At 62.1% G+C, this 113,391-nt stretch carries 113 protein-coding genes and 4 tRNA genes (2 of these 117 running past the window's edge); 51 read left to right on the top strand and 66 right to left on the bottom strand.

Going from position 1 to position 113,391, the window contains the following annotated elements:
- A protein-coding gene (locus FDP28_RS08250; RefSeq protein WP_144660411.1) for an MFS transporter crosses the window boundary here: on the bottom strand, positions 1-924 show its 5' portion. Its footprint begins 414 nt before the window's first position; 924 of the gene's 1,338 nt are visible here — the first part of the coding sequence; it begins with the start codon at positions 922-924; its stop codon lies off the left edge, out of view.
- A gap of 204 nt (positions 925-1,128) precedes the next feature.
- Between FDP28_RS08250 and FDP28_RS08245 the strand changes: the two genes are divergently transcribed.
- The 5 genes from FDP28_RS08245 (at position 1,129) to FDP28_RS08225 (ending at position 5,541) form a co-directional block, all read left to right on the top strand.
- Entirely contained in the window at positions 1,129-1,971 is an 843-nt protein-coding gene (locus FDP28_RS08245; RefSeq protein WP_144660409.1) for a sugar phosphate isomerase/epimerase family protein, read from the top strand.
- A gap of 24 nt (positions 1,972-1,995) precedes the next feature.
- Positions 1,996-2,769, top strand: a complete 774-nt coding sequence (locus tag FDP28_RS08240; RefSeq protein WP_144660407.1) for an SDR family NAD(P)-dependent oxidoreductase — start codon at positions 1,996-1,998, stop codon at positions 2,767-2,769.
- A gap of 31 nt (positions 2,770-2,800) precedes the next feature.
- Entirely contained in the window at positions 2,801-4,537 is a 1,737-nt protein-coding gene (locus FDP28_RS08235; protein WP_144660404.1) for a dihydroxyacetone kinase family protein, read from the top strand.
- 13 nt (positions 4,538-4,550) lie between these two features.
- Positions 4,551-5,009 (top strand): ribose-5-phosphate isomerase, encoded by a 459-nt coding sequence (locus FDP28_RS08230; RefSeq protein ID WP_144660401.1) that lies wholly within the window; start codon positions 4,551-4,553, stop codon positions 5,007-5,009.
- A gap of 70 nt (positions 5,010-5,079) precedes the next feature.
- A complete protein-coding gene (locus FDP28_RS08225) occupies positions 5,080-5,541 on the top strand; it encodes a phage tail protein (protein WP_144660398.1) in 462 nt (153 codons plus the stop codon).
- Positions 5,542-5,611: 70 nt separating this feature from the next.
- Here the strand turns inward: FDP28_RS08225 and FDP28_RS08220 are convergent, their stop codons facing one another.
- Together FDP28_RS08220 and dnaB are read right to left on the bottom strand one after the other, a co-directional pair.
- A complete protein-coding gene (locus tag FDP28_RS08220; RefSeq protein ID WP_144660396.1) occupies positions 5,612-6,337 on the bottom strand; it encodes a hypothetical protein in 726 nt (241 codons plus the stop codon).
- Positions 6,338-6,432: 95 nt separating this feature from the next.
- Positions 6,433-7,815: a replicative DNA helicase gene (gene dnaB / locus FDP28_RS08215; protein ID WP_144660393.1), complete on the bottom strand. Its 1,383-nt coding sequence runs from the start codon at positions 7,813-7,815 to the stop codon at positions 6,433-6,435.
- 592 nt (positions 7,816-8,407) lie between these two features.
- On the opposite strand from dnaB, the gene FDP28_RS08210 reads away from it, so the two are divergent.
- Positions 8,408-8,881: a hypothetical protein gene (locus FDP28_RS08210; RefSeq protein ID WP_144660766.1), complete on the top strand. Its 474-nt coding sequence runs from the start codon at positions 8,408-8,410 to the stop codon at positions 8,879-8,881.
- Positions 8,882-8,888: 7 nt separating this feature from the next.
- Positions 8,889-9,464, top strand: a complete 576-nt coding sequence (locus FDP28_RS08205) for a hypothetical protein (protein WP_144660391.1) — start codon at positions 8,889-8,891, stop codon at positions 9,462-9,464.
- Here FDP28_RS08205 and FDP28_RS08200 read toward each other — a convergent pair whose 3' ends face one another.
- The 4 genes from FDP28_RS08200 to FDP28_RS08185 form a co-directional block, all read right to left on the bottom strand.
- Positions 9,465-9,827 (bottom strand): TFIIB-type zinc ribbon-containing protein, encoded by a 363-nt coding sequence (locus tag FDP28_RS08200; RefSeq protein ID WP_260842388.1) that lies wholly within the window; start codon positions 9,825-9,827, stop codon positions 9,465-9,467.
- Positions 9,828-9,876: 49 nt separating this feature from the next.
- Positions 9,877-10,500, bottom strand: coding sequence for an FMN reductase (locus FDP28_RS08195; RefSeq protein ID WP_144660386.1), 624 nt, complete (start codon positions 10,498-10,500; stop codon positions 9,877-9,879).
- Between the two features lie 101 nt (positions 10,501-10,601).
- The gene (locus tag FDP28_RS08190) at positions 10,602-11,681 is read right to left on the bottom strand and encodes an alpha/beta hydrolase (protein WP_144660383.1); all 1,080 of its coding nucleotides are present in this window, start codon (positions 11,679-11,681) and stop codon (positions 10,602-10,604) included.
- Between the two features lie 63 nt (positions 11,682-11,744).
- A complete protein-coding gene (locus FDP28_RS08185) occupies positions 11,745-12,257 on the bottom strand; it encodes a GNAT family N-acetyltransferase (RefSeq protein ID WP_144660382.1) in 513 nt (170 codons plus the stop codon).
- A gap of 48 nt (positions 12,258-12,305) precedes the next feature.
- Between FDP28_RS08185 and FDP28_RS08180 the strand changes: the two genes are divergently transcribed.
- On the top strand, positions 12,306-13,556 hold the full coding sequence (locus FDP28_RS08180; protein WP_144660379.1) for a CaiB/BaiF CoA transferase family protein: 1,251 nt from the start codon (positions 12,306-12,308) through the stop codon (positions 13,554-13,556).
- Positions 13,553-14,503, top strand: a complete 951-nt coding sequence (locus tag FDP28_RS08175; protein WP_144660377.1) for a beta/alpha barrel domain-containing protein — start codon at positions 13,553-13,555, stop codon at positions 14,501-14,503. Before FDP28_RS08180 ends, FDP28_RS08175 begins: the two co-directional genes overlap by 4 nt.
- Positions 14,504-14,517: 14 nt before the next feature.
- Here the strand turns inward: FDP28_RS08175 and FDP28_RS08170 are convergent, their stop codons facing one another.
- The gene (locus tag FDP28_RS08170; protein WP_144660374.1) at positions 14,518-14,964 is read right to left on the bottom strand and encodes an SRPBCC family protein; all 447 of its coding nucleotides are present in this window, start codon (positions 14,962-14,964) and stop codon (positions 14,518-14,520) included.
- Positions 14,965-15,049: 85 nt separating this feature from the next.
- Complete coding sequence (locus tag FDP28_RS08165) at positions 15,050-15,343, bottom strand: DUF4287 domain-containing protein (protein WP_144660372.1); 294 nt, start codon at positions 15,341-15,343, stop codon at positions 15,050-15,052.
- A 96-nt stretch (positions 15,344-15,439) separates the two neighbouring features.
- Between FDP28_RS08165 and FDP28_RS08160 the strand changes: the two genes are divergently transcribed.
- Positions 15,440-16,321, top strand: coding sequence for a hypothetical protein (locus tag FDP28_RS08160; protein ID WP_144660369.1), 882 nt, complete (start codon positions 15,440-15,442; stop codon positions 16,319-16,321).
- 14 nt (positions 16,322-16,335) lie between these two features.
- Here the strand turns inward: FDP28_RS08160 and FDP28_RS08155 are convergent, their stop codons facing one another.
- The gene (locus FDP28_RS08155; protein WP_260842387.1) at positions 16,336-17,253 is read right to left on the bottom strand and encodes a diacylglycerol/lipid kinase family protein; all 918 of its coding nucleotides are present in this window, start codon (positions 17,251-17,253) and stop codon (positions 16,336-16,338) included.
- Between the two features lie 174 nt (positions 17,254-17,427).
- Here FDP28_RS08155 and FDP28_RS08150 point away from each other — a divergent pair, with 174 nt between their 5' ends.
- The 8 genes from FDP28_RS08150 (at position 17,428) to FDP28_RS08120 (ending at position 23,728) form a co-directional block, all read left to right on the top strand.
- Positions 17,428-17,634, top strand: a complete 207-nt coding sequence (locus FDP28_RS08150) for a hypothetical protein (protein ID WP_260842386.1) — start codon at positions 17,428-17,430, stop codon at positions 17,632-17,634.
- 30 nt (positions 17,635-17,664) lie between these two features.
- Positions 17,665-18,333, top strand: coding sequence for an ABC transporter ATP-binding protein (locus tag FDP28_RS08145; protein ID WP_144660364.1), 669 nt, complete (start codon positions 17,665-17,667; stop codon positions 18,331-18,333).
- A 1-nt stretch (position 18,334) separates the two neighbouring features.
- Entirely contained in the window at positions 18,335-19,864 is a 1,530-nt protein-coding gene (locus FDP28_RS08140; protein ID WP_144660362.1) for a DUF6297 family protein, read from the top strand.
- A gap of 433 nt (positions 19,865-20,297) precedes the next feature.
- Complete coding sequence (locus FDP28_RS08135) at positions 20,298-20,594, top strand: hypothetical protein (RefSeq protein ID WP_144660360.1); 297 nt, start codon at positions 20,298-20,300, stop codon at positions 20,592-20,594.
- A gap of 229 nt (positions 20,595-20,823) precedes the next feature.
- The gene (locus FDP28_RS20510; RefSeq protein ID WP_186313557.1) at positions 20,824-22,020 is read left to right on the top strand and encodes a hypothetical protein; all 1,197 of its coding nucleotides are present in this window, start codon (positions 20,824-20,826) and stop codon (positions 22,018-22,020) included.
- Positions 22,017-22,613 (top strand): ABC transporter ATP-binding protein, encoded by a 597-nt coding sequence (locus tag FDP28_RS08130; protein ID WP_186313556.1) that lies wholly within the window; start codon positions 22,017-22,019, stop codon positions 22,611-22,613. Before FDP28_RS20510 ends, FDP28_RS08130 begins: the two co-directional genes overlap by 4 nt.
- A 206-nt stretch (positions 22,614-22,819) precedes the next feature.
- On the top strand, positions 22,820-23,161 hold the full coding sequence (locus tag FDP28_RS08125) for a hypothetical protein (RefSeq protein ID WP_144660356.1): 342 nt from the start codon (positions 22,820-22,822) through the stop codon (positions 23,159-23,161).
- 3 nt (positions 23,162-23,164) lie between these two features.
- Positions 23,165-23,728 (top strand): hypothetical protein, encoded by a 564-nt coding sequence (locus tag FDP28_RS08120; protein WP_144660355.1) that lies wholly within the window; start codon positions 23,165-23,167, stop codon positions 23,726-23,728.
- Between the two features lie 41 nt (positions 23,729-23,769).
- On the opposite strand, the gene FDP28_RS08115 is transcribed toward FDP28_RS08120, so the two are convergent.
- Positions 23,770-24,621, bottom strand: a complete 852-nt coding sequence (locus tag FDP28_RS08115; protein ID WP_144660354.1) for a PhzF family phenazine biosynthesis protein — start codon at positions 24,619-24,621, stop codon at positions 23,770-23,772.
- 58 nt (positions 24,622-24,679) lie between these two features.
- On the opposite strand from FDP28_RS08115, the gene FDP28_RS08110 reads away from it, so the two are divergent.
- Positions 24,680-25,102 (top strand): DUF1801 domain-containing protein, encoded by a 423-nt coding sequence (locus FDP28_RS08110; RefSeq protein WP_144660352.1) that lies wholly within the window; start codon positions 24,680-24,682, stop codon positions 25,100-25,102.
- A gap of 192 nt (positions 25,103-25,294) precedes the next feature.
- Here FDP28_RS08110 and rplI read toward each other — a convergent pair whose 3' ends face one another.
- The 4 genes from rplI to rpsF all read right to left on the bottom strand — a co-directional run bounded on the left by rplI (position 25,295) and on the right by rpsF (position 27,061).
- On the bottom strand, positions 25,295-25,747 hold the full coding sequence (gene rplI, locus FDP28_RS08105) for a 50S ribosomal protein L9 (RefSeq protein WP_018778531.1): 453 nt from the start codon (positions 25,745-25,747) through the stop codon (positions 25,295-25,297).
- A gap of 17 nt (positions 25,748-25,764) precedes the next feature.
- Positions 25,765-26,004, bottom strand: a complete 240-nt coding sequence (gene rpsR, locus FDP28_RS08100; RefSeq protein WP_003800144.1) for a 30S ribosomal protein S18 — start codon at positions 26,002-26,004, stop codon at positions 25,765-25,767.
- 128 nt (positions 26,005-26,132) lie between these two features.
- Positions 26,133-26,705, bottom strand: a complete 573-nt coding sequence (locus FDP28_RS08095; RefSeq protein WP_144660350.1) for a single-stranded DNA-binding protein — start codon at positions 26,703-26,705, stop codon at positions 26,133-26,135.
- Positions 26,706-26,755: 50 nt separating this feature from the next.
- A complete protein-coding gene (rpsF, locus tag FDP28_RS08090) occupies positions 26,756-27,061 on the bottom strand; it encodes a 30S ribosomal protein S6 (protein WP_011776755.1) in 306 nt (101 codons plus the stop codon).
- Between the two features lie 239 nt (positions 27,062-27,300).
- Between rpsF and FDP28_RS08085 the strand changes: the two genes are divergently transcribed.
- Positions 27,301-27,639, top strand: coding sequence for a YnfA family protein (locus tag FDP28_RS08085; RefSeq protein ID WP_144660347.1), 339 nt, complete (start codon positions 27,301-27,303; stop codon positions 27,637-27,639).
- Positions 27,640-27,670: 31 nt separating this feature from the next.
- Here FDP28_RS08085 and FDP28_RS08080 read toward each other — a convergent pair whose 3' ends face one another.
- From FDP28_RS08080 to FDP28_RS08070, 4 genes are all read right to left on the bottom strand, one after another.
- Positions 27,671-28,432 (bottom strand): Rossmann-fold NAD(P)-binding domain-containing protein, encoded by a 762-nt coding sequence (locus tag FDP28_RS08080; protein ID WP_222120624.1) that lies wholly within the window; start codon positions 28,430-28,432, stop codon positions 27,671-27,673.
- Positions 28,429-28,563 carry a hypothetical protein gene (locus tag FDP28_RS20760; RefSeq protein WP_260842385.1) on the bottom strand — a complete coding sequence of 45 codons (135 nt, stop codon included), beginning with the start codon at positions 28,561-28,563 and terminating at the stop codon, positions 28,429-28,431. The genes FDP28_RS08080 and FDP28_RS20760 overlap by 4 nt, the downstream gene beginning before the upstream one ends.
- 22 nt (positions 28,564-28,585) lie before the next feature.
- On the bottom strand, positions 28,586-29,143 hold the full coding sequence (locus tag FDP28_RS08075) for a TetR/AcrR family transcriptional regulator (RefSeq protein ID WP_186313555.1): 558 nt from the start codon (positions 29,141-29,143) through the stop codon (positions 28,586-28,588).
- Positions 29,144-29,381: 238 nt separating this feature from the next.
- Positions 29,382-29,464, bottom strand: a tRNA-Leu gene (locus tag FDP28_RS08070).
- Between the two features lie 117 nt (positions 29,465-29,581).
- Here FDP28_RS08070 and FDP28_RS20505 point away from each other — a divergent pair.
- Both FDP28_RS20505 and FDP28_RS08065 read left to right on the top strand, forming a co-directional pair.
- Complete coding sequence (locus tag FDP28_RS20505) at positions 29,582-29,743, top strand: hypothetical protein (protein ID WP_186313554.1); 162 nt, start codon at positions 29,582-29,584, stop codon at positions 29,741-29,743.
- A complete protein-coding gene (locus FDP28_RS08065) occupies positions 29,736-30,407 on the top strand; it encodes a DUF1345 domain-containing protein (RefSeq protein ID WP_186313553.1) in 672 nt (223 codons plus the stop codon). The genes FDP28_RS20505 and FDP28_RS08065 overlap by 8 nt, the downstream gene beginning before the upstream one ends.
- A gap of 84 nt (positions 30,408-30,491) precedes the next feature.
- Here FDP28_RS08065 and FDP28_RS08060 read toward each other — a convergent pair whose 3' ends face one another.
- Together FDP28_RS08060 and FDP28_RS08055 are read right to left on the bottom strand one after the other, a co-directional pair.
- The gene (locus tag FDP28_RS08060; RefSeq protein WP_144660343.1) at positions 30,492-31,907 is read right to left on the bottom strand and encodes an amino acid permease; all 1,416 of its coding nucleotides are present in this window, start codon (positions 31,905-31,907) and stop codon (positions 30,492-30,494) included.
- A gap of 237 nt (positions 31,908-32,144) precedes the next feature.
- Positions 32,145-33,449, bottom strand: coding sequence for a M18 family aminopeptidase (locus FDP28_RS08055; protein ID WP_144660340.1), 1,305 nt, complete (start codon positions 33,447-33,449; stop codon positions 32,145-32,147).
- Positions 33,450-33,631: 182 nt separating this feature from the next.
- Between FDP28_RS08055 and FDP28_RS08050 the strand changes: the two genes are divergently transcribed.
- Entirely contained in the window at positions 33,632-34,354 is a 723-nt protein-coding gene (locus FDP28_RS08050) for a FadR/GntR family transcriptional regulator (RefSeq protein ID WP_144660338.1), read from the top strand.
- Positions 34,355-34,357: 3 nt separating this feature from the next.
- Positions 34,358-34,861, top strand: coding sequence for a hypothetical protein (locus tag FDP28_RS08045; RefSeq protein ID WP_144660336.1), 504 nt, complete (start codon positions 34,358-34,360; stop codon positions 34,859-34,861).
- Between the two features lie 16 nt (positions 34,862-34,877).
- On the opposite strand, the gene FDP28_RS08040 is transcribed toward FDP28_RS08045, so the two are convergent.
- The 6 genes from FDP28_RS08040 to FDP28_RS08015 form a co-directional block, all read right to left on the bottom strand.
- Positions 34,878-35,765: an intradiol ring-cleavage dioxygenase gene (locus FDP28_RS08040; protein ID WP_144660333.1), complete on the bottom strand. Its 888-nt coding sequence runs from the start codon at positions 35,763-35,765 to the stop codon at positions 34,878-34,880.
- Positions 35,766-35,830: 65 nt separating this feature from the next.
- Positions 35,831-36,520, bottom strand: a complete 690-nt coding sequence (locus tag FDP28_RS08035; protein ID WP_186313552.1) for a response regulator — start codon at positions 36,518-36,520, stop codon at positions 35,831-35,833.
- Positions 36,517-37,806: a sensor histidine kinase gene (locus FDP28_RS08030; RefSeq protein ID WP_144660331.1), complete on the bottom strand. Its 1,290-nt coding sequence runs from the start codon at positions 37,804-37,806 to the stop codon at positions 36,517-36,519. Before FDP28_RS08030 ends, FDP28_RS08035 begins: the two co-directional genes overlap by 4 nt.
- Positions 37,807-37,832: 26 nt before the next feature.
- The gene (locus FDP28_RS08025; RefSeq protein WP_144660328.1) at positions 37,833-38,732 is read right to left on the bottom strand and encodes an ABC transporter permease; all 900 of its coding nucleotides are present in this window, start codon (positions 38,730-38,732) and stop codon (positions 37,833-37,835) included.
- A 5-nt stretch (positions 38,733-38,737) separates the two neighbouring features.
- Positions 38,738-39,679: an ABC transporter ATP-binding protein gene (locus FDP28_RS08020; protein WP_144660326.1), complete on the bottom strand. Its 942-nt coding sequence runs from the start codon at positions 39,677-39,679 to the stop codon at positions 38,738-38,740.
- Positions 39,680-39,831: 152 nt separating this feature from the next.
- Positions 39,832-41,337, bottom strand: coding sequence for a bifunctional phosphatase PAP2/diacylglycerol kinase family protein (locus FDP28_RS08015; protein WP_144660323.1), 1,506 nt, complete (start codon positions 41,335-41,337; stop codon positions 39,832-39,834).
- A gap of 55 nt (positions 41,338-41,392) precedes the next feature.
- On the opposite strand from FDP28_RS08015, the gene FDP28_RS08010 reads away from it, so the two are divergent.
- Positions 41,393-42,064, top strand: coding sequence for a phosphatase PAP2 family protein (locus tag FDP28_RS08010; RefSeq protein WP_144660321.1), 672 nt, complete (start codon positions 41,393-41,395; stop codon positions 42,062-42,064).
- Here the strand turns inward: FDP28_RS08010 and FDP28_RS08005 are convergent.
- The 7 genes from FDP28_RS08005 to FDP28_RS07975 form a co-directional block, all read right to left on the bottom strand.
- Complete coding sequence (locus FDP28_RS08005; RefSeq protein WP_144660318.1) at positions 42,042-43,226, bottom strand: MFS transporter; 1,185 nt, start codon at positions 43,224-43,226, stop codon at positions 42,042-42,044. The two genes, FDP28_RS08010 and FDP28_RS08005, sit on opposite strands and share 23 nt — an antisense overlap.
- Positions 43,223-43,990 carry a DeoR/GlpR family DNA-binding transcription regulator gene (locus FDP28_RS08000; RefSeq protein WP_144660316.1) on the bottom strand — a complete coding sequence of 256 codons (768 nt, stop codon included), beginning with the start codon at positions 43,988-43,990 and terminating at the stop codon, positions 43,223-43,225. Before FDP28_RS08000 ends, FDP28_RS08005 begins: the two co-directional genes overlap by 4 nt.
- Before the next feature lie 163 nt (positions 43,991-44,153).
- Complete coding sequence (locus FDP28_RS07995) at positions 44,154-45,836, bottom strand: ABC-F family ATP-binding cassette domain-containing protein (RefSeq protein WP_144660314.1); 1,683 nt, start codon at positions 45,834-45,836, stop codon at positions 44,154-44,156.
- A gap of 43 nt (positions 45,837-45,879) precedes the next feature.
- A complete protein-coding gene (locus tag FDP28_RS07990) occupies positions 45,880-47,874 on the bottom strand; it encodes a penicillin-binding transpeptidase domain-containing protein (protein ID WP_144660311.1) in 1,995 nt (664 codons plus the stop codon).
- A 502-nt stretch (positions 47,875-48,376) separates the two neighbouring features.
- A complete protein-coding gene (locus FDP28_RS07985; RefSeq protein ID WP_144660309.1) occupies positions 48,377-48,970 on the bottom strand; it encodes a hypothetical protein in 594 nt (197 codons plus the stop codon).
- Between the two features lie 320 nt (positions 48,971-49,290).
- Positions 49,291-49,947: a response regulator gene (locus tag FDP28_RS07980; RefSeq protein WP_144660306.1), complete on the bottom strand. Its 657-nt coding sequence runs from the start codon at positions 49,945-49,947 to the stop codon at positions 49,291-49,293.
- Entirely contained in the window at positions 49,944-51,224 is a 1,281-nt protein-coding gene (locus FDP28_RS07975; protein WP_144660304.1) for a sensor histidine kinase, read from the bottom strand. The genes FDP28_RS07980 and FDP28_RS07975 overlap by 4 nt, the downstream gene beginning before the upstream one ends.
- 194 nt (positions 51,225-51,418) lie before the next feature.
- On the opposite strand from FDP28_RS07975, the gene FDP28_RS07970 reads away from it, so the two are divergent.
- Together FDP28_RS07970 and FDP28_RS07965 are read left to right on the top strand one after the other, a co-directional pair.
- The gene (locus FDP28_RS07970) at positions 51,419-52,498 is read left to right on the top strand and encodes an ABC transporter permease (protein WP_144660302.1); all 1,080 of its coding nucleotides are present in this window, start codon (positions 51,419-51,421) and stop codon (positions 52,496-52,498) included.
- Positions 52,499-52,522: 24 nt separating this feature from the next.
- Positions 52,523-53,224: an ABC transporter ATP-binding protein gene (locus FDP28_RS07965; RefSeq protein ID WP_144660300.1), complete on the top strand. Its 702-nt coding sequence runs from the start codon at positions 52,523-52,525 to the stop codon at positions 53,222-53,224.
- Positions 53,225-53,272: 48 nt separating this feature from the next.
- Here the strand turns inward: FDP28_RS07965 and FDP28_RS07960 are convergent, their stop codons facing one another.
- Entirely contained in the window at positions 53,273-53,671 is a 399-nt protein-coding gene (locus FDP28_RS07960) for a winged helix-turn-helix transcriptional regulator (protein WP_144660297.1), read from the bottom strand.
- 83 nt (positions 53,672-53,754) lie between these two features.
- On the opposite strand from FDP28_RS07960, the gene FDP28_RS07955 reads away from it, so the two are divergent.
- A complete protein-coding gene (locus tag FDP28_RS07955; RefSeq protein WP_144660294.1) occupies positions 53,755-54,360 on the top strand; it encodes an NAD(P)-dependent oxidoreductase in 606 nt (201 codons plus the stop codon).
- Between the two features lie 33 nt (positions 54,361-54,393).
- Here the strand turns inward: FDP28_RS07955 and FDP28_RS07950 are convergent, their stop codons facing one another.
- From FDP28_RS07950 to FDP28_RS07935, 5 genes are all read right to left on the bottom strand, one after another.
- Positions 54,394-55,839 (bottom strand): phytoene desaturase family protein, encoded by a 1,446-nt coding sequence (locus FDP28_RS07950; RefSeq protein WP_144660291.1) that lies wholly within the window; start codon positions 55,837-55,839, stop codon positions 54,394-54,396.
- Positions 55,832-57,349: a glycosyltransferase family 87 protein gene (locus tag FDP28_RS07945; RefSeq protein ID WP_144660289.1), complete on the bottom strand. Its 1,518-nt coding sequence runs from the start codon at positions 57,347-57,349 to the stop codon at positions 55,832-55,834. Before FDP28_RS07945 ends, FDP28_RS07950 begins: the two co-directional genes overlap by 8 nt.
- Positions 57,350-57,478: 129 nt before the next feature.
- On the bottom strand, positions 57,479-57,619 hold the full coding sequence (locus tag FDP28_RS20500) for a hypothetical protein (RefSeq protein WP_186313551.1): 141 nt from the start codon (positions 57,617-57,619) through the stop codon (positions 57,479-57,481).
- Between the two features lie 606 nt (positions 57,620-58,225).
- On the bottom strand, positions 58,226-58,807 hold the full coding sequence (locus tag FDP28_RS07940; RefSeq protein ID WP_144660287.1) for a histidine phosphatase family protein: 582 nt from the start codon (positions 58,805-58,807) through the stop codon (positions 58,226-58,228).
- The gene (locus FDP28_RS07935; protein ID WP_144660283.1) at positions 58,804-60,273 is read right to left on the bottom strand and encodes a CCA tRNA nucleotidyltransferase; all 1,470 of its coding nucleotides are present in this window, start codon (positions 60,271-60,273) and stop codon (positions 58,804-58,806) included. The genes FDP28_RS07940 and FDP28_RS07935 overlap by 4 nt, the downstream gene beginning before the upstream one ends.
- A 196-nt stretch (positions 60,274-60,469) precedes the next feature.
- Here FDP28_RS07935 and FDP28_RS07930 point away from each other — a divergent pair, with 196 nt between their 5' ends.
- From FDP28_RS07930 to trxA, 5 genes are all read left to right on the top strand, one after another.
- Positions 60,470-60,973, top strand: a complete 504-nt coding sequence (locus FDP28_RS07930) for an NUDIX hydrolase (RefSeq protein WP_144660755.1) — start codon at positions 60,470-60,472, stop codon at positions 60,971-60,973.
- Positions 60,974-60,999: 26 nt separating this feature from the next.
- Positions 61,000-63,012 carry a murein biosynthesis integral membrane protein MurJ gene (murJ, locus tag FDP28_RS07925; protein ID WP_144660281.1) on the top strand — a complete coding sequence of 671 codons (2,013 nt, stop codon included), beginning with the start codon at positions 61,000-61,002 and terminating at the stop codon, positions 63,010-63,012.
- 140 nt (positions 63,013-63,152) lie between these two features.
- On the top strand, positions 63,153-64,817 hold the full coding sequence (locus FDP28_RS07920; RefSeq protein ID WP_144660279.1) for a discoidin domain-containing protein: 1,665 nt from the start codon (positions 63,153-63,155) through the stop codon (positions 64,815-64,817).
- 228 nt (positions 64,818-65,045) lie between these two features.
- Positions 65,046-66,002: a thioredoxin-disulfide reductase gene (gene trxB, locus FDP28_RS07915; protein ID WP_144660277.1), complete on the top strand. Its 957-nt coding sequence runs from the start codon at positions 65,046-65,048 to the stop codon at positions 66,000-66,002.
- Between the two features lie 33 nt (positions 66,003-66,035).
- On the top strand, positions 66,036-66,362 hold the full coding sequence (gene trxA, locus FDP28_RS07910) for a thioredoxin (protein WP_144660274.1): 327 nt from the start codon (positions 66,036-66,038) through the stop codon (positions 66,360-66,362).
- A 5,512-nt stretch (positions 66,363-71,874) separates the two neighbouring features.
- Here the strand turns inward: trxA and FDP28_RS07905 are convergent.
- From FDP28_RS07905 to rpmH, 8 genes are all read right to left on the bottom strand, one after another.
- Positions 71,875-73,110, bottom strand: coding sequence for a ParB/RepB/Spo0J family partition protein (locus FDP28_RS07905; RefSeq protein ID WP_144660272.1), 1,236 nt, complete (start codon positions 73,108-73,110; stop codon positions 71,875-71,877).
- A gap of 66 nt (positions 73,111-73,176) precedes the next feature.
- The gene (locus FDP28_RS07900; protein WP_144660270.1) at positions 73,177-74,190 is read right to left on the bottom strand and encodes a ParA family protein; all 1,014 of its coding nucleotides are present in this window, start codon (positions 74,188-74,190) and stop codon (positions 73,177-73,179) included.
- A gap of 126 nt (positions 74,191-74,316) precedes the next feature.
- Entirely contained in the window at positions 74,317-74,967 is a 651-nt protein-coding gene (gene rsmG / locus FDP28_RS07895) for a 16S rRNA (guanine(527)-N(7))-methyltransferase RsmG (protein WP_144660268.1), read from the bottom strand.
- Between the two features lie 5 nt (positions 74,968-74,972).
- The gene (locus tag FDP28_RS07890; RefSeq protein WP_144660266.1) at positions 74,973-75,524 is read right to left on the bottom strand and encodes a Jag family protein; all 552 of its coding nucleotides are present in this window, start codon (positions 75,522-75,524) and stop codon (positions 74,973-74,975) included.
- Entirely contained in the window at positions 75,524-76,492 is a 969-nt protein-coding gene (gene yidC / locus FDP28_RS07885; RefSeq protein ID WP_144660264.1) for a membrane protein insertase YidC, read from the bottom strand. Before yidC ends, FDP28_RS07890 begins: the two co-directional genes overlap by 1 nt.
- Positions 76,493-76,508: 16 nt before the next feature.
- The gene (gene yidD / locus FDP28_RS07880) at positions 76,509-76,922 is read right to left on the bottom strand and encodes a membrane protein insertion efficiency factor YidD (protein ID WP_260842404.1); all 414 of its coding nucleotides are present in this window, start codon (positions 76,920-76,922) and stop codon (positions 76,509-76,511) included.
- A 1-nt stretch (position 76,923) separates the two neighbouring features.
- A complete protein-coding gene (rnpA, locus tag FDP28_RS07875; RefSeq protein ID WP_144660259.1) occupies positions 76,924-77,334 on the bottom strand; it encodes a ribonuclease P protein component in 411 nt (136 codons plus the stop codon).
- Between the two features lie 41 nt (positions 77,335-77,375).
- Complete coding sequence (gene rpmH, locus FDP28_RS07870; protein WP_011776797.1) at positions 77,376-77,513, bottom strand: 50S ribosomal protein L34; 138 nt, start codon at positions 77,511-77,513, stop codon at positions 77,376-77,378.
- Positions 77,514-77,978: 465 nt separating this feature from the next.
- Between rpmH and dnaA the strand changes: the two genes are divergently transcribed.
- From dnaA to FDP28_RS07815, 12 genes are all read left to right on the top strand, one after another.
- Positions 77,979-79,400 (top strand): chromosomal replication initiator protein DnaA, encoded by a 1,422-nt coding sequence (gene dnaA, locus FDP28_RS07865; RefSeq protein WP_144660257.1) that lies wholly within the window; start codon positions 77,979-77,981, stop codon positions 79,398-79,400.
- Positions 79,401-79,965: 565 nt separating this feature from the next.
- Positions 79,966-81,090, top strand: coding sequence for a DNA polymerase III subunit beta (gene dnaN, locus FDP28_RS07860; protein ID WP_144660255.1), 1,125 nt, complete (start codon positions 79,966-79,968; stop codon positions 81,088-81,090).
- Positions 81,090-82,016 (top strand): phosphogluconate dehydrogenase (NAD(+)-dependent, decarboxylating), encoded by a 927-nt coding sequence (gnd, locus tag FDP28_RS07855; RefSeq protein ID WP_144660252.1) that lies wholly within the window; start codon positions 81,090-81,092, stop codon positions 82,014-82,016. The genes dnaN and gnd overlap by 1 nt, the downstream gene beginning before the upstream one ends.
- A 23-nt stretch (positions 82,017-82,039) precedes the next feature.
- Positions 82,040-83,233 (top strand): DNA replication/repair protein RecF, encoded by a 1,194-nt coding sequence (gene recF / locus FDP28_RS07850; protein WP_144660249.1) that lies wholly within the window; start codon positions 82,040-82,042, stop codon positions 83,231-83,233.
- Entirely contained in the window at positions 83,220-83,774 is a 555-nt protein-coding gene (locus tag FDP28_RS07845) for a DciA family protein (RefSeq protein ID WP_144660247.1), read from the top strand. Before recF ends, FDP28_RS07845 begins: the two co-directional genes overlap by 14 nt.
- A 337-nt stretch (positions 83,775-84,111) precedes the next feature.
- Positions 84,112-86,190: a DNA topoisomerase (ATP-hydrolyzing) subunit B gene (gyrB, locus tag FDP28_RS07840; protein ID WP_144660244.1), complete on the top strand. Its 2,079-nt coding sequence runs from the start codon at positions 84,112-84,114 to the stop codon at positions 86,188-86,190.
- Between the two features lie 62 nt (positions 86,191-86,252).
- A complete protein-coding gene (gene gyrA, locus FDP28_RS07835; protein WP_144660241.1) occupies positions 86,253-88,913 on the top strand; it encodes a DNA gyrase subunit A in 2,661 nt (886 codons plus the stop codon).
- Positions 88,910-89,635 carry a DUF3566 domain-containing protein gene (locus FDP28_RS07830; RefSeq protein WP_144660239.1) on the top strand — a complete coding sequence of 242 codons (726 nt, stop codon included), beginning with the start codon at positions 88,910-88,912 and terminating at the stop codon, positions 89,633-89,635. Before gyrA ends, FDP28_RS07830 begins: the two co-directional genes overlap by 4 nt.
- A gap of 113 nt (positions 89,636-89,748) precedes the next feature.
- Positions 89,749-89,822, top strand: a tRNA-Ile gene (locus FDP28_RS07825).
- A 47-nt stretch (positions 89,823-89,869) separates the two neighbouring features.
- Positions 89,870-89,989 (top strand): DLW-39 family protein, encoded by a 120-nt coding sequence (locus FDP28_RS20655; protein WP_222120623.1) that lies wholly within the window; start codon positions 89,870-89,872, stop codon positions 89,987-89,989.
- Positions 89,990-90,060: 71 nt separating this feature from the next.
- Positions 90,061-90,136, top strand: a tRNA-Ala gene (locus FDP28_RS07820).
- Between the two features lie 111 nt (positions 90,137-90,247).
- Positions 90,248-91,171: a DMT family transporter gene (locus tag FDP28_RS07815; protein ID WP_144660236.1), complete on the top strand. Its 924-nt coding sequence runs from the start codon at positions 90,248-90,250 to the stop codon at positions 91,169-91,171.
- Between the two features lie 33 nt (positions 91,172-91,204).
- Here FDP28_RS07815 and FDP28_RS07810 read toward each other — a convergent pair whose 3' ends face one another.
- Positions 91,205-92,080, bottom strand: a complete 876-nt coding sequence (locus tag FDP28_RS07810) for a glycosyltransferase family 2 protein (RefSeq protein ID WP_144660233.1) — start codon at positions 92,078-92,080, stop codon at positions 91,205-91,207.
- A gap of 128 nt (positions 92,081-92,208) precedes the next feature.
- Positions 92,209-93,198: a hypothetical protein gene (locus FDP28_RS07805; RefSeq protein ID WP_144660231.1), complete on the bottom strand. Its 990-nt coding sequence runs from the start codon at positions 93,196-93,198 to the stop codon at positions 92,209-92,211.
- A gap of 153 nt (positions 93,199-93,351) precedes the next feature.
- On the opposite strand from FDP28_RS07805, the gene FDP28_RS07800 reads away from it, so the two are divergent.
- Positions 93,352-93,894, top strand: coding sequence for a peptidylprolyl isomerase (locus tag FDP28_RS07800; protein ID WP_144660229.1), 543 nt, complete (start codon positions 93,352-93,354; stop codon positions 93,892-93,894).
- A gap of 21 nt (positions 93,895-93,915) precedes the next feature.
- Positions 93,916-94,770: a rhomboid family intramembrane serine protease gene (locus FDP28_RS07795; protein ID WP_144660227.1), complete on the top strand. Its 855-nt coding sequence runs from the start codon at positions 93,916-93,918 to the stop codon at positions 94,768-94,770.
- Between the two features lie 27 nt (positions 94,771-94,797).
- Here FDP28_RS07795 and FDP28_RS07790 read toward each other — a convergent pair whose 3' ends face one another.
- From FDP28_RS07790 to FDP28_RS07760, 7 genes are all read right to left on the bottom strand, one after another.
- The gene (locus FDP28_RS07790; RefSeq protein ID WP_144660224.1) at positions 94,798-95,418 is read right to left on the bottom strand and encodes a GyrI-like domain-containing protein; all 621 of its coding nucleotides are present in this window, start codon (positions 95,416-95,418) and stop codon (positions 94,798-94,800) included.
- A gap of 761 nt (positions 95,419-96,179) precedes the next feature.
- Complete coding sequence (locus FDP28_RS07785) at positions 96,180-96,779, bottom strand: DNA-3-methyladenine glycosylase I (protein WP_144660222.1); 600 nt, start codon at positions 96,777-96,779, stop codon at positions 96,180-96,182.
- A 102-nt stretch (positions 96,780-96,881) separates the two neighbouring features.
- Positions 96,882-97,598, bottom strand: a complete 717-nt coding sequence (locus tag FDP28_RS07780) for an alpha-ketoglutarate-dependent dioxygenase AlkB family protein (RefSeq protein WP_144660219.1) — start codon at positions 97,596-97,598, stop codon at positions 96,882-96,884.
- Positions 97,595-98,224, bottom strand: coding sequence for a methylated-DNA--[protein]-cysteine S-methyltransferase (locus tag FDP28_RS07775; RefSeq protein WP_144660217.1), 630 nt, complete (start codon positions 98,222-98,224; stop codon positions 97,595-97,597). The genes FDP28_RS07780 and FDP28_RS07775 overlap by 4 nt, the downstream gene beginning before the upstream one ends.
- Positions 98,221-98,748 (bottom strand): RNA polymerase sigma factor, encoded by a 528-nt coding sequence (locus FDP28_RS07770; RefSeq protein WP_144660215.1) that lies wholly within the window; start codon positions 98,746-98,748, stop codon positions 98,221-98,223. Before FDP28_RS07770 ends, FDP28_RS07775 begins: the two co-directional genes overlap by 4 nt.
- On the bottom strand, positions 98,748-99,257 hold the full coding sequence (locus FDP28_RS07765) for a methylated-DNA--[protein]-cysteine S-methyltransferase (RefSeq protein WP_144660213.1): 510 nt from the start codon (positions 99,255-99,257) through the stop codon (positions 98,748-98,750). Before FDP28_RS07765 ends, FDP28_RS07770 begins: the two co-directional genes overlap by 1 nt.
- A 45-nt stretch (positions 99,258-99,302) precedes the next feature.
- Positions 99,303-99,557, bottom strand: a complete 255-nt coding sequence (locus FDP28_RS07760) for a cell division protein CrgA (protein ID WP_144660210.1) — start codon at positions 99,555-99,557, stop codon at positions 99,303-99,305.
- 157 nt (positions 99,558-99,714) lie between these two features.
- On the opposite strand from FDP28_RS07760, the gene FDP28_RS07755 reads away from it, so the two are divergent.
- Genes FDP28_RS07755 through FDP28_RS07750 form a run of 3 tightly spaced genes read left to right on the top strand, consistent with a single transcriptional unit; the run spans position 99,715 to position 101,354 of the window.
- The gene (locus FDP28_RS07755) at positions 99,715-100,542 is read left to right on the top strand and encodes a class E sortase (RefSeq protein ID WP_144660208.1); all 828 of its coding nucleotides are present in this window, start codon (positions 99,715-99,717) and stop codon (positions 100,540-100,542) included.
- A 3-nt stretch (positions 100,543-100,545) separates the two neighbouring features.
- The gene (locus FDP28_RS20495) at positions 100,546-100,716 is read left to right on the top strand and encodes a hypothetical protein (RefSeq protein WP_186313550.1); all 171 of its coding nucleotides are present in this window, start codon (positions 100,546-100,548) and stop codon (positions 100,714-100,716) included.
- Entirely contained in the window at positions 100,713-101,354 is a 642-nt protein-coding gene (locus tag FDP28_RS07750) for an aminodeoxychorismate/anthranilate synthase component II (RefSeq protein ID WP_144660206.1), read from the top strand. The genes FDP28_RS20495 and FDP28_RS07750 overlap by 4 nt, the downstream gene beginning before the upstream one ends.
- An 18-nt stretch (positions 101,355-101,372) precedes the next feature.
- Here FDP28_RS07750 and pknB read toward each other — a convergent pair whose 3' ends face one another.
- From pknB to FDP28_RS07715, 7 genes are read right to left on the bottom strand one after another with little or no spacing between them, the layout of a single operon-like run.
- Positions 101,373-103,271, bottom strand: a complete 1,899-nt coding sequence (gene pknB, locus FDP28_RS07745; protein WP_144660203.1) for a Stk1 family PASTA domain-containing Ser/Thr kinase — start codon at positions 103,269-103,271, stop codon at positions 101,373-101,375.
- Between the two features lie 6 nt (positions 103,272-103,277).
- The gene (locus FDP28_RS07740) at positions 103,278-105,122 is read right to left on the bottom strand and encodes a protein kinase domain-containing protein (protein ID WP_144660200.1); all 1,845 of its coding nucleotides are present in this window, start codon (positions 105,120-105,122) and stop codon (positions 103,278-103,280) included.
- Positions 105,119-106,576, bottom strand: a complete 1,458-nt coding sequence (locus FDP28_RS07735) for a peptidoglycan D,D-transpeptidase FtsI family protein (RefSeq protein WP_144660197.1) — start codon at positions 106,574-106,576, stop codon at positions 105,119-105,121. Before FDP28_RS07735 ends, FDP28_RS07740 begins: the two co-directional genes overlap by 4 nt.
- On the bottom strand, positions 106,573-108,000 hold the full coding sequence (locus tag FDP28_RS07730; protein ID WP_144660196.1) for an FtsW/RodA/SpoVE family cell cycle protein: 1,428 nt from the start codon (positions 107,998-108,000) through the stop codon (positions 106,573-106,575). The genes FDP28_RS07735 and FDP28_RS07730 overlap by 4 nt, the downstream gene beginning before the upstream one ends.
- A complete protein-coding gene (locus FDP28_RS07725) occupies positions 107,997-109,727 on the bottom strand; it encodes a PP2C family protein-serine/threonine phosphatase (protein WP_144660193.1) in 1,731 nt (576 codons plus the stop codon). The genes FDP28_RS07730 and FDP28_RS07725 overlap by 4 nt, the downstream gene beginning before the upstream one ends.
- Before the next feature lie 3 nt (positions 109,728-109,730).
- The gene (locus tag FDP28_RS07720; RefSeq protein WP_144660191.1) at positions 109,731-110,219 is read right to left on the bottom strand and encodes an FHA domain-containing protein FhaB/FipA; all 489 of its coding nucleotides are present in this window, start codon (positions 110,217-110,219) and stop codon (positions 109,731-109,733) included.
- Entirely contained in the window at positions 110,216-110,965 is a 750-nt protein-coding gene (locus FDP28_RS07715; protein ID WP_144660188.1) for an FhaA domain-containing protein, read from the bottom strand. Before FDP28_RS07715 ends, FDP28_RS07720 begins: the two co-directional genes overlap by 4 nt.
- A gap of 374 nt (positions 110,966-111,339) precedes the next feature.
- Between FDP28_RS07715 and FDP28_RS07710 the strand changes: the two genes are divergently transcribed.
- Positions 111,340-111,422, top strand: a tRNA-Leu gene (locus FDP28_RS07710).
- Positions 111,423-111,545: 123 nt separating this feature from the next.
- Here FDP28_RS07710 and FDP28_RS07705 read toward each other — a convergent pair.
- Together FDP28_RS07705 and FDP28_RS07700 are read right to left on the bottom strand one after the other, a co-directional pair.
- Positions 111,546-112,745, bottom strand: a complete 1,200-nt coding sequence (locus FDP28_RS07705; RefSeq protein WP_144660186.1) for an aminotransferase-like domain-containing protein — start codon at positions 112,743-112,745, stop codon at positions 111,546-111,548.
- Positions 112,742-113,391 carry the 3' portion of an ABC transporter ATP-binding protein gene (locus tag FDP28_RS07700; RefSeq protein WP_144660184.1) on the bottom strand. The gene runs 1,015 nt beyond the window's last position, so 650 of the gene's 1,665 nt are visible here — the last part of the coding sequence; its start codon lies off the right edge, out of view; the stop codon is at positions 112,742-112,744. Before FDP28_RS07700 ends, FDP28_RS07705 begins: the two co-directional genes overlap by 4 nt.

The following is a 113,391-nucleotide window of genomic DNA, read 5'->3' as shown; positions in this document are numbered from 1 at the left end:
GGGCCGGCGGCCTACCTTGTCGGTCAACTTACCCCAGGCGTAGGTGGCGAAGATGCCGATGGCGGCCGCGATGCACAGGGCAACCAGGGTCTGGGTCTTGTCTGCGAGCTTGGTGCTGTGCAGGTAGGAAATCATGTAGGTCACGGAGACGGCGTAGCCTGCGGTTTCGGCGATGCGGAGGCCGATGCCGCGGACGATGTTGCGCCAGTCGGTCTTGATGACCTCAACGATGGGGGACTTCACGATGTCGCCCTTGGTCTTGACGTCCTCAAAGACCGGGGACTCGGGAACTTTGGAACGGATGATCAAACCAACGGCCACCAGCAGGATGCTCGCCAGGAACGGCACGCGCCACGCCCATTCGCTGCCGAGGCCAACACTGAAGAGGAACACGAGGTTCGCGAGCAACAAGCCAACGGGGAAGCCGGCCTGCACGATTCCCGTGAACTGGCCCTTTTTGCGCCACGGTGCGTGCTCGTAGCTCATCAAAATGGCACCGCCCCATTCAGCACCGAAGGCAAGGCCTTGGATGATGCGCACAAGAACCAGGAGCGCGGGAGCCAGAAGGCCAACCTGCTGGTAAGTAGGTAGCAAGCCGATAGCAAAAGTCGCCAGGCCCATGAGAATCAGCGAGGCCACCAGCACCGGCTTGCGACCGAGCTTGTCACCAAGGTGGCCACCGATGATGCCGCCCAGCGGACGGGCAGCGAAGCCGACGCCGAGGGTCGCGAAGGAGGCCAGGGTGCCAGTTACCGGGTCGGCGCCCGGGAAGAAGGCCGTACCGAAGTACAGCGCAGCGGCGGTGCCGAAACCGATGAAGTCATAGGTTTCGATGACTGCGCCCACGCCCGAGCCGACGGCGACGCGCTTTGCTTCCTTGGTTCCATGAACCGGACCACGCATGGTCAGAGCTTCATTGCTCATGAGTGTCTTTCCCTTTCAAAAGTGCGGCGCTTCTTCGGCAACCCCACTGTCGACAGTCAACATAATACGTCAACTGTGACCGAGACCACCAGCAATGTCAACAGTCAACTTGAGAGGTTGACTGTTGACAGTTAACGAAGCTAACGTGGTGTCCATCACTAAGGCCCTTCTCCGTCGAGGGGCTCAACTTGAGGATCAACGACGATGTTTCATCACCGACTGGGCTGTTCTTCCATCAGCTTTCGACACCAGGACCTCGCCGCCGCCCTGCACACCATGCGCGGGCTCGGCTTCGAGGAGATTGACCTGGGCGCCCTCCCCGGCGTCTGCGACCACGTGCCCTACATACTTGACGCCAAGGCAGTCGAGGCGGTTGCCGCCGTCGTGCGTGATTCCGGACTCCGCGTCCGCTCGGTCAACGGCGACGTCGGCGACCTGAACGCAACGCTCGACGCCGGTGCCGCGGAAGCGCGCGAACGCCACCTTGGGATGCTGCTCAGCCTGGCGGAGAAGACCGGCGCGAAGGCGCTTGTCCTCCCATGCGGAGCGATCGACCACGATCCTGTGCGCAGTTTGGAAGAAGACATCGACGCTGTTGCTTCGCAGCTGATCCACGCGTCGGAGCGGGCCAAGGAGTTCGGCGTCGAGCTGTGGACCGAGTCCCTCCACTACTTCCGGCTTTGCTGGAACATCGAACGCGCGCAGCTGCTCGCAGACCGCCTGGCCGGTTCCGATGTCGGAATCGTCATGGACTTCAGCCACATCGTTGCCTCCGGCGGCGACCCCGAGGACTTCGTTTCGCGGTTTGGCGAGCGCATCACCCATGTGCACCTCCGCGACGCGACGGCTGCCACTGACACGCAGCCCGGCAACATCAACCTCAGCATCGGCAATGGCCAGGCTGACTTTGCCGCCGGCCTCTCAAAGCTGCGGGGCGCCGGCTACACCGGCCACTTCTCACTGGAACTCGAAACGCGCGACGTCACCCACGACGAGCGACCGGCCGCCGCCGCCAAAGCCGGCAGCTACATCTCAGACCTCATCTAACAACCACAACTTTCAAGGAGCACCATGACCACCATCCAGCGCACCGCCGTCCTCACCGGAGCCACCTCAGAGCGCGGCATCGGCCTCACCACCGCCCGCCGCTACGCCGCCCAAGGATGGGGCGTCGCCATCCTGGACCTCGACGGCGAGAAGTCCGCCAAGGTTGCCGCCGAAATCGGCAACGAGTTCAACGTCCCGGCTTTCGGTTACGAGATCGACGTCGCCAACGAAGCTTCCGTCGCAGCTGCCCAGGCAGCCGTTGCCGCTGAGGTTTCCAGCGGTCACCTTCCTCCCGTCGGCGCCTTGGCGAACATCGCCGGAATCACCTCGCCCGTCCCGTTCCTCGAAACCACGCTTGAACTGTGGCACAAGGTCATGGACGTCAACGCCACCGGCACCTACCTCGTAACCAAGGCGTTCCTGCCGGACATGATCGCCAACGGCTGGGGCCGCATCGTGAACATGTCCTCCGTTTCCGCGCAGCGCGGCGGTGGCGTGTTCGGCAAGGTTCCCTACTCGGCAGCCAAGGCGGCCATCCTCGGATTCACCAAGGCCCTGGCCCGTGAAATCGGTGAAACCGGCGTGACCGTCAACGCCATCACCCCCGGCGCAGTAGACACCAACATCCGCGTGGGCAGCACTGAAGAGCAGGAAGCCGCCATCAACGCCGGCATCCCCTTGGGCCGCAATGCCACTACGGAGGAAGTGGCCGCCGTCATCACGTTCCTCTCCTCCGAGGATTCCGCGTACCTCACTGGCACCACGATCGACATCAACGGCGGCAGCCACATCCACTAGTCCCGTTCTTCGAGGAAAACCAGGACCCACCATGACCAAAATCTTCAACGATCCCGCTGACTTTGCAGATGAAGCGCTTGCCGGCTTCTGTGACGCCCACTCGGACCTCGTTCGCCAGGTTGAGGGCGGAGCTGTACGACGCAACCGGCCGGCCACGCCAAAAGTCGCCGTGATCACAGGCGGTGGCTCGGGCCACTATCCCGCATTCGCCGGCATCATCGGCCCGGGTTTCGCTGACGGTGCCGTGGTGGGCAATATCTTCACCTCACCGTCCACCCAGCAGGCCTACTCCGTGGCGAAGGCTGCCAACTCCGGAGCCGGGGTGGTGTTCACCTACGGCAACTATGCCGGGGACGTCATGAATTTCGGAATGGCCAGCGAGCGCTTGAACGCTGAAGGCATCCGGGCGGAAAACGTGCTGGTCACGGACGACATCGCCAGCGCTCCCCTTTCCGAGATCGAAAAGCGCCGCGGAATTGCCGGCGACTTCGTGGTCTTCAAGGTCATGGGTGCTGCCGCTGAGGCCGGACTGGATCTGGACTCCGTGGTCCGGTTGGGCCGCAAGACGAACGAGCTCACACGCACCATCGGAACAGCGTTCGGTGGCTGCACGTTCCCTGGTGCCGATGCTCCGCTCTTCCGCCTTCCCGAGGGACAGATGGGCCTGGGCCTGGGCATCCACGGCGAACCCGGACTGTTCGATACCGAGCTGCCCACCGCCGTCGAGCTTGGCCGGGAACTGGTACGGCGCGTGCTGGAGGAGGCTCCTGCGGGCGGTTCGACGCGGCTCGCGGTGATCCTGAACGGCCTGGGTTCAACCAAACACGAGGAGCTCTTCGTCCTTTGGCGCACCGTGGCTCCCCTGCTTCGCGACGCCGGCTACACGCTGGTGATGCCGGAAGTTGGCGAACTGGTGACGTCCTTGGACATGGCCGGCGCATCGCTGACGCTCACGTGGCTCGATGACGAACTGGAGCAGTACTGGACAGCCCCGGCGCTGACGCCAGCGTACCGTCGGGGGTCCGTCGGATTCGACGTTGTTGCCTCCGAGGACGCCTCCGAGGATTTCGTCACGGAAGCGGCCCACTACTCCTCCACAGAGGCTTCCCGCGCCTACGCGGGTCAGTGCCTTGGTGCTTTGGAGACCGCGGCCGCCCTGCTGCGTTCTTCCGAAACCATGCTGGGCGACATGGATGCCATAGCCGGCGACGGCGACCATGGACGCGGCATGGTCCGCGGCTCGGCGGCATCCCTCGAGGCTGCTGCGGCCGCCTTTTCCGTGGGCGCCGGCGCTGGTTCGGTCCTGATTGCCGCTGGAGACGCCTGGGCCGATAAAGCCGGCGGCACGTCGGGCGTCCTGTGGGGTGCCGGGCTGCGCGCTTTTGGTGAACGCTTGGGAGACGCGGAAATCCCGACGCCGGAGGTCCTCACCGAGTCTGTCCGTGCCTTCGCTGACCGCATGGCGAGCCTTGGAAAGGCGGAGATCGGCGACAAGACCATGATGGATGCGCTGCTGCCGTTTGTTTCCTCGCTGGAGAAAGGTGTGGCTGCCGGTACGCCCTTGGAACACGCGTGGGCAACTGCCGCGGCTGATGCAACAACCGCGGCTGCGTCCACCGCGGACCTTCGACCCCTCAAGGGCCGTGCCAGGCCACTCGCCGAGAAAAGCATCGGCACGCCCGATCCCGGGGCGACGTCGCTCGCCATGGTGTTTGCCGCCGTCGGACCCCATTTCACTGCAGTTCCCGTAGCTGCCGCCAACCACTAGGAGAACCACCACCATGCGCATCATCGTGGGCGCCGACGAAGCCGGCGTTGACTACAAGGACCGAATCCTGGCCGACCTCCAGGCCGACTCACGGATCACCGAAGTGATCGATATCGGAGTCCATCGTGACGATGAGGACTTCTCGCGCCCGTATCCCTATGTGGGTATCGCGGCCGGTGAGATGATCCGGGACGGCAAAGCCGACCGCGCCATCCTGTTCTGCGGTACGGGAATCGGTGTGGCCATTGCCGCGAACAAGGTGCCGGGAATCCGGGCTACGGCAGCGCACGATTCGTTCTCCGTGGAACGCTCCATTCTGTCCAACGACTGCCAAGTCCTCACCATGGGCCAGCGCGTTGTGGGCGTGGAGCTTGCCCGTCGGCTGGCGAAGGAGTGGATCGGCTACGCCTTCGATCCGTCCTCGGGGTCGGCTGCAAAGGTCAAGGTGCTGAGCGACTTCGAGGGCTGCTAGGGGCAAGTTCAGCCGGCCCGGGCCGCCCCATCAGTAGCATTGGTGCAAACACGCCGGACCAGGAGAGCTGATGCCCTACACCGTTGACTTCAAGACCGTATCCACAGTTGGACTTGAGTCCTCACCTGTCGCCGAGGCGGCAGCCGGGCTGCGTGCCAACGAAGCCCGCTATTACAAGAATAAGTACGACCACGACTTCACGGTGAGCCCCGCCGAGGAGCTCCCTGAGGTAGTGGACAGGGTGAGCCGGATCCTTAAGGAAGAGCGGGACATCGTGATCAAGTCCAAGCCGTTGGAAGCCACGGCTTTCCAGGTGGAGGACCTGCAGATGGCATACGTGTTCTACGAGTCCGGCTTGTCGATCAATGTCATGTACAGCACGGGCGAGGGAAAGCGGGCGGTGGGCTTCAAGCTCGCCGACGGCATGGACGTCCCCGAGGAGCTGGACTCGAAGTTCAAGTTCGCCCGGCAAAAGTCCAAGCTGGCCGGAACGATCCGTGGCTCCTACTTCGTGATCAAGGGCGAGTACTGAACTCGCCAGCCAAGAGCCACAAAAAGGCCGTACGTACGAGGACACCTCGTGCGTACGGCCTTTTTCGAAGCTACTTGATCAGCGCTGCGGCCTGATCCATGAGCGCACCGGCTGTTTCCGGTCCGCCGGTTGCAGAGCTGTTACTGGATGCGGAAGCCGAGATCAGGACTCCGTCCTTGAGGGCGTACGCGTTGTAGATGGCTCCTGACTTTCCGTCAGGCATGACCATGACGGTCTTGGAGGCCACAGTCCCCGGGACTGAGCCGACGCCGTCGATCCTTTCCGTCGTAAGGGTCATGACGTCCCCCTCAGCCGACAGCGTCACCGTCTTGCATGTCTCGATCTGCGACTCGCTCTTGTCCAGGCTTGCCTGGAGCGCCGCGGATTCGACGCCGGAGGCCAGGACCACGCTGGTGATGAACTCACCCGCCTTGGACCTGGTAGTGCCGGCAGACGCGGCGCCGTCCACGGGTTGGTACACACCAAGCGTGCCGAGGTTCCCGCATTCCGAAGGTTCAATAACTGCCTTGTTGAGCACGCGAACGGGTTCATACTGGGCCACCAGCTCTTGGTCGGAAACTACTGCACGGCTAGTACCGTCAGCTTCCTTGATCTGCCCCACCAAAGCGACGAGCTCGTCCTTGGTGTACTGCTTCGCGGGCGTTGGTGTTGCAGTAGCCGTCTCGCTGGCAGGGCCCGACGAGGATTGCGGTGATGCCGTAGCGCCACCGCAGGCCGTCAATGCCGTAACCATCAATACAGTTGCCCCGAGTCCGGGCAGCAAATTCTTCTTCATATGTGTCCCCCCAATATTTCTCTGTACTGCATCCGCAGGCGCGGACTCCAGCAAGGCTACTGTCCGCGTTGTCCTACGCAAAAAATCCCGCGGGCCTAGAAACCCCCACCGCCGGTCTCGCCAGCCATGTTGGCGAAGCGTGAGTAGTGACCCTGGAAAGCCACAACGATGTCCTTGGTGGGACCGTTACGGTGCTTTGCAATGAGGATGTCGGCCTCGCCCGCACGCGGGGATTCCTTGTCGTAGACATCTTCACGGTGAAGCAGGATGACCATGTCGGCGTCCTGCTCGATGGAGCCGGATTCACGAAGGTCCGAAACCATGGGCCGCTTGTCCTGGCGCTGCTCCGAACCACGGTTCAGCTGCGACAGGGCGATCACGGGTACCTGCAACTCCTTGGCAAGCAGCTTGAGGGCACGCGAGAACTCGGAAACTTCCTGCTGGCGGGATTCCACTTTTTTGCCCGAGCTCATGAGCTGGAGGTAGTCAAGGATGACCAGCTTGAGGTCGTGCTGCTGCTTCAAGCGGCGGCACTTGGCCCGGATCTCCATCAGCGACATGTTCGGGCTGTCATCAATGAAGAGGGGAGCATCGTTCATGCGGCCCATGGTGGTGGCGATCTTGGACCACTGTTCGTCCTTGATGGTGCCCTTGCGGAGGTCCTGAAGGCCGATGGTGGCTTCTGCGGAGAGAAGACGCATCGCAATCTCGTTCCGGCCCATTTCCAGGGAGAACATGACCGTGGCCAGGTTGTTCTTGATGGCAGCGGAACGGGCAAAGTCCAACGCGAATGTGGACTTACCGACGGCAGGACGGGCTGCGATAACGATCATCTGGCCCGGGTGGAGGCCGTGCGTCAGTTCGTCGAGTTCGTAGAACCCGGTGGGGACGCCTGTCATGCCTTCGCCGCGGTGCCCCGAAGCTTCGATTTCGTCCACGGTGGACTCCATGACGTCCTTCAACGCCACGTAGTCCTCGGCCGTACGCTTTTCAGCAACTGCGTAAACCTCGGCTTGTGCCTGGTTGACGAGATCTTCCACCTCGCCGTCCTGGCCGTAGCCCATCTGGACGATCTTGGTTCCGGCATTCACCAGACGGCGAAGCACGGCGCGCTCGGCCACGATTTCCGCGTAGTAACCGGCGTTCGCCGCGGTGGGGACGGTCTGGATGAGCTCGTGAAGGTACGCCGGCCCGCCGATCCGGTTGATCTCGCCGCGCTTGGTGAGTTCGTCCGACACCGTAACGGCGTCAGCTGGTTCGCCCCGGCCATAGAGGTCGATGATGGACTCGTAGATGGTCTCGTGGGCCGGACGGTAGAAGTCGTGCCCACGGACGATCTCCACGACGTCCGCGATTGCGTCCTTGGACAGCATCATGCCGCCGAGTACGGATTGTTCAGCAGGGATGTCCTGGGGAGGCTTCCGGCTCGAGTCCGAAGCGCGAGTGCCCTCGATTGAGTCCAAGTGCGTAACTGACAAAGCCGTCCTCCAAATATGTACCGCCGCAAAGATGTACTCCCTGGCGGTCACAAAGCGCAGTGTGTGGCTACGCCGTCCGCCGGGTTTCCTCTGACAATGCCAGCCGGCCCCGACAAAATAGCGGTATCCACAAGTTATCCACAGTGCCTTCCTTGAGCCCGTCACGGGTTGTGACTTTTTGACGGGCCTGGAAACTCAATGCGGGTAAATGAGTGCCCAAAATGGACACTTCAGACACGTTACAGCAGGTGGCAGATGACCCCTGTGGATAACTTGTGGAATACCACCTCAACGTTGTGCACAGACTGTGCGTTACTCTGTGGATAGAGAAATTCTTTGAGCGGCATCAACGCTCTGACCTGCGGAAACGTTGCTCACAAGCTGTGGACTAAAGAAAATTTTGCCCACAAATCATCCACAGCCGTGTCGATTCCCGAGTCTGCAGAAGCGGGCAAAAACACCCCAAACATGCCCCAAATGTGATGGAACTTACATTCCATGCCTTAATTTGACACCATGCTCTCGGAAGCCTATGCCGACCGTGGAATGTGCTGTGGATAACGCACTTCTGGCATAAGCTCTAAGCATGGGGATGAACTTTGGTGACGTGCTGACGGTTGCCCTTCCGTTGCTCGTCCTCCTGGGCCTGCTGTGGGCGCTGTCGGCGGCCTTCAGACCGCGGGATACGGGCATGTCGGACGCCGAAAGATACCAACGCGAACTCGCGGCCCGTTCCGCCGCGCACCAGGCTTCCCAAGTCCAGCAGGCGTTGGCCCTTCGAGCCCGCATCGAGGCTACGACCAAGCCCAGCCAGAACGCAGCCCAGCACAGCCAGCATGCGCAACCGAACAACGCGGCAATCCAGGCACAGACCGGACGCGCTCCGGCCGCCAATCAGCCAGGTCAGCAGCCCGCGGTCCTCCCCAACGGCCCGCTCAACCCCCAGCTCGCCTTTGAGCTGCAGAACCTGGTCCGCAGCGGAAAGAAGATCGAGGCCATCAAAGTTCTTCGCCAAGCCACCCATTCAGATTTGCTTACCGCCAAGAACTACGTAGATCGGCTCTGACAACGCCATGGATTCAATCCTCATCCCGCTCCTGATCCTCATTGCGGTCGTCGCGGGAGTGCTCCTGCTTATTCATTCATTCACCAAGCGCTCAGCGGAAACGAAGGCAAACGCCCAGGCAACGAGTGCGCCGAAGGACCCGGTGGAACTGGCCAGGGAGTCAGCAGCCAAGCTCAACCAGGAGCAGCACCGCCAGCTGTATTCGCTGATAGCCCAGGGCCAGGGCATGGCCGCCATCAAGCTCTATCTGCAAGCCACGGGAGAAGGCCTTCGTGCCTCGCGCAACGCCGTGGGTGCCTTGGCGGCGCACCCCCAGCCGTTCACGCCGGAAACCCCCGCCAAGGACCTGCTCGCCGATGATGACGACGAGCCCGAGCGCTTCCCCTACCGCTACAGGGCGATCGTGAGCAAGGGCGATGTGACCCGTGAAGTCAGCAGCAATATGCTCAACGACGAAATCTACGGCCGGATCCGTACGCTGGCAAAGAGTGGTGATGTTGAGGGTGCGGCACTGGCTTTGACCCGCCACTCGGACATCAACATCAAACAGGCCCGTGAATTCATCGAACTCCTGGACGACTGACTAAAAGTCGAAGAGGTCGCCAAGGAAGCCTTCCTTCTTCTTCCGCTTACGGCCGTACTGGTCCCGGTCACCCCGCCGCTCATACTCGCGCCGATCGTAGTCCCGGTCGTAGTCGCGCCGCCCCCTGTCCTCATACCGCGATTCCTGCGGACGGGACTCGAAGGGGTTATAGAGGGGCGGCGGGGCGATCGGAGGCTGGGGCGCCAGCGGGACAGGCCGCGATGCCGAAGGGACGGTCTCCGCCGCTACACGGTCGATGATCTTGTCCAGCTCGCCGCGATCCAGCCACACTCCCCTGCATTTCGGGCAGTAATCGATCTCCACGCCGCTTCGTTCGCTCATCACCAGGTCAATGGAATCCACAGGACACTTCATGCTTGCCCCAACGACCCAACCTGGGTAAAAGTTCGGACTACCTGCCTGCCGAGATTCCGGCGAGCAGCTGCTCAAACGGCAGCGACTCAAGAACCGGAGCCTTGCGGCCGGGCTGGGGGCCGCTCAGCAGTTGCACGAGTTCACCGGCTGCCCGGTCCACCCGCGACGACAGTGGCGAGCCGCCGTCGTCGTTTCCCCAGTCCTGTGGCCCCGCGAAAACGGCGGTAGCGGCAATCCGCGTCCGGAGGTACGTGAACAGCGGGCGCATGGCGTAGTCCAGGACCATCTGGTGGCGGTCGGTGCCGCCGGTAGCACCCAGCAGGACCGCCTTGCCATCCAGCGACTTGGGATCGAGGACGTCGATGAACGACTTGAAAAGGCCACTGTAGGAAGCACTGAACACCGGGCTGACAGCGATGATGGCGTCGGAATCCTCGACGCCGGCAATCACCTCCGCTAGGCGGGGCGCCGCATAGCCGGTGACAAAGTTGTTCGCGATGTCCACAGCGAGGTCGCGAAGCTCGACGACGTCGATCCTCGCCTCATAGCCTGCCGCACGCAGTTGCCGCTCGGCGGAGGCGGCCAGCTGGTCGGCCAGCAGACGGCTCGACGACGGCACGCCGAGTCCGGCGGAAAGTACGGTGATGCGGCGGGTTTCCATGGCGTTTCTCCTGTTGCTCGTTCATTCAGTTTACATGCGTTTGCATCTAAATCAATGAACAGGGGCGGGAGGGAAAGTATTCCCGGCGAGCTGCCGGAAGATTAAGGACGCCGCGCAGCGTGCGCAGACAGGAAATCGAAAGTCTTGTCCCTCGCCTCGCGGGCTTCGGCGAAGTTCAGATGGAACTGGTACTCGTGCGTCAACTCAGGTTGGTGGGTTGCCGGCCAAAACAGCTCAGTCACGGGCACTCCGGCATCTTTGAGCCGGTTGCTGTAGGGCACCGATTGCAGCCAGGTGAGGCCGTCACCGTTGCCGCCGCTGATAAAGGTCGGCGGGAAGTCGGGGGTGACAAAGTCGATGGTGGACATCGTGGCCCCGGCATAGGTTGCGGACCAATCCTTGGTGCCGGTGTAAGCCCACAAGGCAGTCTTGAAACCCCACGCCACAATGCCGTTCAGGTCCGCCATGGCCCGCAGGTCGTAGACGCCGCAGTGCAGGATGGTTGCAGCCAGTTCGGACTTCTGAAGCGCAGGCTGGATTCCCATGAGGTTGGCGTACTCGGGGTTGACGGTGAGCGTTGTCATCTGGCTGGCCAGCTGGGCCCCTGCAGAGTCACCGGCAAGGACGATGCGGCTGGTGTCCACATTGAGCCCGGCAGCGTGCGCCTTGATGTAGGCCAGGGCTTCGTTGATGTCGCGGACAGCAGTGGGGTACGTGGCTTCGGGTGCGATCGGATAGCTCATGCCGATGGTGGTGTAGCCCTGGTCGGCCATGATCTGGAGGTACGGATTGACGTCGCGCTGTGCCCCGGAAATCCAAGCGCCTCCGTGAATCCACACCACAGTAGGTAGCGGCGCCGTCGTCCCCTGGGGACTGAAGACATCAAAGGTGGACCCCGGCTTGTACTCCACCCCCATCCGCGTATCCAAGGGAGTAGCGGGAACGTAGGGCGTCATTTCGTCGATGGTCGCCTGGGCTCCCCGCTCAAAAACACTGCGGATCAGCAGTGCCGACGGCCAAGGAGTGGCGGAAAGGGCCACAGCCAGGATCAAAACCACCAAGATCGCCAGTTCCAGCTTGCGCAGCCGCGAGGAGCGCTTTCGCCGGGCCTTGGCCGGCACTTCCACGCTGGTTGGCGGGGTTTTCCTTGCAGTTTTTTCGATCGAATCCAGCGGCCCCATCACACACTCCCCCAGTCGGCGCATCCCTGGACCCATGCTACGGCGGCGCGGGGTCCCATGGGGTCAGGACGGCGGCCGCGCCGCCGCGAGCAAGACGCCATCACCGCCGTCGAACGTTACGCCGTGAAAAACCGGTCCTCGCGCGACCTCTCGGAACCCCCACCGACGATGCAATGCCAGTGAAGCCTCATTGCGCGCGTTCACGATGTACAAGGCAGTGTCAGCGTGTTCCCAGATCCACTCAAGCCGGCGCGAGGTCAAGGCAACCGCAAGTCCCCGACGCCGGAAATCGGGCGCAACGGTAAGGCCGCCCAGATAGTGACCCGCCGGCGCCGGACCGTCACCGACGTCGTAACGGTGCGTTTTCGCCCAGCCAACGACGGCGAAACCCGGCCCGGGGGCCATGTCCGATTTCGCCTCGGCCACCAGAGCCAGGCGATCTTCGTCGGATATTGCAGCAGCGATCTTTGCCGCGAAAGGCTCCCTTCCCGCCTCTGACAACCGGCCGGACAGGGTCTCCACGGTCACAATTCCGGGAACATCCGTTTCAACCGCGGGACGGATGGCGAATCTCATGGGCCTAGTCTAGGTTTGCAAAAGGGGGCATCAGCACGGAAGAGGACCATGACACAGCAACCAATCGCACCGCTGGACGGCGTCCGGGTCTTGGAACTCGGCAACTACATCGCTGCGCCCACCGCGGGCCGGCTGCTGGCCGACTTCGGCGCCGAGGTCATCAAGATCGAACGGCCCGGAACCGGCGACGAACTGCGAAACTGGCGTCTGCACAAGGGCACAACCTCCATGCTGTACCGCACGTTGAACCGCAACAAGAAGTCCGTGGTGCTGGACCTCCGCACCGAGGCCGGCAAGCGGGCCGTCCTGGACCTGGCGGCAAAATCAGACATTCTGCTGGAGAATTTCCGCCCAGGCACGCTGGAAAAGTGGGGCCTCGGTCCCGAGGTTCTCAACCAAGCCAACCCGGACCTTGTGGTGACCCGCATCTCCGCCTTCGGGCAGACGGGACCACTGTCCGAGCGTCCCGGTTTTGCCGCCGTCGCCGAAGCCTACGGAGGTTTCCGCAACCTGGTGGGCGACCCCGACCGCGCACCGGTGCGGGTCGGCGTCTCCATCGGAGACTCGATCGCGGGACTCTACGCCGCCTTCGGTTCCGTAATGGGCCTCTACCAGCGTGAAGCACGACGCCGGGACTCGGCTGGCGCGGTTCCCCTCACCGAACGCGTCATTGACGTCGCGCTGCACGAGTCAATGTTTTCAATGATGGAATCCCTCATTCCCGACTACCAGGCCTACGGCGTGGACCGCCAGCGGGTCGGCGGCCGGATGGAGGGCATCGCCCCCTCGAATGCGTACGTCTGCAAGGACGGCGCGAGCATTGTGGTGGCAGGTAACGGTGATTCGATTTTCCAGCGGTACATGCAGACCATCGGCCGTACGGACCTTGCGGGGCGACCTGACTTGCAGAGCAATGCGGGTCGCTGGGCCGCGCGTGAGGAGCTGGACCAGGCGATCGGCGCATGGACTGCCACGCTTTCGCCGGCTGAGGCACTGGCCGCCTTGGAAGCTGCGGGTGTTCCCGCGGGTCCCATCTATACCGCCGCCGACATCAGCAGCGACAACCAATACGCCGCCAGGAACATGATCCAAAAATTCGATGTCTCCACGGGCGAAGAAACCCTCACTGGCGTCGGCTTCCCTGGCGTGGTTCCCGTTATCGGTGGCGAGTCCTTGCCCATTCGCAACCTCGGTCCGGATTTGGGCGAGAACACCCAGGAGGTTCTCGGCGGGCTGCTTGGCATGAGCGAGAGCGAGATCAACGATGCATCCGGCCGCGAGGGAGCTGTTCAGTCATGATCCGTCCTGAAGGGCCCGTGGCCGCAACCCTGGGCAACGCCATTCTGCGGGACGTCACCCTTCGCGACGGCCTCCAACTGACGGGCAAGCTCCTTTCCGCGGAACAGAAGGTCCAGACTGTTCGCGAGTTGCTGCGGCTCGGTGTGCCGGCGATCGAACTCGGGTCCATGGCCCGGCCGGACCTGGTCCCCACGATGGCCAACACCTTGGAAGTGGTGCACGCCCTGACCCCGGCGGAACTCGAAAAGTGCTGGATCTGGGTAGCAACCCCGGGCCATGTTGCGAAGGCCGCAGCTGCCGGGGCGCGCAATTTCCAGTACTGCCTGTCTGCTTCCGACTCCCACAACAAGGCGAACATCGGCCGCACAACCGATCAAAGCCTCGCAACCCTGCCCGAGGCCATCGAGTACGCGCGGGCAGTAGACGGCCGTATCCAGCTCTGCATTGCAACGTCCTTCACCTGCCCGTTCGAGGGCCAGGTCCCCGAAGAACGCATCCTCGCCATCGCCAACGACCCCCGTGCCGAGGGCACCACCGACATCGTCATTTGCGACACCTTGGGACAGGCGGTCCCGGCACAAGTTGCCCAGCTGATCACCCGTGTTCGTACCGAGTCGCCTTCCCGTCGCGTCGTCTATCACGGCCATGACACGTGGGGTTTGGGCGTGGCGAACACCCTAGCGGCCATCCAAGCAGGGGCTGAAATGGTGGACGGGGCGCTTGGCGGCCTGGGCGGATGCCCCTTCGCCCCCGGTGCCAGCGGAAATACGTCCAGCGAAGACATCCTGTTCGCCACCCGCCCCGACTGGCTGACGCCTGAAATCTTTGGCGAACTGGTGGTGCTTTCGGAACATTTACTGCAGGAGCTCGACGAGCCCAACCGCTCCAAGTCGGCCCAAGGCGCACGGTCCAAAGCGGAGGCCTTTGACTGGGTACTGCGGCCCTAAGGCCCGCCCGGGCGCTAGGACCTGCCCGCGCCGCCCACTGCCATCAGTTCCAAGCGCCTGAGGGTTTCGCGGTTCCGGACAGCGATAACGGGATCACGTAATTTCTTGGGCACCAATTTGCCGGGGCCCCGCACGGCATCCTCAGCGATGGAAACCCGGCATTGGGAGGCACCGAGGTCTTCCAGTGTGATGAGCACCTTGGCTTCGCCTAACGGCCAACCCCTCGCGAGAAGTTCGAGCTTGCGTTCGGGTTCGACGGCGGTGACGCGGCTGCTGTCGTCGATGAGGAATGGCCAGGATCCCACGGAATGGTGAAGCCGGGAGCCCTCGGCCGGCCACTGCTCATCAACGGAGCGGATCCTCGAGGCGCCCACCACCCAGCCTGAGTACAGCCACCCCTCCTGGATGACTTTCCAAACATCTGCGGCAGGGGCCTTGAACAACTGGGTCACGGTGGCCATCTGGAACCTTTCTGCGCAGGTGGAGGATTGGGGTGTCACCTTAAGCTAAGCATGCTTATGGTTTAGTTGCCAGTGTCTCCCGCCATCATGAAGCTGGCTTGCTGGCCTTACCGTCCAACCACAGCGTGTCCGACTCGTCGCGGTGAGTTCCCTCCGATCCCACATGCTTGCTGTCGATCTGCGGCCCCTTCTTGATGACGTGCACCAACGCCATGCCGTGGCCACGCCCCAGGTCATAATCGGCCTTGAGCCATTCAAGGATGGTCCCGGCCTTGACCGAAGGATCATTGAAGCCCTTGGATTCAGCGATGTCCACCAACTGCCGCGGCGTCAGGCCGGTTTTGTCTTCGATGGCGTCGAGGTAAGCCTGGAATGACATGGATATCCCCTTTCGTGGCCAAACTCCATGGGCGGAGTTGGCAGGTGTGCGTGAGCGACATCGTACCCGCGCACTGGGGGCGCCTACACTGATCGCATGGTGTGCCGCAGAAGGCGTGTCCTTGCGTCTTGCATGGTCCTGGCCACGATGCTGCCTGCCCTGTCCGCCTGCAGCTCAAGCGCCCCGGCCAACCCGCCATCGTCCGGCAGCAGCACTGCGCCCATTACGGTGGAAATCAACCAATCCCGTGACCAGTACGGGAAGCAAGCCATCCAGATCCAGTTAACCAACACCACTGACGATGTCCTGACGGTGACCGGAGCACGGGTCCGTTCACCGCTTTTCGACGGCGACATACTCTGGCAGCGCTCGGGGAACGGCCTTGAACTGCCGTCCCGGCAACCTAAAAGCGTTCCTGCGGCACTGCCGGCCGCGTCATGTGGAGCCGCGCAGAACGGTTCCAGCCAGGCAACGCTTGAGTTCACGGCACCCGGTAAGGAAGCCAGCGAAGAGGTGACGGACGCAGCCGACCCCTTCGGCGTACTGTCCAGAAACTCAGCCGAGCTGTGCATCGCGGCCCAGGCCGCCGCCGTCGCCACGTTGGAACTGGACCCGGAACTGAAGGTGGCCGCGGACGGTCAGACCGCCGTCGTGCGTCTTGTCATTACACCGGCCGGTCAGGGGGCGCAGGCGAAAAGCCTCACGATTGAATCGATCGACGAGACCACGTTGCTGGCCCAATCCCCCACGGATCCCTGGCCTAGGAACGTCATCGTGGGCGCGACCCAGCAGGAGCTGGCACTGACCATCCGGCCCGCACGTTGTGATCCGCATGCCGTCGCCGAAGACAAGGTGGGTACGCTCCTCCCACTCCGGGTGAGGGTGGGAGAGCGCCAAGGATTGATAAAAGTGGCCGCCTCAACTGACCTGCGCGGACGTATCTACGACTTTGTCACCGCCGCTTGCGCACGCGGTTGAACCCCGGCGGCCACCTAGCCGAGCGTCGCCAAAGCCCCCTGTGCGCACTCCACCTTGACCTTGACGTTCGCATCCACGCTCTTCACCTCGCCGTCCATCTGATACGGCAGTGGCTTGAGGGTGGTGAATTCATAGCTGCTGACGCTCGGTTGGTCGCCGAGTCCCTGGGTGGTGGCCTTGAGCGCCTTCAAAAGGACCCGCCACTTTGGCATGTGCGGGAAAATGATGACCTCGAACTTGCCATCGGACGGGTGCTCATCGGCGTCGCTGAGGGTGGCGTACTTGGCCATCTCACGGATATTGGCGAACACCAGGCTGTCGAACTTGTGACGCTTCCCGTCAGGCAAACGAACTCCGAAAGGCTCAAATTTGGAAAAGGTCTGAATCACAGTGACCATTTCCTTGAGGGCGCCTTTGCTGCCCTTTTCCAGTTCGGTGGCAACCACAGGGGTCAAGCCGAAGCCTATGTAGGAATGCGCGTACTCAAGTGGTTCGTCCTCTTTCTGACCCGTATGGATTTGGAGGAGGTCGATGTTGTGGACCCGGCCCTCGGCGATGGCTTCTTCCAAGGGCTTGGTGGCGATGATCCTGCTGTGGTCGTTGGCGTTTCCGGCGGCCCGAACAGCGCACACCGCCCGGGGATTTCCGGCCTGCATCACCCCGTTGACGACCTCGTTGTAGCCGCCATCGCCACTGACGGAAACCACCAGGACATCGCCGCCCTTCGCCGCGGCCTCCCGCGCAAGGTCCACCGCGTGCCCGGCATGCTCCGTGGGTTGGAGGATGATCTCGGGTTCGTAGCTGAGAACTTCCTTCAGCCGCTGATGCAATTGCTGCGCCAGCTCCGGCGCATCCCCTGTGCTGTTGGGATTAAAAATGATGACGATCGACTCAAAGGTCCGGGCAGAATCCACGATGTACTCCTGATTCATTGCGAGGTCCCTTATTCGGGCGGCTGTTTCCCTCGGAAGTTCCCATAGTATTCGCAACCCAGAGGGGTTTCGGATAAACGACGAACGTGAAACGATGAAATCGGGTTCCCAGTTGGGAATCTGCCTCAACCAGCTGGATGCGGCACGATGCTGCGGCAGCAGTGTGGAAATCCCATGGACTCACGCCAGACAGCACGAATACTCGTCCTCGAGCATGAGATCACCCTTGACGATTTATGGGCGTGGTACTGGGCCAACGGCGGCAATGCTGGGCTGTGGGACTTCGACGCTTATCTCTTCGGGATCCTGGAACGCGACCCCTTCGATCTGAGGATCCTTGGCTGGGCGATGGAGGACCTCGAGGCCCGCTCACTTCTCTGAGGGCCGTCGGCGCGCCGGTAGGGTTGCCTCATGGGGACTGTACTGGACGTCGAAAACCTGCTGGTGGGTTATGCCGGATCTCCGGTGTGTGGCGAGGTGTCGGCAACCGTGCGCGCCGGCGAGATCCTGGGAATCGTGGGTGCCAACGGCGCCGGGAAGTCAACAGTTGCCCGGACCATAGCGGGTCGTCAGGCCGCCCTTGCCGGCGAGGTGAAGGTCCATGGCCTTCTCATCGACGCCGACGCCGTACCGTTCCGGCGGGAGGTCTCCGCTGTCTTCGACGACGATCTCTTCTTCCCCTCGCTGACTGTCCGGGAACACTTGCTGCTCGTCGCCCGCGGACACTCCGTGGCGGATCCCGAAACGCGGGTCGAGGAAGAACTGGAGTTCTTCGGCTTGCAGGGACGAGCCCACGCTATCCCCGACGCCCTCTCATCCGGGCAACGACGCAGGCTGCTGCTCGCAGCCGGGCTGATCCGTCCGTCGTCGCTCCTGATTCTTGACGAGCCGGAGCAGCGGCTTGATCCCAAGATGCGGGTGGCCATCGGAGAACGGATCGCTGAGCACGGCGGCGCCGTGGTCCTGGTAACGCACGATCCGGACCTGTTGCTCGCCACCGCTTCTTCGTGTTTGGTAATCGACGACGACGTCCGCGAATTCGGTCCGAAGCAGGGAGCCTCGATCATTGCCGGGTCCTGACATGCTGATTCATGAAAGCACGACGCCGGACCGTCACCTCGCGCGGGACATCGTCAGTTTCGCTCGCCAATCGGTCCGCCGCTACAAGCGGAGCAGAGGCTCATGGAGCGAACGCTTTGTCGATGCGTACAGTTGGGGACTCGGTATCGCCATTTCCCTGACCATCGCAGCCTCCTTCGTCCTTGCCCTGCGTAACGAGATCGCGGACCGCTCCTCTACTGGGAGCAGCATTATCAAGGCGCAATGGCTCGTCCTTCCGGCGCCCGTGCTGTGGACACTAGCGACGTACGCGGTCCTGCTGGTGGTGACCAACCTTGCCCGCAAACTCGGACCTATCACGGTCGGCGGACCCGAGAGCATCTGGTGGCTGTCCCTCCCCGTCGACCGCCGACCGATGGTTCTGCCGGCTTTCCTCCGCAAGGCTGTACTAACGGGGGTGGGTCTTGCCGTCGTATACCTGCCATTCAGCATCGTTACGGCCGTGGACCGTACCGGCCCGGAGCACCTTCTTGCATCAGCGGCCTTTGGCGTTTCCGGGGTCATCGCGGTGGCCTTGGCGGCCTTCCAGCAGCTCGGCATGCTTGGAGCCCGACTCGGCCGGGTGGTGAGCGTTGCTGCGCTCCTCGCGTGCGCCGTCCTTCCCACGGCCCCAGGGGCACCATGGCCGGAAGCTTTGGTGGCGGTGGCCGCCGTCGTGCTCCTGGCTGTCGCGGGCCGACGCGCTGGTGAGGTGCGGGGTGAAGAGCTCATCCGTGGCGGAGCGGTGGCCGGCCACACCGGTGCTTCCCTGTTTATGATGGATTCCAACGAGGTACTTCGCGCGCTGGGCGCCGGACATAAAACGGCCGACGGCGGCAGGGCGGCAGGCTTCTTCGCCAGACCGGCGGGCCCGCTCCGGGCGCTGATCCGCGCCGATACAGTAGCGTTTCTCCGGCTGAATCCGCCCTTGTTGGCTTCCTTGCTGTGGCTGGGTGCTTGCATCGCCATGCTGCTGGTGGAAGGAGGACTCCCGGAGTTCGCACAGCTGGCCATCGTTGTCATAGCTGGCTGTGCAACAGCGTCGGGCATGGGGAGCGTGGCGCGCAAGACGGCCCTCGTTCCGGAGCTCGATGCGCTGCTCCCCCTCCATCCGGCACTGGTCCGTACCAGCCGGACCCTCATCCCGTGCCTTGCCATGGCTGTATGGATGACCGTCCTTAGCGGCCTTCTGGTTCTCCTGGGCGCTTCCGATCCTGCCCTGATTGGCGTGGGGACACTGGCCGGCGTCGGAATGGGCGCCGGAACGCTGCGTTCTGCCACCAAAGCCGCGCCGGACTGGTCGGCTCCCCCGGTGGACACGCCCTTCGGTCCCGTGCCCCGCGCACAGCTCGGCTCCCTGATGCACGGGCTGGACCTGACGATCCTGGCGATGGTTCCGCTGCTGGTTGGGCTCTACCTTGGCTACACTCCGTGGGCTGTGGCAATGGTTCAAGCCCTGTTCAGTTCGGGCATCGTACTTCTTGCAGTGCTGTCCAAACCCAAGCGGGCGTGAGGACCGGCCCTTGTCGGGCGAAAAACAGGCCTACCAACAGAGGGGTATGTCGCTCGCGATACCCGCATATGTATGAGTGGCAGGCCGTCCGTGTCGCAGGTTTCGAGATTTTTTTAACTTTTTTTTGGCATCCTTCATTCGGGAGAACACCGGTGATTTGCCTGAGTGAGGCCAGCATCAAGTTCATGACGGCAAAATTGCAAAGATCATCCTCTAGAGCACTAAATGAGCCTTTGTTACGCAGTTTTGCTGATACTTGTAGGCTCAAATATCGCAAGAATAAGGCCCCTTTGGATCAATGAGTAGCTTGACCGCTACAAGTTCATAGGCAATGCTCCTTGATGGCTGCAACAAGTCATTCGGCCGAAGACAAACAGCCACTATCAAGTGATCCTGAAGAATCCATTCGCATGATATTGAAAGGAGCATTTCCATGTCCGCATCAATCACACAAGTCCAGCGTGATATCAATCCCGCCGTTGTAAAAGCGGTTAAGGTCGGCGGCGTGACGGCTGCCCTGTTCGCCACCTTGTCCGTGGTATTCCAGGCCGTCGCCACCCTCGGCATCTCCTCTGGCCTGGCGACCAATCTGTACTTCGCGCTCAACGCACTTTCATGGGCGGCCTTGGCTGCAGGCATCGTCGCCTCGTTCGGGATCGGCACGGCCCTTGCAGGCGTGATCTTCGGACTCGTCAAGCGCTGGGCACTGAAGCAGTTCGTAGCCTGGTAAACCGCTGCCGTTGAACTCGGAGGGGGCCGCAATGAATCCACTGAGCACCCAGCCACGGTGGCGCAGCGCTTTCGCTGTGGCTCTCTCCGGCGCACGTGCCACGTATATCAACGAATTCCGTCGCAAAGCCAGCCGCTTGCGGGATGTACTTAGTGACCTCGGGTTCTCCATCAGCCTGGGCACCAGCAAAGCCGCCGTAACGGCAGGACAGGCAGTAACTCTGCTTGTCTTGATGGTCGGGCTTGGATGGACGCCACCACCCACAGGGCTGATCCCGTTAGGTATCCGGCTCAGCGCCCCGGAATTGGCAGCTATGGCTGCGTTGGTGCTCGCAGCCGGACTACTCCAAGCGCGGCGTCGCTTCCGGCGGGCGCACCGGCAATGGACCACCCTGACGGGAGCGCTGGAAAGCGGAATGCGGGCAGGACTGGCGATCCCGGACATCGGCTTGGCATTGATGCTGGTGGTTCAGAATCTTCGCTGGGGCTACCCGATCAATGCACTGGGAAGCGTCTCCCTGGTGGGCGCCGCTGTTACGCTCCTTTCCAGCGGCAGGAGGCGGGCGTGGCCGTCCGCGATTATGGCAACAGCAGCGGCGACCGCAACTCTGGTCATGCTCATATCACAGTCGAACATGCTTGTGGCATCCGTCAACATCAAAGACCAAATCATGATCGATATGGCGATTGCCGTAGCTTCATTGATCCTTACAGCATCAGCCACACCCATTCTGTTCGCAGGAATTGCCCATAAATACGCGCTCAAGACACGTGGCTTATTCCTGGACATGGGCATCAAGGTCGGCAGCGTAGTACTGCTGGCTTCACTATCACTGTCAATTAGTGAGGGTACACCGTGGCCCGGCATTGCCCCTTTCGTGTCTATTGCTGTGTTTTTCCTGGGAATGATTTTTTTCAGGTCTGGATTCGTGCGGACATCCTCACCTGAAACTCTGGGATATGCATTGTTTGTTTTCCGCATCTCCCCAAGGAAACCAAGGGCGCTGATAATCAGAAGTCTTGTCACCAACGCTGTCCTTGTACTACCCGCTTTGGCGTGTCTCATCACGACTTTGCTCGTCCACAGAAATCCACAGTCGGCTTTGCTGCTGGCCGCGCTGGCGATCTTTGAAATCGCTGCTGATGCCCTGGCCATCCAACGGAGGACAGCGGTTCTTCCGGCCTCTCGTATCGCCGAGCTGTCCCAACGCTCAAGGACAGGCGTGGGGGCAGCTTTGTGCGCCGGCATGGCGGTAGTTCTTTCCGGGGTCATGGGAGGCATCATTCCCGGATCGGCAGAGCCAGCATGGCTGCCTGCCGTCGCAGGAGCCTTGGTGATAGTCGCTGCACTGCTGATCGGAGTACTTGTGGCAGATGCTACGTCATGGTTACGCGACCTGACGGCAACAGAAACAGAGGAATCATGAAGTCCCTGAAGTGCGTAGAGCACGCTTTCGGAAGCAATGTCATCTTCACCAGCACGAGCATCGAGTTGCCGGAAAGAGGCGTTGTAGCCCTCCGCGGGAGCAACGGAAGCGGCAAGACGACTCTATTGAAACTACTCGGCGGCGTGATCCATTCCTCCTGCGGAACTTTCCGCGACTGGAGGAACAAGTTCACCGCGGTCTATCTCGACACGGAATACCTGACCCTCGACTACCTCACGGCGAGGGAATTACTTGGCATGATCGGGCCCCTCACAACACCAATCCCCGACAACGGCCTCATCACCGATGCGATTCTTGCTACCAGGGTCAGTGACCTTTCACTTGGCCAGCGTCAACGCCTCGTCCTAACAGCGGCATTGGCCCTCCGCAACATCGATGTTGTCTTGCTGGATGAACCCCTCAATGGGCTGGACCGTGAGGCCTCCAAAGCTGCCAGGGACGCCCTTATGGCCGCAAGCCAAGATCGTCTCATCATCCTGGCCACCCATGAAGACGACCGATGGGCGGACTACGATCTCACCATCGGCCGGGACCGCAAAGTGAATTTATCCAAAGCTGGAGTCGCAGCTTGAACGCTTCCCGACTGCCGGCGCGGACCTCGCGTTTCCGCTCTTTCTGCACTTCGATATGCGGACTTTTTCCGTCTTTTGCCAAGGATCTGATCCCGCCAGTCATAGCGGCGGTAGCGGGCGGGCTATTTGCATCGCTGTTTACGTGGAAGCCAATCACGGATGGAACCGCCCTTACGGCCTGCGAAATCTTCGCCCACAACTTTTTCTTGGCATTGGTCGCGCTCCTCCTGACTCATTACGGTGCCAGGATCATGGTGCTTGCCAACGGCTTCTACCTGGGAATGGGTTGGGTGGGCAGTGTCGCCTCAGCGGGCCTGGGACAGACCCTTGCACTCACGCTGGTCCATGTCCCTCTCGAGATCCTTGCGTGGGTGACGACAGTTCAGGGTGCCCGCATATTTTGGCCCGTGCTCATCACGGTCTTCAGGAAAGAACAGGCCCAGAGGAAGTTCCTTCCTGTGTTACTGAGCACCATCGCTGTCTCCACCGTGTTTTACGTTCTGGCTGCCCTGTCTGAATGGGCTGAGTACGCACTACTGAAAAGGTAATCGATGACCCCGAGCTACCCCTCCCCGTCCCACGAATCTCTCCAGGATCCTGGAGCCCGCCGTATCAACGCCGTTTGGATAGCTTGTCTGGTTCTCGCCTACACCGCTGCCGCCCAGTACGCGGCTGGTCCCAGACTCGAACAACTGGTCAACGAGAATGCCGAGTACAACCAGTTCTCCAGTCAGGAAGTACTGCTCACCTTTATGCGGGTCGGCGTACTTCTGTGGAGCGTCGTGGCTTCTTTCCTCCAAGCCCTTGCACTGCGGCTCATTTACAAGTTCATTGTCGGTCGACAGGTGCCAACGCTCCGCACCAGTTGGTTCTGGGTGCTCCTGGGCCAGATACCCTTCATGCTGACAGTGCTCTTTGTGGGCCTGTTTCTTGAATCGGAAGCAACGCTGGTGCTTGGACAAGGTTGGCTAAGAATTCTGTTCGGGGCCATAGCCGCTGCACTCTACGCAGTACTTGCCCGCAGACTATTCGGGGCTCCAAGCGGCCGTCTCGCCGTACTTTTCGTCATCTCCGCAATCATCAATTCCGCCCTCCTGGTAGCGGGGACTTCATAGGGGGCGTCCTGCAATGCAAAGAGCAATTTGAAGAAAGAGCGCTACAGGATCACACTGCCTTGGATACAGGTGGCCGATGCTCCGCCGATCCAGATATCACCATCCTTGGCCATGACGTGGATACGCCCGGCCCTGCCCAGCACGGTGCCTTGAGCGGCAACATACTCCTCGGGCGCCCTACCGGATCCAATCAGCCACTGGGCTGCTCCGGCGTTGAAACTTCCCGTCACCGGGTCCTCCACCATGGCATCACCAGGAATGAAGGTGCGGACTTCAAAGTCGACGGCGGAACCTGGCTCGTGCGGGCCAATCACCCCGACTTTAAGGTCACCCATGGCCACGAAATCCGGTTCCAAGGCCAGTACCTGGTCCGCTGACCCAAGGAGGACGCCAATCCACTGCGGGCCGTTGACCAGCCACGATGCGTCGACTATCTCAGCCTCCGAGATACCCAGGCCCGCCGCGAGTTGGGATCGTTCGGCGTCGCTCACTGGACCAAAACGCGTCAATGGCGGAGCAGCGAAAGCCAGCCGGCCGGCGTCGTGCTTCACCCGAACCAAGCCCGCACCGCACTCCTGAACCAGGACGCCCTCGGTCTTGGGCACTCCCCCGGACTGCAGCCATGTATGCGCCGATCCGAGCGTCGGGTGCCCCGCGAAGGGGAACTCCTCGCTGGCGGTGAAAATCCGCACTTTGTAGTCGGCCGCCGGGTCGGTGGGAGGGAGGAGGAACGTGGTCTCCGAAAGGTTGGTCCAATTGGCGAAGTGCTGCATGGCCTCGGTGCTGAGACCTTCGGCCTCCACCACCACGGCCAAGGGGTTCCCTCGGTACGGCTGGTCGGAAAAGACGTCGACTTGGTGGAACGGGCGGAGGCGGAGGGCTTCTGGAGTCACCGGTGAAGGCTACCATCCGGTGCTGGCAGGCGAGGTGCCGGTCTGCGAGACTACGTGCATGGCAGAGAACAAGACCCAACCGACGGATGCATCTGTCCTCGGTTTCCTTAGTGCCGTGGAGCACCCTGTCCGGCGGGCCGACGGCTTGGAATTGCTGGACATGATGCGGGACGCCACCGGCCAGGAGCCTGTCATGTGGGGCCCGACCATTGTTGGCTTCGGCAGCTACCACTACAAGTACGCCAGCGGGCGCGAGGGCGATGCTGCAGCCGTCGGATTCTCGCCACGAAAGGCCAACCTGGCCCTTTACGGGCTCACTTACGGCCCCGATGCAGACCGGCTCCTCCCCGAGCTTGGCAAACACAAGACCGGGGCGGCCTGCTTGTACATCAATAAGTTGGACGACGTGGACCGGAGCGTGTTGGCGGAGATGATCCGCTCCGGCTACAGCCACGTGATGTCGGAGCTCCACACCTCTTGAGCCACCTCCGCGAGGTGGCACTTAATGACAATGTTGGTGCCTTGGATTGTCATTAACTGCCAACTCGGCGCGAACACAAAAGAACCCCGCTACCGGGATCCGGCGGCGGGGTTCTTTGGATGCAGTCAGAGACTACTTGCGCTGCGTAACGCTCCCTAAAACCTCGCAAGCTCGGTCTCAGGGAACCCTGCGCTACTTGCTGGCAACGACCTCGAGGTCGATAACAGCGGAAACATCCTCGTGCAGGCGAACGTTGGCCTGGTACGAACCGACAGACTTGATGTGGTTCGGCAGTTCAACGTTGCGCTTGTCGATGGCGCCAAGGCCAGCGGCCTCAACAGCAGCAGCGACATCGGCCGGCTTGACGGTACCGAAGAGACGACCGGACTCGCCGGCCTTCACCTCGAGCTTGACCTTCTTGGAGGACAGAGCCTGGGCCTGTGCCTGTGCAGCTTCAACAGAAGCGTGGGCACGAGCAGCGCGGGCAGCCTTGATGGACTCAACCTGCTTCTCGCCACCCTTCGACCAGGTCAGGGCGAAGCCGCGGGGCAGCAGGAAGTTACGTGCGTAACCGTCCTTGACCTCGACAACGTCGCCAGCAGCACCGAGACCGGTTACTTCGTGGGTCAGAATGAGCTTTGCCATGTTAGTTAATCCCTTCCTTAGCCGCGGCCAGCGCCGGAGTAAGGCAGCAGAGCAACTTCGCGGGCGTTCTTGATTGCCTGGGCGATCTTGCGCTGTTCCTGAACGGTAACGCCAGTAACGCGACGAGCACGGATCTTTCCGCGGTCGGAGATGAACTTGCGCAGCAATGCTACGTCCTTGTAGTCGATGACAGTGATGTCAGCGGCCTTCAAGGGGTTGGACTTTGGTTTGGGCTTACGGAGTTCAGCCTTAGCCATCGTGGAGCTCCTTTTCTATGGAGCCCGTGGATATTGATCCACGGGATGGTGGTGTTCGACGGCGGTGATCACCAAGGTGCCTTTCGGCAGTCCCGGTGAGCGTCCGGCGTCGGACTTTTGTTTGGTGTTTAGAAGGGAGGTTCGGAATCAGGGCCGTTGCCCCAGCCGCCAGCGTTGCTGACACCGGGCGTAGCCCAAGGGTCATCCTGCTGTTGTGCGGACTGGTTGCCGCCCCAACCTCCACCGGAGTTGCCGCCGCCCTGGTTTCCACCGGGAGCGCCACCTCCAAAGCCACCGGAGTTGCCTCCGCCGAAGCCACCCTGTCCACCGCCGGAGCGCTGGGTACGGTTGACCTTGGCGTTTGCGTAACGCAAGCTGGGGCCGATTTCGTCGACCTCAAGCTCGATAACGGTGCGCTTTTCGCCTTCTTTGGTTTCGTAGGAACGGCTCTTCAAACGGCCGGAAACGATGACGCGCATGCCCTTGGTGAGGGATTCGGCCACGTTTTCAGCTGCTTCGCGCCATACCGATGCGCGAAGGAACAGGGTTTCCCCGTCCTTCCATTCATTGGACTGGCGGTCAAAGGTCCGGGGAGTAGAAGCGATGGTGAAGTTCGCTACTGCCGAGCCAGACGGGGTGAACCGCAGCTCCGGGTCGTTGGTGAGGTTACCAATGACCGTAATAGTGGTTTCGCCTGCCATCTACTGCCTCCTTGTTCGTTCCTGCGGGGTAAAGATCTGGAAGGGGCTGATTACTCAGCAACAACCTTCTGGTCTTCGGGGCGGATGATCTTGGTGCGCATGATCGTCTCGTTCAGAGACAGCTGGCGATCAAGTTCCTTGGCGGTAGCCGGAGCAGCGGTGAAGTTCACCACGGCGTAGATACCTTCGGACTTCTTCTTGATGTCGTATGCCAGGCGGCGACGGCCCCAGATGTCAACCTTCTCGATGGTTCCACCATCGGTGGTGATGACATTAAGGAACTTCTGAAGCGACGACTCTACGGTACGCTCTTCGACCTCGGGGTCGATGATTACCATCAATTCGTAAGGACGCATATGTGAACCCACCTCCTTTGGGCTAAGCGGTTACGGTATTTCCGTAACAGGAGGTTCATTTGCGATGCTGTGCAGCGCTCCCCCGCCGAAGATTCGGAAGGAGGGCGTAACACAGACTTCAATATCTTAGTGCATCTCCTGCACTCAAAGCTATTCGAGGGGATCCCCGGCGGAAACGGGCTGGTTGCCGTATGTGGATAACCGCTTGGGCGGGCTTGGTGGCAGGGAATACTGGAGCAATGACCATCCTGAAGTCCATCGTCCTCTTCGCCCTGGCCGCAGTGGCCGAGATCGGCGGAGCTTGGCTGATCTGGCAGGCCGTCCGCGAAGGCAAGGCCTGGTGGTGGGCCGGACTTGGCGTGGTGGCCTTGGGAATCTACGGCTTCTTCGCCGCCTTCCAGCCGGAGGCGCACTTTGGCCGGGTGCTTGCTGCGTACGGCGGGGTCTTCATCGCCGGGTCGCTGGCCTGGGGAATGCTGATGGACGGCTTCCGGCCGGACCGCTGGGATGTCATCGGAGCAGCGATCTGCATTGTGGGCGTCGGCGTCATCATGTTCGCGCCGCGGACGGGCGCGTGACGCCGGTCGCCCTGCCGCGATCATGGTGAAGTCAACTCCTGGCGAACGCGGCAGTGAGACGTTCAACCGCGTTCCAGGTGTCCTGCTCGCGTTCCAGGTTGTAGGACTCGGGAGAGGACTGGGCGACGTGGTTTCGGTCGATGTAAGCGCCGCTCGAGGCCTGAATCGCGCCCAGTGCAACGTCCGCCAGGTGTCGTCCGGCTCGCGCGGGGGTGGTCGCCAACGGTGTAGCGGTAAGAAGTGGCATGATCCGACGCATGGCGAAGCGGGAGAACGAGCCTGCATCACGGGCGAGGTCCGTGCCAGGTACGAAGCCAGGGTTGTAGCCCATCACAGCGACGCCGACTGGGATGCGCCTCGCATACTCGTGCATGAGATAGATCGCCGCAAGCTTGCTGGTCGAGTAGGCCGTTCGCCCTGCCGTGGCGCTTGCAGAATTTGAAAACGATCCGGCACGAGCCAGCAAGTCGGGCGGGAGCCAGCGTGGTCCCGGCACCATGCCGAGGTTGTGCCGAAAGTCGCCAAAGTGCGTGTCACTGACGGTGAGAACGACTGTTGCTGGGGCCTGAAGCCGGTCATGTAGCCCCCGCACAAGAACATGGGGGGCGAGCACGTTAACGGCAAAGGTCGCCTCGAAGCCGTCCACTGTCTCTGTTAGGCCGTTGGTGTACTGAATTCCCGCGTTGCAGATAAGCGCCCGCAGTGGTGGCAGCAGGCCCGCTTCGAGCCGCTCTGCGACCTCGGCGGCAGCCTTGGCCGTACTGCTCATGGAGGCGAGGTCAGCGCGGATCACCGACACATTTCTGCTTTTTGCAACCAGATCATCGGTGGCCCCACGGCCAAGATCACCACGTGTGTGCCCGGTTCCTTGGCGAGGATGTACTCCGCAGCGAAGTGCCCGATGCCGCGGCTGGCTCCGGTCATCACAATTGTCTGTTCCACGGCATCACTTCGCGAGTTGATGGTCGTCGCGAGCAGCGCCAAACATGATCCCACGGATCAAGAGAGCCGCATCGCTTTCGGGCAACAAGTCGAGTTGACCCGCCTCTGGAGCTGACGCATCGAACGCGATGCGAGCCAAAACGGCACCCACGACCAGTCGAGTGGCAGATGACGGATCCACGACCAACTGCTCGCCACGCGCTTTAGCCCGTTCCAAGATAGCGCCAAGGTGCTCCAGCACGGGATCGAAAAGGCTCTTGCGGACGATCCCCGCCAACTCCGGGTCGTGCACCGATTCACCCACTAGCGACACGAGGACCGCCCCCACCTTGCCGGAGAGAACCCTCCGCTTGTGTGCGAACAGTTCGAGGAGGTCGCCATCAGTCGAACCCGTGTCGATGTCTGGGGCCTCGGCGCCCGCGATCTGCTCAGCCGCAGCGAGCAGCAGATCACGCTTTGACGGCCATCGGCGGTAAAGGGTCGCAGTCGAGACTCCAGCGCGTGCTGCCACGGCCCCCGTCGTCAGCCGACCATATCCCTGCTCCGCCAACAACTCGAGCACGGCCTCCATTATCACTGGGGCTAATCCGGCGTCGACTGGGCGACCGCGCGACCGCCTCTTTGGCTCAGCTGCACCAGACATAACACCACGCCTTGATTTAGATACGAAACGATTCCATTTCTATAATGCCGCTGACTTTCAGTGCGGCGCAATAGCAATCTGTTCGCGTTCACGGCGACAACGAAAAGTGGTCTCTGACCAGGAGTTCAGAACTCCCGGTCAGAGACCACTTCATGTGTGCGCGGAGGGGGACTTGAACCCCCACCCCCTTTCGAGGACTAGCACCTCAAGCTAGCGCGTCTGCCATTCCGCCACCCGCGCAAGGTGATCAGGAGAAGCGCTTTCGTTTTTCTCCTTGACAGCGACAAAGACAGTAACACGAACAGGGCCGATTCGCAGATTCCTGTCCAAAGGAAGGCACCCCGTTAGAGTGGCTGGATGGACGCCACCCCGTTGAACAACCTGGTCCTGACCATCGTTTTTGCCGCGATTGCCCTCTACGCCTTGTACTTCGTGGTTCGTGCCGGGGTACGGGATGGCATCCTCCAGGCATCGAAACTCACCGACAAGGCAGGCTCGCCCGGGAACCCCAATGACTAAGGCTGCGGAGAACACCAGGGTCCGGCGCAGCAGGCTGCGCTTTGTCGCCATGCTGGTTGCCGGCACCGCAACATTCCTCTACACCGGGATGACGGGGAGCTGGGTGGATGCCCCGGCAGTCGGATGGGCGACGGCGGCACTGATATACGTGGCCTGGGTCTGGTTGGTGATTGCCCGGATGGATCCCGCCGAAACAGAGCAACATGCCACCTCCGAGGACCCATCGCGTGGGGTAACGGACCTCCTGATCCTTATCGCGAACCTGGCCAGTATTGCCGCAGCGGCGGCAGTGATCGTCAACTCCCACACTGAAGACAACGGGTCCCGGCTTTCGTCGGGAGCGCTGGCGCTTGTGTGCGTTGCACTGTCCTGGATGCTGGTGCAGACCCTCTTCACCCTCCGCTACGCCGAGCTCTACTACAGCCCGGCAAAAGACGCAGGAGGACAAGTTGGCGGCATCAGCTTCAACCAGGACCGACGCCCCCAGTACACGGATTTCGCCTACCTGGCCACGAGCCTTGGCATGACCTACCAGGTATCCGACACCAACCTGGAAAACCACCGGATCCGCGCCGAGGCACTGAAGCACAGCCTGCTTTCATACCTGTTCGGCACTGTCGTTCTGGCAGTCACAATCAACCTGGTGATTGGGCTGGCCCAGTAACCAAGAAGGCCAGGCGGGCCGAAATGCACAACGGGGCAGCCGCCGTCGTACGTTGACGGCAGCTGCCCCGCAGCAGAAGAGCGCTTACGACGCCGGTCCGGAACCGATCTCCTCGCGCTCGGCTTCCGCGCTGGTGGCCACAGCGGGGCTGCCGCCATTTCGGCGATACCGGAACACTCCGATGGCAACCACAACAGCGGCCAGGGCCAGCGACAGGAAAAGCGACTCGCGCGTGGATTCAATGATGACCATGCCGATGACGAGCGCCACGATCGCCCCGATGGCGATCCACGTGAGGTACGGGAAGAACCACATTTTGAGCTCCATGTCCTTTGCGGCTGCCCCCATGCGCTTGCGAAGGATGAGCTGGGAGGTCGCGATGACAAGCCATACGAACAGGGCTATGGCACCGGAGGTGTTCACGAGGAATAGGAAGACAGTGTCCGGGGCAATGTAGTTCAAACCGACCGTAATGAACCCCACCACGGTGGAAGCAAGCACCGCTGCAGCCGGAACACCACGCTTGGAGATCTTCATCCAGGACCTGGGAGCGTCTCCCCGCTGGGAGAGCGAGAACAACATGCGGCTTGCGGTGTAAAGCCCTGAGTTGAGGCAGGAAAGCACCGAGGTAAGCACCACGATGTCCATGATGGTGCCGGCGCCCGGAATGCCATACAGCTCGATGACCGCGACGTACGGGCTCTTGGCAACCGAAGCATCGTTCCACGGCAGGAGGGTCACCACGATGGCGATGGATCCGATGTAGAAGATGAGGATGCGCCAGACAGTGGACTTCACGGCCTTCTTGACGGCATCTACCGGGTTCTCGGATTCGCCCGCGGCGATAGTGGCAATTTCAGCTCCGAAGAAGGAGAAGACCACCACGAGAATGCCCGCGAGCACGGCGCCCGGGCCGTTGGGCATGAAGCCGCCCTGGTCCAGGAGGTTGGCAACTCCCGGTGCGGATACGCCTGGCATCAGCCCCAGGATCGCCACGATTCCCGCGAGGAGGAAGATGACGATCGCGGCGACCTTGATGGAGGCGAACCAGAATTCGAACTCGCCGTAGGACTTCACGGATCCGAGGTTGGTCAGGGTCAAGAGCACCATGAGCACCAAGGCCCAGACCCACTGATCGACGCCGGGAACCCAGCGGTGCATGATGGCGGCTCCCGCCGTTGCCTCAATACCGAGGACGATGATCCAAAACCAGGCATAGAGCCAGCCAATACTGAACCCCGCCCAGCGGCCAAGGGCCTTGTCGGCGTATGTGGAAAAAGATCCCGTTTCGGGGTTGGCAGCAGCCATCTCCCCCAACATGCGCATGACAAGGATGACTACCAAGCCTGCAGCCAAGTAAGCGAGCAGGATGCCGGGGCCGGCCTGCTGGATGGCCGCGCCGGAGCCCACGAACAGTCCGGCTCCAATGACGCCGGCAATCGCGATCATGGAGAGGTGGCGGGGCTTCAGGGATTTTGAAAGCTGTTGGTCAGCGTGCATCGAACGTCGCCGTCCTTTGTGTTCTTGGAAAGGCCCCCGTTGGGTGTGCGGTGGACCACTTGGCTTACCCACAGTAGCCAGCACCCATCGTCAGCATCCTGTGCAAACTTACATTTTGCGCTGCCGCAAAACGGCGCGATGCACAAAAAGTATGATTTTAAGCATCAGATGTTTACCAGGGAGCACAATCGAAACGAGCCTGAAACGACCCCTTGAGGCTTGCGGCCGGGGCTCGGATCACACAGCCGTAGCGAAGAAGCCCTCCACCACCCGCGCCAAGGAGTACGGATCCTGCACGCCACACAGCTCCCGGGCCGAGTGCATGGACAGCAGCGGGATACCCACGTCGACGGTCCGGATGCCCAGCCGCGTCGCGGTCAGCGGCCCAATGGTCGAACCACATGGGATGTCGTTGTTGGACACGAACTCCTGGTAGGCGACACCCGACTCATCGCAGAGGCGCGCCCAGAAGGCAGCGCCCGTGGCATCCGTGGCGTAGCGCTGGTTGGCATTGATCTTCAACAAGGGTCCGCCGTTGAGCAGTGGACGGTTTGCGGGATCGTGCCGCTCTGCGTAGTTCGGGTGGACTGCGTGGCCGGCGTCCGCGGAAACACAGAACGACGCCGAGAGGGCCTGCCGCCGTTGGCTCACCGAAGCGCCGAGACCGTCGGAAATCCTGGTCAGGATGTCCTCCAGAATCGGCCCGCAGGCGCCGGAACGGGAGTTCGAGCCGATCTCCTCATGATCAAAGGCGGCAAGAACAGCGATGGGACCGTCGGCGGGGGCGGAAGCAGCATGGCCCAGCAGTGCCGCCAACCCAGCGTGCGTCGACGAAAGGTTGTCCAAGCGACCCGAGGCGAAGAACTCACTGTTGGCCCCGAAAACTGCCGGTGCCTGCGTGTCTGCCACCACGACGTCGTACCCGCCTATTTCCGAAGCATCCACGGAGGCGCCTTGGACGCGCGAGGCAAGCAGGCCGAGCAGGTCTTCCCCGGCGGGGTCGCCCAAGCCAAAGATCGGGTTCATGTGCTGCTGCTTGGAGAGGGTGAGGCCGTCGTTAACCGCACGGTCCAAATGAATGGCCAACTGGGGAAAGCGCAGGAGGGGCCCGGTGGATGTGAGGTGCTGGGTTCCATCGCGCATCACCAATCGGCCGGCGAGCTGCAGTTCACGGTCCAGCCATGAATTCAGGAGAGGCCCGCCGTAAACCTCCACCCCTGCCTGGAGCCAGCCGGATTTGCCCGTGGTGGGCTTCGGCTTCAATTTGAACGACGGCGAGTCTGTGTGCGCGCCAAGGATGTTGAAAGCCGTGGTCGGACCGGCATTTTCCGGCGTCACCCAGGCAATGAGGGCGCCGTCGCGGATCACGTAGAAGCTGCCGGAACCACCTTCCCAGGCCTGTGCTTCATCAAGGCCGACAAAGCCGGCAGCGTCGAGGCGACGCGCGGCCTCGTGTACTGCGTGAAAACTCGACGGCGAGGCCGACACATACGCGGCGAGATCCTGGACATGGTCAACTGCTGCGGAAGCATTGGAAGGCATGCTCCCGAGTCTAGCCCGACGGGTTCGCCGCCCGGCCCTGGCCGAGGTACCCGCCGTGGCAGGAGCGGGTTTCGGCCAACCCATGACCACCCCGGGGAGCCGGTGGTCTTAAGGAAACCTCCCCGTGACATGTTTCCGGATCACCCTTGACCGTTGGTCGGGCCTCGTGTCATGGTCAGGGCATGAACAACCTGTTGGACAGCTGGACAGCTGGTCAAGGTCCCGTAGTGCGGGTTGGTGCGGCTGAAGGCGTTCTGGCCGCGCTGCGCGAGGCAATCCAAAACGGACAAATTCCAGTCGGAACCAAACTGGAGTCGGAATCGATGCTGGCCCAGCGCTTCGGAGTGTCCCGGACCATGGTCCGTGAAGCCCTGCGGTCGCTGGCTTCGCTTGGACTCACGTCAACGAAAACCGGCAAGGGCACCTTTGTGGTGTCAGACCAAGTGATCAATGACTTGCGCCTCGGCAAATACTCGGCCCGGCAACTGCTGGAAGCCCGGCCCCATATTGAAATCCCGGCTGCGGGCCTGGCCGCACAGCGACGCACCGAAGAGGATCTGCAAGGCCTGCGGGAGATTCTGGAGGCCATGGCCGTTGAGGACGAACTCCAGCAGTGGGTGGCCTTGAATTCCGAATTCCACGCCAGGATCGCCAGAGCCAGCGGCAACGGCGTGTTTGCGACCATGCAGGCGGACATCGAGGACGCCATGGCCAAGCAGTCCCAAACCCTGAACCAGGTGATAGACCGCCGCGAGGAATCCGGCGTCGAGCACGCGGCGATCCTTGCGGCCATTGAGCGCGGCTCAGCAGATGAAGCAACTCTTGCCATGATGCTGCACCTCCAGGGCGTGGAACACACCCTGGAATCAGTCACCGCCCCACAAAGCGCCCCGATCAGGGCCTGAGACATGAAAGCCAGCACCATGCCTCAAAGCGGCCCGCCAGCAGAACCCGAACCTCAATCGACGGGCCCGTCTGCAGCTGTCCGCGACCGACGCACCCGCCTTCACGCCCAGATCATCAGCTACCTGGCCCGCAACGGAGCCAGCAGGTTGAAGGACATCCTGGCTGAGGTCGACGTCTGCAGGGATACCCTCATCGTCAACCTCGGGATCCTCGAAGAGTCCAGCATTATCCAGTGCGACCTTCCCAAAGGGGCCCGCTACAGGGCCACGCCCTTCTACTCACTCTGCAGGCCCACGACCCTGCGTCAACGGGAAAAGAACCAGGTGCAGCTGACGGCGCGGATCCAGGAAGCGGCCGACGGGAAAATCGTGGTGTCTATCGACGAGGTTCCAGGCTCCGTGGTTCACGTCCCTGCCTTTGACCAGATTCCCCGTGCAGCTGCCGCAGCCGCCGCGTCAAGCCTGCAGGAAGACGAAGACGCTTTCGCCGTCCAGGTGGTCTACTAGTTCCGGCTGCCGCCCGCTAAACGGTGACGTTCAGGGCCGCCGTGTATCCACCCTGCACGGAGCCTGAAATAGTCGCCAGCTGGTATATGCCTCCGTCGTCACCAAAGACGTTGTCGGAGGTCAGTGTGGTTTTCGGGAAACTGCGGGCGCTGTTCTCGTAGCCGTCAGTCGCATACACGGCCTTGCAGGCGCTCTCCGTCAGAGCGATCTGCGAGACGGCAAGTACCTGGCCCGCGGCGCTGGTGTTGCTCATGGACTCAAATACCTCGAAGTGAATATGAGGCCAGCGCCCCATGTACGCTCCCGGAAAGATTGTGCTGAAAGTCAGCTGTCCGTTGGCATCGGCCTCCTGCACGCCCCGGAGGTAGTTTTCGTTTTCCAGTCCGGAATCATAGAGCGAATATTTGCCGTTCTGGTCGCAATGCCAGACGTACACTGCGGCGCCCGCCAGCGGAGAGCACCCGTTCGCATTGTCCAGCAGCGTCAAAGTGACAGTCAGGGGCACACCTGCCGCCTTGGTACTGGACGTTCCGAAGCTGGATCTGATGTCGCGCCGGACAACCCCGGAAGCCTCCAGCACGTTGGGCCGGTTCGATCCGTCCCCCGGGTAGGGGCCCAGCGTTTCCTCGGGGATCTCCACCCCGCATTCGGCGAACGCACGCGTTACGGTGCTGCTCGCCTGCGACGACGGTGAGGCGGCCGCCGTCGTACTTTCCGCTGGGGTGACGGTAGCGCTGGAGGTGCCCGACGGCGTTGCGCTGCCACCTTCCGTGCCCGGCGTGCAGGCCGCAAGTGCGGCAGCGGCTCCGCTGCCGAGAAGGACGCCCAGAGTGCGGCCACGACTCAGCAACGTGGAGAGGTCGAACTCCAATCCTTTGTCGTGGTAGGGATGGGGCTTGGTCATGCTTCCATCAAACCCGCAGCCCCTGTGCCTTGTACATGGTCAGACTGTGGCCGGGCTGTGAAAGGTCAGTAGTCCGGGTTGCTCGGAACAACCAGTCCGGTCTCGTAGGCATACACCACCACTTGCACGCGGTCCCGCAACTGCAGCTTGCTCAGGATCCGGCGGACATGCGTCTTCACGGTGGCCTCGGAAAGGAAAAACTTGTGTGCGATCTCCGCGTTGGACAGGCCCTCAGCGATGGTCGTCAGGATTTCGGTTTCCCGGGGGGTGAGTTCGTCCAGCAACGGGTCCCGATGCGGGGAGGGTGCGTTACCAGGAACGGCACCGCCGCGGACATACGTTTCCAGGAGTCGTTGGGTCACCCGCGGAGCAACGACGGCGTCACCGCTGGCCACCAGCCGTACGGCGTGCACGAGCTCCGCCGGGGCAACATCCTTGAGCAGGAAGGCAGAGGCACCGGCCTGCAGACCTGTGAAGGCGTACTCATCCAGATCGAACGTCGTAAGGATAATGACCCGCGCGTCGGAACCGGACTCGGAGATGCGGCGCGTTGCCTCGATCCCGTCCATGGAGGGCATGCGCACGTCCATGAGCACCACATCGGGCTGCAGGGCTTCGACTTGGCGGACGGCGTCAGCACCGTCGGATGCCTCGCCCACGACGTGGAAGTCTTCTTCGCCTTCCAGGATGAGCCGGAAGCCCATCCTGAGCAGCGGCTGGTCATCGACGAGCAGCACTTTAATGTCATCAGTCATGATTCCCCCTTTTCGCCGTTCCAGTGGAGATCGGCGTGCACCGCCCAACCCCCTCTTTTTCCTGGACCGGCGGTAACAATTCCAGCATAGATTCCGGCGCGTTCGTTCATCCCCGCGATGCCCAGTCCCGCGCCCAGGCTGCCTATCGATTCGCTGCCCCCATCCCGGGTTCCGCGGCCGTCGTCGAGCACGTCAATGGTGACGACATCGCCGTCGCGGGCCACCAGCACGTCCACCCGGCTGAGCGATCGGCCGTAGCGCAAAACGTTCGTCAGCGACTCCTGCACGATTCTGTAGACCGTGAGCTCGAAGGCGGGATCGGCCGGCAAGGCCGGGCCGGTGTGGGCATAGTGCAGCGGGAGGCCGGCCGTGCGGAACCCCTCAAGAAGCTTCGCGAGGTTGTAGCCCGACTCAAGTGGCGTAAGTGGCGCAGGACGCCCGGAATCATCGCGCAGTACACCGAGAACGCGGCGCATGTCCGCCAAAGCGGTACGCCCGGTGCGCGAAAGCTCGCTGAGGACTTCACCGGCGCGTTCCGGATCCTTCTTGACCACAACTGCCGCTCCGTCCGAGAGGCTGATCATCACCGTCAAAGAGTGGGCCACGACGTCGTGCATTTCGCGGGCGATGCGGTTGCGCTCGGTGACCTTGCCGAGCCGCGTGGTCCGGGCAGCCCACTCCGCTATTTCCGCTTCGTGTTCGCGACGCTGCCGGACGGAGATTCCGATGCCGGTTGCCAGGAGGTTCGACAACATGATGGTCACCGCTGTGGCGATGTTGTTGATGAGGTGGAAATTCTCCGGGAGGTCCTGCAGCGTGTCAGTCTGGGCAGGACTTGTCCACATAAACAGGTAGAGAAGGCTCAAGGGCAGGCTGGCCGCCACAAAAACAACGAAAGTGATGCCACGCTTACGGAGGGACGCCACGGCGTAGAGCGCGAACCAAAGGCCCGCGGAAACATTGGACCCCCACGGGTTCAGGATGGTGGCAGAGACTTCCAAAAGCGCGACGGCGAGCACCACCTGGAGCGGGAACTGTCTCCGGAAGACCAACGCCAGGGCAATCAGAAGGAGTATGGCCACGACGAGCCACTTGCCCTCCCCGATCGAGGAAATGATGGTGGGCAACGCCAGGAGTACGTAGCAGAGCACCACAACCGCGTCCATGGCACGGGGACGCCTGAAGAAAAAGCGCCGGATCCTGCCCCTGCGGCGCTGGGCGATTTCGGCAAAGGACGCGTCGGCCACGGTGGCCGGCGCGTCCTTCACCTGTGGAGCTTCAGTCATGGATTGAGCCTAGACGGCTGGGCGTCTTAGACGTCCCGCTTCTTGATGGCGAACACCGCCGGAATCAGGAACAGCAGCACGTAGCCCAGGAAGATCAAGCCACCCTGCCACGGATCAATGACGCCGTCTGTGTGTCCGATGGCGAGGAACCTGCCCCCTGCCTCACTGGGGATGTACTGGGGTACGTACTTCCAGAAGTCGCCCGGCACCAGTGACAGGAATCCGGAAGCAATCGACAGGACGAAGAACAGTGCCACCAGCACGGTGACGCCACCGGCGGAGTTACGCAGAAGGGTTCCCAACGACAGTCCAATGAGCGCGACGCCGGCGACATACAGGCCGCCAGTGAAGATGCTGTAAATGACGCCGTCAGTGGACCAGGTGAGATCAATGTCCAAGCCCTGGAAAACAGGCATGGCGATCAGGAAGGTGAGCACCGCCGCGATCGTGGTGATGACGTAGGAGATGACCACAAGGAGCAGTGCCTTGGCCGCAAAGGCGGGAATGCGCTTGGGCACCGCGTTCATGGTTGAGCGAATCATGCCCGTGGCGTACTCGGAAGAAATGAACAACACTGCCAGAGAGCCTAGGACCAGGGTGCCGATCTGGATGCCGGCGTTGGGCAGGTTGTAAAGGTCGAAGCCGGAACCCGGAGGGAAGGACTTGGTCAACATTTCCCCGGTGACAGGCTGGCCGGCGTCCTTGGCCTGCTTGATCATCTGGTCAAGGAACGTGTAACGGATCAAGACGGCAAGAGCGCCCACCCCCACCGTGGCAATCAGTGTGACAGCAAGGAGGATCACGGTGGACGTCAACGAGCGGAGCTTGATCCATTCGGACCTGACGACTCCCCCAAAAGTAACGCCGCGAACGCCAGCCGATGCGTGGGCTGGTGCATTGGTGCGGTTTTCAGTCATGGTGCTCATTGTCCTTACTTTCCTTCCTGTGCAGCAGTGACAGGCTGACCGGACATATGGGATTGGTACTCCACTTCGTCCTTGGTGAGATTGAAGTAGGCATCCTCCAGCGAGGAAACCTGCGGCGTCAGTTCGTAGACCAGGACGTTGTTGTCCAGAGCCACTTGGGCGATCTCGCGAGGCTGCAGGCCCACCACTTCCAGGGTTTCCGTCTGGCTCTGGTCCACCCGCACGCCATCGCCGACGAGGAGGGCCGACAACTGGCTTGCGGCGGACGTGCGGACCAGGGTCTTGGCTTGCTGTGCACCTGCGATGATGTCCTTCACAGGAGCATCCGCAATGATCCGGCCGCGGCCGATCACGATCAGGTGGTCGGCAGTCTGTGCCATTTCACTCATCAAGTGCGAGGACAGGAAAACCGTCTTCCCCTGGCTGGCCAGGTACTTCACCAGGTTGCGCACCCACAGAACACCTTCAGGGTCGAGGCCGTTGACGGGCTCGTCCAGGATCAGGGTCTGCGGGTCCCCCAAAAGCGCAGCGGCGATGCCAAGCCGCTGGCCCATGCCGAGGGAGAACCCCCCGGCTTTCTTCTTCGCCACAGCACCGAGACCGGTCATTTCAATGACCTCGTGGACGCGGGCGGTGGGGATGCTGTGGGTGGCGGCCATGGCCAGCAGGTGGTTGTACGCGCTGCGGCTCGTATGCACGGCCTTGGCATCCAAGAGCGCCCCAACCTGGTGCAGGGGAGCCTTGTGCTGCGCATAGTGCAGGCCGTTGACCTTCACGTCGCCCGCCGTGGGAGAGTCCAGTCCCATGATCATGCGCATTGTGGTGGACTTACCGGCGCCGTTCGGGCCCAGGAAGCCCGTCACACGTCCAGCCTGGACAGTGAAACTGACACCGCCGACGGCCGTCTTCTCGCCGTAGACCTTGGTCAGGCCTTTTGCTTCGATCATGGAAGCGTTCCCCTCCTCGGAGCACATGAGCGTGCAGATGAGTTTTGAATGTACTCACAACGCTACTCAGGGAGGGCAGGTAAATCGCCTGTCTCAGGGATGATTCAGGGTTCAGTCAGGGTAGTCCTCCCGGATGACCCCGGAGGACAGCACTACTCAGCTACGGGCAGCGGCGAATAGACATTGAGAACCCGCGGCTGCACAGTAAAGGTCGCCTTGCGTACTCCGGGCTTGGGTTCACCGTCCACCGCCAGCACCAACGGTTGGCCAATTGCCTCCACGGTAATGTCCGTGGCCTCGGTCAAGTGGGTCACCTTCGATGCCGATACCGTGCCCGTAATGACTGCCCACAGCAAGCGTGCCCGCGCGAGCGGCTCATCCGCTGTGATCATGCGGAGGTCGAACACGCCATCGTCGAGCACGGGGCGGCGCAGCGGGGCGTGGTCGCTGGGATAGAACCTTCCGCGCCCCATGTAGAGGATCCACAGCTTGTGCCGCTGCCCGTTCACCAAGAGGGTGGTGGGCGAATTCACGCCAAAGGTCCGCAGGGATGCGACCACCCCTGCCAGCGGCTTGCCCATGGCGGGCTGGAGCCGCTCGCGACGACGGACAAGGTTGGGGTACACGCCCACGCTGGCGGTATTCAGCATGGCCAGTTCGGAGACTTCGGGCATGTCAGGCAGACCACGCTCCACCACCACATGCCCCAGGTCAACGGATGCGCCTTGGCCATTGCCCAAGGCATCCAGGACATCTTCAATGGAGCCGGCACCAAGATCGCGGGCGAAGTGGTTAAGGGTCCCGCCGGGCAGGACCGCCAGAGGCAGTGAATGTTCGACGGCGGCAGCCGCGGCCGTTCCCACCGTTCCGTCACCGCCCCACACACCCAGCGCGACGGTTCCCGGCCGGGTTGCTGCGGCATTGATTTCCTCAGCGACGTCTTCGCCCTCTGAGATCTCCCGTATATAAGCCTTAGGGAATATCTTTCGGAGGAGTTCGCCGGTTTCGGGGGAGTAGGACCCACCCAGGACGTTGACCGCAATACTCAACCCCTCGCCGTCGTGAATTGCCGGCACCTCGGCCGGGGTGCGGCGGGGAGTCGGCTCGGCTGGCCGCGCGGGCCACCACTTCCGGGTGAGGAGGGCTGCACCGGCGCCCAGGGCGGAACCGAAGACGACGTCCGAAGGCCAGTGGGCGCCGGTATGCACGCGGGAGTAGGCAACCCCGGCCGCAATGGGCGCCAGGGCCACACCAATCGCAGGCGAGACTATTCCTGCCCCGGTTGCGAATGCCACTGCCGACGCTGAGTGGCCGGATGGCATGGAGGAACTGGTTGGCTGCGGGTTCACGAAGCGGAACAGGGGCAAATGCTCCGGCAGCGGACGCCGCCGGGGCAGGGCACGCTTGAAAATGACATTGGTGACGCCTGACGCCACGCCCAAGGCAAGCAGTCCATGGAGCGCGGCACGGCGGGGTCGGCCGGGCACCGTCGCCAGAATCCCAGCGATACCGAACCAGAGTTTTCCCTTGGTTGCAGCGGCGGAGAGTCGGCGGAAGAAGACGTCATGATCGCCCTGGGGTTGCCGGGAAACTGCCCGCACCAGGAAGTGGTCGAGTCGCTCAACACGTTTGGGGCCCTTGGCCACGAAGCCTCGCATCCCCTCACAGTATCGCCTGCCACTGTGGGAAGGCGGCCATGGCTACGATGAATTGATGATTCGCGTCTTGACCCCACGGCCGCAGCCGGACTGGCAGCTCGTTGTCCCAGGAGTACTGCTCCTGTGCGGCTTCCTGGTCCCGGCTGCCATGCTCCTGCTCGGACAAGGAGAGCCCGCCTTCAACAGCGCTGACACGTGGTGGCAGGCTTTCGCGTTCACCTTGCACACGCCTTTTTGGGATGGTGTGAACGCAGTCCTTAACCTGGTGGGCTACGTGGGAATGCTCGTGTGCCACGGGCTGCTGGCCATCGCACTGCTGATCGCGAAGCGGCCCGTAACGGCAGCATTCGTAGTGGTAACTGGTGTCACCGCCCTGGCCCTGACGCAGCTGGCCAAAGCCGTGGTGGGCAGGGCACGTCCGGAAGGCGCGAAAGTCCTCACGGACACCGGTTCATACCCGTCTGGGCATGTATCCGCCACTACCGCATTGTTGGTTGTATTGGCCCTCCTGATGGGGCGCTGGTGGATGACTGCGTCGGCGGCTTTCGGAATCCTGGCGATGATGATCAGCCGGACGTACCTGTCTGCCCACTGGTTGAGCGATGTGCTGGGCGGGGCATGTCTCGCCGCGGGTATCGCGCTCTTGTTGTGGTGGCGCTTTAGGAACATATGCATTCAAGAGAATGCATCGGCTGGCAGCAGGCCTACTTGGCGGGCAAGGGCTTAGCGACTCCGGCAAGCAGGAGGGCGATCACGATAGGCACCCCAATGGCCAGCAGTGCCAGATGGATCCCGGTGTGGTCACCGAGGTAGCCCAACAACGGAGGACCCGCCAGGAACGCGACGTATCCGATGGTGGAGACCACCGAAACCCGTGCTGCAGCATGCTGGGGATCATCGGCGGCTGCTGACATGCCCATGGGGAAGGCCAGCGCCGCGCCAACGCCCCACAGCGCTGCGCCAACGCCGGCGAGGATTACGTTGCCGGCGAAGACGAACAGTGCCAGGCCCACTGCCGCTGCGGCCATGCTGGCGCGAAGAACCGCCACCCGGCCAAACTTGTCGATCGCCTTGCCGCCGAGGAAGCGCATGACGGTCATCGCGAGGACAAAGAGGGCGAAAAGCAACGCACCAGTGGATTCCGAGGAACCCAATCCATCCACCGCCGCCTTGGCAATCCAGTCATTGCCCGCACCCTCGGTGAGGGTCGCGCCCAAAACGACGACGCCGATGAGCAGCGTCCTGCCGTCCCGCCACGCCGCCGTGCCCTTGGAAGCCGGGGCGCCGCCGTCGTGAATTTCCGCTGCCTCGTGCGGGAGGAAGAACTTGGGGACAGTCAGCGCGAGGGTGACGGCGATGGCGGCGATAACCAGCAAGTGCTCGGGAAGGCCCACTCCCAGTTGGGAGAGCCCGGCGCCAATGAGCGCGCCCAGGAAGGCACCACCACTGAAAGCGGCGTGGAATTGCGGCATGATGGTCCGCTCAAGCCGGTGTTCAACGTCCGCGCCTTCGATGTTCTGGGCGACGTCCCACAGCCCAATGCCTATGCCGAAGAAGAACAGTGCAATCGCCGTCGCAGGTACCGACGCGGCAATGAGCGAGAAAGCTATCGCCACACCGGCGGCGCCGGCCACGATCCCGGCAACACGGACAGTGTTCGCAGTGCCGATCCTGCCTACCACCCAGCCCGCCGACGGCAGCGCCAACAGCGATCCGATCGCCGTGCACAGCAGAAGTGTGCCCATCTGTCCGGATGTCAGGCTGAGTGCCTCGGTGACTGCGGGGATGCGGGCGGCCCAACTGGCGAAGACCAAGCCGTTCATGCCGAAGATCAGGAACGTCGCCACGGCTGCGGCGTTGACGTTGGTGCTTCTGGTATTGGTGGTCATGCAATCACAACTTCCACAGAGAGTTTGTTGAGTCGGGCAAAGTCTTCGGGGGATGGTTCGCGGTCTGTCACGATGACGTCCACGAACTCCATGGCGGCAACCAGGGCCCTCGCATTGCCACCCCATTTGCTGCCGGAGGCCGCCACGACCACCCGCGCGGCGGACTCGAGACCGGCGCGCTTAATTGCGGCGTCGTCAAGGTCGTGGGCGAGGATTCCGTCCTTCAGGTTGAGCGCACAGGGGGTCACGACGGCGGTGTCGAACCTCAGTGAGCGAACGTTGGCTTCCGCCATGGGTCCCCTGAATGACTGCTCACCTGCGGTGAGCGTGCCGCCGGGGAGGATGAGTTCCGGGGCGCGGCCGTCCTTGTTTTGTGTCAGCGCCTCGACGCTGTGGAGGGACATGGGCATCAGGGTCAGCTCCCGGTTGCTGAGCCGGCGTGCGATCTCAGTTGCTGTTGACCCGCTGTCCAGCCAGACGTGTTCGCGGTCCTGGATCAGCCTGTCTATAACTGCGGCGATGCGTTTCTTGGCCTCGTGGTCTTCGAGTTCGCGTTGCCCATACCCCGGATTCTCGCCGCGGGCCAGGAGACTGCGGGCACCTCCGTGCACGCGCTTGAGCACTCCATTGGCCGCGAGGATCTCAAGGTCCCGGCGGATAGTGGCGCCTGAAGCCCCGGTCGCGGAGACCAATTGGTCAACAGTTACTTCTTCTTGCCCGCGCAGCAACTCGCCGATAAGCCGGTGGCGGTCAGTAGTTCCCATGGTTCTACCGTAGCAGGGTTGTGTTCATTTAATCATCGTGTGTGATCAAATGCGCACGCACCCTCTCGCACCTCCCCCTGCCTTCCCGCGAACGCTCCTGCAGTCGACCCGCGATGTGAGCGAGGGTCCGGCGCAAGCGTGGGGGATGTGAGCGAGCGTCGGGTTACCGGGCGCGCTCCACCCGCTTCTCGTCCCACACCGGCTCTTCGGATTCGTAGACCTTGCCGTCGGAACCAAATATCAGGAAGCGGTCGAAGGACTTGGCAAACCAGCGGTCGTGCGTGACTGCCAAGACAGTTCCCTCGAACGCATCAATGGCCCGCTCCAAGGCCTCGCCCGAATGGAGGTCCAGGTTGTCCGTCGGCTCATCGAGCAGCAGGAGCGTGGCGCCTGAAAGCTGAAGCAGCAGGATCTGGAACCGGGCCTGCTGGCCACCGGACAAGGACTCGTATTTCTGCTCCGACTGACCAGCCAAACCATAGGAATCGAGAGCTCCGGCAGCCGCTTCCCGCGGAAGACCCGAGCGGTGTTCGTCGCCGCGGTGCAGGATCTCCAACAAGGTGCGGCCCAGGAGGTCGGGACGGACGTGGGTCTGCGCGAAGAACCCGGGCCGGATACGGGCGCCGAGCTTTACCGTCCCTTCGTGCGGAACTTCAGCAATAACGACGTCGGACACCGGCAGGTGCTCGCGCTCCGGGTCGGTGCCGCCGGTGGCGAGCAGACGCAGGAAGTGGCTCTTGCCGGAACCGTTGGAGCCCAGCACGCCCACACGGTCGCCGAACCAGATCTCGGTGGAGAAAGGCTTCATGAGACCCGTAAGTTCCAGCTTTTCGGCCACCACGGCACGCTTGGCAGTCCTGCCACCCTTGAGGCGCATCTTTACGTTCTGCTCGATCGGCAGCGCCTCGGGAGGCCCAGCCTCCAGGAACTTGGCCAGTCGGGTCTGGGCTGCCTGGTAGCGGTTGGCCATGTCGGAACGGAAGGCGGCCTTGTTCTTGTACATGTTGACGAGTTCTTTGAGCTTGATGTGCTCCTCGTCCCAGCGTTTGCGCAGTTCTTCAAAGCGCGCGTTCCGGTCGGCCCGGGCTTCCACATAGGAACCGAAACCGCCACCGTGGATCCACGCACCTGCACCGTTGATTCCCGGCTCAAGTGTCACGATGCGACCGGCCGCGTTGTTGAGCAGCTCCCTGTCGTGGCTGATGAACAGCACTGTTTTCTTGGACTCGTTAAGCTTGGATTCGAGCCAGCGCTTGCCGGGGACATCGAGGTAGTTATCCGGTTCGTCCAGGAGCAGCAGCTCATCCGGACCGGCGAAGAGCGCTTCCAGCACCAGGCGCTTCTGCTCGCCACCAGACAGCGTCAAAGCACGGCGGAACTGCGCCTTGTCGAAGGAAATCCCGAGCGCGGCCATGCAGACCTCGTCCCATACGGTCTCGACGTCGTATCCACCGGCGTCACCCCAGTCCACGATTGCCTGGGCGTACTTCATCTGTGTTGGCTCGTCGTCGTGCTCCATCATGGCCAGTTCGGCTTCTTCCACCGCCTTGGCGGCCGCCGCAAGTCCGGCCTGTGCGGTGGAGACAAGGAGATCGCGGACGGTCGATTCGTCACGGACCTGCCCGACGAACTGCCTCATGATGCCCATGTTCCCGGAGCGGCCCACGGCCCCTTCATCGGGGGTGAGGTCCCCGGCGATGATCTTGAACAGGGTGGTCTTGCCGGTACCGTTGGGCCCGATCAGCGCCGTCTTGGTGCCGTCGGGGACCTTAAAAGTCACACCGTTGAGCAGCTGGGTGCCGTCGGAGAGGAAGTAGTCGATGCCGGAAACGTCAATATGGGCCACGTTTCAATCCTCCCACGGGCGGGCCCGCCGGGCAGAGCCGGTGTCAGCCTGCTGCGGTGAGGAACGATTTCAACAGCGGCCCGCTGGTGGTGGCGCCCAATCCGCCGTCCTCAACGAACACAGCGACCGCAAGATCACCGTGGGTGGCAACAATCCAGGCGTGGGTCTTGGGCGGGTTGTCGTTGCCGAATTCAGCCGTTCCAGTCTTCGCACCGACTGGGGCGCCCGGCACCGAGGCCAGGAATCCGGCATGTCCGGATGTCACTACCGCCCGCATCATGTCGGCCAGCGAAGCAGCCTCCGCCTTGGTGATCGGCTTGGTTGAGGCCGGCGAAGCGGGGAGCGCACTGGCCGTGGAAGAGTCCGTCGACGGCGTGGCGGAGCCACTGTCGGTGGGCGTTGCACTGGCGGTTGCACCTCCGGATGCCGTAGCCGGCACTGCGTCCGCGTTGAGGACAAGCTGGGGCGAAACAGGGGCACCGTTGGCAACAGACGCTGCCATGACGGCGGCCGAGAGCGGGGAGAAGAGCACTTTGCCCTGGCCAATCATGGAGGCGGCGTGTTCCGTGCCCTCGGCAGCACCGGGGACGGAGCCAAGGAAGGCATCTGCACCCAGTTTGGGAGCCTCGACGGCTACACCGAGGGCTTGGGCTGCCGACTCCAACTGGTCCTGGCTTACGGTGTCGCGGGCATTGATGAATGCGGTGTTGCAGGAGTGCGCAAAGGCATCCCGCAGGGCCACGGATCCCAGCGAGCTCTCGGGGTAGCCCTCGGCGTTCTTGAAGGTACGTCCGTCAACTGTCACCGTGGGCGGGCAATCGACCTTTGTGTCCGGAGTGGCACCATTACGGAACATCGCCAGGGAATCGACCATTTTGAAGGTGGAACCCGGTGCGTATTGGCCAAGCATTGCCGTGTTGTAGCCGTTGCTGCCGGGTCCGGACGCGGCGGCAAGCACAGCACCTGTGGACGGCCTCAGTGCGACGATGGCCGACGCCGGGCCCACACCGGCAAGAGTCTCCTCGGCCAGCTGCTGCAGCTTCAGGTCAAGAGTGGTCTTGAGCGTCGTGCCGGCTGCGGGGAGGGTGGAGAAAACCACCTTGGTCCCTGGCGTCTCACCTTCGGTCTTGGCCTTGGCGCTGGCAATGACCTCTACACCGTCTTTGCCACGCAGGAGGTTGTCATACTTCTGCTGCAAGCCGCCCGTTCCAGTGGTGTCACCGGCACGGAGTGCGCCGTTGGACTTCTCGATCTGCTCGGCACTGGCCTGCCCGACGCTTCCGAGGAGTGCCCGCGCAAAGGTCCGTGTTGGTGCGAGGGCCATGGAGTCCAGGATGCTCGAACCGCCTGGGATGGCCTCAATCTTTGCCTCGGTAATCTCCGGTGTATAGGCGCGGAGAACCAGGCCTTCCACGAATGCCTGCGGGCCGGAAGCGGCTACCTGCTTGGCATATTCTTCGACGTCCAGTCCAAGCAGGGTGGCCATGGCACGCGCGGAGGCGTCAGCCTGTTCTGCAGGAACCTTGGTCTTGTCGATGCCCACCCGGAACACCGGACGGTCCTCGACTATCGGGGCATCGCCGGCGCCGAGGATCTGGCCGCGCTGGGCCGGAACGGTTTTGACGGAGAGCGTCTCGCCGTCGGAAAGTTCAGGGGCGAGCAAAGTCGGGTTCCACTGCACGGCCCACTTATCGCCGGACTTCTTCAAGGTGGCCTGCGAGCTGTACTCCCACTTGGCCGACCCGATGTTCCAGCTGTACTTAAGGGGGAAAGTGGCGGTGCCGCCGTCGAGCTTCACCTCACCGGATTCAACCGAGGGCTTGGCGTCGAGGCCTTCGAACACGGCTTTCAGTTCATCGTTGGCCGCGGCAGCGTCCTTGCCGTCAACGGCGAGCTGACCGACGTCGAGCGCTGCCAGGGAGGATGCGAGCTGCTTGGCCGCACCTTCCGCGCCGGAACGGCCGTCGTCGCAAGCGGCCAGTGAGCCTGCCATGACGATAGCGGCCAGACCAATAACAAAAGTACGTGTTTTCCCCATTTGCCACATTATGCCCGGTTCCCCTGACAGTTTCTTGTTGTGCCCGGGAAGCGGACGGCCACCGCCACGAGCTCGTCACCGCCTACACGGAAAACAACACCTCAAGACCGAACGGACTGACGTACAAGGAGCTACTGGTCGCCGGGCGTGCCGGCACCTGACCAACACTGAAATTGCTTAAAACTCGGGGATCCGTCCTCGAACAGTCGAAGATACGACTACCGCGGCCCTCGTAAGACACAGAGCACATCACGGCATGAACTACACGCCCGCGTTCTTAACTCCCTCCGGACCTGAGACCTCCGGGAATGGTCCCGTGAACTGTTTAATGTCCAGCAAGAGCCAGAATGAAAAGTAGCAGTGACATCAGGCAGGGCCAAACGAATTCTTATTCCTAGATAAACTACTTACTCATGGAGAACTGAAGAAAGAATACTCCACGATGCAGCCGAAATTCGCCCCCAGAGTACAAGCCAAGGGCCAAATTTCTTGTGGAAATTGCCTATTCAAAGGCCCTTCGGAAAAGATCAGCATCCTTTATAGTTTCTCCGGAGATGACAATATGGGTTACATTGCGCCGCTCCGCAAAATAACCAGAGTATGGAAGGACGGTAATATTCCTTATTCCGGCACTTCTTATCTCCGATCCCTTCAGTTTCGGAATGAAACTGGAATCGGTTGTTGTTGTTAGTTCATCCCATCGACTGAAAGCCGCCCAATCGAGCCCCGCCATACCGTACTTGGTCACCCAAAAGGGCGGAACAGCCGGGTTCAAGGGCTGTCCCGAACGGGAGAGCCGGCCCATCTCTTCCTGCGAAATCGGGGCAATTTGGGCTTCGCGGGTGTCGTACCATTCCCAAGCCCTTTCCCATTCCCGCACCCACCGCCGCTCCCAGATCTCCTTGGTCTCATCATCGGGCAAGGCAGACGATCCAACATCAGGAGCGGGATAAAGATCTGGAATGTCCAGTTCCTGTGCCAGGGTCCATGCACAACGGACAAACAGGAGCATCTTCAGTGGCTGGGCGTGACTATCGACGCTGAAGTACATCCCGTGGGGTGGCCCGTTCAGCTCTCGAGTTCTGATTCCGAACATTGCTATTCCCCCTATACGTGCCTCCGCTGCTATACGTACGGGCTAAGCATGACATTCAACCCTCTTTGAGGCCAGAGCGCGGCGAACCCTGATTTCAGGGACTCCTAAGGCTTTTCCAATGCGGCGGTAAGAGTCTTTCTGCGCGTACATCGCGGGCCTGTCCCAGCCGCGGCTTGTTTTGTCAGTCCACTAAATAACGGGTAACCCGAGCATATATTCGAATAGAGGGCATGTTGTCGGCGCGATAGTTGACCCCCGCCTGTTATATGCGGGATTCTCTGCGGTGACGGAGCTGGTGGCACCGGTAGCGGTGCGGCTAATCAGTGCCCGCGGATGATCCGGCGCTGGGTTGCTGCAGCGATTGCCGCAGTACGGTTGTCCACCCCGAGCTTGGAGTAGATGTGGACCAAATGTGTCTTTACGGTGGCTTCGGAAATGAAGAGCTGCTTGGCCATGGCTCGATTGCTCATCCCCGTGGCAAGCAGCTCCAACAACTGGACCTCCCTGGCGCTGAGAACCGGCGAAGGGTTCCTGATCCGCCCCATCAATCTGGCCGCAACTTCGGGCGCCAAAGCCGTCTGGCCCGCAGCGGCGGACAGGACGGCCTGCCGGATCTGTTCCGGGGGCGCATCCTTGAGCATGTACCCACTGGCCCCGGCCTCCACAGCGGCGAGGATGTCGGCGTCGGTATCGTACGTGGTCAGAATCAGGACCGGCGGCGGGGGAGTTCCGGCCTCCCCGGCCTTGATCTTTTCCGTGGCTGTCACTCCGTCCATTCCACTGCCCATCTGCAGATCCATCAGCACCAGATCCACGGGCTCCCCGAGCGTATGGAGCCTGCTCAACTCGGCCAGCGCAGCGTCACCGTCTGCAGCCTCAGCCACCACGAGTACGCCTGGAAAATCGCTCAACATGGCACGCAGCCCAGCCCTGACCACCGGATGATCGTCAACCAGCAGAACCCGGATGTCGCTCATTCCGCCTCGTCCCCGCTCGGCAGCGGCACGCGGATGGCCACCACCGTCCCCTCACCTGGCGCCGACTCGAGGTCCAGCGTGCCATCCAGCGCCGCCAGCCGTTCGCGCAGGCTCAGAAGCCCGACGCCGGTGCCGTCGCCGCGTGCTGTACCGTCCGCCGTCGTCGGTTCAAAACCGATTCCGTCATCGAAAACATCCAGCGTCACCTCAGTGCCAAGGAAAGACAGGGTCACGACGGCGGCACGCGCCTTGGCGTGCGCCCACACGTTCGCGAGGGAGGCTTGGGCAGCCCGGAGCAGGGTGGTCTGGTAGGTGTTCGGGAGTTCCACAGGGGTGCCCACTACCTCAAACCGGCATCGCAACGCCGTTCCACGGGCGGCCGCCTCGGTTTCGGTCTTCTCACAGAGCCGCCGCAGCGTATCCACCAGGCCGGACTGTTCAAGATCGGGCGACCGCAGCCCCCGTACGAAACTGCGGGCCTCGGACAGGTTGGCCGATGCCGTGTCCTGCACAATGCCCAACCGCTCCTTCGCGGTCTCCACATCGCCGCTGTCAAGGGCTTTCTCGGCGGAGCGGCCCATGAGGACGATGCTGGAAAAGCCTTGCGCCAAGGTGTCGTGGATTTCGCGGGCGAGGCGTTCGCGCTCGGCGAGCATGCCGGCGTCGTGCTGTGTTTTGGCCAGTTCGTCGCGCGTACGGCGCAGTTCGTCGGCGACCAGACGCTGGTTCTCGGCTTCCAGGAACAGGGCCCGGTAAGCGAGCCCGGTGACCACCGCGAATGCCGCCCCGAACACGGGTCCCAGCACCATCGCGAGCTGCAGGCCGCCGTCGGCAGTTCCCCTGCTGTGGAACCACAGGGCACCCACCAACAAGGCGGTGCTCACCGCGATGGCCGGCAAGGCCAGGCGCCGCGGAAGCAGATGCAGCTGCAGGAAGAACAGAGGGAAGGCCACCCAGGCGAAGTCACCACTGACCAGGAGCAGCAGCAGCCAGAGCGCCATGACCGCAGCCAGCCACCACAGCGCGTAGGGCCCTGGGTTGAACCTGGAGGGATCGCTGGCGTGCCGCTTCTCCAGCACGGTTCCTGCGAGGTACACCAAGGCCAACAATGCGGAAAGGCCCAAACCGGCGCTCACGGCAACCGGGGAAGGCGCACCTGTGGGGCCGACGCCGGCCAGCAACCGGACGATCGCCACCAGCAACAGCACCGCGAAACCGACGTGCAGGCTCACGCGCAGCACGCGGAGGATCGTGGCGGAACCGGTGGGGGACTGCATGCCTTCCAGCGTATCCCCGGCCCTCCGCCCACAGGCCCGAAATCCCTGCTGCAAGGCCCGAATCAACCATTCGGTTGATTCCCCTTTCAACCGCTCGACGCCTGTGAATCCATCCGCCTCCCGATGTCCGGAGGGCGCTTGGCCGGAAGAGTTGAAAGCACGGGACCAAGCCCGTATCCAACAGAAGGAATCCGATGTTTCTCGCCATCCGCGACATCCGCTTCGCCAAGGGCCGATTCGCCCTCATGGGCAGCGTGGTCGCACTCATCACGTTGCTGCTCGTCATGCTTTCCGGGCTGACCGCGGGATTGGGCAACCAGTCCACCTCGGCCATTGCCGCCCTTCCCGTACAGCAGATCGCCTTTGGAGCGCCCGCGGGCGGTGAAGCGAAAGCGTCGTACACGGAATCGGAAGTCTCCGCGACCCAGCTTCAGACCTGGCGCGAGCAGGCAGGCGTGAGCTCGGTGGAGGCCCTCGGCATCAGCCAATCCCGTGTCCAGTCCTTGGCCGACGGCGGCACCCCGAACGGCACCGCCAACGTCGCGGTCTTCGGTGGAGCCAACGGTCCAGTGGCTGTGGAGGACGGGACCGTCGTCGTAGGCGGAACCCTGGCCAAGGACCTCGGCCTGACGAAGGGCAGCCGGCTCCGCCTGGGCGGTACTGACCTGACGGTCTCAGATGTTGTGGAGGACCAGTGGTACTCGCACACGGGCGTTGTATGGACCACCCTGGACACGTGGCGTTCAGTCGCCCACGCCGCACCGGGTACGGCCACCGTCCTCGCCATAACTTACGACGGCGGAACCTCCGTGGACGTCGACGCCGCCAACGCTGCGGCCGGCACGGTCAGCACGGACCGGACCGGATCGTTCCAAGCGTTGGCGTCATACAAGAGCGAGAACGGCTCCCTGCTCCTGATGCAGGCCTTCCTCTATGGAATCTCGGCCTTGGTGATCGTGGCCTTCCTGACGGTGTGGACGGTTCAGCGAACCCGCGACATCGCCGTTCTCAAAGCCTTGGGCGCGTCCTCCGGTTACGTCCTGCGCGATGCCTTGGCCCAGGCAGCACTCGTGTTGCTCGCGGGCGCGGCGCTGGGGGGACTCGTGGGGCTGGCCGGGGGAGCCCTTGCGGCCAAAGCAGCGCCGTTCCTGGTCACGCCGCTCACCACCCTGCTGCCCGTGGCGGGGATCGTCATCCTTGGCCTGGCCGGAGCAGTACTGGCGGTCCGCAAGGTTGCCACGGTTGATCCACTGCTGGCTCTCGGCGGCAACTAAAACATTCCTCGAAAGGCATATCCCATGAACACTGCACTTGGTCTTATCAACGTTTCCCTCGAATACCCCGATGGCGGCTCCACGCTCAAGGCGCTGGACTCCGTGGATCTGAGCGTTGCCCGCGGAGAATTCCTCTCACTGGTTGGACCCTCCGGCTCTGGCAAGTCTTCGCTGCTTGCCGTGGCCGCCACCCTCATCAAGCCCACGGCCGGGCTCGTCATCATTGATGGACAGGATGTCGCTGCCCTCAAGGAGGCCGAACGCACGGCCCTGCGCCGTGACAAGGTGGGCATCATCTTCCAGCAACCGAACCTCCTGCCGTCACTGACCGCCGTCGAACAGTTGATGGTCCGCGAGCATCTGCGCGGCAACCGGGCGAAGGAGGCCCGGCGCGAGGCGGAGCAGCTGCTCGACGTCGTGGGTCTTTCCGCGGCCCTCCACAAGAGGCCGCACCAATTGTCCGGTGGGCAGCGGCAACGCGTGAACATCGCCCGGGCCCTCATGGGCAAGCCGACGGTACTGCTGGTGGATGAACCCACGGCCGCGCTGGATCACGAACGGAGCGAGTCGATCGTCAGGCTCCTTCGCCAGGTGACAGACGAGTTCCAGACAGCGACGGTCATGGTCACGCACGACACGGAGTTCCTGCCCCTCACCGACGCAGTCACGACCATGCGGGACGGACGGATCAGCCGCGCGTCAGTCCCGTCCCCCCTGCCCAACTAAGGGACAGCAAACGTCGCTACGGAGCCTCATTGGAGCAAGAGCTGTCCCCTAGTTGGGTGTGGCGAGGAGGGCTTGGTCCTGTGCATCGTCGTAGGCATCCCGGGCCTCCATGATGGTGGGGACGTGGCTCTCGGCCCATTCACGCAGCAGGGAAAGAGGTTGCAGCAGCGACTCACCCATGGGCGTGAGCTGGTAGTCCACGCGGGGCGGCACCTGCGCGAAGACAGTCCTTGTTATGAGGCCGTCCCGCTCCAAAGTACGCAGCGTTTGGGTCAGGACCTTGGGAGTCACCACATTGACCATTTTGCGCAGCTCGGAGAAACGGACCGGCCCGTCGCCAAGCACCTGAATCACCAGCGAGGCCCACTTGTCACCGATGCGCTGGAAGATCACGCGCGACGGGCAGTTGGGGTCCATGATGTTGGCGGGGAGGTCTTTAGTATCCATGAGGTAACTGAGTTCCTTTGAAGCTATCGGTATCCAATAGATACCTTTGTTGCATTGCAAGGATAGCAACCCCAAGGAGAGCAATGAAAATCGCAGTCTACGGCGCTACGGGCATGGTCGGTAGCCAGATCGTCAATGAATCCATCAACCGGGGCCACAAGGTCACCGCTATCTCCCGCAAGGGCGCCGAGGTTCCCGGTGCTGCAGCCCAGGCTGCGGACCAGGCCGACGCACAGACCTTCGCTTCCGTCGCAAAAGACCACGACGTCGTCGTGCTGGCTACGGGTCCCAGCCGCACCGGCGGGGACCACTCAGAATGGCTCGACGCCATGGCTACCGCTTTCAGCAACGCCGAAGGCACGCGCCTGATGATCGTGGGCGGCGCCGGAACCCTGGAAATCGACGGCGTCCGACTCCTCGACTCCCCGGACTTCCCCGAGGCCTACAAAGCCGAGGCCACCACTGCAGCCAAGGCGCTCGAAGCCGTGAAGCAGACCCCCGAATCCCTCGACTGGACCGTTCTGGCGCCTGCACCCGTCATCCAGCCCGGCGAACGTACCGGTGCATACAACGTTGCCAAGGATTCACCGGCAGGCAGCACCATCTCCACGCAGGACTACGCGGTAGCCATGCTGGACGAGATCGAAAGCCCGGCCCACCGCCGCGCCCGTTTCACTGCGGCAAACTAGCACCGGCCGGACGCAAAGTAAGACCGGCCAACGCTAAAGCCCCAGGCCAAGCCCGGGTACCGTCGTCTTGAATATGTCCTTGAGGGCATGTTTCGCGGCATGGTACCCGGGCATTCCTGTAACGCCGGGTCCGGGCGGCGTTGACGACGAACACAGGTAGACGCCGGGCATGGGAGTCCTCCACGGGACATTGGAAACCACGGGCCGCTGTACCAAGCCTCGGAGGTCCAACATTCCCGCACTGAAGTCCCCACCCACGTAGTTTTCGTTATAGGCGGACAGTTCCGCCGCCGTCGTGGTTTTTGACGCCACCACGACGTCGCGGAAGCCGGGTGCATACCGTTCAATCCGGGCAGTGACGGCCTCGGCCATGTCAATAGTGGAATTCTTCGGAACGTGGCAGTAGGTCCACAGGACATGCCGCCCTTGAGGGGCACGGGATTCATCCAGCATTGACGGCTGGGAAACCAGAACGTAAGGCTCAGACGGATATCTGCCCATGTCCACGAGGTTCTCCGACTCGGCCATGGCCCTCCGCGAACCGCCCACATGCACTGTCCCGGCCTTGGCCAAGCCGGCGTCCTGCCAGGGCACCGGACCGGAAAGAATGAAATCGACCTTGCAAGCTGCATTCCCGAAACGAAATGTTTCCAGGGAATGCCTGTACTTGTCCGGGATTTCGGCCCCGCCGAGGCGGGCCAAGGTAGGCGGAGCCACGTCGAGCAGGATGGCCTTCGCTGGACGGACCTGGTCCAGCGAATCAACCCGCTCACCCACTTGGATGGTTCCACCGTGCGCGCTCAGATCATCCGCCATGGCCCTCGCAATGGAGATCGAACCGCCCACGGGTACGGGCCAACCCCACGCGTGGGCAAGGACGCTGAGCAACAATCCGGCGCCCGTGGAACTGAGCGAAGGTTGCGAGCCCAGCGCATGCGACATCACACCGGTCAGAAGAGCCGGAGCGGCATCCTCGCGGAACCGGCGGCCCCAAAGAGGCGTGCCCTGGTCAAGGGTGGCCAACCCGAACAAGACGGCCGCCAGCGGGTCCCTCGGCAGGCGCAACAGTTGGTTCGAGGTGAACTCCACAACACCGTCCACCCGAGCCAGAAGGGGACCCAGTAACCGTCCATAGGCGGGACCGTCCACTCCCAATTCCTCAACGGTCCGCTCCAAGGACTGGTAGGCCAAAGCAGCTCCGCCGCTGTCCAAGGGAGTGCCGTGCTGGACCTCGGGGACGCGAAGCTCCACGCGGCGGGACAGTTCGAACGCCCGGAAGAACGGTGAGGCCAAGGCCATCGGATGCACCGCCGAGCATACGTCGTACAGGTACCCGGGCTCCAGCAATTCGCTGGTCCTCGATCCGCCGCCAATATCCGAGGCGGCCTCGTAGACCTTCACCTCCAGTCCGGCACGGGCCATGACCACTGCCGCTGCGAGCCCGTTCGGGCCGGCTCCGACGACGGCGACATCAACCATCGCTCTTCACCTCCGATCGCTGGCCTTCTGCAGATCCGGCGGCTGCGGCGGCAGGCTTGGATGCCCATGGGAATACGGAACGCGAAGGACGGAAAAGATCTATACGCAGCCAATCCCGGGCACCGTCAAAGGGGCCCCCATGGGGGTCGTCCTGACTTGCCAGCCGGAGGGGGTCCTGGGCTGGATCCCAGATGTCCATGACGACGCGGGCCATCAAATATGCCGTGACCACCATGTGCAGTCCCACGGCCAAAACGTAGTAGGACATATCGATGTTGTGCTGGACGGATCCGCCGCTGGTGGCCTGGCCCAGGTACATCCAGATAGCGGCCCAATGGAGGCCCTCGGCGGCCTGCCAGATGAGGAAGTCCCGCCAGCGGGGCCGCGCAAGAGCCAGGAGCGGGATCAGCCAGATGACGAACTGGGGGGAGTAGACCTTGTTGGTGAGGATGAAGGCGGCCACAATCAGGAAGGCCAGCTGGGCTATACGCGGCCGGCGCGGGGCGCTGACAGCGAGGACTCCAATGAGCGCGCAGGCAGCAATGAAGAGGTAGAGCGCCAGCGTGTTGATGGTTGCCGCGTTCATCTGCGTCCAATGGAGCCTGTCCGCCACCAGGTTGTAGGCGAACCAGGGCGAGCTGTAACCGGCGGGACGTGATTGCGTAAATTCGAAGAAGTAGCGCCACCCGGAAGGATTCAATGCCGCGAGGGGCAGGTTCACAGCCAACCACGAAGCCAAAGCAGCTCCGGCCGTGACGAAGAAGACCCGCAGCTTTCCACTCCGCAGGGCAAGGACCAGGACTGCGCCGAGGATCAAAATTGGGTACAGCTTGGTGGCGGTTCCCAGGCCGATGCACACACCGGCAAGGACCAACTTGTCACGGGAGAAGAAGTACATGCCCAGGGCCAGCAAACCTACAGCCCACATGTCCCAGTTGATGAAGCCGGCCAGAATGATCCCCGGGGCAACGGCCACCATGGCGGCATCCCACGGCCGGCGTTTGTTGATCCGGGCTGTCAGCAGGACAGTGACGATCCAAACAGCCACGATCAGGGTGGCGTTGACGTCGAAGTAGCCGAGAATCCGTTCGTTTCCCACACCAGTGCCGGGAACCATCAGCGCAGTCACCCCGGCGATGATCCCCATGAGGACCGGGTATTCAAACAGGCTCCCCGGAGTGAAGAACGGAAACACACCGTCGCCCAGACCGCGGTTCTTGAACAGCTCAGGGAAGTCGGAATAGCAGGTGGCATAGAACTGGCCGGGGGTTTCCCAACCGTTGACGCGGCAGTAGTCCTTTGCCAGCACAGCCAAGAGCGCAGCTATGACGGTAAGGATGATGAGCACCCGCTCAACCGTGAACGGGTGGGGGGAAACTTCCCCGGGAGACGAATGCTTGCCTAACGGGCCACCCACCAGCTCCGTGAAGTTGCGAAGCAAAGAGTCATTGCGGCTGGGAACAACAAAGCGGCCACGTTTCAGTTGCCGGTGTGGCATTGTCTCCTGCATGAACCGAGCTTACAGTCAGGCGCATATACCACCCAGTTAAAAGGGGGAGCCCACGCGTAGCCGCGTGGGCTCCATGAGGTTCAGCATGAATGTGTGGCATCTGAACTCCTTCGTGGCCGGCTCAGGGAATCAACGGATGAGTCCCATCTGGTGCAGGACAACGTAAACATCTTCACGACGCTGGTCGAGCAGCTGTCCGTTGAACAGTGTGCGGTCCTTGGGAGCGTTGCCGCTCTTGTAGAAGCGCATCTCTTCGGGGCGTTTTCGCATGGTTCACCTCCTTTCACAGGTTTCCACCGATATTTGGGCACAACAATTAGAGGCCTTTGAGTCCAAGAAAAAAGCCGTAGCCAAAAGAAGGCACAAATAACCGAGGGTAAATAAAGGAATTAAGCGGACCGAATCAGGAAATACCCTGAATCGCGTGCACTATTGCGCGTGCTTCCAGCAGTTCACCCAACAAGAAGCTGGTTCCGAACTATGGGGAAACTGCGCACCCGCGGCATGCTGCGTGGGTCCGCGCCTGCAACTGACTACTCAGCCATCCAAGAGAAGGAAGGCCATCAAGAACACCGCCGGCAATAGGCCGGTCCGGTGAATCAGGAGTGGGTCAGAGAGTTAAAATGGCGTCGATCATCAGCAGAGGCCGGGGTAGCAGCGACGGTCAACTTCCGTCCGCTAGTCAAAGTAATCATTTTTCCCAACCTCCTTCCGGCCTTTACAGCCTGCTGTGGCATTCTCCCGGCTGACTAACCGGTGAATGCGCGCCTCGTTCCCGGCGGGTCGCTCTGGGAACAAGATATAAGCTACCCCATCAAGCGGGGATTTGACCAGCACATTCGGCTAATTAGCGAAAAGTTTTTATAAATTAGCGATTTACAGGCCCCAACGGACAATTGCAGGCGTCCGTTTGTCCCAACCCAGAGTGCACACCTTCGCGGTCCCCAGGATGAAGTGCCGACCCTCGCGTGCGTCCATTTCCAACCAGCGTGCCGTGAGAATCCGGGAGAAATGTCCGTGCGCCACTACCAGCACATTGTCCATGCCGGATTCCAGTACCCGGCCAATGATCTTGTCCGCACGGGCAGCCACCTCATCCAGTGTTTCCCCGTTGGGTACCCCATCAGTCCAGATGAGGTAGTCCGGGTTGTCCTTGCGGATCAGGTCGGAGCTGATGCCTTCGTAGTCGCCGTAGTTCCATTCCACGGCCAGCGGCTCATGGACAGCGTCCGGGTAGCCAGCCAGTTCCGCGGTCCTGCGGGCACGCCTCAGCGGGGAGGTCAGCACCAGGTCAAAGTCAATGCCTTCCAGGATCTTGCGGGCCTCCACGGCCTGTTGCTCGCCTTCGACGGTGAGGGGAAGGTCCGTGAGGCCCGTGTATTGGCCGCTCTTGGACCACTCCGTCTCCCCATGGCGCAGGATCCAAAGTTGCGGACGCGGGGAAGTCACAGCGTTCATGCGGGCTCCTCAGTTTCGGTCGAAGACTCGACGACGGCGGACTCGGGTTGGGTTTCCCACCAGGCCATCAGCTTCTGCTCAGCTTCCTCCGGTGACAGCGGGCCATGTTCCATCCGCTCTTCGAGGAGGAACTTGTAGGCGCGGCCGACGACAGGTCCGGGCTTCAATCCCAGCAGGGCCATGATCTGCGCTCCGTCGAGGTCGGGCCGGACAGCTGCCAGCGATTCCTGTTCCAGCAGCGCCGCAATGCGGTGCTCAAGGTCATCGTAGGCGAAGGAGAGGCGGTCGGCCTTGCGCTGGTTGCGCGTTGTGACGTCCGAACGGGTAAGCCGGTGCAGGCGTTCCAGCAGGGGACCGGCGTCGGTCACGTAACGGCGCACGGCCGAATCAGTCCAGCCGGCGTCGCCGTAGCCGTAAAACCTCATGTGCAGTTCGACCAGCCGGGATACGGCCTTGATGGAGTCGTTGTCGAACCGCAACGCCTTCATCCGTTTGGCCGTGAGCTTCGCACCTACGACGTCGTGGTGGCGGAAGCTGACCGCGCCGCCCGGTTCAAAACGACGCGTAGCCGGCTTGCCGACGTCGTGCATCAAGGCAGCGAACCTCAGCACGAAGTCGGGGCCGGGAACCGGGCCGTCTGGACCGGTTTCCAGCGCTGCCGCTTGCTCGAGGACCTGAAGGGAGTGCTGGTATACGTCCTTGTGCCGGTGGTGTTCATCCGATTCCAGCCGAAGGGCCGACACCTCCGGAAGCACAAACTCTGCGAGGCCCGTGTCGACCAGCAGGTCGATACCAACGCGCGGATGGGCTCCGTTAATAAGCTTGACCAGTTCGTCGCGGACACGTTCGGCGGAGATGATCTTGATGCGGTCAGCCATCTGGGACATGGCGAGCCGGACGTCGTCGTGGACCGACACGCCCAACTGGGACGCGAAACGCGCTGCACGCATCATCCGCAGTGGATCGTCGGAGAAGGAAGCCTCCGGGGCCCCGGGAGTCGCGAGTTCGGACGCATGGAGATCCCGCACGCCCCCGAAGGGATCCACCAGTTCCAGGCTTGGCAGGCGCAATGCCATGGCGTTGATGGTGAAGTCCCGCCGCAGCAGGTCATCGGTCAGGGAGCTGCCGAAAGCCACCACGGGTTTGCGCGAGTCGGGATCGTAGGCCTCGGCCCGGTACGTGGTGATTTCGATCTGGAAGCCGTCTTTGCGCATCCCGATGGTGCCGAACGCCCGGCCGATTTCCCAGAAGTTGTCCGCCCATTTCTTGATGACGGAGATGGTCTGGTCCGGCGTGGCATCGGTGGTGAAATCAAGGTCCGGGGAGGTCCGCCCCAGAAAGAGGTCGCGCACCGGTCCACCCACCAAGGACAGCTCGAATCCGGCGTCGACAAAGCGCTGCCCGAGGTCGAGCACCACCGGATCGATGGTGAAGTTAACAGAAGAGCTGTCCAATACGTGCGCCATAGTTCCTTAAGCTTGGCAGATTTTTGCGCTGCATTGGGCCACTGTTCCATGCGAAATCAGGCATGCGTCGGCCGGGCATCTCCTGCAGTCCACCTTGTGGCCATGTCCCGGTCATCACTCCGGGGCAAGAGTCGTTAGAGTGGACCACATGGCCAACCCAGTACCGAGCGCTCCAGGCAGGAGGACAAACGCACCGTTGCCGTCGGCAATCGGTGCGCACGTCGCGCCTGCCCCGCAGCACCCGGCGCAGGCCTCGCTTCCCACTGTGGAGGAAGTGTCAGCGGGCGGCGTTGTTGTTGACACGTCCGACGGCGAACTCCGGGTTGCGATCATCGCCCGCCTTAACAGGGGTGGCCGGCTTGAGTGGTGCCTGCCTAAGGGCCATCCGGAGGGCCCGGAGAACAATGAGGAAGCTGCTGTACGTGAGATCGCCGAGGAGACCGGCATCGAGGGCAGCATCCTGGCACCGCTGGGCAGCATCGACTACTGGTTTACCGTGAGCGGCCACCGGGTCCACAAAACAGTGCATCACTTCCTGCTCAGGGCAACGGGTGGCGAGCTGACCATCGAGAATGATCCGGACCAGGAAGCCGTGGACGCTGCGTGGGTCCCCATCCAGGAATTGGCCCGAAAGTTGTCCTTCCCGAATGAACGCCGCATCGCCGATCTGGCACGGGAAGTGCTGCCGGAACATCTCTGACCCGGGTACATGGGACGATAAAGGCGATGTCTGAAGCCAAAACAACCCAGTCCGTTCAATCCGGTGAAGCCCGTTCCAGCGCCATCATGGCTGCCGGAACGCTGGTTTCCCGGTTCCTTGGCTTCGCCAAAACCTGGATGCTCGGTGCCGCACTCGGCCTGGGCTCCACGGTGAATGACACATTCATCAACGCGAACAACCTGCCGAACCTGATCTTCCTGCTGGTGGCCGGCGGCGTGTTCAACGCCGTCCTGGTTCCGCAGATCATCAAGGCCAGCAAGGCTCCCGACCGCGGCGCCGACTACCTCAGCAGGCTGCTGACGTTGGCTGTGCTGGTGCTCCTCGCACTGACAGCCCTGGTGACCCTGGCGGCTCCGCTCGTCATCGATCTGACCACCCAGGGCTACTCCGAGCAACAGAAGGCGCTGGCAGTCACCTTTGCGCTGTGGTGCCTCCCGCAAATCTTCTTCTACGGGCTCTATGCGCTGCTCACCCAGGTCCTGAATGCCCACGGCGCGTTCGGCCCTGCCATGTGGGCACCCATCCTCAACAACCTTGTGGCCATCGCCGGTCTGGGTATGTTCATCTGGATCCTTGGCGACAACATCCACAACCCGCACACCCTGGACAACTGGGGACCGACCCAGACATTCCTTATTGCCGGGTTCTCCACGTTCGGTGTGGTGGCGCAAACAGCCATCCTGCTCATTCCCGTGTTCCGGCTGCGCCTGGGCCTGCGTCCGCGCTTCGGATGGCGCGGAGTCGGCTTGGGCCAGGCCGCCAAGCTGAGCGTTTGGACGCTGGCGACTGCCGCCGTCGGGCAGTTGGCGTTCCTGTACATCATGAGGATCGCGACGATCCCGGGCGCCGAGCGCCTCCGCCTGGACAATGCCGGAGACAGGGCAGCTGCGGCTGTGCTGCCCGGCAACGCTGTGCTGGAAGTTGCCAGCCAGCTGTACCTGCTGCCGCACTCCATCATCGCCCTGTCCTTGGCCACCGTCCTCTTTAACCGCATGACGCGCGCGTCGCAGGACGGCAACAAAGCCGAACTTCGCGACGCCCTCTCGCACGGCCTCCGGACCATGGCCGTCGCTACCGTTTTCGGGGCTTTGGCGCTGTTTGCCCTGGCCGGACCGCTGGGCATGTTCTTCTCCGGTGGCGAGCCGCAGGACGGTGTCATGTTGGCCCAAACGCTCACCATCCTGGCTCTCAGCACGCCGTTCCTGAGCGCCAACTTCATGATGTCCCGCGTTTTCTACGCCAACGAGGACGCCCGAACGCCTCTGTATGTGCAGTTGTGGCTCGCTGTGATTTATGTCGTGGGCGCCTTCTTCATCCAGTTCCTGCCCGTGGGCCAGATCATCTACGCCATTGCCATCCTCTACACTTTGGGCAACATCCTGTCCGTGGTGATCAGCGTTGTATTCCTGCGGCGCCTGCTGGGTCACCTCGACGGTCCACGCATCGCCAATTCGTACATCCGCATGGGTTACGCAGGCCTCGGATCCGCCGTAGCCGGTGCCATCGCGTTGTGGCTGCTCGGCAGCTACCGTGCCGACGGTTTCGCGTGGAGCAGCCGCCCGGCCGCCCTGGTGACCGTGATCGTCGTCGGGCCCGTCATGTTGCTCGCCTACCTTGTCCTGCTTCGCGTTTTCCACGTCACGGAACTTCGCGACCTCCTGCGCCCGCTGATGAGCCGTTTGGGTCGCGGCGGCCCCGCGCCGGTGTCCGGCGAGGTGGAACCCACGACGGCGGCACGCGCCACGGTCTCGGACGATACCGGTTTGATCCCGCGCATCTCAGGCGAGTTCGATGCAGCGTCGTACCGTGCGGGACCCGCGGTGGCCCCACAGCGTTCCACGCAGCCTTCAACAAACGAACCGGACGCGCCCAAGACGTATCTACCGGAGGAAGACGAACCCAGCACAGCACAGGGCGGCAGGTTCCGTCCGGCGGTCCCGCTGCCGGGCAGGCGGACGTATCAGGGCGACGCTGGACGCAATCCATACTTCCCTGCTCCGCGGAACCGCCGGAAGTGAGCCGGTGCCGCCAACGTGGGCGCCGGGCCTCAATCCGCTAGGCTAGAAACGAATATAGGTAGTTGCAGAAGCGGTTGAACCGGCCCGTCCGGCCATCCGTGTGCAGGACCCGCAGCTCCCGGACAGCCTAGGAGGAACACGTGTCCCACCCGATCGACGTCGGATCAGTACTTGGCGGCCGCTACAAGGTCACGGCCAATGTGTTGACCTCGCATGACCAAGATCAGGTGCTCGACGGCGTGGACCAGGTCCTCAACCGTCCCGTGAGCATCCTTGTTGCCGGCCCCGGAAACGCCGAGCAGGTCGCACAGAGCGCCCGCGAGGTGGCCACGGGGGAGCGCCCCGGGCACGTCCAGATCCTGGACCTTGGCATCAGCGACAACACCACCTACCTGATCACCAACCACAGCACCGCTCCGGACCTGCTGGACCTCGTGGTGGCCACCAACCCGCCGTACATCGAACCGTTCTTCACGGAGACCCTCGGCAGCGAGATCTTCGGCCAGGCACGCACCTATGAGCCCGAAACCTACGACGGACTCTACGAGGATGACGAGCACGAGGCCGAGTACATCCAGTACGACGAAAACGGCTACGCCATCGCTCCCGAGCCACAGGACGAGCCAGAGCCCGCTGCGCCCACCCGCAGCGCACCGCATGTACCGCCCATGCCGGCGGCAAATCCTTCGTCGGCCAAGAGCGGCATCGCAGGCAAGCTGGCCGCTGCGGCGGCCGGGGCAGGCGCGGCTGGTGCAGCCGCCGCTTCCGCACTGAGGAACGCCGGGTCCAAGAACAACGACGCCGGTGCTGCCGCTACATCCGCTTCGGCCTCTGAGCCGCCGACACAGGCCGTGTCTTCGCAGTCCGTTCAGCCCTCCGAGCCGCGCACGCAAGCCGTGTCTTCACAGGCAGCTCCTTCGCAGGATGCGCCCGCGCGTGAGCAGGCTTCGGAGCCCAAGGTTTCCCTTTGGTCCGAGGAGGACTACGGGTACTCGGAGCGTGCTGCCGCGGCTGGTGGTGCCTCTGCAGCGGGTGCCGCGGCCTCCAACCGTGGAAGAACATCCGGTGACGAGCGCGCGGCAAGCAGCTTCCCGGCGTCGTCCGCTGTCACTGAGGACTACTCCGACGAAGACGACGTCTACGAGGAAGAAGCCCCCGAAAAGGAACCCCGCTCGCTGCGTTGGCTCGTGGGAGGCCTTCTCGCAGCAGTCCTGATCGTGGGATTGGTCCTGGCCGTCACCAACCTGGGAAGTCTCCTGCCCAGCAGCAAGCCTGCCGCTACCCAGAGCACGCCGGCGCCCCAGCCTTCTGAAACTGCAAGCGAGCAGCCGCAGCCCACGGAGACTGCTCCGCCCGCGGCTCCGCCGGCCATTCAGGAAATCACCCGCCTGGGTAACTTCCCCTTCGCGGCCACGTTCGATAAGGACCTCGGCAAAGCCTTTGATGGCAACGCTGCCAGCTACTGGTCCGACATGGAATTCGCAACGGCCAACTGGGGCGGACTGTCCGAAGAAGTTCCGCTCATGATCAAACTGAAGGAACCGGCGGACGTGAAGTCCGTTGTCCTTAACCAGCTCGGTGGCTCCGGTGGAAATATCAGCGTCTTCACCAATGACCGTCCCGCCATGGACGGTGCCAAGCTCGTGGGTACCAACAGCTTCACGTCACCCGAACTGACCATTCCGTTGGCTGCGCCCACCAAGGCCCAGTACGTGATTGTCGTCATCAAGGCGCTGCCCAAGCTGGCCGCACCCAAGACGCAGTATGGTTTCGGCCTTCGCCTCGCTGAGGTCGCCGTCCAGTAGGCGTATCAAAGATGTGACCGCAAGGGCCGTTCTGATTCGTCAGGGCGGCCCTTACTGCTGCCCGCGCCAACGTCACCGCTTAGATATGACCGGGGCCCAGACGGTAACCTGAATGCTGGTGGCTTTTAGGGTCCCCAACTCCAACGGAATATTTGGAACGCATCAGGGGTTGAGTCAGGTGGCTGCCCCGAAAGCCGCAGCATCGACTAAGGAAGAGGTTCACGCCACGTGAGCATTGCAGAAAACAGCGCATCGCAGGTGCGTGACGTCATCATCGTAGGTTCAGGCCCTGCCGGCTACACAGCCGCTGTATACACCGCCCGCGCCAACATGAAACCTCTGCTCATTGCTGGTTCCGTCACTGCCGGCGGCGAACTGATGAACACCACGGACGTTGAGAACTACCCTGGATTCCCGGATGGCATCATGGGTCCGGATCTCATGGAGAACTTCGAGAAGCAGGCCGCACGTTTCGGCACCGAGATCCTCTTCGAGGACGTCACAGAACTCGACCTCGACGGCGACATCAAGACCGTGACGATCGGTACGGGGGAGACCTTCCAGGCGAAGGCCATCATCCTGTCCACCGGCTCGGCATATCGTGAGCTGGGTCTGACGAATGAAAAGAGGCTCTCAGGCCACGGCGTTAGCTGGTGTGCAACCTGTGACGGTTTCTTCTTCAAGGACCAGGACATCGCAGTGATCGGTGGTGGCGACTCCGCGATGGAGGAAGCACTCTTCCTCACCAAGTTCGCCAAGTCGGTCACCGTAGTACACCGCCGCGACACCCTCAAAGCCTCCAAGATTATGGGTGACCGCGCCCAGGCCCACGAGAAGATCAACTTCGTCTGGAACACGGCTGTTGAAGATGTTCTCGGTGGGGACAAGGTCACCGGGCTGAAGCTGAAGAACCTCGTGGATGGAACCCAGTCCGAGCTCGCTGTCTCCGGCGTCTTCGTCGCCATCGGAAACGATCCGCGCACGGACCTGGTGAAGGGCAAAGTCGAGCTGACTCCTGAAGGCACCATCGCCGTCGAGGGCCGCAGCTCCCGTACCAACATCAAGGGTGTGTTTGCCGCGGGCGACGTCATCGACCCCACGTACCGCCAGGCCATCACGGCTTCCGGTTCCGGTTGTGTCGCGGCCCTCGACGTCGAGCACTACCTCGCAGACCTGCACTCCTAAGCTGCATCCAGCAACCATACGAAGGGAAAAGTTATGAGCAACGCAAAAGACGTAACTGACGCAAGCTTCAGCACGGATGTCCTGGCTTCCGACAAGCCGGTCATCGTGGACTTCTGGGCAGAGTGGTGCGGCCCCTGCCGCAAGCTCGGACCCATCCTCGACGAGATCTCCGTTGAATACAGCGAGAAGGTCGACGTCGTAAAGCTGAACGTCGACGACAACCCGGCAATCGCTGCCGAGTACGGCATCACCTCCATTCCTGCTGTTTACCTGTTCAGCGGCGGAGAAGTGAAGAGCACCGTGATCGGCGCCAAGCCGAAGCAGTTCTTCGAGAAGGAATTCGCGGACGTCCTGTCCTAAGGGTCTTCTCGGTTCTTTCAAAAAGCCGGTCGTTCTGCTCCCCAGGGGGCGGGGCGGCCGGCTTTTTCTGTTCTTGGCGGGAAATCAACATCAGTGGGTAGCTTTTTGATGTTTGGATGCACTGGAGGCGCTCAGCTTGCGGGAACTGTTGCTCCGCAGTTTCCCCTAGCTGGGGTAGGGCTGAGTCTGGGTTTGAAGGGATCCGGGCTAGCTTCGATGGGCGGGGACGGCGTTTTGTGGGCGTCGACTGACTGGGGCCTCCGAGGTGACGCAGTACCGGAGGTTTGCCTTGTCCTCTCTTAGCTTGCCGGCATCCCGGAGGCCAGCAGACCGCGTGAGACATTGCAGCGGTTCTCGATTCCGTTGCGGAACGAAATCCTCATTCGTGTGGACCGCAAGACTTCCAGCCACCCTTCTGGGATACCCACGGGTTTACGGAAGTGAAGGCTCCTCCCGTTATCAATTGGCCAGCGGTACCGAAGCATCTCCTGGACTCCCTGCCAGTGGCGTCACCAAGATGGGTCCGCCGTAAGAGCTTGGCCTAGACTGCTCGTGGTCTTTGCAATTCCCTGTGTTGTGTAGTCATCAGAAGGAAGAGGGAACGAGAGGCACCGCCAGATCCGTGCCCGTTTCACGTGAAACACGTCAGAATATCTCGCGAATGGCGTTGTTCTGGGGACCTCGGTTGGTTTCACGTGAAACAGCCTATGGCGGAGCAGACGGCGCCGGTCATGCACCCTGGAGCAGCTACGGATAGCACCCAGCTTGAGTTGGCAGCAAGGGAGTAGCTATCCGCCAAGGCATCCGGAGTGCTGATGCTGGGTGCCCGGGGTCAGCGACGCCAGCGTCACACTCCTCCCGTGCTGAAACTTCTAGGGCCAGCAACAGAGGCGCCGCCGGGCCTGCCGGCTGTATTGCAGCTCTCATAGGAGCCCCACCAGCCAATAATCGTTCTGCATCGGAGCCTGCCCAGCTCCCTCCGCAGGCACCGCCAGGCACACCGTCTGCATTCCACCTTTGCAGGAGCGGCAGCAGCGATGCCGACGGGCACTCCAGAGGCCCGCTGACGCCTCAGTGGGCCCCCAGGAGCGATAAGACCCTCTTGCTGCCTATCAGCCCTTATATGCCCCCAGGAGCCTCTTTTGGGCCGTAAAAGCCACGCGTCGGACAGCGGAGGCTGCGGCGCTTACTGGCGCGTTCGACCGAATAGGACGATTTTCATCGACGGATGACCCAGGAAACCGCAAGACCCAGAAGGAGCCCAATCCGACTTCCATTCCTGCGCCGCTGCAGGCAGAGATCGCAGTTGCCACCAGCCATCCCCGCCCCGGAGTCGAAAAACACAATCACCGACCAGTGTCAGACCGCCGCTGCCAATCCTCATCCCCTTATTGCCAGCTGCGGATACACTTCCGCTGACCCTCTTGCGCGTTCGACGGGCAACTGGGTTCGTCTTCTGACGGCGTGAGGGCATCGGGCTAAGGCCGCAAGATTTGTGCAGTCGTCTGCGTTTAGCCCCCGCGTCAATGGCCAACCCTGGGCTGGATAGGCGTGTTGGCAACTCCGAGGTAAGACTACTCAAGTGCGGAGCCAATCCGCGAAGTCCAGGTGCAGCGAGTCTACTCTGCAACAGACACCTAGGCGCTTGGGACAGGGGATCGGCCGCGAAAACCCCCATCACCTGTAACGGAAGACCCTTTTCGTTAAATGACGGCGGGAGGGGCTCGCCGATGGATCAGGGCCGCCGTCTAAGGCCTGCTTTGGGATGAGAACCTCGGCGTAGCCGTTTCACGTGAAACATGGTGGCTCATGACGGGGCACATCTACTGCCCGAACAGCCAGAATCGGCTTAGTCGGCACCTACATGAGAGTACGAGAGCAACAAACCGCCTACGTAAGCTCGAGTCAGGGGTACCTCCGTTCGATCACAGCCCGGATACCGGACGTTCACTCAAGCCACGCTCCACGCACGTGGTTTTGAAGGAAGCAACCACCTCCGCCTAGAAATGGACGGAGACCCCGCGCTAATGGTCGGTACAAGAGGGTTTCTCACGAACACGGCCAGCCCGGCAGGCATCGTTGGACCTCCGACGGATCGCCAACCCAGCCAACAGCCTCTCCTCATGGCCCGCCGTTCCCTCCGTGCGCATGACGATCCACTTCCAAGGACAAGCCCGCAACAAATACTGGGATGTACACAGGCACTCCGTGCGCCAGCCAGACCTTCACTCGTTTCCCACCGCAGGCAAGCTGCTGACTAATGGCCGTCAATCGCCCGCTTGCCCCAAGCACGTTTCCCTACCTCGCCCAGGCCGCTTCTCGTGTCGTTGCTGACGGACTGTGTATAGCCGCCTGCCCTTCGGCTATTGCATCAACATGGCACGCAGGCATCAACTTTTGATGGATCGGCCGGAGCTGCATCCGGTTTGATTCGACATAGACAATCCCGCTTCCGAGATCCATCCCGGACTGTTGCCCCCAGTCCCTCGCGATCGTTCCCTGCAGACCTACGCGGAATAGTCCATCGCGTAGACACTGATCCTCAGTCTGCTAAATAGGGTATCGAGGCTTCGCCTTGGTTCGCTCTCGCGCCTGCTGCGAACCCAAGCTTGGCCACCCCCGTCGGCCGATGAGGTTTCACGTGAAACAGCATGTTAGCTGCGAGCCCCGACGATGGATCGTCGACGGTGAATGCATTCATCGCATCAAGCCACTGCGGAGGGACTAAATCAGAAGTCTCGGGGTGCCTGCCACTAGGGGAGCGATAGCGTACCAGACTCAACACCACCCATCTCGTCGTACTGGAGAGGATCGAACTCGGGGCCCGATACATCAGATGAATGGAAGCGGCGAGAGTTGGACAGCGGCGGACTGCATCCAAGTAGGCAAGTCCAACAGACCCTGCCCATCTTGCTGAGCATCACCACTCCATGACGTTCATAGTCAGGCTGCGTATTGACCCCAAGTGAGCGGACGTCCCCATAGCTCGATTCGGGCCTCGGCCGAGCGACCAGACTCGTTCAACGGGCGATCCCAGGAGGAACTTAGTCACAGGCTCCTCTCTCCTTATCCACAAAGTTATCCACAGGGTTATGCACCGACAATGATGTTGCCCACACACCACTACTTACGAACACTCTGCTCGCACTGGAGTTTGCTTGCGGACCGCACTGATGGTGTACCGGGGTGGAGATGCGTGTTCCCTACAATTGCGCGCCGTTCATCATAGTCAATCAGCGCAAAACCGCTGTAAACCCGGCGAATTGCCAGTTCAACGACGAAACTTCCGTCAGCCATAGGGGGAGCAGGTTCTGCGGTTCGTCTGCTGCCCCTTTCCGTTCGAGCCTACGCTCCCTAGGAGAGTTGAGCTGAGCGGGTGAGCCTCACCAAAGCCGATGGTTATCCCCAAAGTTATCCACAGACTTATCCACCGTTGAATCCACAGCCGCGTATTGCTTCCGAGAGCTCGCACTCGCGGCTCGGCCGGAACCGTTTCACGTGAAACGGAGGCGTAGCCTGTAGAGGCCGCACCCCACTGAGGTGGTCGGCGTCATGGGGAGTGGGTACTCCCGCTGTCGGCACCGGCTATGCGCACACCATCCACCACGCCATGCCATGTGGCTCACGTCGCGACCAGGCGTGTGAGTGCCTTGCAGATACAGAGTGACATCGGACGTATGGCTCTTAGCGGGAAGCTGTGGGGGATCAGGCAACTCTCTTACAGCCCGCCTCACTCGACATTGTGGACGAGGAAACGCTACGAGGCCGAGCGGACCCATAGCAGCCGTCAGATCCCTCACAGAACCTGGAGATGCCGCGGTGCAGAGTGATGATCTCGGCGGAAGAGGATACGCGCGAGGTCTCGTTCCCGCAGCCAAGCTAGGGGCGGCGCTTGTCAGAAGGAATGGCCCTTCGCGGGCACCTCCGCACCACGGCGCCAGCCTTCTCATGTCCAGAAAGCGCTCCTTACCTGCACCAGGACAGAGCCCTCCCTGCTCGACTTACCCACATCAAAGTCATCTGATGCCCGCACGGCAGGCATTGTCAGCGAGCTAGGTGATCACTGTTCTGGACGGACATCACACAGTTAGATGATCCTGCTCGGTGGGCAGACTACGGATGATTCACCCGACGGCAACTGCGATCCGAGGAGCGCCATCGATAGCCAAGGCACACCAAGTCTTACGTTCTAGCCCCGGGAGCGGCCACCAGAGGGAATGGACTGCCTAGGAGCCATCGGATACAGCCATGCCCAAGGCAGCTAGGTGAGTGGACCAGCTCTGTCCCTCTCGGAAGACCCTCGTTCTCCGATCCGCCGCCCACCATGCAATAGCTCCTGGGCCTTCGTCCTGCGCTTCTTATGGCGGGACCACCCAGCAACAATACGACTCGCATACGCCGCCGCCGAACTATCCCTCCTGAGGGACGCGCTAGGAGGCGTAGCTGGTGGTTGTGCACGCTTGGGCTGCCGCGTATAGGGGTTGGAAGGCCGAGAGGCTCACAGAGCTACTCTGGGACTTCTGTGGCTATGAGGTTGCAAGGCGAGTGGCAGGATACTGAGCTTCCAGGTCTGCTTCTCTTGATAAAGGGACAGGGCACCGGATGGAAACTCAACGATTCGCTCCCGTACATCGCTATGAGTCGGATAAGCATTGAATTGCCTCATTTGGCGCATCAAAGTTTCACGTGAAACTAGAATGCAAGAGGGGCAGCCGTGCAAACCCCACCGCCTTTACGTCGTCAAAGGCAGCCGCTGGGCTAAGCCAGCTGCAGGGCAGGCACTAGCCCTGCAGGCTGAAACGAACTCGCTGCCAAGAAGGTATGCCCGTCGTATCGCAGGGATCAGGCCGACTCAGCTTGGGCAGCGTTTCACGTGAAACGTTCACGGCGTTATGCATGGCCTATTGTTCGCGACCTTCCCCGCGGCACAGACCCAAGCGTCAGCGAGCCCTGAACGCAGAATGCCAGGACGGAGGCCACTGACACCAACGTCCGATTCCGTGCGTGACTTTGGTTCGGCGCTAGAATCCAGCACTGTTTCACGTGAAACCTCCGCGCAAACTTTCAAGCCGATTGCAAAGCGGAGATGCGGTCGCATCGGCTGCACAACTCCGCGTCTTACCGCCCCGGAGCAACTCCAATAGGCGTCGGGAACGCGAGTTGCCGTCACAGTTTGCCTGCCACTATGCCAATAGACGACAAACCGAAGCAAACGCCGGGTTGAGTCGCGCTGTGAAAGCACACCGTCAGCCCACCTCATAACGAAGTCGAAGATTGGAGGCAGGCATTGTGCGACCCCAGCTCGCGGCTTTGGATTATCGCGTCCATCCAATTCCGGTGCATAGCCTCTACCGATGGTGGTCCAAGACCGACCGCATCCTATGCGCAGTTTCACGTGAAACCACGACATCAAATTCAATGTGAGCGAAGAACTCGGTCACCGCGAGCCCTAAACGAAATGAAAAAGGGATCCGCCCCTGCGGGCGGATCCCTCGGATAGAGCAAAACAGACTCAGTCTTCAGCACCAGGGCCAAGCACGTTCATGATGCGGTTCAAGTCTTCGACGCTGGCGAACTCAATGCTTACCCGCCCCTTACGGGCCCCCAAGGTGATTTTCACGTTGGTGTCCAGGCGGTCGGAGAGCGACGAAGCAAGGTAGTCGAGTCGTTCGTGACGGGCGTTCGGCTTGGGAATACTGTTCTTCGCAGGAGTGGTGGGGTCCTGGTACAGCGTCACGGCTTCTTCCGTAGCGCGTACTGACATACCCTCGGCAACGATACGCTGAGCCAGGCGTTCCATTGCCGCAGCATCCGGGAGCGCCAGGAGTGCCCGGGCATGGCCCGCAGAGAGAACGCCAGCGGCAACCCTACGCTGAACCAACGGGGGAAGCTTGAGCAAGCGCAGCGTGTTGGAGACCTGGGGACGTGAACGGCCAATGCGGTCCGCCAACTGCTCGTGCGTTGTTCCGAAGTCTTCCAAGAGCTGTTGGTAGGCAGCAGCCTCTTCCAATGGATTCAGCTGGCTGCGGTGCAGGTTTTCCAGCAACGCGTCACGAAGGAGGTCGTCGTCAGTGGTATCGCGGACGATTGCAGGGATGGTTTCCAGCCCGGCAGCCTGTACCGCCCGCCAGCGACGCTCGCCCATTACGAGCTCGTACGGTTCTCCACCCTTTTCGGTTGAAGTTCGCACGACGATTGGCTGGAGCACGCCTATTTCGCGAACGCTGTGAACCAGCTCCGCCATATCGTCCTCATCGAATACCGAGCGCGGCTGCTTGCGGTTCGGATGGATATCGCCAACCGGAATTTCCGCAAAGCGGGCGCCCGGTACCTCTACCAACTCAACGTCACTGGACTGGGCAGCGGCAGGAGTCTTGGCTACGGCCGGCGACTCCTGAGCATCAGCAACCTCTGCGGGCTTCGGCTGATCAGCCGCTGGCGACTTGGTAGCAGCAGAACGGGCAGTGCTCGATTTGGTGGCCGGAGCCTTTGCGGCTGGAGCCTTGGCAGATGCCCTCCCCGCAGGGGCCTTTTTGGGGGCTGCAGTGGAGTTCCCGGACTCGGAGGCAGTATCAGGCGCCGTTGTGTCCTCGGGAGCAGTATCAACCGTCGGTTCAGCAGTCTTCCGTGCTTCCGGGAAAAACAGATCCACGGGACGGGACGGCGCGGCGCCGTTTCCCTGGGCTGCGGCCGAGCTAGGAATGAGAGCCCCAAGACCCCTGCCGAGGCCCCTTCGCTTTTCGCTCATTGATTCATCCCTCCATGGAAGAGCCGAGCACGGACTGGCCCTGGCTGTTGCTGTGTTTCAAGAATTCTAACGTTCAGCGATTTCGGCTGCGGCTTCCATGTAGGACAGCGCGCCGCTCGATGAAGGATCGTAGGTCATGACCGTCTGCTGGTAGCTTGGCGCCTCAGAGATACGCACCGAACGAGGAACCACGGCACTCAGCACCTGCTGGGGGAAGTGCTGGCGGACTTCCGATGCGACCTGCGCGGCAAGGTTTGTCCTGCCGTCATACATGGTCAGGAGAATCGTTGAGACCACGAGGTCGGCATTGAGGTGCTTCTGGATCATCTCAATGTTCTTGAGGAGCTGGCTCAAACCTTCAAGAGCGTAGTACTCGCACTGGATGGGGATGAGAACTTCGCTGGCTGCACAGAAGGCGTTGACCGTGAGCAGGCCGAGGCTGGGCGGGCAATCGATGAAGATAAAGTCCAGACGACCTTCACCGTTCTTTTCCCGTTCCTTGGCATAGACATCGATGGCACGCCGGAGCCTCTGCTCACGGGCCACAAGGGAAACAAGCTCGATCTCCGCACCGGCCAGGTGAATGGTTGCAGGCGCGCAGATCAGGTTGGGGATGTCGGGGCAAGGTGCCACGACCTCCTTCAGGGGGAGGTCGTTGATGAGGACGTCATAGATGCTGTCTACATCAGCGTGGTGCTCGATGCCCAGCGCGGTGGACGCGTTGCCTTGGGGATCGATATCGATCACGAGGACATTCAGTCCGGCGGACGCCAAGGCAGCAGCGATATTCACTGTGGTGGTCGTCTTGCCAACGCCACCCTTTTGGTTTGAAACAGTGAAGATACGGGTTGCTTCAGGCTTCGGGAGCTCGCGGCCTATCAGGCGTTCACGACGGCGGGTCTCGTTGGCGAGCTGCCGTGCGATCGGACTGGAATCATCGATGGAATCCATCACGTTCTGCACTCCATCCGAGGCGGTTTCACGTGAAACTGCAGCATTTGCAACCGGATCAGTGCGCACAATAGCGGACTGCAGAGACGAAGAGGGGGTAGCCATGGCCCGCGCGGACCCCAAAGACATAAACGGGGGGATTCGTTGCGTGGAGGTTTCACTACCCACTGGTCACACTCTCACTCTCATTCGGCGCTTGCTGCCGTTCTCTAGCCTAACCGCTCAGTCGCCGACACGCTGGAAACCAAACGGGATCTACGCCGTCTTTCCGGCCTTGTTGACGATTATCCTCACCACAGTGGTGGGTTCCTCCAACAGCTCTTGTCCACACACAACAACAGAAGTTTCCACACCGCCGAGCTTCCGGATGACCTTGGCGGCCTTCTCGATCTCTTCACCGGCACTACGGCCCTTGATGGCCACTACTTCGCCGTTGCCGTTGAGGAGGGGGATCGTCAACCCGGCAAGGTTGGTCAGGGCTGACACGGCCCGGGCCGTAACGACATCCGCATCAACCATTCCCACAGCCAGTTCTGCACGGGTCCGCATCACTGTCACGTTGTCCAGACCGAGGTCGTCCACTACTTCCTGTAGCCAGATGACCCGCCGTTCCAGGGGTTCGATCAACGTCAGTTCAAGATCCGGACGGGCAATGGCAAGGCAAAGGCCGGGAAGTCCGGCACCGGAACCGACGTCGGCAACATGGCTGTTCCTGGCGATCGCGGATTCGATGACCGCACAGTTCAGGACGTGCCTGCTCCAGAGCCGCGGGATCTCCCGCGGGCCGATCAAGCCACGTTCGGTGCCTGAGGTCGCCAAGTGTTCAACGTAGCGCTTGGCCAGATCCAGGCGCTCCCCAAAGATCTTCTCTGCCGCTGTCAGTTCAGCTGCGGTGATTTCGACCATGGGCTCTAGTCAGCAGAAACGACGATGTGGCGGCCGGCGCCTTCGCCTTCGGATTCGGAAACAAAGCCAAGGTCGGCAACGGCGTCGTGAACGATCTTGCGCTCGTAAGCGCTCATCGGCTCCAGAGCGACAGTCCCGCCGTCGGCCTTGACCTTTGCCACAGCGTCTTCGGCGATCTGCTGCAGGACGCCGGCACGCTCCTTGCGGTAGCCGTTGATGTCAAGAACCAAGCGTGAGCGGTTTTCGGTTGCCGAGAGAACCGACAGGCGGGCCAGTTCCTGGAGGGCTTCGAGGACTTCACCGTCGCGGCCAACCAAGCTGTCCAGAGCCGCCGACTCTTCATCGGTACCAATGGAGATGTAGGTACGGCCGTTGCGGACCTCGATGTCAATGTCGCCGTCGATGTCGGCAATATCAAGAAGCTCTTCGAGGTAGTCGGCAGCGATGTCGCCTTCCTCTTCCAAGCGGCTGGCCGTCTTGGATTGCGTCTCTTCCTGGGAGTCTTCCTGCTCTTCAGTCACGGCGGCAATAACTTCTTCAGTGCTCTCGGCAGACATTACTTCTTCTTCCTGTTCTTACGTTGCGGCTGGACGCGCTGCGTCCTGGCTTCGGCGGCAGCAGCGGCTGCTGCAGCCTCGGCCTCGTCGATCTTCTTGCCACCCAACAGCGGGGGCAGGCCCTTGGCTGCGCGACGCTCTTCAAGAGCCTTCGCGGCGGGGGATCCCGGAGTCGGCATGCGGCGGATGACAAAGAACTGCTGGCCCATGGTCCAGAGGTTGGTGGTGGTCCAGTAAATGAGGACACCGATCGGGAAGTTGATGCCACCAATACCGAAGACGAGCGGCAGGATGTAGAGCATCATCTTCTGCTGGCGCATGAACGGGCTGGCCAAGGCTTCTTCAGACATGTTCTTGGCCATGATCTGCTTCTGCGTGATGAACTGCGAGGCCGTCATGGCAAGGATCATGACAATGGAGAGGATCCAAACGGCAGCGTCGTTTCCACCTGCGCCACCGTGCAACAGCGAAGCGGACAGAGGTGCGCCGAAGATGCTCGACTGATCGAACTGCACTACCTGCTCATGGCTCATGGCACCAATGCCCTGGCCCGCCTTGGCGTTGTTGGAAATGCCCGACAACACCTGGAACAGCGCGAAGAAGAACGGCATCTGGATCAGCATCGGCAAACAGGCCGAGAACGGGTTGGTTCCGTGCTTCTTGTACAGCGCCATCTGCTCCTGCGCCATCGCCTGGCGTGAGAGCTGGTCGGTCTTGCCCTTGTACTTGGTCTGCAGCTTCTTCAGGTCCGGCTGCAGCAGCTGCATACCGCGCTGCGCCTTGATCTGCTTGACGAACACGGGAATCAGGGCGGCACGGATCACCAGCACCAGGCCAATGATGGACAGAGTCCAGGTCCAGCCGTTAGCGGCGGGCAGGCCAATGAAGCTCAGTCCCTCGTGGAAGCCGACCATGATGATCGACACCAGCCACTTGAACGGAAACATGATTGTTTCAAAGAAGTCCATACGATATCCCTATTCGTCAGGCCGCCGAGCGGCCTTCTTCATCAGCCTGAGCAGCCAGGAACTGGTCCGGATTGTTCAGTACAACAATTGTGGGCGTCCGGCCTTCGGGCCAATGACGATGACCGGCGGGGACGTGGTCCACTCCACCGGCGTTCCAAGGGTGGCATTTGGCGAGCCTCTTGGCTGCAAGCCAGCTGCCCTTCACGGCGCCATGCACCGTCACTGCTTCCAAGGCGTATGCCGAGCAGGAGGGAAAGAAACGGCAAACCTGGCCGTACAGGGGCGAAATCACCTTGCGGTAGCTCTTCAGCAAGAGGATGAGGATGTTTCGCGGCAACTCCCAGAGGAAGGTACCTGTCGCAGCCCAGATGCTACGCCGGTGAACTTTCCCGGAAGGGTCACTCAAGGAAGGAACGACGGCGGTGCTCATGTCATGCACGCGGTGTCCCTTCCGTTGTGGTGCCGTTGTGTTCAGTCGAAGCCTTGGGTGGAACCGAACCACCCAATCGCTTCGTCGTCACTGTCAGTGCGGCGTTGTAGTCCGAGAGCAGCTGCTCCCAGCTCGCATGTGCGGCTGCGGGCAGGGCCCGGACCACCACCGCCAAACCTGTTCCGTGCGTGTGCAGGGAAAGTGCGCCTGCTTCTCTCAGTCTCCTCTTAACGAGGTTCCTGGTCACGGCGTTCCCGACGGCTTTGGAGACAATGAAACCGATTCGACTCGGCTCCCCGGCCCCGATAGGAGCCGTATATAACACTAAGTTCCGGCGTCCATTGCGGACGCCGGAACGTACAGTTGTTGAAAAGTCGGTAGACGTCCGCAGACGGTTAGGGGTGGCTAGCACCGTCGAACCTGCAAAGAGACACTGACCGACAAGTCAGTTATTTAGGCCGACAGTTCGACGCGGCCCTTGCCGCGACGGGCAGCCAGGATGGCGCGGCCGGCACGGGTGCGCATACGAAGGCGGAAGCCGTGCTTCTTGGCCCGACGGCGGTTATTCGGCTGAAAAGTCCGCTTGCTCACGTTAGTTACTCCAGTGGATCAAAGGTGCGCCCACCCGATCAAAAAGGGGAAGAACTGGCCGACGCTAAGTTTTGTATGTGTCTGCCGCCGTTGCCTTCCGCACGATGAACGTACGGGGTTACAACTGATCTCAAAAGCGGACACAAAGGACTTCACAACGTTAGGGCAAAAAAGGGGCCACAGTCAAACCGGGAGCCCGCGGCGCCGCTATCCACAGTTGTGTTCAGAGACGGCTGGAAGGCTGTGGATGAAGTGGCTCACAGGCCCGTTTCGAGAACCACAACGGTGTAATTATCCACAGGCAACTTCCCAGCTATCTTCTGGCGTTTCCATCCCCTAGAGTGGCTCAGTAGCCCATTTTCCACCCGCTGTGCATAACTCTGTGGATTAACGACCAGACCTGCGCCCGCCGGAGACACCTCGGCTGCAAGCAACGCCGGCAAGCAAGTATTTAGGAACTGATTGATGACAGTAGACGAAGCCAACCACGCCAACACTGTCGGAAGTTCCTGGCGCAGGGTGCTGAGCCTCCTGGAACAGGACGACCGTGTGACTCCCCGTCAGCGTGGTTTCGTCATTCTCGCCCAGGCCCAGGGCCTCATCGGCTCCACCCTCCTGGTGGCCGTCCCCAACGAGCTCACCCGCGAGGTCCTCCAGACGCAGGTCAAGGACGCTTTGGACGATGCCCTCCGGAACGTTTTCTCGGACGATATCCGCTGCGCCATCGACGTCGATACCGATCTGGTGCCCGTCCATGCTGAGCCGGAACCCGCCGTCGAGCTTGCCGCCGCGCCGGACCTGGCGGTCGAGCCCAAGCCGCAACCGACGCCACCGAGCACCTCGCATGAATTTGGCCGCCTGAACCCGAAGTACATCTTCGACACCTTCGTGATCGGTTCCTCGAACCGGTTCGCGCACGCTGCAGCGGTCGCAGTGGCAGAAGCGCCGGCCAAGGCTTACAACCCCCTGTTCATCTACGGCGATTCAGGTCTGGGTAAGACGCACCTGCTGCACGCCATTGGCCACTATGCCCGCAGGCTCTACAGCGGCATCCGGGTCCGCTACGTGAACTCGGAAGAATTCACCAACGACTTCATCAACTCGATCCGTGATGACGAGGGCACCAGCTTCAAGACCACGTACCGGAATGTCGATGTCCTCCTGATCGATGACATCCAGTTCCTGGCGGGCAAGGACCGGACACAGGAAGAGTTCTTCCACACGTTCAACGCCCTGCACAACGCCAACAAGCAGGTTGTCATCACCTCGGATCAGCCGCCCAAGATGCTTGCCGGCTTTGAGGACCGCATGACCTCCCGCTTCGAGTGGGGACTTTTGACGGACATCCAGCCGCCGGAACTTGAGACGCGTATCGCCATTCTCCGCAAAAAGGGCCTCAGCGAAGGCTTGTCGGCTCCCGACGACGCTCTGGAGTACATCGCTTCGAAGATCTCAAGCAACATCCGTGAACTTGAAGGCGCACTGATCCGTGTCACCGCTTTTGCAAGCCTGAACCGCCAGCCGGTGGACGTTGCCCTCGCGGAGATGGTCCTCAAGGACCTGATTACCGACGACGGTGCCCAGGAAATCACGGCGAAGCAGATCCTTGACCAGACGGCTGACTACTTCAAGCTCAGCATGGAAGAACTCTGCAGCAAGTCCCGGACGCGCACTTTGGTGACGGCCCGCCAGATCGCAATGTACCTCTGCCGTGAGCTCACGGACATGTCTTTGCCGAAGATCGGCCAGGAGCTTGGCGGTCGTGACCACACGACCGTCATCCACGCCGACAGGAAAATCCGCGAGCTGATGGCAGAGCGTCGTGTGATTTACAACCAGGTCACCGAGCTCACCAACCGCATCAAGCAGCAGCAGCGCGACTCCTGAATCCACATCGCAGCCGCCACTACATACCTTATTAACAGGCGCATGTGGATAAGCCTGTGGATACTTAAGGGGACAAGCGCGGTTAATGGGCTTAAAACCCTTAAGCCGTCTGTGGATCGTTAAAAACCGGCTTTGGAGTTGTCCCCATCCACACCCTGTTTAAAACCCAGTTAACGCACAGCCCATGAACAGGGCTTAACCGCGGATCTGAGCCTCAGGATGGGGTTATCCACAGTTTCCACAACAGTTATTAACACTACGAATCCCAAAAAATTGAAATCCCTCAAATAACAATCTCCATCCACCACCCGCCGGACCAGGCCGACAGCCTGGCCAAGGCCAGCCTTGCGGCTGTCCACATAGGACGGGTCCGGACAAACGGGGATGGGTTAATCGCGGATCTTCCGGCTAAGCTGTCAGCAGCGCTCCCATCCTTGGGTCTTGTTTGTAGTTCGCTCAGTGCGGACCATGCAGGTTCCGATGCCGGACTGCGAAGATTCAGCGGGTTCCAAGCAGGGATCCGCGGCTACTACATGGCAGCAGCAATGAAAGGCGGCACCCCTCCGTGAAGTTCAGAGTCGACCGCGACGTCCTGGCAGAAGCCGTTACGTGGACCGCGCGGTCGTTGTCTCCGCGGCCGCCCGTACCTGTGCTCTCCGGCCTTCTTCTCAAAGCCGAAGCAGGAACCGTAAGCCTCTCAAGCTTCGATTACGAGACCTCAGCCCGTCTGGAAATCCCCGCCGACATCGCCGTCGAGGGCACCATCCTGGTCTCCGGACGCCTTTTGGCAGACATCTGCCGCAGCCTGCCTTCCGCGCCCGTAGATGTTGAAACCGACGGCAGCAAAGTCACTCTCACCTGCCGTCGAAGCAGCTTCCACCTGGCCACCATGCCGGAATCCGAGTACCCGGCTTTGCCTGCGCTTCCGGCCATCAGCGGCACCCTGCCAGGCGACGCCTTTGCCCAAGCTGTTTCCCAGGTCATCATCGCGGCGAGCAAGGATGACACCCTGCCGATCCTGACCGGTGTCCGGATGGAGATCGAGGACGACCTCATCACCCTCCTCGCCACGGACCGCTACCGCCTTGCGATGCGGGAAGTCCCTTGGAAGCCCGTGACTCCCGGCATTTCAACGAGTGCGCTGGTGAAGTCAAAGACCCTGAACGAGGTTGCCAAGACCTTGGGCGGCAGCGGTGACATCAACCTGGCCCTTGCCGATGACGACAGCCGCCTTATCGGTTTCGAGAGCGGCGGCCGAACCACCACTTCGCTTCTTGTGGACGGCGACTACCCCAAGATCCGCTCGCTTTTCCCGGACTCCACCCCGATCCACGCGACAGTCCAGACCCAGGAACTGGTGGAAGCCGTACGCCGTGTTTCGCTGGTTGCAGAGCGGAACACCCCTGTTCGACTTGCCTTCACGCAGGGCCTGCTGAACCTCGACGCCGGTACAGGTGAAGATGCGCAGGCTTCCGAAGAACTTGAAGCACAGCTCTCGGGCGATGACATCACCGTTGCCTTCAACCCGCACTACCTGGTTGAAGGCTTGAGCGTCATCGAGACCAAGTACGTTCGCTTCTCGTTCACCACGGCTCCCAAACCGGCCATGATCACGGCCCAGGCTGAACCGGACGGCGAAGACCAGGACGACTACCGCTACCTCGTGATGCCGGTCCGCCTTCCCAACTAATCAGCACATACCCACCCGCTTCGCAGAAAAGAGTCCACACTGTGCACATCGGTTTGATCGGCCTTGGAAAAATGGGTTTCAACATGCGCGAACGCATGCGCAAGGGCGGCATCGAGGTCACAGGCTTCGACCGCAACCCGGATGTCACGGATGTGGCTTCGGTGGACGAGCTCATCGCCGCACTGCCTGCTCCGCGGGTCGTGTGGGTCATGGTTCCCTCAGGCGAGGTCACTGATGCCGTGGTAACCGAACTCGGGGAGAAACTCAGCCCCGGCGATATGGTGATCGACGGCGGGAACTCACGGTTCACCGAGGACCAAAAGCATGCTGCCGCTCTGGCGGACAAGGGCATTCGCTTCGCTGACTGCGGTGTTTCCGGCGGTGTGTGGGGTCTCCAAAACGGCTACGGCCTCATGGCAGGCGGAACCGAAGAAGATATCGAACTCGCGATGCCCATTTTCGACGCCCTCCGTCCCGAAGGCGATCGGGCGGACAGTTTCGTTCACGTCGGCGGTGTGGGCGCAGGCCACTACGCCAAGATGGTCCACAACGGCATCGAATACGGGCTCATGCAGGCCTACGCCGAAGGATACGAACTCCTGGCGGCCAAGGACATCGTCAAAGATCTTCCGGGAACCTTCCGCGCGTGGCAAAAGGGAACGGTGGTCCGGTCCTGGCTCCTCGACCTCATGGTCAAGGCCCTCGATGAAGATCCCGGCCTGGCGTCGATTGACGACTACGTGGAAGACTCCGGCGAGGGACGCTGGACCGTTGAAGAAGCCATCGCCAACGCAGTTCCGGCACCGGCCATTACAGCCGCGCTCTTCGCCCGCTTTGCTTCGCGCGAAGACAACTCACCGGCCATGAAGATGGTCTCCGCTTTGCGTCACCAGTTCGGCGGACACGCCACCCGTCCGGCCAACTAGGCCGCAGGAGTCCTGCAAACGGCGTGTACCTCGAACATCTCTCGCTGACGGATTTCCGCAGCTACGCACAGGTGGACTTGAAGCTCGGACCAGGGGTGACGGTCCTGGTGGGTTCCAACGGAATCGGCAAGACCAACCTGATGGAAGCCATCGGATACCTGGCTACGCTCAGTTCCCACCGTGTCAGCACGGACGCTCCGCTGCTTCGTTTTGGTGCCGAACGCGCAATGATCCGCGCCAGGTTGGTCCGTGGTGAACAAGCCACGGTCATCGAGCTGGAGATCAACGCGGGGCGTGCCAACCGCGGACGCATCAATCGCGGAAATCCGGTCCGGGCACGTGACATCCTCGGCATTTGCCACACTGTCCTGTTCGCTCCCGAAGACCTGGCCTTGGTCAAGGGCGACCCATCCAACCGCCGACGTTTCCTGGATGAGCTGCTGGTCAGCCTGGTACCCTGGCATGCTGCCACACGCAGCGACTACGACCGTGTGCTGAAGCAGCGGAACGCACTCCTGAAATCGGCCCGCACAGGCAAGTTCACGGCGGGCCATGAAGCAACCTTGGACGTCTGGGACCAGCACATGGCCAGGGCCGGGGCCGAATTGCTGCACGCACGGCTCGAATTGGTGGAACGGCTGCGTCCTCATTTGAACAGCGCATACGCGCAGCTCACGGACGGTTCCAAGGATGCCGGCGCGGTTTACCGCTCCACCATCCAGGACATCCTTGACGACGACGGCGGTCCCGCCAACAGCGGAACGGAACCTCCGGCATCGTTCGAGGACCTCCGGCTGCTGTCCGTCGATGAACTCACCGAACGCTACGTCCAGGCCTTTGCGGCGTCGAGGAAGAAGGAACTCGAACGGGGCATATCCTTGGTGGGCCCGCACCGCGACGAACTGGAGCTCACCTTGGGACAAGCTCCGGCCAAGGGCTATGCATCCCACGGCGAAACGTGGTCCATGTGCCTGTCGTTGCGCCTGGCCTCCTACTACGTGATGCTGGACGACGCCCGGACCGGCGGCACTGCTCCGATCCTTATCCTGGACGACGTTTTCGCTGAATTGGACGTCCAGCGCCGGCGTAAACTGGCTGCAATAGTCGCCGGCGCCGAGCAGGTTCTGGTGACCGCCGCCGTCGACGCCGACATCCCTGAGGAGCTGGCCGGACGGCGCGTAACCGTTGTTCCGGGAGGCATCGATGGCGAAGGATAGTCCCGACGGACTCCAACCGGGCCGCGACCCGGACGAAATCGATGCTGCCCAGGCGGCGCTGAACCGCATGCGGGAGGCTGCTGCTGCACGCGGCGAAGTGAGGCAACGTGCGCCCCGGCCGGGATCGGCCCCAAAGCGCAAAGGACTGCGGGATACGCGCGGCTTTTCCCAGTTTCACGGCAGCGGCCGCGACCCCTTGGGGCTTGGCAAAGTTGTTGGGCGCCTGGTAGCCGAACGCGGCTGGACTTCACCTGTTGCCGTTGGTTCTGTCATGGCGGAATGGGACACCTTGGTGGGTCCGGATATCTCCGCGCACTGCACGCCGGAGAGCTTCACCGACACAACACTTCATGTCCGCTGCGATTCGACGGCCTGGGCTACACAGCTGCGCTTGCTGAGTACCAGCCTTCTGGAACTGTTCCGGAATGAGTTGGGTGAAGGCGTTGTCACCAGCATTCAGGTCCTGGGTCCGTCCGCACCAAGTTGGCGGAAAGGTGGCCGCAGCGTCAACGGTCGGGGTCCCCGGGATACGTACGGCTGAACGGCGTGCAGGGCGTTTCAACGCCCCTGGGCCGTATAGGCACCCATCGGGACCTCCGCAGGGCCATTGCAGATAGGGCCAGCGGCCTCCCAGCGGCATATTCAGCTCTGGGCTGCCCCTGTATTTGCAAGGATTCACGTGTTTCCACGATAGAATTGGCGTAGATCACTGAGCGCCGGTGAAACGTCGCCGGATCCCGAATCCACTCTCGTGGCTTCCGGGAACCCCGTCGTCTTACTCATCGGCGCAATCAGTCACGTGCCCGTTGGCGGCCGCGGTCCGCCGTGCGCAGCTCCGGGAACGGCCGACATCGAGTACAGAGGAGTCGAAAGCGCCTGTGGCTAACGACAATGCAGAGACCTTGGCAGTAGAGCCCGAAGAGGAGACTGTTCCCACTCCTGACACGCCCGCAGAGGCGCCCAGGGAGTACGGTGCCAGCGATATCACCGTGCTGGAAGGCCTCGAAGCGGTACGCAAACGCCCCGGCATGTACATCGGTTCAACCGGACCCCGCGGCCTGCACCACTTGGTCTATGAAGTGGTGGACAACTCTGTTGACGAGGCCTTGGCCGGTTACTGCAGCCATATCGAAGTAACTCTCCGCGCTGACGGTGGTGTCCAGGTGGTCGATGACGGCCGCGGAATTCCCGTGGACATCCACCCCACCGAGGGAAAGCCCACCGTTGAGGTGGTCATGACCATCCTGCACGCCGGCGGTAAGTTCGGCGGCGGCGGATACGCTGTTTCAGGCGGTTTGCACGGTGTTGGTATCTCCGTGGTGAACGCCCTTTCCCGCCGGGTGGATACCGAAGTCCGCCGCCAAGGTCACGTTTGGCGCATGTCCTTCGCCGACGGCGGCAAGCCGCAGGGTGAACTCGTCAAGGGTGAAGCAACCGAGGCAACCGGTACCTCGCAGACCTTCTACCCCGACGGCACGATTTTCGAGACCACCGAATTCGATTTCGAGACGCTCCGTGCCCGCTTCCAGCAGATGGCCTTCCTCAACAAGGGCCTGAAGATCACCCTGACTGACGAGCGCCCCGCCGCCCGCGACGGCGACGACGACCTGGACCTGGACGCCGTCGCGACCGAAGGCGAAGTGGCGGCCGAGCACCGCACTGTTGTGTACGAATACCCGGACGGCCTGCTCGATTACGTCAAGCACCTCAACTCGAACAAGAAGGTCGAGATCGTCCACGAGGATGTCATCGCCTTCGAAACCGAAGACACCGAGCGGCACATCGCCGTCGAGGTTGCCATGCAGTGGACCACTGCCTACTCGGAGAGCGTCCACACCTACGCGAACACCATCAACACCCACGAGGGCGGAACGCACGAAGAAGGCTTCCGCGCCGCGATGACGTCGCTGATCAACCGCTACGCGCGGGAGAAGAGCATCATCAAGGAAAAGGAAGACAACCTTACTGGTGATGACATCCGCGAAGGCCTGACCGCGGTGATCTCGGTAAAGCTCTCCGAACCGCAGTTCGAAGGCCAGACCAAGACCAAGCTGGGCAACTCCGAGGTCAAGGGCTTTGTACAGCGCGTTGTCACCGACCAGCTTGGTGACTGGCTCGAGCGCAACCCCGGCCCCGCCCGCGACGTGATCCGCAAAGCAATTTCGGCTGCCCAGGCCCGCATGGCGGCCCGGAAGGCGCGTGACAACGCACGCCGGAAGAGCCCGTTGGAGTCGTTCGGCATGCCCGGCAAGTTGTCCGACTGCTCGTCCAAGGATCCCTCCCGCTGCGAGGTCTACCTGGTGGAGGGTGACTCGGCCGGCGGTTCGGCCAAGCGTGGTCGCAACCCCGAAACCCAGGCGATCCTGCCGCTGCGAGGCAAGATCCTCAATGTGGAGCGCGCCCGCCTGGACAAGGCCTTGGGCAACGCTGAAGTCCAGTCCATGATCACCGCATTCGGTACCGGTATTGGCGAGGACTTCGATATCGCCAAATTGCGGTACCACAAGATCGTGCTGATGGCCGATGCCGACGTTGACGGCCAGCACATCACCACTCTGCTGATGACCCTGCTGTTCCGTTACATGCGTCCGCTCATTGAGAACGGCTATGTCTACCTGGCGCAGCCGCCGCTCTACAGGATCAAGTGGTCCAACGCGGCCCACGACTACGTCTACAGCGACCGCGAGCGTGATGAGACCATCCGCAAGGGTGCGGCGTTGAACAAGCGCCTCCCCAAGGACAACGGAATCCAGCGCTACAAGGGTCTTGGCGAGATGGATTACACCGAACTGTGGGACACCACCATGGATCCGGAACGCCGCACCCTCCTGCAGGTCACCATGGACGACGCCTTGGCGGCCGACCAGACCTTCTCCGTGCTGATGGGCGAGGACGTGGAGTCACGCCGTAACTTCATCCAGCAGAACGCCAAGGACGTCAGGTTCCTCGATATCTAGGGTCCGGCAAGGACGCGAAATATTCCAGAACTGACATATACCTGAAACGGAAAACTTAGAATATGAGTGACGAAACTCCTGAAGTTCCGGCGGATTCCACTGCCGACGACGTCGTCCTTGAGGGCGATGTACTGACCGACCGTGTTGAGCAGGTTGACCTGCAGACCGAAATGCAGCGGTCCTACCTGGACTACGCCATGGCCGTCATCGTCGGACGCGCCCTCCCGGACGTCCGCGACGGACTGAAGCCCGTCCACCGCCGCGTGCTGTACGCAATGTTCGACGGCGGATACCGCCCGGACCGTTCGTTCAACAAGTGTGCCCGCGTTGTCGGCGACGTCATGGGTACCTACCACCCGCACGGTGACATGGCGATCTACGACGCATTGGTCCGCCTCATCCAGGACTGGACCATGCGTTATCCCTTGGCTCTCGGACAGGGAAACTTCGGCTCGCCCGGCAACGACGGCGCGGCCGCCCCGCGTTACACCGAAACCAAGATGGCCCAGCTGGCCATGGAAATGGTCCGGGACATCGACGAAGAAACCGTCGACTTCCAGGACAACTACGACGGCAAGAACCAGGAACCCACCATCCTGCCGGCGCGTTTCCCCAACCTGCTGGTCAATGGCTCCTCCGGTATCGCCGTCGGCATGGCCACCAACATCCCGCCGCACAACCTCCGCGAGGTTGCCGATGGCGTGCAGTGGGCACTTGAAAACCCCACGGCCACCCGTGAAGAGCTCCTTGAAGCCCTTCTGCAGCGCATCAAGGGACCCGACTTCCCGACGGGCGCCACCATCCTTGGGCACAAGGGCATCGAGGATGCCTACCGTACGGGCCGTGGTTCCATCACCATGCGTGCCGTGGTCAATGTGGAAGAACTGCAAGGCCGGACATGCCTGGTGGTCACGGAACTGCCGTACCAGGCCAACCCGGACAACCTTGCCATCAAGATTGCTGAACTGGTCAAGGACGGCAAGATCCAGGGCATCGCGGACCTCCGTGACGAAACATCGGGCCGTACAGGCCAGCGTCTTGTCATTGTCCTCAAGCGCGACGCCGTAGCCAAGGTTGTCCTGAACAACCTCTACAAGCACACGCAGCTGCAGGACAACTTCTCCGCCAACATGCTGGCGATTGTCGACGGCGTTCCGCGCACCTTGAGCCTGGATGCCTTCATCAGGCACTGGGTGGCACACCAGATGGACGTCATCGCACGCCGGACCCGGTACCGCCTCCGCAAGGCCGAGGAAGAAGCACACATCCTGCGCGCCCTCCTCAAGGCGTTGGACATGCTGGACGAAGTCATCGCGCTGATCCGTGCGTCCAGCACTACCGAAGCTGCCCGCGAAGGCCTGATGGAGCTCCTGGACATCGACGAGCTCCAGGCCCGCGCCATCCTGGACATGCAGCTGCGCCGGCTCGCAGCCCTGGAGCGCCAGAAGATCCAGGACCGCCACGCCGAGCTCGAGGCACTCATCAGCGAGTACAACGCCATCCTTGGCTCGGAAGAGCGCCAACGCCAGATCATCAGCGAAGAGCTGGCGGAAATCGTCGCCAAGCACGGCGATGACCGCCGGACGCACATCCTGATGGGCTTCGACGGCGACATGTCCATGGAAGACCTGATCCCCGAAGAGGAAATGGTTGTCACCATTACCCGCGGCGGCTACGTCAAGCGGACCCGTAGTGACAACTACCGCTCACAGCAGCGTGGCGGCAAGGGCATCAAGGGCGCCCAGCTGCGCGGCGACGACGTCGTGGAGCACTTCTTCGTCACCACCACGCACCACTGGCTGTTGTTCTTCACGAACCTGGGCCGCGTCTACCGGGCCAAGGCTTACGAACTTGCCGAAGCCGGACGTGACGCCAAGGGCCAGCACGTTGCCAACCTCCTGGCCTTCCAGCCGGATGAGCACATCGCGCAGGTCCTGGATCTCAGGGACTACCAGCAAGCTCCGTACCTGGTGCTGGCGACCAAGAACGGCCTGGTCAAGAAAACGCGACTGGAAGACTACGACACCAACCGCACGGCCGGCGTCATCGCCATCAACCTGCGTGACGGTGACGAACTGGTTTCTGCCCAGTTGGTCAGCGAAACGGACGACCTCCTCCTGGTCTCACGCAAGGGCCAGTCAATCCGCTTCACGGCAACGGATGATGCCCTGCGGCCCATGGGCCGCGCCACTTCAGGTGTCACGGGCATGAAGTTCCGTGAAGACGACGAACTGCTGGCCGCGGACGTGGTCCAGGAGGGCTCGTTCGTGTTCGTTGTGACCGAGGGCGGGTACGCCAAACGAACCGCTGTGGACGAATACCGGCTCCAGGGCCGCGGCGGCTTGGGTATCAAGGTAGCCAAGCTCGCCGAGGACCGTGGAGACCTTGTGGGTGCCTTGATTGTCCAGGAAGAAGACGAAGTCCTGGTGGTCATGGAAGGCGGCAAGGTGGTCCGTTCCGCCGTGGCCGGCGTTCCTGCCAAGGGCCGTGACACCATGGGTGTCATCTTTGCCAAGCCCGACAAGAATGACCGCATTATCGAAGTCGCCCGCAACAGCGAACGCGGTTTGGAGGGCGAGGAATCAGAGGACGCCGCCGACGATGACGTAACGTTGGCTGCAAACGACGGTGCCGCTGCGGTGACCGCAACGGAAAACGACGCTGACCCGGAAAACGAATCGGGCGCGGAGCTGAACGAAGACAATACCGGAGGTAACGAGTGAGTAATTCCGACTCATATCCCAAGCCGAGCACAGGTGTCCCCGGCGGACTCCGGCAGCCCTCAGGCAACGCGCAGGCCGGCACGCCCGCACGTCCCCAGCAACGCCCGGGGGCAGGATCCCCCGGCTCGGGCGCGGCAGGTGCGCGTCCGGCAACGGGTGCCAACTCTGCTCCTCGTCCAGCCGGCGCCCCGGGGCAACGCCCCGCACAGCCAGGCCAGCGCCCCGCGGCCGCCGGGCAACGGCCGGCAGGTGCCCCGGGCCAGCGTCCGGCCCAGCCGGGCCAGCGTCCGGCCGGCGCTGCAGGACAACGACCCGCCCAAGGTGGTCCCGGCCTGGTGAAGCCCGCCCCCAAGGCAAAGGTGCGCCGTGCACGCCTTCTGGTCAGCAAGGTCGATCCCTGGTCAGTGCTCAAGATGGCTTTCCTGCTGTCCGTAGCCTTGGGAATCGTCACCGTGGTGGCGGCAATTGTTTTGTGGACCGTGTTGGATCTCACAGGCATCTTCAATCAGGTAGACAGCCTCCTGGGCACGCTGGCCGGTTCTGAAGGCAGCGGTTTCGAACTGAAGAAGATCGCTTCCCTGGGCCAGGTGGCATCGTTCGCGACGATCATCGCCGTCGTGAATGTTGTCCTGCTGACGGCGCTGTCCATGCTGTCTGCCGTTCTCTATAACATTTCTGCAACGTTGGTGGGTGGCGTTGGCGTCACCCTGACGGACGACTAGGAAGAATCCGCGGAATTCCGCCGTTTCGGGCGGAATTCACCGGTGAAACTGCCTCGATTTGAGATCGGGCCGGGAAGTGCTGTACAGTCATATCTCGGCCCGATGAGGCATCGGGGCGTATAGCTCAGGCGGTTAGAGCGCTTCGCTGATAACGAAGAGGTCCCAGGTTCAAGTCCTGGTACGCCCACGGAACCTAAACAGGTTCAGGTAAAACTGAACCGGAATGAGGTACTTGTGAAGAAGTTGCTGGTAGTTGTGGCAGCCGCAATCGCAGGTGTCCTGGTTTATAAAAAGAACCAGGAATCCGAAGCCCGGAAAGATGTCTGGAGCAAATCAACCGATACGGTTGACTAGCCGAGGAACCCGGTTCTGAACTGGTAAAACCCAGTCCGGATATGGGGTATGATAGACGGGTTGCTTCTTATGGGGGCATGGCGCAATTGGTAGCGCACCTGCTTTGCAAGCAGGGGGTTCGGGGTTCGAGTCCCCGTGCCTCCACCATAAGAAAAGTCCCGGTCAGAACTGACCGGGACTTTTTGCATTTAACGCCTGCCCGGGGAACGTGGCGGACTCGGGAACGGACGTGGAACCACAGCCCACTAGTGTTGGTCTGTGAACCTTCTCATTGCCGCCCTGGGAGTACTGGGTGTGGCCTCCTCCGGACCACTCATTGCCGGCACACTGGGCGCCACTTCCGTGACCGCGCTGGCCATCGCCTTCTGGCGCAATGCGATCGGGGCCGCCGCGATGGCGCTGCCGGTGGTCATCAAGGAGCCAAAAGCCTTCGGCAGGATCAACCGGCGCGAATTCGGCTGGTCGGCGATGGCCGCCGTCGCACTTGCTTTTCACTTCGCTTGCTTCATCACGGCCCTCCAACTGACATCTGTTGCGGCGGCCACGGCACTCGTTTGCCTTCAGTCCGCATGGATCGCTGTCTTCCAGATGTTCCGCGGCACGCGCCATCGCTGGCCCGTCCTGATCGGGCTGGGCATAGCCTTTGTGGGCGTCGTAGCCATCACGGGATTCGATATGGGTTCGTCCCCCGAGGCGCTCCTGGGTGACCTCCTGGCCGTTGCCGGTGGTGCCCTGGCTGGCCTGTACACCTTGGCTGGCGGGAAGGCCCGTCAGTCCATGGCTACGGGGACCTACACCACCTTGTGCTACGGGATGTGCGCGGCGTTGGTGGCTGTGATGGCATTGCTCAGCGGGCAGCCGTTGTCAGGGTTCGACGCCGGTGGTTGGCTTGGGATCATCGCCATCACCGTCTGCGCTCAGTTGGTGGGGCACACAGCATTCAACCACTTGCTGGCAACGATGAGCCCTTTGCTGGTGTCCATGATCATCCTGCTTGAAATCCCCGGTGCGGCCATTCTTGCGGCCATCTTCCTCAATGAGACTTTGCCAGCGGGAACCTATGCCGGCTTGGCGCTCATCCTGGCCGGCTTGGCCGTCGTCGTGGCCGGCCAGAGGCGCGGCCGTGCAGGGCGCGGGGAAGACGAAGCTGACCGCAGGGAAGCCGAACTGGGCACTGACTGAAGTCCCGGCGTCGTGCGTTGATCCCGCAGGGACTCAGAGACCGCCGCGGCGGGCGCCCTGTGCGGCATTGGCGGTGTGGATGGCGCGGAGCAGCTTGGCAGGGAAATAAACGGAGAAGAACACCACCATGGGCGCCTTCAGGGCCATTTTCTTGACGTTGTGCGCCTTGTACGTACGGTCGAAGCGCTGCACGTAGTAGCGGTAGTCGCGGGGAGAATCCTCGAGCCTGCGTGCGGACATGCCCGAGACCATCTGTGGGACGTACTGGACCTTCAGGTCATGCTCAAAGAGGTGGAGCGAGAGGTCGATGTCCTCGTGCATCTCATCCTTCTCGTCCAGGCACGCCTCACCGCGGATGGTTTCCCACGCAGACCGACGAAGGGCCATGTTGGAGCCGAACAGGAAGTGGTACTGGTGCTTTGCCAGGCGGAGCATGAGCTGCCGCATCTTGTCGTCGGCCTTGAGCCCGAACCGCCGCATGGGCATGTCGTAGTAGACCACCGGTCCAGTGGCCGCGGCGACGGACTGGTCCATGAACGCCTTTTGGACCTGCTCGACCCAGTCCGGTTCCAGGACGGAGTCGGCGTCGATACGGCCCACTACCTCCCCCGTGGCACTGTTCAGGCCGTGGTTGCGGGTGGGAATGAGGCCCTGGGCCGTGTCCTGCCGAAGAAGAATGATGGGGCTCTCAGGGTATTCCTGCTGCATTTGCCGCACGATCCTGGCGGTCCGGTCCGTGGACAGGTTGTCCACCACGATGATCTCGTCGGCCGGCACGGACTGGTAGATGGCAGCGATGAGGCACTGGCGTATAACGCTTTCTTCGTTGTACGCCGGGATGACGATGGAGACGCCCGGAGGTTCCGGGGCATCCTGGAGGGCACCCGCCAAGGGTCTATCGGCTGACATCTCCTCAAATCTAACACCCGCATCTTTGCCCCTGGCGGAGGCTTTGGTTACAAGCCGGCAAACACTGAAGGGACCCCGGCTGCTGCCGGAGTCCCTTCAGGAGTGGACTGCTTTCCAGGTGAAAGCGCTTAGCTGTTGGAGCCCTTGGCGTCCGAATCAGAGCCTTCGCTGTCCTTGTTCAGGCTCGCCGCGATGTTCTTGACGGCCGTCTTGGCATCCGTGGCGACCTTTGCGCTGGAGTCCTCAACGTTCTTGAAGGCGTCCTTGGTTGCCTGCTCGGCCTCGGCCTTGGCTTCCTCCGGAGTAATGTCCGACGCGCCGGGCTTGGCAGCTTCAGCCGCAGTGGCGGAGGCAGCTGCGTCGGCCGGAGCCGGAGCCGCAGTTTCTGCCGCTGCAGGAGCGGCCGGAACCGGAGCCGGGGTCGGCGTGACCGGGGAAGGGGTCTTCCACGGATCCTCGACCGGCTTGGAAGCCTTCCACGCGGCAACACCGGCAGCGGCAGCTGCGGCGATGACCGTGAAGACCAGCCATCCGCGCTTCTTGGGTTTGGGTTCCTTGCCCAGCTTGGTGGCGACAGCCTTGGAAGCCTCATCTGCCACAGCCTTCAGCTGCTTGCCTGTGGCCTGGGCCTGCTCCTGGACGCTGTGCACAACACCGGAGTCAACAAGCTTCTGGGCAACCGCATCGACTTGGGCCGGCGCGTTCTCCAGAACGTGGTGAACCGCTACGGAAGCCTGGCCCAGCTGTTCGGAAAGCTTGGGCAGGTACTCGTCCACCACCTTGTCCCGTGCGATCCCCAGTGCCGGAGTTGCCTTGTTGAGGGTCTCCTGGATTTTCGGCGTTGCGTCCTCTACGACATCGTGGATCTTTGGCGCGAGGTGCGCCAGTCCATCCTGGATGCGCGGCGTAACGACTGCCACGCCGTCGGCGAGGTTGTGCGCGGCGGACTTCAGCCCCTCTTGGATCTTGGGGGAAGCGGTGTCAATGCCGTGCTGGATACGCGGAACAGCCCAGTTCACGGCTGCTTCCACACGGGGCGCAGCCCAGTCGCGTGCGTTATCCACACCAACCGCAACGGATTGTTCGAGTTCGCGGGCAATACGGTCTGTTTTCTTCACAACTACCTCCCGATACACGTGCTCGTTTGTTGCTAGCCTACGTCGCTTGGGGAACACCGGCTATTCATCTGGCCGATTCGGCCCGGATTTCACCGAGCGCGGAACCGGCTTTACAACTGCCCCGGCGTTGACCCTGCATGGAAGAATGGGCCTATGACCATTGCAACCGCAAAAGCAACGATCCACACTACCCTCGGCGATATCAAGGTTGACCTCTTCGGCAACCACGCGCCCAAGACCGTGGCGAACTTCATCGGCCTGGCTACGGGCGAGAAGTCCTGGAACCACCCGGAGACGGGCGAGGACAAGACCGGTACTCCCCTGTACAACGGCACCATCTTCCACCGGATCATCAAGGACTTCATGATCCAGGGCGGCGATCCCCTGGGCCGCGGCGTCGGTGGCCCCGGTTACCAGTTCGACGACGAAATCCACCCGGAACTGACGTTCAACGCTCCTTACAAGCTGGCCATGGCGAACGCCGGAATCCAGATGGGCAAGGGCACCAACGGGTCACAATTCTTCATCACCACGGTCAACACCGACTGGCTGTTCGGCAAGCACAGCATCTTCGGCGAGGTCACGGACGAGGAATCCCGCAAGGTTGTGGACGCCATCGAGTCCGTCCGTACCGGCATGGGTGACCGCCCGGTCGAAGATGTCGTCATCAACAGCATCGACATCGAACAGCTCTAGTCGCTCACTGACGCTGAATTAATGAGCTACGGAATCCCGTCGGCAGAGCCGTCCGCTGATATTCCGGTGTGCCCACGGCACCCGGACAGGCCCTCCTATGTGCGGTGCCAGCGCTGCGGGCGCCCTGCGTGCCCCGAGTGCCAGCGGACGGCCGCCGTCGGGTTCCAATGCGTTGACTGCGTCAACGAACAAAAACGTACGACGCCGGCCTACCGGTCCCCGTACGGCGGCGCCCTGGCCGTGGGCCGTCCTTTGGTGACGTTCACGATCATCGGTCTCTGCGTGCTGGTGTACATCCTTCAGTGGATTGTGCCCGGCGACCTCATCTTCCAGGACTTTGCGTTTGCCAACGTCTTTGCCGCCACGGAACCGTGGCGCATGCTTACTGCGGCGTTCCTGCACTCCCAAGGCTTCCTTCTCCACATCGTCCTGAACATGTATACGTTGTGGATCTTTGGCCAAGCGCTTGAACCGTTGCTGGGGCGGATTCGTTTCCTGGCGGTGTATGTGATCTCCGCTATCGGAGGTTCAGTAGGCTATCTCCTGCTGACTCCCGATTACCCAATCTCCGGCGTGGTGGGCGCATCCGGCGCGATCTTCGGTCTCTTCGGCGCCATGCTCGTGGTCCAACGCCACAGGGGTGGCGAAACCAAGCAACTGTGGGTTCTGATCGCCATCAATGGCGTCATCGGTTTCTTTATCCCCAACATCGCCTGGCAGGCCCACCTGGGCGGATTGATTACCGGTGGCCTCGCCGCTGCTGCCATCGCCTACGCACCCCGCGGCAAGAACCAGGCTCTCCTCCAAACCGGCGGGTTGGTGCTGGTTGTGGGCTTGTTGGCAGTCCTGACTTGGTTCCGCGTTACCGCCGGCTAACCCTGCCTGGGGTTCCTTCCCTATGTGTCACTCCGCTGTGGGCGCGACGGGTTGCCGCAGGATGGTCCTGAGTTTCTCCGGCGCGCTCCGCCGGGGATCCCCTAGATAGATCTCGTGGTGCTTTCCTGTCATGGTCAGTGACTGCTTCGGTATGAACCGGTGATGCATCTCATCCAGCACGGGCCCTTCATCATCGTACGGACCAATGTGCAGCGTCTGTACGCACAACCCCTCCTCCAGCGGCTCCAACCGGAGCCGCTCCAAGGCCGGGGCGGTTCCCTTTCGGTCCGCAGCCTCGCACGCCGCCTCAAAGTGCTCTTGCGTGATCCAGTCCGGCACCATGTTCATCAGGGTCCAATCCCAGAGCGATTTGTCCCTGGCGCTGGTGAAGGCGTCCATGTCATCGGCCCACCAGAGTGCCTCCAGCGGCATCACGCCATAGTCCTGGCCCAACTCCGCCTTGCTGAAGAACTTAAGTTTGTACGCCACGGGGTACAACGTGGACAAGGCGTCCTTGTACGACGCCGCAGTATTGGGGTCCCCTGAGCCGTCGATCTTCAAGTACTGAAGGGGCGGAACGGTCAGCACGGAGAACGTACCCCTCGTTGCACTGTAGCTGGGGATCAGCTTCTTGAAGTCGCTCTTCATGGGACAACCGTAAACCTGCCGGTTGATGGGCTGCATGAGCTGGAAGACCGTGTTATCCACAGGCGTTATCCACATTGTGAGTAACTTACATGTATGTAGTTAAGGGCTTAACCCTCCAATAGGGCCGTTCCAGGGGCAGATATCCCCCGATTGGCATGGATTTCTCCACACCTGTGGATAACTATGTCCCCACCCATCCCCCTTTTGTGGACAAAGAGGGAGGATTTGAGAGCCCTGTGGACAAGGCTGTTAATTCCCCCGGGGTGAGGGGCCTATCAACAGGGTTATCAACACTGTTAATAACTTACATCTGTGTAGTTCAGCCCGTTGGCAGGGCAGGAAACCCCGGCATTTCAGGGTCTTTCGGACACCAACCCACATGTTTTCCCCACCTGTGGATAACTTGTGGGAACCCGGGTGTTGTTATGTGGGTAACCAGGAATGAGGGGCTCGTCCGCGCACCCTCCGAGGCTATGGGGGGAGGCGGAAGGAACAAGCTGGAAATATCGGTTGAGGCCAACCCGGCAATCCCGGCGGCTTGAACTTTCGATGAAGCTTCGGCCACAATCCACAGCACAGTGCACAGTGGGTATAACTGTCCCACGGGCGACGTGATGGCCTGCTTGGGCGGTTTCCCGGGGATTTTGGGGGCAAGTATGTGGATGTCCACAGAAGTTATCCCCGCTTGTGGATAACGTTACGCACTTCTGTGGACAAGAATTCAGGGGAAGGGGTGTTTCAACTGCCCGAGCGGCTTCCGCCTAGGTCCACACCCCTGAGGTCCCGCGCCGGTGACTGTCCACCAGATGGGTGTCGATGATGCCGACCGCTTCCATCAAGGCATACATGGTGGTGGGCCCGACGAAAGCGAAGCCCTTCTTCCTCAGGGCCTTGGAAAGGGCAATGGACTCCGGAGACGTTGTGGGGATCTCCGACAGGCTCCGGGGAGCGGGCGTGCTGTCAGGTTGGAAGGACCACACGAAGTCCACCAGTCCGCCTTCCTCACGCAGGGCAATGGTTGCCTTGGCGTTGGTGATCGCGGCGTGGATCTTCAATCGGTTGCGGACGATACCGGCGTCGAGCATAAGCCGATCCACGTCAGACTCGGTGAACGCAGCGACACTCTCCGGATGGAAGTCCAGGAACGCCTTCCTGAACGCCTCGCGCTTGCGCAGGATGGTGGCCCACGAAAGGCCTGCCTGGAAAGCCTCCAGGCTGATGCGTTCGTACATCCCCTGCTCGTCGCGCACGGGCATGCCCCACTCGTGGTCATAATAGGCCTGCATCAGTGGATCGGACGCAGCCCACACTGGACGCGCCAGGCCGTCAGGTCCGATGATGCTGCCGTTGTCCGGGGTCATGCAATCTCCTCTCAAAGCAACGCGTGGTCACTTATGGCCCCTGGTGAGGGGATTTAGGGGCCATAAGTGACCCCGCGTTGCAGGTAGGGGAAGTTTATCTACCTAGGACAATCCCGTGACGCGCATGGTGATGTTGATCCGGCCGTGGTCCAATCCGCAGCCATCAGGAGCAGTGCCCGGGAGCACCTTGGGGATGCCGTGGTAGGCAAACCGGGAAGGACCGCCAAAGACGAAAAGGTCCCCCGAGCGCAGTTCCACGTCCTCGTACGGTTTTGTGCGGGTCTGGGTGTTGCCGAACCGGAAAATGCACGACTCACCAATGCTGATGGAGACCACAGGAGCGTCGGAGTGCTCGTCTTTGTCCTGGTGCATGCCCATGGCAGCCCCATCGGCGTAGTAGTTCACCAGAGCCGCGTCCGGGGCGTAATCCTCGGAGAGGCCCAGCAATGACTCGTCAACGCCCACCTCCCGCGAGTAGGCAGCGGAGACCGCCTTTTTCCCCAGACGGACCATCCAGTCGGGAAAATCGAGGACAGCTTGCCCGTTGACGTCCGTAGCTGTCCGCGAGTAACGGTACGGCTGCCAATGCCAGCCGAGGCACACGGTGCGTACCGACATTTGGTGCCCGCCGGGAAGCGTGGCAGCCCGCAGCGGAACGGGTCCCTGGGACCATTCACCGAAACGGGCTACGATCCAGCGCTGCTGCTCCAAAGTCAGCCAACCCGGGACGTGAACCGCGCCGGGCCGCACCAGACGAGGACCGGCGTCGTGCGTTTCCGGCTGAACCAGCTCACGCGGAAACAGGGCGTCGTCACTCACGCTGCTGCCTCCAGCGTGAGCAATGCCCGCTTGGCTTCCGGGCCGCCGAGGTAGCCACCGAAGCTGCCATCGGACTTGACCACCCGGTGGCAAGGCACGATCACAGGCAGCGGATTGGTGGCGCAAGCGGTCCCCACCGCGCGGACAGCGTTGGGGCTGCCCGCAGCCTGTGCCACCTGTGCGTAACTCGCAGTGTTTCCATAGGGAATCCTCGGCAGGTGCCGGAGGACGTTGAGACGGAAACCGCGGGACAGGCGGAAGTCGAGGAGGAGGTCGAAATCCCGGCGCTTGCCTGCGAAGTACTCGTCGAGTTCCCGTGCGGCGTCATCCAACCGGAGGGGGGCTTCCAGGATGCGTGGGCTGACAGTGTCGGCAAGCAGCTGCAAAACGGAGTCGTGGTTTTCCAGTTCAAAGGCGACCCGGATGATTCCCCGGTCCGTTGCCGCGAGCAGCAGCTTCCCCACTGGAGAATCGATCGTACGGTAGGCAATGTCCATGGCGTGGGTCAGTTGGGCGTCGCGGGCAAGCCGGGCGTGGAGGTTGGCCAGGGCGGGCTGGAGCCCAACATCCAGGGGTTCGAGGAGGGAAAGCACCTCGTCATGCGCAAGGTTGGGGTCGAGGGTCATTGGACTTCACCTTTCGATGATGAATGGACCAGCGAAGCAGGAGATTGGATAACTGCGCGGAGTGCCTTCACGCCATCGGCGCCTGCACGGCGTGCCGCCTCAGGCGAGCTGCCGAGGAGAACGCCGATCTCCTTGTAAGGCAGGCCTGCGAGGTAGTGGTAGGCCACTGCCTGGCGCTGCTTCGCCGGCAGTTTGGCGACGGCGTCGAGAAGTTCGGTGTCCGTGTCGCCCGGCAGGCCCAGGCGGGTCGGCTGTTCGGGCGGATGGTCCACAGGCAGGGCGCGCCGGGCTCCGGCACGCAGGTGGTCAATGCACTTCCGGTGGGCAATGGTGACCAGCCAGGCTTCGACGTTGGCATCCACGGGCAGATCCGGATAGGCCTGGAGCGCCGCAAGGAAGGTGTCCGACCACGCGTCGTCGGCGTCGTGGACACCCAGGATCGCGCGGCACACCCGAAGCACGGTTGCACCGCGTTCCTGCACTACTGCCTCGAAGGGTTTCTTGCTGGCCTGTCCGTTCTCCATCAGAAGAGCTTGCCCTCTCTCACGGAGTCCGGTTCTTCGAGCTCCAGGAGGAAGCGCTTGTTCCGAAGTCCGCCCGCATATCCCGTGAGCTGGCCCTTCCGGCCTACAACGCGGTGGCAGGGGATGATGATGCTGATGGGATTGCGTCCGACGGCAGAACCGACTGCCTGCGCAAGGTGGGGATCTCCCATCTCCGCGGCGAGTTCCCCATAACTGACGGTTTCCCCAAAGGGAATGTGTTGAAGGCGGGCCCAGACCTTCTCTTGGAAGGAGTTGCCTCGCGCCTCAAACGGAACGCTGAATTCGGTGCGTTGCCCGTTCAGGTACTCGGACAACTCGCTCCAGGCATGGGTGAAGACCGGGTCCTCAACGGAGACCGGTTCCCCGAAATAGTCGGGCGCGGGCATATGCCAGTGCCCTTCGTAGAAAATGCCCGTCAAAAACTCCCTGCGGGCGGTCAGCGTCAACTGCCCCAGCGGGGAATCCAACGTGGTGTGCCGGTTGCTCATATCCTGTAGACGCCAGCGGACACCGGAATGTGAGGTCCGGAATTCCTAGGAGCGCCAGCGGGTGGTCATGAGGAACCCAACAATCGCGATGCCGAAGCCCGCAACGATGTTCCAGGAGGCCCAGTCGCGGACCGGGAATTGGCCTTCAGTGATGTAGAAGGTGATGATCCAGAGGAGGCCGAGGATCATGAGGCCGAACATGACGGCCTTGTACCAAACCGGGTTGGGCTTGTATTGCTGTGTGGCCGAGGTCTGTTGGGTCTGGCGGGCAGGCCGCTTGCGGGGCTTGGACTCGGGCACGGATCCTCCTGGACTGCTCGGTTGATACCCGTCGCGCTGGCCTTGATATCCTGCAGGAAGGAAATTTCCAGCGGTTAACGGCCACACGGCGTTCCGGGTTGGTTCTAGCTGTCAAGTCTAGCCGCAACTCGGGATACGCCAGTGACGCCCGCGCCCTATAAGAGGAGACCCTGTGGCGCACCAGCAGACGACGGCGGCATCTGCCGTGCCGTCCGCGAGCCAAGGGGAGGAATTGCGCCCCCGCAAGAAGCGCGGCGCCTCAAATGTCATCCGAAAGATCAGCCAGATCCTGGGTGAGCTGCTCATCACGGCGGGCATTGTCCTGCTCCTCTTCGTGGCTTGGGAATTGTGGTGGACCAACGTGGAAGCCGACGCCAAGCAGACCGAGGCCGTCAAGAGCTTCGCCCAGGAATTCACTGGACCGGTAGCCCCTGCAGCACCCACGGGCCCTGTGGACTACGGAACACCCGTTGTCGGCAAGGCCCCTGGCCACGGCGGAACCATCGGCATCATGTACATCCCGCGTTTTGGGCAGGACTACACGCGCCCCATCATCGAAGGCACCAGCTCGGATGTCCTGGATACCTTGGGCTTGGGACACTACGGAAGCACCAGCATGCCCGGGGCGCCGGGCAACTTTGCGGTGGCCGGCCACAGGCAAACCCACGGCGCCGTCCTGGACAACATCCATACGCTGGTTCCCGGCGACAAGATCTACGTCCAAACTGCCGACGGCTACTACACCTACGTTTTCCGCAACAACCAGATCGTCCTGCCCGACCGCACCGACGTCCTGCTGCCCGTGCCCACGCAGCCGGGAGCCACCCCCACGGAGAGCTTCCTGACGATGACCAGTTGCAACCCCAGGTTCGGTGCGCAGGAACGCATCATTGCCTACTCCTTGCTGGAGAGTTGGCAACCTGCCTCAGCTGGACCGCCGTCGGAAATTGCCGCCCAAGTAGCCCGTGCCCACGGAAAGGGGTAGCAGATGTACGCATGGATCTTCCGGAACTTGCCCGGCCCGCTGTGGGTGCGGATCCTCACTTCGCTGGTACTGGTGGGAGTAGCCCTGGTACTGATGGTCGAGTTCCTGTTCCCCTGGTTTTCCCAATTCACCACCCTGACTGACTCAACGATTGGTTTAGTGCCGCAACCATGAGCACAACAAAGATTTTGGTAGTAGATAACTACGACAGCTTCGTCTACACACTGGTGGGCTACCTCCAGGAACTGGGCGCCGAAACAACTGTCGTCCGGAACGACGACGTCACTCTGGCAGAGGCCACGGAACTGGCGGCAACCCGCGACGGCGTCCTTGTGTCGCCCGGGCCGGGCACCCCTGCCGAAGCCGGCGTCTGCATCGAGCTCATCAAATGGTGTGGTGAAGCCTCCAAGCCCATGTTCGGCGTCTGCCTTGGCCACCAGGCCCTCGCAGAAGCCTACGGCGGAGTGGTGACCCACGCGCCGGAGCTCATGCACGGCAAGACCTCCCCTGTGCGGCACGAAGGAAAGAGCGTCTTTGCCGGCCTCCCCTCTCCCGTCACAGCAACCAGGTACCACTCCCTCGCAGCCGTTCGCGACTCCATTCCTGATGTCCTGGAGGTCACGGCGGAGACCACGAACGGTGTAGTAATGGGCCTCCAGCACAAGACCGCTCCGCTCTGCGGCGTCCAGTTCCACCCGGAGTCAGTGCTCACCGAGGGCGGTTACCAGATGCTGGGTAACTGGCTCGAATCCCTTGGCATGACCGGCGCAGCCGAGCGTGCCGCGCAGCTGAGCCCGCTGATCAAGCAGTAGCCGCGCGGCCCCCACAGGCTATTTTTTGGTGGGCGTGGGCTTCGGCGTCGGGGTGTCCTCAGTCGGCGTAGGAGTGGGCGTTGGCGGTGGGGCAGGAGCCTTGGCAACCGTAACGGTGACCGTCTTGCCCTGATCGACCTCGGTGTTGAAGACCTCGCTCTGTGCGGTGACCTTGCCCGGCTCTACCTGCGAGTTCTCCTGCTCCACCACCACCATGGTCAAGCCATTGGCCTTCAGTGCCGCCTCGGCCTCGGCCTGGGGCAGCCCGATGAGCTGTGGCATCAGGACCTTGCCGGAGGAGATCTGCAGCTCCACCGTGGAGTTGGTGGCAATCGGGGCCCCCGGTGCCGGGGCTGTGCCTATGACCAGGCCCATGGGCACGGTGGCGCTGTGCGTACGGGCACTCTTGATCGTTCCCGTGATGCCCAGTTCCCGGAGCGCATCTGTGGCATTCGCTTCTGTACGCCCCACGATGTCCGCCGGTATGGTCACCGAGCTTGGACCGCTGGAGACCTTGAGGATTACTTCGCCGTCCTGGTTCACCATTGAACCCGCAGCCGGTGTGGTGCCTATGGCCATGTCCTTGGCGACAGTATTGCTGGCCTCGCGTACCGACTTTGGCACGAGCTTCAGTGAATAGAGCTTCTGGATCGCCTGGGATTCGGTCATGTTGGCCACCACCGGCACCTCGACTTTTGCAGGCTCGGCAGGCTTGGCGTTCATGAGGTTGTAGAGCCAGAAACCGCCGCCGGCCAACACCAGGAGCGTGAAGATCACCAGCGTCGCGATCCAAGCACGACGGCGGGACCTCTGCTGGGCGGGCCGCTCACGTTCCGGTGGGAGGCCCAGGGGAAGGGGTTCCTCATGTGCCCGGTCAAGGGGTTCTTCCTTGAACTGGTCCACATCCAGCAACCCCACGGCCGTGGCACTAAGGAGCTGCGTGGAGGGGTTATCGTCTTCCACAAGGTCGTTTGGATCGGTGGGGGCTTCGCTGGCCGCGACGGCGGGCACCGGGATGCCATTGCTGGCGGCACGGAGGGCCCGACGGAAGGCGGCGGCATCCTGGAAGCGATCCGTTCGGCTCTTCTGCAGCGCCTTGACCAGCACCGAGTCCAGCGCCTCGGTGACATCCGGGTTGTGTGCACTCGCAAGGTCCGGGGTTTCGCGGACGTGCTGGTAGGCCACGGACACCGGGCTGTCGCCCACGAAGGGCGGCCTGCTGGTCAGGAGCTCATACAGGAGGCAGCCGGCCGAATAGAGATCGCTGCGGGCGTCCACGGTTTCGCCCCTGGCCTGCTCCGGCGAGAGGTACTGTGCGGTACCCACAACCGCCTGGGTCTGGGTCATCGTGGCCGCGGAGTCGGCCATGGCACGCGCGATGCCGAAGTCCATGACTTTGACATCACCGGTGTCCGCGCAGACCATGACGTTGGCCGGCTTGATGTCCCGGTGGACAATCCCGGCACGGTGGCTGTACTCCAAGGCAGCGAGTACACCCAGCGTGTAGCCGATGGAATCCTCTACGCCCAGTTCCTTCGCCTTGATCATGTCCCTCAACGTGCGGCCCGAGACGAACTCCATGACGATGTACGGAACGCGCACATCCTCTCCGGGGCCACCCGGAACGGAATACTCTCCCGTATCAAAGATGGCGACGATGGAGGGATGGTTGAGCGCCGCGACGGCCTGGGCTTCACGCTTGAAACGGGCCTGGAACTGCGGATCGCGGGCAAGGTCCGCGCGCAGGACCTTCACCGCGATGGTTCGTCCCAGCAGGGTGTCTGTTCCCTTGTAGACGTCAGCCATGCCGCCACGACCGATCAACTCACCGAGTTCATAGCGTTCATTGAGGATGCGCTGTGAAGACACAGGTGTGCTCTCCTCTCGATGCGCGGGGCCGGGACGGGGCGTAGACATGGTGGTTTAGCGGCCTGTTGGGGAAGCAGAGCTTGACGGGTTGGCTTTTGTGGAGCCTGGGTTGGTGGGGATGAGCTCCTTGGACAGATAGTAGGTCACAGTGGAACCGGCCGGTACCTCGGTGCCTGCGGCCGGCGACGAACGAACGAACGTTCCGGGCTGCTGGCTGATGGATCCGTTGACGTCCTCACCCTTGACATACTTCAGTCCCGCGCCCTGCAGGGCTGCCTGCACTTGGCTTTCGGGAACACCCTCGCCAATGGTGGGCACCGCAACCATCTCGGGACCCGCGGAGTAGGTCACTGTAATGGTGGTTCCGGGGTCCACCGGACCGGTGGGATTGAGGCTAAGCACCGTTCCAGGTGCTGACTGATCGAATTTCTCTTGTCCGTCGACGCCGAGACCGAGCGCACGGAGCTTGGCGCTGACCGTCTCGAATGGTTGTCCCTGGAATTCCTCCGGGATGATGTTGATCTTCTGCGGGGTCGACTGGGTGGGCGACGGCGCTTCAGAGGTCTGGGTCGGCGTTGGCGACGGAGTGGCCGACGACGACGTGGGGCTGGGCGAGCGGCTGGTGCTGGCCGACGTCGACTGGCTGGGCGAAGGGCTCGGCGAGAAGAATCCGGACTGCGAAATCAGGAAACCAATCAGCGCGAACAACACCAGAAGGATCAGCGCGACAAGCGGCCACGTCCACGGGCTGCGTTTTTTGCGTTCCGGTTCCGGATCGTCGTAGCGCTCGTCATCGCTGTAGATGACTTCTTCATCGTCGTTCAGCTGCCGCTCTGCCTCCAGGGCGTTGGCACGCGTCAGGGGGTTGTCGGCGGAAGCCGCGGCGGCTCCCACAGCAGCTCCGGCTGCGCCGGCGCCCAGCACCGGAAGCGCGGAGGTCGCCGTCGACGATTGCTCCTTGCCGTACGGCGAAGCGACGACGCCGGTGGGTGCCGTTGCGGTGTTGACCGGCGCCGTGATGGGGCCGGTAGCGCCTTCGAACAACAGCATTCCGGGGACGGCGGCGTGTGCCGTGGCGATGTCGCCGTTGCGGATGGCTTCGGCTGCTTCGGCCAGCTTGATGGCGTTGGCCGGCCGGTTCTTGGGGTCCTTGGCCAGCATGGACATCAACAGCGCACGTACGGGAACCGGAAGGGTGTCCGGAAGCGGCGGGGGAGCGTCGTTGACCTGGGCCAGGGCGATGGCAATCTGGGATTCGCCGGAGAACGGACGGTGGCCGGTGAGGCACTCGTAACCGATGACGCCCAGCGAATAGATGTCGGACGAACCCGTGGCCGTCTGGCCCGTGGCCTGCTCCGGCGCCAAGTACTGCGCGGTACCCATGACCTGGCCGGTCTGGGTCAGCGGTACCTGGTCCGCCAGGCGGGCGATGCCAAAGTCAGTAACCTTGACCCGGTTGTCCGGTGTGATCAGCAGGTTGCCGGGCTTGATGTCGCGGTGCACCAGGCCTTGCGCGTGGGCCACGGCAAGGGCGCGGGCGGTCTGGGCGATGATGGAGAGCGTCATGTCCGGGGACAGCACCTGCTCGCGCTCCAGGATCCCGCTGAGAGGGTGCCCGGGCACGAGCTCCATCACGAGATAGGCGGAGCCGGCTTCCTCGCCGTAATCGAAGACATTGGCAATGCCCACGTGGTTAAGGAGGGCTGTGTGGCGCGCCTCGGCACGGAAGCGCTGCAGGAAGCCGGGGTCCCCCGTGTATTCCTCCTTGAGCACCTTGATGGCCACGATCCGGCCAAGGATCTGGTCCTTGGCCTTCCAGACCTCGCCCATGCCACCAATCGCAATGCGACTGGTCAGCTGGAACCTGCCGCCGAGTGTGATTCCCGAAGTAGGCCTCACTTATTCAACACCGCCTCAAAAATCTTCTTCGCGTTCGGACTGGTTAGCTGGGCACCGCTGAGCACGTCCACACCTTCCATGACGATGGTGACGGCTACTTGCGGGTCGTTTGCCGGGGCGAACCCGGTAAACCAAGAGTTGTTCACACCGGAATCCCCGAGTTCGGCCGTGCCGGTCTTGCCGGCCACCTTGATGCCGGGAACGGCCGCGCCCTTGGCGATGCCGTTGTCCACGGCACTGGTCATCCACTCGGTGATCTGGCTGGCAATCGGCTGGGTGGTGCTGGTGCGCAGCGGTTCGGGCTTGGTTTCGCTGATGACACGGAGGTCGGGAGCGCGCACCGTTTGAACCAGGTTGGGTTTCATCTGCACACCGCCGTTGGCGATGGCGGCCGTCATCATGTTGATCTGCAGCGGCGTGGCCTTCACGTCGCGCTGACCCACCGAGGACTGGGCCAGCTGGGCCTGGTCCAGGTCCTTGGGGAACACACTCTTGGCTTGCTGGAGCTTGAGCTGGTCGCCGAAGGTCTCGCCGAAGCCGAACTTTTCAGCCTGTTGGCGGATTGCGTCCTGGCCGAGGTCCAGTGCGATGCTGGCGAACGGCGTGTTGCAGGACTGCTCCAAAGCAAAAGCGAACGACGCCGTCTCCCGGACGTTGCAGTTACCGCCGGCATAGTTGGGGAGGCTGGCGTTCGAACCCGGAAGCGGGAGGCTGCTGGGGTTCGGCAGCTCGCTGTCCTTGTTGTACTTGCCCGAGTTCAGGGCTGCCGCAGTGTCAATGAGCTTGAAGACGGAGCCGGGCGAGAGCAGGTTGCCCGTGGGGCCGCTGACATTCTGGTTCAGGTTGATGCCCGGGACCTGGTTCAGCTTGGCCATGTTCGCCTCCGCGGCAGCGGTGTCGTGCGTGGCTATCAGGTTGGGGTCGTATGACGGCTTGGAGACCATGGCAAGGATGGCCCCGGTCTTCGGGTTGGTGACGACGATTGAGCCACGCTGCCCGTCAGGAATGAGGTCGTAAGCCAGTTTCTGGATGGCAGGATCCAAGGTCAGCTCAACTGAGGCACCCTTGGGCTCCTTGCCCAGGAACATCTGGCTGATGCGGTCCAGGAACAGCTGGTCCGAATTGCCCGCCAGTGTCTCGCCCATGGACTGTTCAAGACCTGTGGATCCAAAGCCCCTGGAGAAGAACCCGGTGACGCCTGCGTAAAGCTCAGGCTGGGGGTAGGAGCGCTGGAACGCGCAGGATTCTGTTCCCGGCACGGACTCCGCCACCGGCTTCCCGCCCACGATGATTGCACCGCGTTCATTGCAGAAGGTCGCCAGGATGGCGCGCTGGTTCCAGGGGTTGGCGTTGAGGTCGTCCGCGCCAATGACCTGGACGTAGCTGATGGCGCCGAAAATCAACGCGAACATGGCGACGGCGGCCATCCAGGAGCTGCGAATAGCCTGGTTCATTGATGCTTCACCGCCTCTGTTGGTGCGCTTGGGGTCTGTCCTGTTGCAGTTTTGACTGTGCCCTGGGAACTGGTGGTGGGGGACTTGTTAACCATGGGAGTGGTGTCCACAGGGCCGCGGGCCGTATTGGAGATCATGAGCAGCAGCCCGACGATGATCCAGTTGGCCAAAAGGGATGAACCTCCGGCCGCCAGGAACGGCGTGGTCAGGCCGGTCAAGGGAATGAGCCGGGTGACGCCACCGATGACCACGAAGCATTGGAGGGCAATGGCGAACGACAAGCCGCAAGCCAAGAGCTTTCCGAAGGCATCGCGTGTTCCGAGGGCTGCACGGAAACCACGGGTGAAGAGCAGCATGTAGAGCATGACGACGGCGAAGAGGCCGATCAGGCCCAGTTCCTCGCCAATGAGGGCCACGATCATGTCACTGTTGGCGAACGGCACCAGGTCCGGCCTGCCCTGGCCAAGCCCGGTTCCCACCAGGCCACCATCTGCCATGCCGAACAGGCCTTGGACAATCTGTCCGCTGCCGCCCGGTGACCTGCCGAAGACCTCGGGGGTAAAGGCGTTGATCCAGCTGTCGATCCTGAAGGCGACGTGGGAGAAGATTTTCGACGCAATGAAACCACCGCCGAGGATCAACGCAAGGCCAATGACCACCCAGGAGATGCGGCTGGTGGCCACGTAGATCATCACGATGAAAAGTCCGAAGAAGAGGACCGAGGAGCCCAGGTCGCGCTGGAAGACCAGGACGCCGATGCTCACGAGCCAAGCGGTGATCATCGGACCCAGGTCCTTGAAACGCGGGAACTGCATGGGACCGATCTTGCGGCCTGCCAGGAGGATGAGGTCCCTGTTGGAGGAAAGATAACCGGCGAAGAATATGGCCAGGGTGATCTTGGCGATTTCGCCCGGCTGGAAGGTCATGGGCCCGATGCGGATCCATACGCTTGCGCCCAGCACCTCGCCGGCAGAGATGCCCGGTACCAAGGGCAGGACCAGCAGCAAGGCGCTGGCTGCCAGCGAGATGTAGGTAAAGCGGCGAAGAACGCGGTGGTCCTTGAGGAACCAGATCACGGCGATGGACACCGCCATGGCAATGAGCGTCCAGCGGAGCTGGTTGTTGCCGGTATCGTCGCCGGGGCCATCCATGCGGTGGATCAGTGCCAGGCCGAGACCGTTGAGGGCCACTACGATTGGAAGTATTACCGGATCGGCATACTTCGCCCGCAGGCGGAGGACTACGTGGAACGCGAAAGCTGCAACAGCGAGCAGGCTCGACTGGAACCAGAAGTCGCTGTCGAGTCCCTTCCCGGAATTGAGGCTGACCAGGGCGCTGGCGCCGATTCCCACGGCGAGGGCCAGCACGATAAGCAGCAGCTCGACGTTCCGGCGGGGCTTGGGGGCGGTTTCAGTCTGGATCATTTTGCCCCCTCACAGGGAGTTGGTACGGGCGAAGGCGTGGGGCTGGCAACGGCCGCCGTGCTTGGAATCGGCACCGTGGCTGTTGGGGTCGGCGTCGTTGATGGCTTGGGCGTAGCCGTGCCGGTCGGCGAGGTGCTGGGGCAATTCACCGAGGCGCTGCCATACTGCTTCAGGTTTTCCACAATGAGCTGGGCATCGTGGAGGTCACCGGCCGGGACGGTCTGGCGAACGCTTTGCTGGCCGTACTCGGGCAAGGAATCGACCCTGACATCGGTCACTGCTTCCAGCCGGGACAGCTGGATGGGGCCAAGCCTCTGGGAAATACCGTTGAAGATGGCAACGCGCTGGTCGTATTCACCCACGTAATAGCGCGTCTGCGTCCAGGCATAGCCAAGCCAGAGGCCAACCACGACGCCGAGGACCACAAATGCGGCGACGGCGGGCATCAGCCAGCGGTTGCGGCGACGCGGAGGCTCCTCGATCTCGGCGCGGTCCTGCTCGGCCTTGTGCGTCAGGACTGTGGCGGCCCGACGTGCGACCGTGCGGCCGGCAACGGTGGGGATGGATCCGGTTTCTGCTGCCGTGGCCGCGGCACCCACCAATTCGTGCGGGCGGCTGGCCAGTTCTTCGCGCAGAACTTCCGCTGACAGGTGTTCGCCAAGGTGCGGATCGGTGGTCGCGGGAGGTTCGTCGGCTGATTCGGAATCTTCGGACGACCCGTCCGCCTTTTCCGTGCCTTCTGTCTGCCCACCGTCAGTGGACCGCTTGTCGTCAGCGGAAGACGCTCCTGAGTCTGTCTCCTTGCCGGCCTTCGTCTTTGATGCTGAGGCGGCCCCGGAGGCCTTGCCTGCCGGCGGTTCGTCGGCGGCCTTGGTGGCCGTGACAGCGTCCGGTTCATCGACGGCGGCAAGCGCCGCGGCCGGTACGACGTCGACGGCGGCCGTGTTGACGTCGTCGACCGTTTCCTCGGCGATTTCCAGCATGACAACGGTGACGTTGTCCGGGGCGCCGGCCTCGAGCGTCAGGTCCACCAGGATCTCCGCACATTCGCGCAGGTCCTTGGTTTCACGGACCACGCGCTCCACAACGTGTCCCGCCACATAATTCAAGCCGTCGGAGCACAGCAGCCAGCGTTCGCCGGCCTCGACGTCCAGGACGTCCAGATCCAACTCCGGGCTGGCGTCAACGTCTCCGAGAACGCGCATCAGGACGTTCTTGTGCGGATGGGTCTCTGCTTCTTCGGGACGGAGCCGGCCCTCGTCAATGAGTCGCTGGACGAAGGTGTGGTCAATGCTGATCTGCTCGAACTTCTTGTTGCGCAGGCGATACGCGCGGGAATCGCCGATGTGGGCGAAGTGGAGCTTGCGGTCCTCAAGGAGCAAAGCCGTAACCGTCGTACCCATGCCGGACAGCTTGGGATTCTGGTGGACGAGCTCAGAGAGGAGGGAGTTGGCCGTTTGGATCTCGTCAGCCAGGACGGTGTCGGCGCCGTCGGGGTAGTCGTCATGATCCAGGTGGATCATGTCCAGGACCGTCGAAGCGGAGGCGACATCGCCGCCGGCATGTCCACCCATGCCGTCGGCAACCACTGCCAGATGGCGGCCCACGTAAGCGGAGTCGTCATTCTTGGAGCGGATCCGGCCGACGTCGGAACGCGCCGCGTAGCGCATGATCAACGGGCGCTCCGCGGGCTGTTCCTTGTCCTTGGGGGTCTCGGGAGAGGCCATGGACTATGGCCTCAATTCAATGACCGTCTTGCCGATTCTCACGGGGACACCGAGCTCCACCGGCAAAGCGCGCGTGAGCTGCTGATCGGCCAGGTAGGTGCCGTTGGTTGAGCCGAGGTCCTCGATGAACCACCGGCTGCCCTGCGGGAACAAACGCGCATGCCGTCCGGAGGCGTAGTCATCCTCCAGGACCAACGTTGCTTCCTGTGCGCGGCCGAGCAGGATCGGGCTGGCGGCGAGGGGAACCGTGGTGCCCTTGAGGGGCCCCTCGGTGACAACGAGCTTGCGGGCGTGCTGGATGGCCGGCGGTGGCGAAGCGGCCAGTTCCGGATGTTTGCGGACTTCGCGTGCCGTGGGGACTCCGGTCACGGCCTTGCGGCCGATCTGGAAGTCACGGCGCATGGTGGACACGATGCTGAAGATCAGAATCCACAGCAGCAGGAGGAATCCAAAGCGAAGCGCTGTAATGGTCAGTTCGCTGACATCGTTCACGCGTGGCCACCCGGGGTCTGGGGGAGGAGGCGGAAAATAATCTTGGTACGTCCCATCGTGATGGTTGAGCCGTCTGTAAGCTCCACGCTGCCGTTTACCTTGTGTCCGTTGACGTAGCTGCCGTTCGTAGAGCCGAGGTCCACAGCCCATGTACTGCCGTGTTCGGTGCGCACTTCAAGGTGCTTCCGCGAAACACCGGTGTCATCCACCAGGATGTCAGCTTCCGAAGAGCGGCCCAGCACGACGCTCGGGGCGTTGAGTGAGTACCGCTGGCCGTTGATGTCCAAAACAGGCTGGAGGCGCGTGGGCTGCCGGGCCGGGGCTGCGGGAACATTGGCGCGGGGAGGCTGCGGTGCAGGAGTCCCATCGCCGGACGACTTCTCAGTCCGGGAAGCAATTTCGAAGTGGCCTGCCCGTTCTTCGTCGTTTCGACGGAACGAGATCCTGACAGCTCCCTGGAGCGTGTAGCCCTGGCTGCGAACGTGTTGGATGACGACGTCGCACAGTTCCTCGGCGAGCGGCGTTCCCCACTCCTGGGCCCGGGCGAAATCCTCATCGCTGAGCAGGACATCGAAAACATTGGGAGCGAGCGTACGTCCGGCGGAAATAGTGATGGACTGGTTGTCCAGTTCCCGCCTCAGTTTGCTCGCGATTTCCACCGGCTCAACCCGTGCCCGCGACCCTGTGGAGAAGACGTTGCGGACGGCTTTTTCAATGCCGCGCTCGACTTTGTCCAGCAAACCCATGTTCCTTCTCCTTTCCTTGCCGCGGCACCTGCTGTGCCTGGTCCGATACTCCTGCTGCTGGTCCGTCTGTGCACACACCAAAGTGAGTGCCGAGCGGCCCTTCCACTTCCCGATACTACTGGGACTGACTGGGAATGACCTTAATCCACAACGCCTTGTGCCCCGGAAAAGTTCGGCCGTGGCCCGCGTTGGCGGGGATCCCGGGGGGTGAAAAAACCTTGAATTTCCGCGGATTCATAGGTATTTGTCCCCTTTCCAAGGCGTGGCACGCGGCTCGATTGGTGTTTTGCTCCGCATGTCCGTTATGCTTGATCTCGCTGCTTTTGAAGGAAGCGAAGCTGGGAAACCAGTCAAGATCCGGAAAAAGAAGTTGCGCGCGAGTGGCGGAACGGCAGACGCGCTGGCTTCAGGTGCCAGTATCCGAAAGGGTGTGGGGGTTCAAATCCCCCCTCGCGCACGCAAAGAAAAGCCCCCGATCTACGGATCGGGGGCTTTTTTGTTGCCCGCCCACCCAACCAGGGGACAGCACGCGTCCTAATCAGCCCTCATTAGGGCATGTGCTGTCCCTAGTTGGGTACGGCTAGGGGAGTTGGCGCTTCAGGGCACGTCCCAGGCGTGCTGCGGCCTCTTCCAGCTTTTCGGCGGAGACGTCGCCATAGGCCAGGCGCAGGTGGCGGTCGGCATCCGTTCCCGGTCCCGAGGGGAAGAACGAGCCGCGCTGGTACTCCACGCCCTCGGCACTGGCGTCCGCTGCCAGCTGGTCCGGATCCACTGCATCGTCGGCCAGTCGCGGCCACAGGAACAGGCCGCCCTCGGGAAGCACGGACTCAAACGCGCCAGGTGCTTCCCGGTCCAGCGCTGCCACCAGGGTCTCTGCACGGCTCCGGTAGAGGGCACGTGCCTTGTTCAGCGTGGCGTCGAAGATTCCGGGGTCGGACGTGACCAGCTCGCCGATGATCGCCTGGACCAGCGTCGAGCTGTGGGAGTCCTGGCGGCTGCGAAGTGCCACAAGGTCGCGGGACAGGTGCTCGGGGGTCACGGTCCACCCCAGCCGAAGCCCGGGACCCAGCGTTTTGGTGAACGTATTAATGTGCAGCACGTGGTCGGAGTTGTTGAATTCCTCCACGCTCTCCTGCTCTCCCGCGAAACGCAGCTCACGGTAGGGGTTGTCCGCCAGGATCACGAAGCCATAGTGCTCCGCGAGGCGCACGAGTTCCGCACGGGCTTCCCCCGGCAGGGTGCCCTGCGAGGGGTTGTGGAAGTCCGGCACTGTATAGAGGGCGGATGGTCGGGCACCGCCGCGCAACAGGTCGCTGAGATGGTCTACGTCCAGCCCGCGCGGCCCAACGAACACCGGCAGGGTCCTGGCGTCGGAAAGCTGCAGGCCCCGCAGGAACAACGGGAAAATCGGGTTGTCCACGGCTACCAAGTCGCCGCGCTCCACCACGGCCTGAATCGCCAGGGACAAGCCATGGAAGCCGCCGTTGGTGATCAGGATGCGGTCCACAGGCACCCCTTCACGCTCGGCGATCCATTCGCGCAAGGGCGAGATGCCTTCCGTACGCGAATACTGCAGGGCGGGAACCCCCGGCCGCGCCAATACACGGGCTGTTGCTTCCGCTATCTCTGTGGTGGGAAGGACGCCCGGATCCGGAATGCCACCCAGGAGTTCGATTGCGTCCGCGCGCTTGTCGCGCAGGGTGGCGTCACCGAAACCCTTGGGTGCCGTGAAGGCCTCGATCAGGGCAGGCCTGCGGGTGGTGGTCAGGTTCACGGTCATGCTGATGCCTTCGCTAGTTGTTTGGTGTCGGATACTGGCGCGGCCAAGGGGATCGCCTCCAGGAGTGACTGTGTATAGGGATGCTGCGGCCGCAGGAAGATGTCTTCCACAGGCCCGTCTTCGACGACCTGCCCGCGCCGCAGCACGGAAACTGTGTCCGCCACCTGCCGCACCAGCGCGAGGTCGTGGGAAACGAACAGATACGTCAGGCCCAGTTCGCGCTGCAGCTTGGACAGCAGCTCCAGGATTCCCGCCTGGACGCTCACGTCGAGTGCGGACGTCGGCTCGTCCAGAACGACGACGTCGGGACGCACCACGAGCGCGCGGGCGATTGCTACGCGCTGCCGTTGGCCGCCGGACAGATTCGCGGGCCTGCGTGATGCCACGGATTCGGGAAGGCCCACCGCATCCAATGCTTCACGGACGCGTTGGGCCCGTTCTGCCTTGGTCCCCACCCCGAACTGGTCCAGGGGTTCCCGGATGATCCTGCTGACCTTCCACGTGGGGTCCAGTGACGTGAACGGGTTTTGGTACACCAGCTGGAGATGGCGCCGGATTTCCCGGACTTCAGCTCGCGACCTTCCCGACGTCGATTCCCCGGCTACCGCGATCTCCCCACCGTCCGCTTGTTCAAGACCAAGCAGCA

Source organism: Paenarthrobacter nicotinovorans (assembly GCF_007670255.1).
Lineage (GTDB): Bacteria > Actinomycetota > Actinomycetes > Actinomycetales > Micrococcaceae > Arthrobacter > Arthrobacter nicotinovorans_B.
Note: the sequence above shows the minus strand (reverse complement) of the source record. Positions and strands in the feature narration are given on the sequence as shown.

Bases quoted from the DNA above. Each gene is read 5' to 3' on its own strand.
- FDP28_RS08245 (WP_144660409.1), top strand. From the start codon at position 1,129: ATGTTTCATCACCGACTGGGCTGTTCTTCCATCAGCTTTCGACACCAG.
- FDP28_RS08240 (WP_144660407.1), top strand. From the start codon at position 1,996: ATGACCACCATCCAGCGCACCGCCGTCCTCACCGGAGCCACCTCAGAG.
- FDP28_RS08235 (WP_144660404.1), top strand. From the start codon at position 2,801: ATGACCAAAATCTTCAACGATCCCGCTGACTTTGCAGATGAAGCGCTT.
- FDP28_RS08230 (WP_144660401.1), top strand. From the start codon at position 4,551: ATGCGCATCATCGTGGGCGCCGACGAAGCCGGCGTTGACTACAAGGAC.
- FDP28_RS08225 (WP_144660398.1), top strand. From the start codon at position 5,080: ATGCCCTACACCGTTGACTTCAAGACCGTATCCACAGTTGGACTTGAG.
- FDP28_RS08220 (WP_144660396.1), bottom strand. From the start codon at position 6,337: ATGAAGAAGAATTTGCTGCCCGGACTCGGGGCAACTGTATTGATGGTT.
- FDP28_RS08210 (WP_144660766.1), top strand. From the start codon at position 8,408: ATGAACTTTGGTGACGTGCTGACGGTTGCCCTTCCGTTGCTCGTCCTC.
- FDP28_RS08205 (WP_144660391.1), top strand. From the start codon at position 8,889: ATGGATTCAATCCTCATCCCGCTCCTGATCCTCATTGCGGTCGTCGCG.
- FDP28_RS08195 (WP_144660386.1), bottom strand. From the start codon at position 10,500: ATGGAAACCCGCCGCATCACCGTACTTTCCGCCGGACTCGGCGTGCCG.
- FDP28_RS08190 (WP_144660383.1), bottom strand. From the start codon at position 11,681: ATGGGGCCGCTGGATTCGATCGAAAAAACTGCAAGGAAAACCCCGCCA.
- FDP28_RS08185 (WP_144660382.1), bottom strand. From the start codon at position 12,257: ATGAGATTCGCCATCCGTCCCGCGGTTGAAACGGATGTTCCCGGAATT.
- FDP28_RS08180 (WP_144660379.1), top strand. From the start codon at position 12,306: ATGACACAGCAACCAATCGCACCGCTGGACGGCGTCCGGGTCTTGGAA.
- FDP28_RS08175 (WP_144660377.1), top strand. From the start codon at position 13,553: ATGATCCGTCCTGAAGGGCCCGTGGCCGCAACCCTGGGCAACGCCATT.
- FDP28_RS08170 (WP_144660374.1), bottom strand. From the start codon at position 14,964: ATGGCCACCGTGACCCAGTTGTTCAAGGCCCCTGCCGCAGATGTTTGG.
- FDP28_RS08165 (WP_144660372.1), bottom strand. From the start codon at position 15,343: ATGTCATTCCAGGCTTACCTCGACGCCATCGAAGACAAAACCGGCCTG.
- FDP28_RS08160 (WP_144660369.1), top strand. From the start codon at position 15,440: ATGGTGTGCCGCAGAAGGCGTGTCCTTGCGTCTTGCATGGTCCTGGCC.
- FDP28_RS08155 (WP_260842387.1), bottom strand. From the start codon at position 17,253: ATGAATCAGGAGTACATCGTGGATTCTGCCCGGACCTTTGAGTCGATC.
- FDP28_RS08150 (WP_260842386.1), top strand. From the start codon at position 17,428: ATGGACTCACGCCAGACAGCACGAATACTCGTCCTCGAGCATGAGATC.
- FDP28_RS08145 (WP_144660364.1), top strand. From the start codon at position 17,665: ATGGGGACTGTACTGGACGTCGAAAACCTGCTGGTGGGTTATGCCGGA.
- FDP28_RS08140 (WP_144660362.1), top strand. From the start codon at position 18,335: ATGCTGATTCATGAAAGCACGACGCCGGACCGTCACCTCGCGCGGGAC.
- FDP28_RS08135 (WP_144660360.1), top strand. From the start codon at position 20,298: ATGTCCGCATCAATCACACAAGTCCAGCGTGATATCAATCCCGCCGTT.
- FDP28_RS08130 (WP_186313556.1), top strand. From the start codon at position 22,017: ATGAAGTCCCTGAAGTGCGTAGAGCACGCTTTCGGAAGCAATGTCATC.
- FDP28_RS08120 (WP_144660355.1), top strand. From the start codon at position 23,165: ATGACCCCGAGCTACCCCTCCCCGTCCCACGAATCTCTCCAGGATCCT.
- FDP28_RS08110 (WP_144660352.1), top strand. From the start codon at position 24,680: ATGGCAGAGAACAAGACCCAACCGACGGATGCATCTGTCCTCGGTTTC.
- rplI (WP_018778531.1), bottom strand. From the start codon at position 25,747: ATGGCAAAGCTCATTCTGACCCACGAAGTAACCGGTCTCGGTGCTGCT.
- rpsR (WP_003800144.1), bottom strand. From the start codon at position 26,004: ATGGCTAAGGCTGAACTCCGTAAGCCCAAACCAAAGTCCAACCCCTTG.
- FDP28_RS08095 (WP_144660350.1), bottom strand. From the start codon at position 26,705: ATGGCAGGCGAAACCACTATTACGGTCATTGGTAACCTCACCAACGAC.
- rpsF (WP_011776755.1), bottom strand. From the start codon at position 27,061: ATGCGTCCTTACGAATTGATGGTAATCATCGACCCCGAGGTCGAAGAG.
- FDP28_RS08085 (WP_144660347.1), top strand. From the start codon at position 27,301: ATGACCATCCTGAAGTCCATCGTCCTCTTCGCCCTGGCCGCAGTGGCC.
- FDP28_RS20760 (WP_260842385.1), bottom strand. From the start codon at position 28,563: ATGACCGGAGCCAGCCGCGGCATCGGGCACTTCGCTGCGGAGTACATC.
- FDP28_RS20505 (WP_186313554.1), top strand. From the start codon at position 29,582: ATGGACGCCACCCCGTTGAACAACCTGGTCCTGACCATCGTTTTTGCC.
- FDP28_RS08065 (WP_186313553.1), top strand. From the start codon at position 29,736: ATGACTAAGGCTGCGGAGAACACCAGGGTCCGGCGCAGCAGGCTGCGC.
- FDP28_RS08060 (WP_144660343.1), bottom strand. From the start codon at position 31,907: ATGCACGCTGACCAACAGCTTTCAAAATCCCTGAAGCCCCGCCACCTC.
- FDP28_RS08055 (WP_144660340.1), bottom strand. From the start codon at position 33,449: ATGCCTTCCAATGCTTCCGCAGCAGTTGACCATGTCCAGGATCTCGCC.
- FDP28_RS08050 (WP_144660338.1), top strand. From the start codon at position 33,632: ATGAACAACCTGTTGGACAGCTGGACAGCTGGTCAAGGTCCCGTAGTG.
- FDP28_RS08045 (WP_144660336.1), top strand. From the start codon at position 34,358: ATGAAAGCCAGCACCATGCCTCAAAGCGGCCCGCCAGCAGAACCCGAA.
- FDP28_RS08040 (WP_144660333.1), bottom strand. From the start codon at position 35,765: ATGACCAAGCCCCATCCCTACCACGACAAAGGATTGGAGTTCGACCTC.
- FDP28_RS08035 (WP_186313552.1), bottom strand. From the start codon at position 36,520: ATGACTGATGACATTAAAGTGCTGCTCGTCGATGACCAGCCGCTGCTC.
- FDP28_RS08030 (WP_144660331.1), bottom strand. From the start codon at position 37,806: ATGACTGAAGCTCCACAGGTGAAGGACGCGCCGGCCACCGTGGCCGAC.
- FDP28_RS08025 (WP_144660328.1), bottom strand. From the start codon at position 38,732: ATGAGCACCATGACTGAAAACCGCACCAATGCACCAGCCCACGCATCG.
- FDP28_RS08020 (WP_144660326.1), bottom strand. From the start codon at position 39,679: ATGATCGAAGCAAAAGGCCTGACCAAGGTCTACGGCGAGAAGACGGCC.
- FDP28_RS08015 (WP_144660323.1), bottom strand. From the start codon at position 41,337: ATGCGAGGCTTCGTGGCCAAGGGCCCCAAACGTGTTGAGCGACTCGAC.
- FDP28_RS08010 (WP_144660321.1), top strand. From the start codon at position 41,393: ATGATTCGCGTCTTGACCCCACGGCCGCAGCCGGACTGGCAGCTCGTT.
- FDP28_RS08005 (WP_144660318.1), bottom strand. From the start codon at position 43,226: ATGACCACCAATACCAGAAGCACCAACGTCAACGCCGCAGCCGTGGCG.
- FDP28_RS08000 (WP_144660316.1), bottom strand. From the start codon at position 43,990: ATGGGAACTACTGACCGCCACCGGCTTATCGGCGAGTTGCTGCGCGGG.
- FDP28_RS07990 (WP_144660311.1), bottom strand. From the start codon at position 47,874: ATGGGGAAAACACGTACTTTTGTTATTGGTCTGGCCGCTATCGTCATG.
- FDP28_RS07985 (WP_144660309.1), bottom strand. From the start codon at position 48,970: ATGTTCGGAATCAGAACTCGAGAGCTGAACGGGCCACCCCACGGGATG.
- FDP28_RS07980 (WP_144660306.1), bottom strand. From the start codon at position 49,947: ATGAGCGACATCCGGGTTCTGCTGGTTGACGATCATCCGGTGGTCAGG.
- FDP28_RS07975 (WP_144660304.1), bottom strand. From the start codon at position 51,224: ATGCAGTCCCCCACCGGTTCCGCCACGATCCTCCGCGTGCTGCGCGTG.
- FDP28_RS07970 (WP_144660302.1), top strand. From the start codon at position 51,419: ATGTTTCTCGCCATCCGCGACATCCGCTTCGCCAAGGGCCGATTCGCC.
- FDP28_RS07965 (WP_144660300.1), top strand. From the start codon at position 52,523: ATGAACACTGCACTTGGTCTTATCAACGTTTCCCTCGAATACCCCGAT.
- FDP28_RS07960 (WP_144660297.1), bottom strand. From the start codon at position 53,671: ATGGATACTAAAGACCTCCCCGCCAACATCATGGACCCCAACTGCCCG.
- FDP28_RS07955 (WP_144660294.1), top strand. From the start codon at position 53,755: ATGAAAATCGCAGTCTACGGCGCTACGGGCATGGTCGGTAGCCAGATC.
- FDP28_RS07950 (WP_144660291.1), bottom strand. From the start codon at position 55,839: ATGGTTGATGTCGCCGTCGTCGGAGCCGGCCCGAACGGGCTCGCAGCG.
- FDP28_RS07945 (WP_144660289.1), bottom strand. From the start codon at position 57,349: ATGCAGGAGACAATGCCACACCGGCAACTGAAACGTGGCCGCTTTGTT.
- FDP28_RS20500 (WP_186313551.1), bottom strand. From the start codon at position 57,619: ATGCGAAAACGCCCCGAAGAGATGCGCTTCTACAAGAGCGGCAACGCT.
- FDP28_RS07940 (WP_144660287.1), bottom strand. From the start codon at position 58,807: ATGAACGCTGTGACTTCCCCGCGTCCGCAACTTTGGATCCTGCGCCAT.
- FDP28_RS07935 (WP_144660283.1), bottom strand. From the start codon at position 60,273: ATGGCGCACGTATTGGACAGCTCTTCTGTTAACTTCACCATCGATCCG.
- murJ (WP_144660281.1), top strand. From the start codon at position 61,000: ATGTCTGAAGCCAAAACAACCCAGTCCGTTCAATCCGGTGAAGCCCGT.
- trxA (WP_144660274.1), top strand. From the start codon at position 66,036: ATGAGCAACGCAAAAGACGTAACTGACGCAAGCTTCAGCACGGATGTC.
- FDP28_RS07905 (WP_144660272.1), bottom strand. From the start codon at position 73,110: ATGAGCGAAAAGCGAAGGGGCCTCGGCAGGGGTCTTGGGGCTCTCATT.
- FDP28_RS07900 (WP_144660270.1), bottom strand. From the start codon at position 74,190: ATGTCTTTGGGGTCCGCGCGGGCCATGGCTACCCCCTCTTCGTCTCTG.
- rsmG (WP_144660268.1), bottom strand. From the start codon at position 74,967: ATGGTCGAAATCACCGCAGCTGAACTGACAGCGGCAGAGAAGATCTTT.
- FDP28_RS07890 (WP_144660266.1), bottom strand. From the start codon at position 75,524: ATGTCTGCCGAGAGCACTGAAGAAGTTATTGCCGCCGTGACTGAAGAG.
- yidC (WP_144660264.1), bottom strand. From the start codon at position 76,492: ATGGACTTCTTTGAAACAATCATGTTTCCGTTCAAGTGGCTGGTGTCG.
- yidD (WP_260842404.1), bottom strand. From the start codon at position 76,922: ATGAGCACCGCCGTCGTTCCTTCCTTGAGTGACCCTTCCGGGAAAGTT.
- dnaA (WP_144660257.1), top strand. From the start codon at position 77,979: ATGACAGTAGACGAAGCCAACCACGCCAACACTGTCGGAAGTTCCTGG.
- FDP28_RS07845 (WP_144660247.1), top strand. From the start codon at position 83,220: ATGGCGAAGGATAGTCCCGACGGACTCCAACCGGGCCGCGACCCGGAC.
- gyrA (WP_144660241.1), top strand. From the start codon at position 86,253: ATGAGTGACGAAACTCCTGAAGTTCCGGCGGATTCCACTGCCGACGAC.
- FDP28_RS07810 (WP_144660233.1), bottom strand. From the start codon at position 92,080: ATGTCAGCCGATAGACCCTTGGCGGGTGCCCTCCAGGATGCCCCGGAA.
- FDP28_RS07800 (WP_144660229.1), top strand. From the start codon at position 93,352: ATGACCATTGCAACCGCAAAAGCAACGATCCACACTACCCTCGGCGAT.
- FDP28_RS07795 (WP_144660227.1), top strand. From the start codon at position 93,916: ATGAGCTACGGAATCCCGTCGGCAGAGCCGTCCGCTGATATTCCGGTG.
- FDP28_RS07790 (WP_144660224.1), bottom strand. From the start codon at position 95,418: ATGAAGAGCGACTTCAAGAAGCTGATCCCCAGCTACAGTGCAACGAGG.
- FDP28_RS07785 (WP_144660222.1), bottom strand. From the start codon at position 96,779: ATGACCCCGGACAACGGCAGCATCATCGGACCTGACGGCCTGGCGCGT.
- FDP28_RS07775 (WP_144660217.1), bottom strand. From the start codon at position 98,224: ATGACCCTCGACCCCAACCTTGCGCATGACGAGGTGCTTTCCCTCCTC.
- FDP28_RS07770 (WP_144660215.1), bottom strand. From the start codon at position 98,748: ATGGAGAACGGACAGGCCAGCAAGAAACCCTTCGAGGCAGTAGTGCAG.
- FDP28_RS07765 (WP_144660213.1), bottom strand. From the start codon at position 99,257: ATGAGCAACCGGCACACCACGTTGGATTCCCCGCTGGGGCAGTTGACG.
- FDP28_RS20495 (WP_186313550.1), top strand. From the start codon at position 100,546: ATGTACGCATGGATCTTCCGGAACTTGCCCGGCCCGCTGTGGGTGCGG.
- FDP28_RS07750 (WP_144660206.1), top strand. From the start codon at position 100,713: ATGAGCACAACAAAGATTTTGGTAGTAGATAACTACGACAGCTTCGTC.
- pknB (WP_144660203.1), bottom strand. From the start codon at position 103,271: ATGTCTACGCCCCGTCCCGGCCCCGCGCATCGAGAGGAGAGCACACCT.
- FDP28_RS07735 (WP_144660197.1), bottom strand. From the start codon at position 106,576: ATGAACCAGGCTATTCGCAGCTCCTGGATGGCCGCCGTCGCCATGTTC.
- FDP28_RS07730 (WP_144660196.1), bottom strand. From the start codon at position 108,000: ATGATCCAGACTGAAACCGCCCCCAAGCCCCGCCGGAACGTCGAGCTG.
- FDP28_RS07725 (WP_144660193.1), bottom strand. From the start codon at position 109,727: ATGGCCTCTCCCGAGACCCCCAAGGACAAGGAACAGCCCGCGGAGCGC.
- FDP28_RS07715 (WP_144660188.1), bottom strand. From the start codon at position 110,965: ATGGGTTTGCTGGACAAAGTCGAGCGCGGCATTGAAAAAGCCGTCCGC.
- FDP28_RS07705 (WP_144660186.1), bottom strand. From the start codon at position 112,745: ATGACCGTGAACCTGACCACCACCCGCAGGCCTGCCCTGATCGAGGCC.